General features: G+C 46.3%; 92 protein-coding genes and 1 other RNA gene (1 of these 93 cut by a window edge). 40 read left to right on the forward strand and 53 right to left on the reverse strand.

Annotation, left to right across the window (positions count from 1 at the left end):
* Positions 1 to 22: 22 nt before the first annotated feature.
* The gene (locus tag WH96_RS12120; RefSeq protein WP_047764428.1) at positions 23 to 325 is read left to right on the forward strand and encodes a PAS domain-containing protein; all 303 of its coding nucleotides are present in this window, start codon (positions 23 to 25) and stop codon (positions 323 to 325) included.
* 138 nt (positions 326 to 463) lie between these two features.
* Positions 464 to 703 (forward strand): YdcH family protein, encoded by a 240-nt coding sequence (locus tag WH96_RS12125; protein ID WP_047764429.1) that lies wholly within the window; start codon positions 464 to 466, stop codon positions 701 to 703.
* 76 nt (positions 704 to 779) lie between these two features.
* Here WH96_RS12125 and WH96_RS12130 read toward each other — a convergent pair whose 3' ends face one another.
* The 7 genes from WH96_RS12130 to WH96_RS12160 form a co-directional block, all read right to left on the reverse strand.
* Positions 780 to 1,451 (reverse strand): Fe2+-dependent dioxygenase, encoded by a 672-nt coding sequence (locus tag WH96_RS12130; protein ID WP_047764430.1) that lies wholly within the window; start codon positions 1,449 to 1,451, stop codon positions 780 to 782.
* A gap of 101 nt (positions 1,452 to 1,552) precedes the next feature.
* Positions 1,553 to 2,653: a DUF1513 domain-containing protein gene (locus tag WH96_RS12135; protein WP_082130461.1), complete on the reverse strand. Its 1,101-nt coding sequence runs from the start codon at positions 2,651 to 2,653 to the stop codon at positions 1,553 to 1,555.
* Positions 2,654 to 2,656: 3 nt separating this feature from the next.
* On the reverse strand, positions 2,657 to 3,838 hold the full coding sequence (locus tag WH96_RS21390; protein ID WP_053005881.1) for an imelysin family protein: 1,182 nt from the start codon (positions 3,836 to 3,838) through the stop codon (positions 2,657 to 2,659).
* A complete protein-coding gene (locus WH96_RS12145; RefSeq protein ID WP_082130462.1) occupies positions 3,838 to 5,367 on the reverse strand; it encodes a di-heme oxidoreductase family protein in 1,530 nt (509 codons plus the stop codon). The genes WH96_RS21390 and WH96_RS12145 overlap by 1 nt, the downstream gene beginning before the upstream one ends.
* Positions 5,368 to 5,506: 139 nt before the next feature.
* A complete protein-coding gene (locus tag WH96_RS12150; RefSeq protein ID WP_204248190.1) occupies positions 5,507 to 6,793 on the reverse strand; it encodes an imelysin family protein in 1,287 nt (428 codons plus the stop codon).
* A 380-nt stretch (positions 6,794 to 7,173) separates the two neighbouring features.
* Positions 7,174 to 7,653, reverse strand: coding sequence for a bacterioferritin (gene bfr / locus WH96_RS12155; protein ID WP_047764432.1), 480 nt, complete (start codon positions 7,651 to 7,653; stop codon positions 7,174 to 7,176).
* 308 nt (positions 7,654 to 7,961) lie between these two features.
* Positions 7,962 to 9,410, reverse strand: a complete 1,449-nt coding sequence (locus WH96_RS12160; RefSeq protein WP_156176794.1) for an aminotransferase-like domain-containing protein — start codon at positions 9,408 to 9,410, stop codon at positions 7,962 to 7,964.
* Between the two features lie 81 nt (positions 9,411 to 9,491).
* On the opposite strand from WH96_RS12160, the gene WH96_RS21395 reads away from it, so the two are divergent.
* The 6 genes from WH96_RS21395 to ettA all read left to right on the forward strand — a co-directional run bounded on the left by WH96_RS21395 (position 9,492) and on the right by ettA (position 17,482).
* Positions 9,492 to 10,106 (forward strand): LysE family translocator, encoded by a 615-nt coding sequence (locus WH96_RS21395; RefSeq protein WP_053005882.1) that lies wholly within the window; start codon positions 9,492 to 9,494, stop codon positions 10,104 to 10,106.
* Positions 10,107 to 10,498: 392 nt separating this feature from the next.
* Positions 10,499 to 12,031, forward strand: coding sequence for a helix-turn-helix domain-containing protein (locus WH96_RS12170; protein ID WP_047764434.1), 1,533 nt, complete (start codon positions 10,499 to 10,501; stop codon positions 12,029 to 12,031).
* Between the two features lie 116 nt (positions 12,032 to 12,147).
* The gene (locus WH96_RS12175) at positions 12,148 to 12,531 is read left to right on the forward strand and encodes a response regulator (RefSeq protein ID WP_047764435.1); all 384 of its coding nucleotides are present in this window, start codon (positions 12,148 to 12,150) and stop codon (positions 12,529 to 12,531) included.
* Between the two features lie 62 nt (positions 12,532 to 12,593).
* On the forward strand, positions 12,594 to 12,932 hold the full coding sequence (locus WH96_RS12180; protein ID WP_047764436.1) for a hypothetical protein: 339 nt from the start codon (positions 12,594 to 12,596) through the stop codon (positions 12,930 to 12,932).
* Positions 12,916 to 15,678: a sensor histidine kinase gene (locus tag WH96_RS12185; RefSeq protein WP_245629485.1), complete on the forward strand. Its 2,763-nt coding sequence runs from the start codon at positions 12,916 to 12,918 to the stop codon at positions 15,676 to 15,678. The genes WH96_RS12180 and WH96_RS12185 overlap by 17 nt, the downstream gene beginning before the upstream one ends.
* Before the next feature lie 127 nt (positions 15,679 to 15,805).
* Entirely contained in the window at positions 15,806 to 17,482 is a 1,677-nt protein-coding gene (ettA, locus tag WH96_RS12190) for an energy-dependent translational throttle protein EttA (protein WP_047764438.1), read from the forward strand.
* A gap of 177 nt (positions 17,483 to 17,659) precedes the next feature.
* Here the strand turns inward: ettA and WH96_RS12195 are convergent, their stop codons facing one another.
* A complete protein-coding gene (locus WH96_RS12195; protein ID WP_047764439.1) occupies positions 17,660 to 18,307 on the reverse strand; it encodes an MlaC/ttg2D family ABC transporter substrate-binding protein in 648 nt (215 codons plus the stop codon).
* 3 nt (positions 18,308 to 18,310) lie between these two features.
* Entirely contained in the window at positions 18,311 to 19,204 is an 894-nt protein-coding gene (locus tag WH96_RS12200) for an MlaA family lipoprotein (protein WP_053005883.1), read from the reverse strand.
* 383 nt (positions 19,205 to 19,587) lie between these two features.
* Between WH96_RS12200 and WH96_RS12210 the strand changes: the two genes are divergently transcribed.
* The 3 genes from WH96_RS12210 (at position 19,588) to WH96_RS12220 (ending at position 22,748) form a co-directional block, all read left to right on the forward strand.
* Positions 19,588 to 20,085, forward strand: coding sequence for a thioesterase family protein (locus WH96_RS12210; RefSeq protein WP_053005884.1), 498 nt, complete (start codon positions 19,588 to 19,590; stop codon positions 20,083 to 20,085).
* Positions 20,086 to 20,152: 67 nt separating this feature from the next.
* Positions 20,153 to 20,704 carry a pentapeptide repeat-containing protein gene (locus WH96_RS12215; RefSeq protein ID WP_245629486.1) on the forward strand — a complete coding sequence of 184 codons (552 nt, stop codon included), beginning with the start codon at positions 20,153 to 20,155 and terminating at the stop codon, positions 20,702 to 20,704.
* Positions 20,705 to 20,969: 265 nt separating this feature from the next.
* Complete coding sequence (locus WH96_RS12220; RefSeq protein ID WP_047764579.1) at positions 20,970 to 22,748, forward strand: chloride channel protein; 1,779 nt, start codon at positions 20,970 to 20,972, stop codon at positions 22,746 to 22,748.
* 108 nt (positions 22,749 to 22,856) lie between these two features.
* Here WH96_RS12220 and WH96_RS12225 read toward each other — a convergent pair whose 3' ends face one another.
* Positions 22,857 to 23,990, reverse strand: coding sequence for a succinylglutamate desuccinylase/aspartoacylase family protein (locus WH96_RS12225; RefSeq protein WP_047764441.1), 1,134 nt, complete (start codon positions 23,988 to 23,990; stop codon positions 22,857 to 22,859).
* A 118-nt stretch (positions 23,991 to 24,108) separates the two neighbouring features.
* Between WH96_RS12225 and WH96_RS12230 the strand changes: the two genes are divergently transcribed.
* Complete coding sequence (locus tag WH96_RS12230; protein WP_047764580.1) at positions 24,109 to 26,385, forward strand: ATP-dependent helicase; 2,277 nt, start codon at positions 24,109 to 24,111, stop codon at positions 26,383 to 26,385.
* Positions 26,385 to 27,263: a 50S ribosomal protein L11 methyltransferase gene (locus tag WH96_RS12235; protein WP_047764442.1), complete on the forward strand. Its 879-nt coding sequence runs from the start codon at positions 26,385 to 26,387 to the stop codon at positions 27,261 to 27,263. Before WH96_RS12230 ends, WH96_RS12235 begins: the two co-directional genes overlap by 1 nt.
* 148 nt (positions 27,264 to 27,411) lie before the next feature.
* Here the strand turns inward: WH96_RS12235 and WH96_RS12240 are convergent, their stop codons facing one another.
* On the reverse strand, positions 27,412 to 27,789 hold the full coding sequence (locus WH96_RS12240; protein ID WP_047764443.1) for a DUF1127 domain-containing protein: 378 nt from the start codon (positions 27,787 to 27,789) through the stop codon (positions 27,412 to 27,414).
* Between the two features lie 264 nt (positions 27,790 to 28,053).
* Between WH96_RS12240 and WH96_RS12245 the strand changes: the two genes are divergently transcribed.
* Positions 28,054 to 29,871: an aminopeptidase P family protein gene (locus WH96_RS12245; RefSeq protein ID WP_047764444.1), complete on the forward strand. Its 1,818-nt coding sequence runs from the start codon at positions 28,054 to 28,056 to the stop codon at positions 29,869 to 29,871.
* A 42-nt stretch (positions 29,872 to 29,913) separates the two neighbouring features.
* Here WH96_RS12245 and WH96_RS12250 read toward each other — a convergent pair whose 3' ends face one another.
* Complete coding sequence (locus WH96_RS12250; RefSeq protein WP_047764445.1) at positions 29,914 to 30,801, reverse strand: LysR substrate-binding domain-containing protein; 888 nt, start codon at positions 30,799 to 30,801, stop codon at positions 29,914 to 29,916.
* A gap of 356 nt (positions 30,802 to 31,157) precedes the next feature.
* Between WH96_RS12250 and WH96_RS12260 the strand changes: the two genes are divergently transcribed.
* Complete coding sequence (locus WH96_RS12260; RefSeq protein WP_047764447.1) at positions 31,158 to 31,958, forward strand: alpha/beta fold hydrolase; 801 nt, start codon at positions 31,158 to 31,160, stop codon at positions 31,956 to 31,958.
* Positions 31,959 to 32,007: 49 nt separating this feature from the next.
* Here the strand turns inward: WH96_RS12260 and yddG are convergent, their stop codons facing one another.
* From yddG to WH96_RS12375, 23 genes are all read right to left on the reverse strand, one after another.
* Complete coding sequence (yddG, locus tag WH96_RS12265; RefSeq protein ID WP_047764448.1) at positions 32,008 to 32,928, reverse strand: aromatic amino acid exporter YddG; 921 nt, start codon at positions 32,926 to 32,928, stop codon at positions 32,008 to 32,010.
* Between the two features lie 123 nt (positions 32,929 to 33,051).
* Positions 33,052 to 33,822 (reverse strand): helix-turn-helix domain-containing protein, encoded by a 771-nt coding sequence (locus WH96_RS12270; RefSeq protein WP_047764449.1) that lies wholly within the window; start codon positions 33,820 to 33,822, stop codon positions 33,052 to 33,054.
* Positions 33,823 to 33,956: 134 nt separating this feature from the next.
* Positions 33,957 to 36,134 carry a methyl-accepting chemotaxis protein gene (locus tag WH96_RS12275; RefSeq protein ID WP_162200152.1) on the reverse strand — a complete coding sequence of 726 codons (2,178 nt, stop codon included), beginning with the start codon at positions 36,132 to 36,134 and terminating at the stop codon, positions 33,957 to 33,959.
* A gap of 370 nt (positions 36,135 to 36,504) precedes the next feature.
* Positions 36,505 to 38,613, reverse strand: coding sequence for an NAD-dependent DNA ligase LigA (ligA, locus tag WH96_RS12280; RefSeq protein ID WP_047764451.1), 2,109 nt, complete (start codon positions 38,611 to 38,613; stop codon positions 36,505 to 36,507).
* A 5-nt stretch (positions 38,614 to 38,618) separates the two neighbouring features.
* Complete coding sequence (recN, locus tag WH96_RS12285; protein ID WP_047764452.1) at positions 38,619 to 40,289, reverse strand: DNA repair protein RecN; 1,671 nt, start codon at positions 40,287 to 40,289, stop codon at positions 38,619 to 38,621.
* 13 nt (positions 40,290 to 40,302) lie between these two features.
* Positions 40,303 to 41,142 (reverse strand): outer membrane protein assembly factor BamD, encoded by an 840-nt coding sequence (locus WH96_RS12290; protein ID WP_047764453.1) that lies wholly within the window; start codon positions 41,140 to 41,142, stop codon positions 40,303 to 40,305.
* A 266-nt stretch (positions 41,143 to 41,408) separates the two neighbouring features.
* Positions 41,409 to 42,362: a UDP-3-O-acyl-N-acetylglucosamine deacetylase gene (gene lpxC, locus WH96_RS12295; protein ID WP_047764454.1), complete on the reverse strand. Its 954-nt coding sequence runs from the start codon at positions 42,360 to 42,362 to the stop codon at positions 41,409 to 41,411.
* 156 nt (positions 42,363 to 42,518) lie between these two features.
* On the reverse strand, positions 42,519 to 44,201 hold the full coding sequence (gene ftsZ / locus WH96_RS12300; RefSeq protein ID WP_047764455.1) for a cell division protein FtsZ: 1,683 nt from the start codon (positions 44,199 to 44,201) through the stop codon (positions 42,519 to 42,521).
* 93 nt (positions 44,202 to 44,294) lie between these two features.
* Positions 44,295 to 45,566 (reverse strand): cell division protein FtsA, encoded by a 1,272-nt coding sequence (gene ftsA / locus WH96_RS12305; protein ID WP_053005885.1) that lies wholly within the window; start codon positions 45,564 to 45,566, stop codon positions 44,295 to 44,297.
* Between the two features lie 67 nt (positions 45,567 to 45,633).
* Positions 45,634 to 46,491 (reverse strand): cell division protein FtsQ/DivIB, encoded by an 858-nt coding sequence (locus WH96_RS12310; protein ID WP_053005886.1) that lies wholly within the window; start codon positions 46,489 to 46,491, stop codon positions 45,634 to 45,636.
* Positions 46,488 to 47,420, reverse strand: coding sequence for a D-alanine--D-alanine ligase (locus tag WH96_RS12315; protein WP_047764457.1), 933 nt, complete (start codon positions 47,418 to 47,420; stop codon positions 46,488 to 46,490). The genes WH96_RS12310 and WH96_RS12315 overlap by 4 nt, the downstream gene beginning before the upstream one ends.
* Positions 47,421 to 47,443: 23 nt before the next feature.
* Entirely contained in the window at positions 47,444 to 48,382 is a 939-nt protein-coding gene (gene murB, locus WH96_RS12320) for a UDP-N-acetylmuramate dehydrogenase (RefSeq protein WP_047764458.1), read from the reverse strand.
* Positions 48,383 to 48,384: 2 nt separating this feature from the next.
* Complete coding sequence (murC, locus tag WH96_RS12325; RefSeq protein ID WP_047764459.1) at positions 48,385 to 49,812, reverse strand: UDP-N-acetylmuramate--L-alanine ligase; 1,428 nt, start codon at positions 49,810 to 49,812, stop codon at positions 48,385 to 48,387.
* Complete coding sequence (murG, locus tag WH96_RS12330; protein ID WP_047764460.1) at positions 49,809 to 50,963, reverse strand: undecaprenyldiphospho-muramoylpentapeptide beta-N-acetylglucosaminyltransferase; 1,155 nt, start codon at positions 50,961 to 50,963, stop codon at positions 49,809 to 49,811. Before murG ends, murC begins: the two co-directional genes overlap by 4 nt.
* Positions 50,963 to 52,096 (reverse strand): putative lipid II flippase FtsW, encoded by a 1,134-nt coding sequence (ftsW, locus tag WH96_RS12335; RefSeq protein ID WP_047764461.1) that lies wholly within the window; start codon positions 52,094 to 52,096, stop codon positions 50,963 to 50,965. Before ftsW ends, murG begins: the two co-directional genes overlap by 1 nt.
* The gene (murD, locus tag WH96_RS12340; protein ID WP_047764462.1) at positions 52,093 to 53,505 is read right to left on the reverse strand and encodes a UDP-N-acetylmuramoyl-L-alanine--D-glutamate ligase; all 1,413 of its coding nucleotides are present in this window, start codon (positions 53,503 to 53,505) and stop codon (positions 52,093 to 52,095) included. Before murD ends, ftsW begins: the two co-directional genes overlap by 4 nt.
* Positions 53,506 to 53,513: 8 nt before the next feature.
* A complete protein-coding gene (gene mraY / locus WH96_RS12345) occupies positions 53,514 to 54,602 on the reverse strand; it encodes a phospho-N-acetylmuramoyl-pentapeptide-transferase (RefSeq protein WP_047764463.1) in 1,089 nt (362 codons plus the stop codon).
* Positions 54,602 to 56,023 (reverse strand): UDP-N-acetylmuramoyl-tripeptide--D-alanyl-D-alanine ligase, encoded by a 1,422-nt coding sequence (locus WH96_RS12350; RefSeq protein ID WP_245629487.1) that lies wholly within the window; start codon positions 56,021 to 56,023, stop codon positions 54,602 to 54,604. The genes mraY and WH96_RS12350 overlap by 1 nt, the downstream gene beginning before the upstream one ends.
* The gene (locus tag WH96_RS12355) at positions 56,016 to 57,524 is read right to left on the reverse strand and encodes a UDP-N-acetylmuramoyl-L-alanyl-D-glutamate--2,6-diaminopimelate ligase (RefSeq protein WP_053005887.1); all 1,509 of its coding nucleotides are present in this window, start codon (positions 57,522 to 57,524) and stop codon (positions 56,016 to 56,018) included. Before WH96_RS12355 ends, WH96_RS12350 begins: the two co-directional genes overlap by 8 nt.
* The gene (locus WH96_RS12360) at positions 57,511 to 59,277 is read right to left on the reverse strand and encodes a peptidoglycan D,D-transpeptidase FtsI family protein (protein WP_047764465.1); all 1,767 of its coding nucleotides are present in this window, start codon (positions 59,275 to 59,277) and stop codon (positions 57,511 to 57,513) included. The genes WH96_RS12355 and WH96_RS12360 overlap by 14 nt, the downstream gene beginning before the upstream one ends.
* Entirely contained in the window at positions 59,274 to 59,624 is a 351-nt protein-coding gene (gene ftsL, locus WH96_RS12365) for a cell division protein FtsL (protein WP_053005888.1), read from the reverse strand. The genes WH96_RS12360 and ftsL overlap by 4 nt, the downstream gene beginning before the upstream one ends.
* The gene (gene rsmH / locus WH96_RS12370) at positions 59,621 to 60,709 is read right to left on the reverse strand and encodes a 16S rRNA (cytosine(1402)-N(4))-methyltransferase RsmH (protein WP_082130466.1); all 1,089 of its coding nucleotides are present in this window, start codon (positions 60,707 to 60,709) and stop codon (positions 59,621 to 59,623) included. Before rsmH ends, ftsL begins: the two co-directional genes overlap by 4 nt.
* A complete protein-coding gene (locus WH96_RS12375) occupies positions 60,706 to 61,173 on the reverse strand; it encodes a division/cell wall cluster transcriptional repressor MraZ (RefSeq protein WP_047764466.1) in 468 nt (155 codons plus the stop codon). The genes rsmH and WH96_RS12375 overlap by 4 nt, the downstream gene beginning before the upstream one ends.
* 535 nt (positions 61,174 to 61,708) lie before the next feature.
* On the opposite strand from WH96_RS12375, the gene WH96_RS12380 reads away from it, so the two are divergent.
* From WH96_RS12380 to WH96_RS12400, 5 genes are all read left to right on the forward strand, one after another.
* On the forward strand, positions 61,709 to 62,200 hold the full coding sequence (locus WH96_RS12380; RefSeq protein WP_047764467.1) for an Lrp/AsnC family transcriptional regulator: 492 nt from the start codon (positions 61,709 to 61,711) through the stop codon (positions 62,198 to 62,200).
* Between the two features lie 196 nt (positions 62,201 to 62,396).
* On the forward strand, positions 62,397 to 63,542 hold the full coding sequence (locus tag WH96_RS12385) for a glycine cleavage T C-terminal barrel domain-containing protein (protein WP_047764468.1): 1,146 nt from the start codon (positions 62,397 to 62,399) through the stop codon (positions 63,540 to 63,542).
* A gap of 43 nt (positions 63,543 to 63,585) precedes the next feature.
* On the forward strand, positions 63,586 to 64,041 hold the full coding sequence (locus WH96_RS12390; RefSeq protein WP_047764469.1) for an OsmC family protein: 456 nt from the start codon (positions 63,586 to 63,588) through the stop codon (positions 64,039 to 64,041).
* 12 nt (positions 64,042 to 64,053) lie between these two features.
* Positions 64,054 to 64,866 (forward strand): enoyl-CoA hydratase, encoded by an 813-nt coding sequence (locus WH96_RS12395; protein WP_204248191.1) that lies wholly within the window; start codon positions 64,054 to 64,056, stop codon positions 64,864 to 64,866.
* A 22-nt stretch (positions 64,867 to 64,888) separates the two neighbouring features.
* The gene (locus tag WH96_RS12400; RefSeq protein ID WP_047764586.1) at positions 64,889 to 66,541 is read left to right on the forward strand and encodes an acyl-CoA synthetase; all 1,653 of its coding nucleotides are present in this window, start codon (positions 64,889 to 64,891) and stop codon (positions 66,539 to 66,541) included.
* Positions 66,542 to 66,555: 14 nt separating this feature from the next.
* On the opposite strand, the gene rnpB is transcribed toward WH96_RS12400, so the two are convergent.
* The 8 genes from rnpB to WH96_RS12440 form a co-directional block, all read right to left on the reverse strand.
* An RNA gene (gene rnpB, locus WH96_RS21405) (RNase P RNA component class A) lies at positions 66,556 to 66,996 on the reverse strand.
* A gap of 10 nt (positions 66,997 to 67,006) precedes the next feature.
* Positions 67,007 to 67,729, reverse strand: a complete 723-nt coding sequence (locus WH96_RS12405; RefSeq protein WP_047764470.1) for an N-acetylmuramoyl-L-alanine amidase — start codon at positions 67,727 to 67,729, stop codon at positions 67,007 to 67,009.
* Entirely contained in the window at positions 67,726 to 68,724 is a 999-nt protein-coding gene (gene gcvA / locus WH96_RS12410) for a transcriptional regulator GcvA (RefSeq protein ID WP_053005889.1), read from the reverse strand. The genes WH96_RS12405 and gcvA overlap by 4 nt, the downstream gene beginning before the upstream one ends.
* 286 nt (positions 68,725 to 69,010) lie before the next feature.
* Entirely contained in the window at positions 69,011 to 70,114 is a 1,104-nt protein-coding gene (locus tag WH96_RS12415; protein WP_047764471.1) for an NAD(P)/FAD-dependent oxidoreductase, read from the reverse strand.
* 384 nt (positions 70,115 to 70,498) lie between these two features.
* The gene (locus WH96_RS12425; protein ID WP_047764473.1) at positions 70,499 to 72,358 is read right to left on the reverse strand and encodes an ABC-F family ATP-binding cassette domain-containing protein; all 1,860 of its coding nucleotides are present in this window, start codon (positions 72,356 to 72,358) and stop codon (positions 70,499 to 70,501) included.
* A 14-nt stretch (positions 72,359 to 72,372) separates the two neighbouring features.
* A complete protein-coding gene (locus WH96_RS12430) occupies positions 72,373 to 73,098 on the reverse strand; it encodes a TerB family tellurite resistance protein (RefSeq protein ID WP_047764474.1) in 726 nt (241 codons plus the stop codon).
* Between the two features lie 288 nt (positions 73,099 to 73,386).
* Positions 73,387 to 74,178 carry a DUF3750 domain-containing protein gene (locus WH96_RS12435; protein ID WP_047764475.1) on the reverse strand — a complete coding sequence of 264 codons (792 nt, stop codon included), beginning with the start codon at positions 74,176 to 74,178 and terminating at the stop codon, positions 73,387 to 73,389.
* 82 nt (positions 74,179 to 74,260) lie between these two features.
* A complete protein-coding gene (locus WH96_RS12440) occupies positions 74,261 to 75,004 on the reverse strand; it encodes a DUF2161 domain-containing phosphodiesterase (protein ID WP_047764476.1) in 744 nt (247 codons plus the stop codon).
* Positions 75,005 to 75,173: 169 nt separating this feature from the next.
* Between WH96_RS12440 and WH96_RS12445 the strand changes: the two genes are divergently transcribed.
* The 5 genes from WH96_RS12445 (at position 75,174) to WH96_RS12465 (ending at position 81,679) form a co-directional block, all read left to right on the forward strand.
* Positions 75,174 to 76,565 carry an FAD-binding oxidoreductase gene (locus WH96_RS12445; protein WP_047764477.1) on the forward strand — a complete coding sequence of 464 codons (1,392 nt, stop codon included), beginning with the start codon at positions 75,174 to 75,176 and terminating at the stop codon, positions 76,563 to 76,565.
* 554 nt (positions 76,566 to 77,119) lie between these two features.
* Positions 77,120 to 78,217, forward strand: a complete 1,098-nt coding sequence (locus WH96_RS12450) for an ABC transporter ATP-binding protein (protein ID WP_047764478.1) — start codon at positions 77,120 to 77,122, stop codon at positions 78,215 to 78,217.
* Between the two features lie 84 nt (positions 78,218 to 78,301).
* Positions 78,302 to 79,396 (forward strand): ABC transporter substrate-binding protein, encoded by a 1,095-nt coding sequence (locus WH96_RS12455; RefSeq protein ID WP_047764479.1) that lies wholly within the window; start codon positions 78,302 to 78,304, stop codon positions 79,394 to 79,396.
* 169 nt (positions 79,397 to 79,565) lie between these two features.
* The gene (locus WH96_RS12460; RefSeq protein WP_053005890.1) at positions 79,566 to 80,828 is read left to right on the forward strand and encodes an ABC transporter permease; all 1,263 of its coding nucleotides are present in this window, start codon (positions 79,566 to 79,568) and stop codon (positions 80,826 to 80,828) included.
* Positions 80,829 to 80,833: 5 nt separating this feature from the next.
* Positions 80,834 to 81,679: an ABC transporter permease gene (locus WH96_RS12465; protein ID WP_047764480.1), complete on the forward strand. Its 846-nt coding sequence runs from the start codon at positions 80,834 to 80,836 to the stop codon at positions 81,677 to 81,679.
* 68 nt (positions 81,680 to 81,747) lie between these two features.
* Here WH96_RS12465 and WH96_RS12470 read toward each other — a convergent pair whose 3' ends face one another.
* Positions 81,748 to 82,833 (reverse strand): GlxA family transcriptional regulator, encoded by a 1,086-nt coding sequence (locus tag WH96_RS12470; protein WP_047764481.1) that lies wholly within the window; start codon positions 82,831 to 82,833, stop codon positions 81,748 to 81,750.
* 189 nt (positions 82,834 to 83,022) lie between these two features.
* On the opposite strand from WH96_RS12470, the gene WH96_RS12475 reads away from it, so the two are divergent.
* The 4 genes from WH96_RS12475 to WH96_RS12490 are packed head-to-tail and all read left to right on the forward strand — an operon-like array spanning position 83,023 to position 88,263.
* Positions 83,023 to 84,273 (forward strand): sarcosine oxidase subunit beta family protein, encoded by a 1,251-nt coding sequence (locus WH96_RS12475; protein ID WP_047764482.1) that lies wholly within the window; start codon positions 83,023 to 83,025, stop codon positions 84,271 to 84,273.
* Between the two features lie 12 nt (positions 84,274 to 84,285).
* Positions 84,286 to 84,654 (forward strand): sarcosine oxidase subunit delta, encoded by a 369-nt coding sequence (locus WH96_RS12480; RefSeq protein ID WP_047764483.1) that lies wholly within the window; start codon positions 84,286 to 84,288, stop codon positions 84,652 to 84,654.
* Positions 84,654 to 87,674, forward strand: a complete 3,021-nt coding sequence (locus WH96_RS12485) for a sarcosine oxidase subunit alpha (RefSeq protein ID WP_047764484.1) — start codon at positions 84,654 to 84,656, stop codon at positions 87,672 to 87,674. The genes WH96_RS12480 and WH96_RS12485 overlap by 1 nt, the downstream gene beginning before the upstream one ends.
* Complete coding sequence (locus WH96_RS12490) at positions 87,667 to 88,263, forward strand: sarcosine oxidase subunit gamma (protein ID WP_047764485.1); 597 nt, start codon at positions 87,667 to 87,669, stop codon at positions 88,261 to 88,263. The genes WH96_RS12485 and WH96_RS12490 overlap by 8 nt, the downstream gene beginning before the upstream one ends.
* Before the next feature lie 149 nt (positions 88,264 to 88,412).
* On the opposite strand, the gene WH96_RS12495 is transcribed toward WH96_RS12490, so the two are convergent.
* Both WH96_RS12495 and WH96_RS12500 read right to left on the reverse strand, forming a co-directional pair.
* The gene (locus WH96_RS12495; RefSeq protein WP_047764486.1) at positions 88,413 to 91,619 is read right to left on the reverse strand and encodes an efflux RND transporter permease subunit; all 3,207 of its coding nucleotides are present in this window, start codon (positions 91,617 to 91,619) and stop codon (positions 88,413 to 88,415) included.
* The gene (locus tag WH96_RS12500; protein WP_047764487.1) at positions 91,619 to 92,806 is read right to left on the reverse strand and encodes an efflux RND transporter periplasmic adaptor subunit; all 1,188 of its coding nucleotides are present in this window, start codon (positions 92,804 to 92,806) and stop codon (positions 91,619 to 91,621) included. The genes WH96_RS12495 and WH96_RS12500 overlap by 1 nt, the downstream gene beginning before the upstream one ends.
* Before the next feature lie 376 nt (positions 92,807 to 93,182).
* Between WH96_RS12500 and WH96_RS12505 the strand changes: the two genes are divergently transcribed.
* The 7 genes from WH96_RS12505 (at position 93,183) to WH96_RS21400 (ending at position 101,717) form a co-directional block, all read left to right on the forward strand.
* Entirely contained in the window at positions 93,183 to 94,118 is a 936-nt protein-coding gene (locus tag WH96_RS12505; RefSeq protein ID WP_047764488.1) for a histone deacetylase family protein, read from the forward strand.
* A 111-nt stretch (positions 94,119 to 94,229) separates the two neighbouring features.
* Positions 94,230 to 94,505 (forward strand): exodeoxyribonuclease VII small subunit, encoded by a 276-nt coding sequence (locus WH96_RS12510; RefSeq protein WP_047764489.1) that lies wholly within the window; start codon positions 94,230 to 94,232, stop codon positions 94,503 to 94,505.
* 38 nt (positions 94,506 to 94,543) lie between these two features.
* Positions 94,544 to 95,431, forward strand: a complete 888-nt coding sequence (locus WH96_RS12515) for a polyprenyl synthetase family protein (RefSeq protein ID WP_047764490.1) — start codon at positions 94,544 to 94,546, stop codon at positions 95,429 to 95,431.
* 131 nt (positions 95,432 to 95,562) lie between these two features.
* Positions 95,563 to 97,512: a 1-deoxy-D-xylulose-5-phosphate synthase gene (dxs, locus tag WH96_RS12520; RefSeq protein ID WP_047764491.1), complete on the forward strand. Its 1,950-nt coding sequence runs from the start codon at positions 95,563 to 95,565 to the stop codon at positions 97,510 to 97,512.
* 188 nt (positions 97,513 to 97,700) lie between these two features.
* A complete protein-coding gene (locus WH96_RS12525) occupies positions 97,701 to 99,134 on the forward strand; it encodes an MATE family efflux transporter (RefSeq protein WP_082130468.1) in 1,434 nt (477 codons plus the stop codon).
* Positions 99,127 to 99,876, forward strand: a complete 750-nt coding sequence (locus WH96_RS12530) for a TlyA family RNA methyltransferase (RefSeq protein WP_047764492.1) — start codon at positions 99,127 to 99,129, stop codon at positions 99,874 to 99,876. The genes WH96_RS12525 and WH96_RS12530 overlap by 8 nt, the downstream gene beginning before the upstream one ends.
* Positions 99,877 to 100,271: 395 nt before the next feature.
* Complete coding sequence (locus WH96_RS21400; protein WP_053005891.1) at positions 100,272 to 101,717, forward strand: ATP-binding protein; 1,446 nt, start codon at positions 100,272 to 100,274, stop codon at positions 101,715 to 101,717.
* Positions 101,718 to 101,719: 2 nt separating this feature from the next.
* Here the strand turns inward: WH96_RS21400 and sppA are convergent, their stop codons facing one another.
* Positions 101,720 to 103,528 (reverse strand): signal peptide peptidase SppA, encoded by a 1,809-nt coding sequence (gene sppA / locus WH96_RS12540; protein WP_053005892.1) that lies wholly within the window; start codon positions 103,526 to 103,528, stop codon positions 101,720 to 101,722.
* A 244-nt stretch (positions 103,529 to 103,772) separates the two neighbouring features.
* On the opposite strand from sppA, the gene rlmD reads away from it, so the two are divergent.
* Positions 103,773 to 105,104 (forward strand): 23S rRNA (uracil(1939)-C(5))-methyltransferase RlmD, encoded by a 1,332-nt coding sequence (gene rlmD / locus WH96_RS12545; RefSeq protein WP_047764493.1) that lies wholly within the window; start codon positions 103,773 to 103,775, stop codon positions 105,102 to 105,104.
* A gap of 207 nt (positions 105,105 to 105,311) precedes the next feature.
* On the forward strand, positions 105,312 to 106,343 hold the full coding sequence (gene hemH, locus WH96_RS12550; protein WP_047764494.1) for a ferrochelatase: 1,032 nt from the start codon (positions 105,312 to 105,314) through the stop codon (positions 106,341 to 106,343).
* Between the two features lie 8 nt (positions 106,344 to 106,351).
* On the opposite strand, the gene WH96_RS12555 is transcribed toward hemH, so the two are convergent.
* The 3 genes from WH96_RS12555 to fabI form a co-directional block, all read right to left on the reverse strand.
* Positions 106,352 to 108,496: a spermidine synthase gene (locus tag WH96_RS12555; protein ID WP_053005893.1), complete on the reverse strand. Its 2,145-nt coding sequence runs from the start codon at positions 108,494 to 108,496 to the stop codon at positions 106,352 to 106,354.
* Between the two features lie 294 nt (positions 108,497 to 108,790).
* Positions 108,791 to 109,873, reverse strand: coding sequence for a chorismate synthase (gene aroC / locus WH96_RS12560; RefSeq protein ID WP_047764496.1), 1,083 nt, complete (start codon positions 109,871 to 109,873; stop codon positions 108,791 to 108,793).
* A 90-nt stretch (positions 109,874 to 109,963) separates the two neighbouring features.
* On the reverse strand, positions 109,964 to 110,803 hold the full coding sequence (fabI, locus tag WH96_RS12565; RefSeq protein WP_047764497.1) for an enoyl-ACP reductase FabI: 840 nt from the start codon (positions 110,801 to 110,803) through the stop codon (positions 109,964 to 109,966).
* A gap of 184 nt (positions 110,804 to 110,987) precedes the next feature.
* Here fabI and WH96_RS12570 point away from each other — a divergent pair, with 184 nt between their 5' ends.
* The gene (locus WH96_RS12570) at positions 110,988 to 112,244 is read left to right on the forward strand and encodes a YihY family inner membrane protein (protein WP_053005894.1); all 1,257 of its coding nucleotides are present in this window, start codon (positions 110,988 to 110,990) and stop codon (positions 112,242 to 112,244) included.
* A gap of 44 nt (positions 112,245 to 112,288) precedes the next feature.
* Positions 112,289 to 113,278, forward strand: a complete 990-nt coding sequence (locus tag WH96_RS12575) for a questin oxidase family protein (RefSeq protein ID WP_047764498.1) — start codon at positions 112,289 to 112,291, stop codon at positions 113,276 to 113,278.
* Positions 113,279 to 113,339: 61 nt separating this feature from the next.
* On the opposite strand, the gene WH96_RS12580 is transcribed toward WH96_RS12575, so the two are convergent.
* From WH96_RS12580 to WH96_RS12590, 3 genes are all read right to left on the reverse strand, one after another.
* Positions 113,340 to 113,663: a hypothetical protein gene (locus WH96_RS12580; RefSeq protein WP_047764499.1), complete on the reverse strand. Its 324-nt coding sequence runs from the start codon at positions 113,661 to 113,663 to the stop codon at positions 113,340 to 113,342.
* 116 nt (positions 113,664 to 113,779) lie between these two features.
* Entirely contained in the window at positions 113,780 to 114,754 is a 975-nt protein-coding gene (locus WH96_RS12585) for a DnaJ C-terminal domain-containing protein (RefSeq protein WP_204248193.1), read from the reverse strand.
* Positions 114,755 to 114,970: 216 nt separating this feature from the next.
* Positions 114,971 to 115,343, reverse strand: the 3' portion of a protein-coding gene (locus WH96_RS12590; RefSeq protein WP_047764501.1) for an RT0821/Lpp0805 family surface protein. Its footprint extends 95 nt past the window's final position; the window shows 373 of its 468 coding nt (coding positions 96-468); its start codon lies beyond the right edge, outside the window; it ends in the stop codon at positions 114,971 to 114,973.

Raw genomic sequence — 115,343 nt, forward strand, 5'->3', positions numbered from 1 at the left:
CGGAGAGAAAATAAGTGCATCCATGTCGGAATTGAATAAGAAGCTATGCGTTGAAGCGTCTCATCTTGTTGAATTACTTGATTATTGGGAAGCTTTGCCACGGGTTAAAAAACTGCCATCTCGCACGGATATTGATCCGCAGGCAATACCAGCGTTACTGCCCTATTGTGAACTTATTAATGTTCATAGGGACCCGCTCGATTTTGAATATCGTCTTGTCGGAACTTTGATTGATGAGATTTCAACACAGAGCTACACAGGCTTACGGGTAAGTGAAATTTTAACTCAAAACCCGCCTAGCCGGATGACGATGATTTTTGATTGAGATTGTATGATTCCCACCCATTCAGGAATATGTCGTTTTCCATACATGAAAAGATGCCTTGATTGACCTACGTCAAAGTATGAATAGGGACTTGGCTCTATTATTACACCTGTAGATGGCAGTAATAAGGGAGTGGGAATGTCACAGCACACACCGCATGAACTCGTAGAGGAATTTCCTGAGTTTAAGGACCGCATCCATACCAAGAAGCAGTCTGATAAACATTTTGCGAAACTCGCCGAGGATTATCACCGAATTAACAGGATGATTCATCGGCACGAAAGTGAGGTCGAGACGTTAAGTGATGATCACATCCATGAGATCAAAAAGGAACGTTTGGTGCTTAAAGATACGATCTACTCGCTATTAGCTGTTTAATTTACTTGTTAAATTCCCCAAGACAAACTTTGGCTGCCTATTTTGGGCAGCCATTTTTTTGTTTAGGTTTTGTTGTTCATGGCTCAGACCAAAGTCGTAATAGATTAGCATGGGTCTTGGTTAGAAGGTCAAATTCCCTACTTTTTCCATCACGTTCAAAAAGTGCGCGTCGGGTTGTGTCAATATCATAGATTATTTCGCGTCGTTCACCTGATCTGACAAGGCTTTGTATCCAACTGACGGCGACTTGTCTGGTGCCTTTGGTAACAGGGGCAACTCTATGTAGTGTGGTTGAGGGATATACGACCGCTGATCCTGCAGGCAATTTAAACTTTTGCTCACCAACAGAACTGTCCATTATTAATTCACCGCCTTCATAGCTGTTCGGATCGTTCAGAAAAACGGTAAAAGATATATCGGTGCGAAAACCTCTGTCAGATCCCATAATGGCATCATCCACGTGACTACCATATTCCATACCAGGTTCGTAGCGACTGAACAGAAGCGGGCGCATCTGTCGGAGAAGGGTTGCCCGTGCAAAAGTGGCGTTGCGTTGTAGCGTGTTTGTTAACAGGGCTGTTGCCTGTTTTGCTGCTTTATCTCTGCCTGAAAGTTGAGTGTTGTTTTTTACGAGTTTTGCATGCCATCCAGCGGTAAGCTTTCCATCTTTGAATTGTCCCTGATCAAGCAGCTCATTTATTCTAGTGAGCCCCGGTGGATCTAAAATATCTGGTATGGTTATCAACATTTTCTGCTAATCCGTAGAGAGGAAAGTGGAATGTTGATTACAAGGATAACATTTGAAAGGTTAATGAGTAATAACGGCTATTTTGGGTAGCAGTTTTTTGATTATTTGACTGAGCTAAGGTGATTATCCCAGGCTATTTCCGGGTTATGATAAATGGCCTTGTCATTTTGCCACAGATTTCCTCGCCCGTCTGAAATTGTAAAATCTTTGTCATTCGGTGCAACGCCGCCAGCATCCTGATGTTTTATGATCTTCACGAGTTCATGGGTGTCACTATTCCATATTGCGATTTTATTGCCCTTGGGGGCTGTTGTTGCCACTAAGCTGCCGTCGATATTCGTACTGACGGACCCAATGTATTGTTTCATCCCGAGATAGGTTTGTCCTTTGGACACGGGGATGATTTCATCACCGATGCGATGCGATGCGACCAGGCTGATGCTGTTGCTTGGGTCGCCTTCGTATTGGCCGCCAATCCAGATCTGGTCTTTTGCTGCGCTCATATGTCTAAGTGAAAGCTGACTGTATTCTGATGGCAATTTGCTTTGTGATATGAGTTTTCCATCTCGCCGATCTACGTAACTTATCTGTGGCTCCATAGAGGCAAGGTTCAATTTTTGTCGGGGATAATCCGGATGGGTAATAATACCTCCATTTGAAATGGCAATGGTAATTCCGTCAGCAAGCAGGATGGCTTCGTGTGGACCGATGCCAAAGCTGTCATGTTGTCCTATACGCATAAAGTTATTTTCTGTGTCGTATATGCCGATGATACCACGCTCGTTCTCGTAGTCATTCTCGGTCGCATATAGCAGTTTACCATCAGGAGAGAAAAAACCATGGCCATAAAAATGGTGATCTGCCGGAGGAGAAAAGGCCAGATGACGCTGATTCTTTATGAGATCAAGTACCAATGCAAAGCGTCCCGGGCGCCGGGCAAAAACAACGGCGAATTTTTTGTTGGGTGCGATAGCTGTTGCATGGCCTCTATCATCCAGAAGTTCCTGGAAAATTAAGTTTCCTGAATGGTCGATGACAGCAGCGGCATACCTACCATCTGCACGTCTGAGAGTGGAAACGTAAGCTGGTTTATGAGGAGAAGTTGTTTTTGCCTGAACAAAAGAGGCCAGAGGGAGTTGTCCCGTTGCGAGAACACCGCTGGCGGCAATTCGGCTTAAGAACTCTCTACGGGATAAAGGCATTTGTTAATCGCCGTCTAAAGAGTTAAAGCCTAGGCTGAGACCAAGCTCCTGAGGAATGAGATCACTAACAATGTATTGTGCACCTTCCAGCGGGATAAGGGTAAAGGTCAAGAGTTCGTGAGCTTCTTTTTGTTTTACCTGTTTCTCCCAAGATGTGTTCTCTTTTTCCAACTCGGCCAAGAATTTATTGGTTTGTTCCAACTCAAAAGCAAGGGATTTTGTGTAACGGGGTGTAAGCTGTCCAAGCCCGCCAATTGTGAAGAGACTCACGACAGCATCAAGGTTATTCCTGTAAGCGTGGAGCGTTAAATTTGATCGCCAGAAGGGCGCGCGCTTTGGTTTTGATTTTTCCGGACTGTCCTTAATTGTATTTTTGATTTTAAGATCCCGCGTACTCTGTATCATTTCACTACTGATACGGAGGAGGTCCTGCATAACTTCTGCGTCGGATCGATAAATTGGGTTTGTAGAACTTGTGTCGAGCATCTGCGCGGCGTAGCCGGATGGTGAAGACCAGTCATCTACAATCGTTTGCGCAGTAACCCCGATTGCCTGGGCAATGGTCGCGCCATATTCACATCGATAGGATTTGGGTGTGGCCACAGAGAGTGTTTCTGAATTTTTCCCAAACAGAACATATTCAAGCGCCAGAATACCTTGAACAGCGACGCTTTTCTTTTTTAGGGTTTCTGTTGTAAGCGCTGTTTGTTCTTCGGTATCGATTAACTTTCGAACCTGTCGTAATCCAATAGATTTACGGTCTGGCCAAAAGAACAGTTTTTCCTGACGATTATCTTTAATCGCAGGCCCAATACGGTACATCTCAACGCGAGACCAGGCTGAGACGAGAGAGCGAAAGCTATCTTTGGCACTGTTCAGATTAGTTTCGCTCGGGGATAGGCATAGTTTCTCTATATTACTTTCTTGGTGAGCAGCTTCTTCAACCAACTTTTCATAGCTGGGAAGAATGGCCTTTTTGATGACCTGTTCTATAATTGGCTTATAGGCTGTTTCAGAAGACTGTCCCCATGCATTTACTGAAAGTCCTGAAATGATTATCCCAGTAATTGCTATCCCAGTAATTGCTATCCGGGGGATGGTACTTCCTCTGAGTGTGCCACAAACAACGTTTTTGACGCGTTGTTTGAGTGGGCGCGCAGATTTAAGGGGAATATTCATCGTCATTACAGAGATTCCAGGAAAGTAATCAGAGATTTTCGTTCTTCGGGTGACATGGTGACAACTTTGTCCCTTGCTGTTTGTGCCTCGCCACCGTGCCAGATAATGGCTTCTAACAGATTTCGTGCCCGCCCATCATGAAGAAAATAGGTATGGCCATTCACTTTTTCTGTGAGGCCTATCCCCCATAAAGGCGCTGTTCTCCATTCGTTTCCGGATGCATTACCAACCTGGCGGTTATCAGACAACCCTTCGCCCATATCGTGGAGAAGAAGGTCGCTATAAGGCCAGATAAGCTGAAAAGCCAACTCTTTTTGAGCAGCATCTCTTCGGGTGACGAACTTGGGTTGGTGACAGGATGTGCAACCGCTTGTGTAAAAGAGTTCTTTGCCTTTTAAGACATCAGGAGCGCTTACGTTGCGGCGTGCTGGAACCGCGAGATTTTTTGAATAAAAAACAACGAGATCAAGGACTTTTTGTGGCGCTTCGCCATCACCAAGGTTTTTCTGTGATCCATGGGGTTGGGAAAGACATTGGGGTTGGTTAGATGTGCAGTCGCCCCAGTGAGCTGGAATATCCGGGGTTGATAATCCGATATCACCTGCAAAGGCGTTTACTGATTGCGTGTGAACGGTTCTGTTTGATGCTTTCCAGCCAAAACGCCCAATTTCTCTTTGTCCGCTTTCTGGGTTTAATACCAAGCTGGCTTTACCAGAAATCCCATCGTTATTCCTATCCTCAGGATCTGCCAGTGATAAAAGATCCTGCTCATGGATTTCTTCCAAAAGGCCCAAGCCTATCATGGGGGGCGCAACCCGGGGGGAAAGCATTACATCGGGATCCATGTCGCCATAAGCGAGTTCATCAACACGATAACTGGGTTTGCGAAGAGAGACCCTTTCGCCGCCGTTCAAGGTCACAACTTCTTCTTCGTAGGAAATGAGCATCTTACCTTCGGCGGGAAGACCTGTCACGGCTTGGTCTTGCAACTGTCCACCGTAGGTGGGTTCAGGGATGCGAAGTAAGGTGCCGGTACGGATCGCTTGCTTTTCTGCTTCTGTTCGTGCTGGGACGGAAAGGCGCAAAAACATTGACGTGGCCAGATCGTCATTGTTTTCTGGCGGGTGTCCGCGACCATCCTGTAAATGGCAGCGTTGACAGGACCTGGCATTGAAAAGAGGGCCTAATCCGTCAGATGCTTTGGTGGATGAGGGGGATGAAACCCAGATCTTTTTAAAGAGACTGTTGCCGAGTTTGAAATCGCGCTCACCCTTGAATGATAAATTGGCAGAAGAATGAGAAAAGGATTTTGACGATATTGTTTTTTTTGATGTCGGGGCCCCGGCAGATTTGTTCTCGTAGGATTCTGCTTTGGAAAAGTCATTCGTAGGCTTGGTAATGGCCTGGACCCGTTCCAAATCCTTTTGACTAAGATCTTTGCGGTTAGGAGAGGTCGCATTTACGCTTGAGGTAAGCCCCATGCCGATAAGAAAGGCGTAAAAGAGAGGTAGGTATTTTCCTGATGACGTTGGCATTTTATTATTGTTATCAAAGTTTTAGGAATATGAAATGGGCAGCCCTTAATTAAGAACTGCCCACAAACTAGCATAACTATTTATCCTGAATAGATAGACACGAGGTCGCAGTGCCTAGTTACTTATCTATTTTCAGATCTTAGTTAAAAACAGCATTCGGGTTGTCTAAGCTATCAGAACCTTCAACTTCAATAGCTGAAAGACCAAGCGTAACAACGGCACGTTCGATTGAACGGGTTTGATCAATCAGGCCGTCGATTGCTTTTTGAACCACAGCGTTGCCGACAACATTACCTTCGCCAATCATTTGGTCATAGGCTTCGATACTTTCTGCACGGGCTTTCATTACAGCCATTGATGTAACTGTTGCATCCAGTTTAGTTGTAACTTCACTGTCAACCGCAGCATCTTTTGCTCTTACAAGATCAGAAATGGACGGGCCGCTTACAACAGAGCCATCAAGGCGACGGTAGTGGCCGGTGTACACGTTACGAATACCAATCTGGTCAAAGTAATGTGAGTTATGTGTGTTGTCCGAGAAGCAGTCGTGCTCTTCTTCTGGATCGTTCAACAGAAGACCCAGTTTCATGCGCTCACCTGCAAGTTCACCGTAAGAGAGGGATCCCATGCCAGTCAGGATTGTTACCAGGCCACCAGATGTATCTTTTAGAAGGTTGGTTCTTGCTTCGCCTTTTTCGCCCCAGTTTGCTTTCATTTCTTCAAGATCAGCGATCAGAAGTGTTGAAGCTGATTTTAGATACTGTGCACGACGGTCACAATTGCCACCTGTGCAATTCTTTACATCAAAATCAGTTGCCGGACGGCTACCAGCACCAGCGCCGTTGCCATTCAGATCTTGGCCCCAAAGAAGGAATTCAATTGCGTGGTAACCTGTCGCAACGTTTGATTCTACTTCTTCTGCTTCGTGTAGTGTTTCAGAAATCAATGTCGGTGTAATTGCAGAGGCATCAACTTCTTTGCCGTTTACAGATAGTTTTGAATTGGCGACCACGTTTACAGTGTAAAGCGCATTTTCGTCTGATTCATCACCATAAGACGTATCGACATAGTCGATGAGGCCTTCATCCAATGGCCATGCGTTAACACGTCCTTCCCAATCATCAACGATGGCGTTACCAAACCGATAAACTTCGGTCTGCTGATAAGGGGCACGTGCAGAAACCCAGGCAGCACGAGCAGCGTTCAGGGAAGCTGAAGTGGGAGAGGCAATTAGTTTATCAATTGCACTGTCCAAAGCTTGTGCAGATGTCAAAGAATCTTCAAAACCTGCGTGGGCAATGTTTGCGTAATTGTTCAGGACGCTTTTTGCGTCAACGGTGTCTGCAAATGCAGTACCTGCACCAAGAACAGTAAGGACGGTGACAGTGCTTGCTACACGCGCAGCTTTTTTGAGAGCGTGACTCATTTTCATTCCAATTTTGTTTCGGCCAATTTAATTCTGGCCAATTCTGTTTTGGCTATTTCGGACTTTAATAGCCAGGCGACATCATGTGTTGCTTCTGAAGAAGTCAGAAGCAGATGAGTATTATTCGCAACAATTAACACTTTTGAGAATGATTTGCAATTTCATATTTGCTCTTTTTTGTCGAAAATACTTTACTGAAATCGTCGGATTAAGAAGAGAGTTTCTGGGTTTTTAGGGCGATTTTCTAGAAAGGGCATTGCTGAATTGCATACAAAAATAAGACAAAAAAGCAAAAGAGTCCGGCACAAAAAAGCCAGTTACATCATGCGTAACTGGCTTTTTTTGTGATCATATTTTGAAGACTGAAATCTCTAAAAAGCTTAGTCGCCTTCGACTTTACTCTGAGATTGGATGTAGTTCTGGATGCCAACACGTTTGATTAACTCAAACTGTGATTCCAGATGGTCCACATGCTCTTCTTCGTCAACCAAGATTTCACGAAGAAGTTCACGACTGCCATAGTCTTGTACAGATTCACAATAGGCGATGCCTTCTTTGTAAACTTCAACGGCTTCGAGTTCGCCAGCGAGATCACATTTCAGAATTTCTTCTACATCTTCCCCGATTTTAAGTTTGTTCAGGTTTTGAAGATTTGGGAACCCATCAAGAAGCAGAATGCGATCCATAAGCTTGTCAGCGTGCTGCATTTCTTCGATGGATTCTTTGTACTCATGCTTGGCAAGACCTTCAACGCCCCAGTCCTGCAGAAGTTTGTAGTGAAGGTAGTACTGGTTAATTGCCGTCAATTCGTGCGTTAAAGCAGTGTTCAGGTGCTCGATGACTTTTTTGTCGCCTTTCATGATATCCTCGCTTTGAATTTGTTCTTATTTGAAATTTATTATCTTACTACAGCTTGCGATCTACTTTAGAATCTTTCCAATAATGTAAATTGTTTGATGAAATTTTCAAGTAGTTTGTAAAAAAATATAGTTATTGATAATGATTATTAATTTTTGAATTCTGAAAAAGAAATTTAGAATAGTATAGTTTTGCGTAGTTATAATATTGATGGCTCATGGGTGGTGCGCTTTAAGCTTGAATTGAATATTGATCGTTAATTCTAGTAATGTATTTGATGCTATATTGTGCTTTTTATTTTAGATTTGTTTTAAAAGAAGTCACAAGAGCTTTCATTTGGATTTGAGAGGACTGTACTGAGTTTTATTAATCCTCTTTCCAGTTGTTGTATTGTGTCTGGGGTCATTATCGAGAGCCTGATGTTATGTTTCCCGGCAGTTGTATTGTTGGCAAAGCGGCTACCGTCGAGAATATGGACTCCGGCCTTGGCCGCGCGACGTACAAGCTGTGATGTAGAGGTTGTTTCCGAAAGCTCGATCCACGCATGTGATTGGCACGATGCGTAATTGGTGATGTAGGGCGCGAGGATACGATTTGTTAAGTCGTGACGTTTTCCTGCTGCAATGGTGGTTTGACGAGTAAAAGAGGTAAGATCTTCTGTGCGTCCGGCAATTTCCATGGCTGCGTTGGTTAGTATTGGCGAAACCATCCAGGTTTGGGCCGTGATGCCCTGGGCCATAAGCATGGTCAGGTGAGGCGGTGCAACAGTAAAGCCAATGCGTAGAGAAGGAGAGATCCTTTTCGCTAAGCCACTGAGATAAATTGCTTGTTCAGGGAAGATCTCAGCATAGGGTGGTGGGGCATCTGGATAAAGAAAGCCGTAGATATCATCCTCTATAATGAGGACATCATATTTTTGTGCAATTAACCCAATTTCTTTCCTGCGTGCGATAGGTGTTGTGATGCAGGTTGGGTTGTGGCCTGTCGCTGTCGTAACCAGAATACGGACGCGGCCCTTTTTACAATGTTGCTCAAAAGAAACAGGGCAAATGCCCATGGCGTCGGTCTCTACTGTTAAACTGGATAGTCCTAACTGTGATATCGCTGCAGAGACACCGGGGTAGCTCAATGGTTCTTGGCATATTGTGTCGCCGGGTGATGCTAACCGCCCAAGGGCCGTATAAACACCATTTTGAGCGCCATGATTGATAAGCATCCTATCTTCGCTTATCCCTTGCAATGTTTCAGGTAAAAATACCCGCAGCGCTCGCTTCTGCTGATTATCGCCAAAGCCATCCCGATAGGTCATTAGGTTGAAGCTTGAAGCTTTGGTTGAGGTGCGTTGCAGGGCCCAGCGAATTATTTCTTCGCCCCAATCATTGGCGATGGCATTCAAGCCTAAATCAATAATTGTATCGTTTTTTAAGGGGGGCACATAATTTGATTGAAGAGGATTGGGTAGAATAACATCAGCACCAATGTTCGCTGCTTCCTGAACGAAAGTTCCTTGACCTACTCTGGCATTCACTAATCCTTTACGCTCAAGGGAGCTATAAACCCGAGACATAGTACCAAGGCTGCATTTGGCCTCCCAGGCGGCGGTTCGTAAAGGGGGCAGTTTCTCGCCGGGCAGAAGAACACCGTCGCGAATTGCTGTCTTGAACAGTTGTTCCAAGTGAGCGTATTTTTGACCTTCGCCGGGTTTATTTTTTGCAATGAGAGAAAGAATTGTCATAGGAACAATATAGTAATTGTTCAATGAACATTTCAAGATAAATATGTAACGTATGACGAGCGACAAGATGTTCTGTCTGGTAATGAGATAAAAGGACACAAAGTCATGCCAATAGAAAATATTATTCCAGCATTGATTTTTGCAGCAGTTATGTCCGGTACACCGGGACCGGCAAATATGATTTTGATGGCGACAGGAGCAAAATTGGGTTTTCGTGGGGCTCTACCTTTTACCTTTGGTGTTCAAAGCGGATTCTTCCTTGTCCTTGCCGTTGCCGCTTTTGGTATAACGAACCTTTTAAAAGAAGCGCCCGCACTTGCGCCTGTCATAACGGTGATTAGTAGTTGTTATTTGCTGTATCTGGCATGGAAAATTGCGAGATCTGACCCCGGGAAATTGTCTGGCGAACAAAGTAGCGATACCGTGGGGTATTTGAACGGCTTGATTGTGCATCCTATGAATCCCAAAGCATGGTTAATGGCAACGACTGTATTTGCCCAATTTACAAACCAGGCCAGCCCTGTCCTTGAGCAGTGGGCGGTGATGTGTGTGGTGTTTATTATTGGTGGTTTTCCAACAAACTGTATGTGGTCATGGGGCGGTGCCAGAATAATATCCGCAATCCAAAGCCCGCAAAAGCGCCTGATTGTAAATGGTGTTTTAGCTATATCGACAGTGGCTATTGTGGCCTACATGGCTGCAGGACAAATCTTGATTTAATCTTAAGTTTGCAGGCAAAAAAAACGAGAGGGGCATTGCCTCTCTCGCTCAGTAAGGTCGATAGAGCTTCGCTGATTACAAAGTTGGCGGTAACCAGCTTGCCTTATATCCCCAAAGTATTTCTTGCTTGGGCAAAAACACAAAACACCAAAGCTAACTTCAGGAATCAATTTCCTGTCTTACTCTGAATGTTTTTTACTCAGATAAGAGAAAGAACATCGCAGGACAGGAGTACGATGGCTCATGCACAAAAGCCACAACTAACAATATCAAGCACAGGGACTGACTTGTTCGTATGGGGCAAAAGTAGAATTCAAAGCGCAGGGTTGCAATAAAGCGTTGTGTAATTTTGCAAAGTTTGTAAAATTATTTAGGATATTTTTCTAAATTTTGTGAAAGATGTAAATGTCATGGCGCGACAGATATTTGCGGGGCGAAAAATTCGCCATTTAAGAAGCCAGATAGGACTTACTCAAATTGCCATGGCAAAGAAAATCGACATTTCTGCTGCCTATTTGAATTTAGTTGAGCATAATCAACGCCCCTTATCAAGAAAGCTGCAAAAAAAGCTGGAAGAAGCTTTTAACGTGAAAGAGGGTGAGCTTACTGGCGGAGAAGAAGCCAGACTCCTCTCTGCGATGAATGAGCTTTTCTCTGATTCCTTGTTTGAAAGATCAAGGCCTGATGCCACGATACTTGGTGATTTTGTTGCCATGCATCCTGAAATTAGCCGAGCTTTGTTAAAGCTGTATCGAGCTTTTCGAAATGCGCGTGAAGATACGCTCAAGGCACGAGAGTCGATTTCTTCTGATCCCTACTTTACAAAAACCAGCCATCAACTTCTGACGCAGCTAACCTCCATCAGATCCTTTGCCGAGATTTTACAGGATAATGATGATCTTTCAGAACATCAGCGAGAAAGGTTTACCAACGTCCTTGTAGATGAAAGCCAAAAGTTAACCTTGATGGTTGGGGAGCTGTTTGATTTTATTAATGGTGAATCAAAGCAAGCTGCATTGTTGAGTGAAACACCGACCGATGAAGTCGTTGATATGCTATCGGCCAATGACCACTACTTCCCGATTTTGGAGCAAGCCGCGGAGGAGCTCAGGAGCCGTTTGGGTGAGCCAAAACCCTATGGATTATTCGATGCCTTGGCCAACTATCTTGATCAGCAACTCGGCATTGAGGTTGAGGTTGTGCCGGTCTCTTCGCAAGGGACACTTTTGCGAGGAATGTGGGAGTTAAAGGGAGAGGATGGCGGTACGCTTAGGTTGATGGAGACTTTGGCGACGAGTTCTCTGAACTTCAGAATGGCAAGGATTATTGCGGAAGTTGCGTATGCTGATGTGCTGGAAAACGTGCTTTCAAATGTTCCTCTGAGTAGTAAAGAAGCTAAAAACCTGTGCTTGAAGGCTCTAGGGAGTTATTTCGCGGGGGCGGTTATGATGCCTTATAGCGCTTTTCGGAGTGCCGCTTTTGAGTTGCGTCATGACATTGATTTGTTGCGTCGACGGTTTCGAGCAGGTTTCGAGCAGGTTTGCCATCGACTGACAACCTTGCAAAAGTCCGAGGAAGAGGGGGTGCCATTCCACTTTATCCGGGTAGACCTCGCGGGCCAGATCTCAAAACGTTTCAGTGCATCTGGTCTACGGATACCAAGGTATGGTGTTCTTTCGCCTGATTGGGGGGTGCAGGATGCGTTTTTGAAGCCGGGACGTATTAACCTTCATTCATTACGCGCAGAAGATCAAAGTGTGTATTTTTCTATATCAAAAACCGTGACCAAACCTGGTGTGATGGTCGGGCAGGCGGGTAATACCTTTGCTGTGAGTTTAGGGTGTGAGGCTTCGTTTGCACGACACGTGGTTTATGCTGATGGTGTGGACTTTGCGCACCCAGACAGTGTTTTGATTGGAAATTAATTTATGCCAGTGCAAAGGTGTGAAGACTTAGCTTGGCAAAACACCGAACAACACTGTAATGTAAGGCCAACAGGGAATAATAAAAGAGATAACCGGATAGCGGAGAAAGGCAGAAAATGCCTCAAACGGTTCTTGTGGTCGAGGACGAACCTCATATTGTCGACTCATTAAGCTTTCTCATGAAGAAGGCTGGCTTTGACGTTTTTATTGCACGTGATGGTGATGCCGCCTTGCGGATGGTGGAAAGCCGTCCACCTGATCTGATATTGCTTGATATTATGTTGCCTAGAAGAGACGGTTTCGAAGTCTTGAAGTATGTACGTTCAAATGACGCGTGGAAAGAAATGCGTGTTATTTTGCTAACGGCAAAAGGACGTGATGTTGATCGATTGAAGGGAATGGAACTCGGCGCGGATGATTTTGTGACAAAGCCCTTTTCAACAAAAGATGTTGTTCGCTTGGTTAAACAACACTTGGGTGTTGAAGAAAAGCTGGCTTAAGGTCTTTCAAATTAATGGCAGAACGACGCCCCATGTTCGCGATTTCCCTGGAAGGAGTATGAGTGAGCCGTCCCGGTGATAAAGGTGATCGCAGTATTGCGCTTTTCCTATTGGCGTTGCTGCTTTTTAGTCCTCTTTTTTTATCTATTTTTAGTGATGAGAAGCTTGTGTGGGGTCTCCCGCCATTATTTCTATATCTCTTTGCCGCTTGGGGAGGAATTATAGCTGCGGTTGCCTGGTCTGCTTCGAAAGATGCTGATGATGCGACAAATGCAATTGATCCCAATGCACCGACAGTGATTGATACGCTGGTATCCGATACGAGCGCCGTGTCAGATAAAGAACTATCGACGGATCAGAATAAGAAATCTTCTTTAAAGGGTGATGGTCGTGCTGGTTGATTGGATCATCATACTTTCTTCTATCGGATATCTTCTTGTTCTCTTTGCTATTGCTTATTTCGCGGACAAGCGCGCGGAACGAGGGGCCGGGATTACATCACACCCCTATATCTACGCGCTTTCTCTAGGGGTCTATTGTACATCCTGGACATTTTACGGGTCGGTTGGCCGCGCGGCTTCAAGTGGTTTGGATTTTCTGCCCATTTATCTGGGACCTACCCTTGTTTTTGTTTTGTGGTGGCTGGTTGTTAAAAAGATCATCCGAATAACAAAGGCCCATCGTATAACATCAATTGCCGACTTCATATCTTCCCGGTACGGGAAAAGTACGCCTTTGAGTGCTTTGGTGACAGTGATCGCAGTTGTGGGAATTGTGCCCTATATATCCCTTCAACTTAAGGCGGTTGCCACCAGCTTTAATGTTTTAAAGCAATACCCCGAGGTGATCGCGCCTCTTAATTCGCCCCCAATCGCCACTGTTGCGGATACAGCCTTTTGGGTGGCATTGGTTCTGGCAATCTTTGCGATCCTGTTTGGGACGCGCCATATTGATAACAGTGAACATCACGATGGTGTCGTGGTGGCGATTGCCTTTGAATCCGTTGTGAAGCTTCTTGCCTTTTTAGCAGTCGGGATTTTTGTGACCTTTGGGCTTTATGACGGTTTTGGTGATCTCTTTCAGCAGGCGTCACGTGTACCGGAGCTTCTACAGTTGATGACCTTTGAAAAGGAGGGCGCCTATACAACATGGGTGACGTTGACGACCTTATCCATGGTTGCTGCGGTGTGTTTGCCGCGACAGTTTCAGGTTATTGCTGTCGAGAACGTTAACGAACCCGAGCTTCGAAAAGGCGTATGGCTTTTCCCACTCTACCTGCTTGCCATTAATATTTTTGTTTTGCCCATTGCGTTGGGCGGGATGCTCCAATTTCCGCGCGGGGATGTAAACGCAGATACTTTCATCCTCACCCTTCCCATGGCTCACGAGCAAGAGATGTTGGCCCTGTTGGTGTTTTTGGGGGGACTCTCTGCTGCGACCTCTATGGTGATTGTTGCGACAATTGCCCTCAGCACGATGGTTTGTAATGATTTGGTGATGCCAGTGCTCTTGCGGTGGAACTGGCTTGGCCTGAAGCGAAAAAGTGATTTTACAGGCGTCCTGCTTTTTGTTCGTCGCAGTAGTATCATTCTTATTCTCTTGTTTGGATATGCCTACTTCCGCTTCTTGGGCGAGAGTGACGCGCTTGTCACCATTGGCTTGATTTCCTTTGCCGCAGTTTTCCAGTTTGCGCCAGCTATGATCGGGGGAATGTTCTGGAAAGGCGGAAATCGTAAAGGAGCGTTGGTTGGACTGTCTTTGGGATTTGTTGTTTGGGCCTATACGCTTCTTCTACCTGCTTTTGCGAAATCAGGACTATTGCCCATTACGTTTATTGCCGCTGGTCCCCTGGGCATTGAACTATTCAGGCCCTATGAGTTATTCGGATTGCAGGGATTGGATCATTTAACCCATGCGCTTTTCTGGACGACGGTCTTTAACGCCGGTGCATATGTGTTTGTATCGCTCTATACACGACACTCTGCGATTGAGCGTGTACAAGGGGCGCTATTTGTCGATGTCTATCGGTATGCCGACCAAGGACCGCGTTCGCAGTTATGGCAGGGATCTGCCTCTGTAGAAGACTTGTTCAACCTTCTTGTTCGTTTTTTAGGGCGAGCCAGAGCAGACAGAGCTTTCAGCGGATATTTTAGAGATCGAGGTTTGGAACGCAGGCGTGTTATTACGGCTGATGCAGACTTGGTTCACTTAACAGAACGTCTTCTTTCCGGTGCCATTGGTGCAGCGTCTGCCCGTGTAATGATTTCTTCAGTTGTGAAGGGGGAAGTTGTCCGCCTTGAAGAGGTCATGACTATTCTGGATGAAACTTCACAGGTTATTGAATATAGCCAAAGCCTGGAGCAGAAATCCAAGGAACTGGAAAGCACGACGGCGCAGTTACGAGCTGCAAATGAACGCCTGCAGGAGCTTGATCGCCTAAAAGATGAATTTTTATCGACAGTTAGTCATGAGCTCAGAACACCGTTGACTTCAATTCGATCTTTCAGTGAAATTTTGAGCGATCATCCTGACCTGGAAGACGAGGAGAAAAGCAGATTTTTAGAAATCATTGTTAAAGAGAGTGTTCGATTAACGCGTCTTATAAATCAGGTTCTTGATCTTGCAAAAATAGAAGCGGGACAAATGGAATGGATCTTTGAAGATCTGGATATCCCACAAGTTGTTGAGAACTCGATGGATACGATGTCTGCAATTCTGAGTGAGAAAGAGATCGTTCTTGATGTTGATTTTGCGACTGATTTACCTATGATCAGAGGGGATCGAGACAGACTGATGCAGGTGTTTGTGAACTTGCTGTCCAATGCCATCAAGTTTTGTGATGAGGAGCGCGGATGGGTTAAGGTTTCTGTATTCCTGCAAGGGCAAGAAATTGTGATTACCGTCGCTGATAATGGGCAAGGAGTGCCTTGGCAAGCGCGTGAACGTATCTTTGAAAAGTTTCACCAATCCCGCGAAGGGTTAGCTGATAAGCCTCATGGAACTGGATTGGGCTTGAGCATTTCGCGTCAAATTGTTGAATATTTTGACGGGCGTCTAGAGTTGGTTGACACAAGCAGTAAGGGATCTGTTTTTGGCGTCTTTTTGCCTCTACAAGCTGAGCAGGTAATCGCGAAAGCTGGTGAGTAGGATTATGGAATTTAGATCTGGATAATCTTTGACGGGCGATGATTGCTTCTGGCTGTTCAATAGGGTAAAACCGCATCAACGCAGGGCTGCCTGTACTTATACAATAAGCATATAATTGGAGCGCCGAATGGCATCATATCAGTATATCTACCAAATGGATGGGGTATCTAAAACTTTCCCCGGTGGAAAACAGGTTCTAAAAAACATTCATTTGAACTTTCTTCCTGGCGCTAAGATCGGTGTTCTGGGCTTGAACGGTTCAGGTAAATCTACCCTGATGAAAGTTATGGCGGGTCTTGATAACGAAATTAATGGTGAAGCGCGGGCTGCCGACGGCGTAAAGGTTGGGTATCTACCTCAGGAACCTCAACTTGATCCTGATAAGGATGTTGCTGGTAATGTTTTTGAGGGCGTTGCTGAAACGAAAGCATTACTTGAAAACTTTGAAGCCCTGAGTGCGAGATTTGCCGAAGTTGATCCAGATGAAATGGATGATCTGATTACACAACAAGGTGAGCTTCAGGAAAAAATCGATGCACTAGATGCATGGGATCTGGATCGTCAGGTTGAAATTGCGATGGATGCACTACGCTGTCCGCCAGGTGATGCCGATGTAACAAAGCTGTCTGGTGGTGAGCGTCGCCGTGTTGCGCTGTGCCAATTGCTTTTATCTAGCCCGGATATGCTTCTTCTCGATGAGCCAACCAACCACTTGGATGCTGAGTCCGTATCATGGCTGGAACGATTCTTGGAAGATTATAAAGGGACTGTTGTTTGCGTAACGCATGATAGATATTTCTTGGATAATGTTGCCGGCTGGATTTTGGAACTCGACCGTGGTGAGGGAATTCCGTACGAAGGAAACTACTCAAGCTGGCTGGAGCAAAAACAGAAACGTCTTGCTATTGAAGAAAAGCAAGAGAGTTCAAAGCAGAAGTTCCTGAAAGATGAATTGCAATGGGTGCGTCAGGGGGCCAAAGCGCGCCAGACTAAATCCAAAGCGCGTCTACAAGCTTACGAGACGTTGGTGCAGGAAGAAAGTTCCCGTGCTCCTGATCCTGGTCGTATTGTGATCCCGCCGGCTCCTCGGTTGGGAGATCTTGTTATCGAAGCTAATAACCTTTCAAAGGCTTTTGGTGACAAGCTTCTTATCGAAAATCTGAATTTCAAAATTCCGAAAGGGGCTATCGTTGGTATTATCGGTCCCAATGGTGCTGGTAAAACAACCCTGTTCAGAATGATTACAGGGCAAGAGCAACCAAATGAGGGGGCGCTGAATGTCGGTGAAACCGTAGAAATCGGTTATGTTGACCAAAGTCGTGATGCGCTTTCTGCTGATAAGAATGTGTGGGAAGAAATTTCTGACGGTCTTGATGTCATCGAAATTGGCAAACATACCTATCAATCCCGTTCTTATGTTGGGGCTTTCAACTTTAAAGGTGGTGATCAGCAGAAGAAGGTTGGTCAACTTTCCGGTGGTGAGCGAAATCGTGTGCATCTTGCAAAGATGTTGCGTAAGAGTGCGAACGTTATTCTTCTTGATGAACCAACAAACGATCTGGATGTGGATACATTGCGCTCGCTTGAGGAATCAATCCTCGAGTATAGTGGCTGTGTTCTGGTGACATCGCATGACCGTTGGTTCCTCGATCGTATTGCAACTCACATTCTCGCCTTCGAAGGGGATAGTCAGGTTGTCTGGTTTGAAGGTAACTATGAAGACTATGAAGCTGATCGTAAGCGTCGTTTGGGTGCTGAAGCTGATCAACCGCACCGTATTAAATATAAGCCACTTAAGCGCTAAGATCATTCGCATTTAGATCTGATTATAAAAAGCGCTGAAGCATTTATTGTTTCAGCGCTTTTTTGTTTCTTTTTTCTATATTGGAAAGTGCGAGAGTGTGGGGTGCTTACATAAAAAAGCCCCGGTTTTGATGCCCGGGGCTTTTATCGTTATTTCTAAGAGATATTTGATTACTTCTTAGCTATTTTCTTTTGGTGCAAAATCACCTGATTGTACTTTTTCGCGAAGTTTTGTGTTGAGTTCAGATAGATCACCACCCAAGCTTTTTAGTGCTGATGTGTAATCTGATCGATAGGTTGATCGTAGGCTGATGCCTTCAGCAGCTATATCCGTAATAATATAATCTGATGAATCATCTTTCTTTTCTATCCGCCATAAGATTTGCGCGGGTTCACCGTTTTCAGTTTTAACTTTACTAAAAACAATGAAGAAAGATTTTTTTGGAACAACCTTTGTAACTCTGAACTCTGAACCAGCGTACTGAGAGAAGGTGGGTAGAAAGCGTTGAACCATGACATCTTCAAAGATTGTTGTGAATTCTTTGCGATGGTCAGTTTCAGCTTTTCGCCAGTATTTCCCAATTACAAAACGAGCAATCCCTTCAACATCAAAGTTTTCATTAAGTAGTGCGCGGAATTGTTTTTCGCGCTCTTCTACTGAGACGTCTTCATTTGATAGCTGAGTGATTGCTTTTTCTTGCAGGGCTTTGAGAAACTGTCCTGCATCATCATCTGCGTTTGCTACGCCATTAAATGTAGCTAAACAGAAAACAGCCCCCACAAGGAGGGCTGCAATATTTTTTATAAAGCCTGTAACTCGCTTCATGACTTATTCCGCAAAAGACACTTGGTCATCATCTTCTGGGAAGATGTCGGTTAGTCCTGGAGCCAGTGTAGGTTCTGCTTCACCGTCATTGATCTCGTTTTCACGTTTTTGATGATAAAGCGAGCGAACACGTGCGTAAAAATCAACAGAATCACGTTTTAGCTCATCAACGGTTTCAATGTTACGCGATCGCTTGTCTATACCATCAGTAACTTTACGACCAATCAGAACTTCTGTTTTAGCAACATAAGTCAGCGGGTCGAGAAGAGCGTCACCAATCAGGCCAACACCATCGCGAACATTTGATGGGCCAAGGATTGGAAGGACAAGGTATGGACCTTCAGGAACACCCCATGTGCCCATAGTTTGTCCGAAGTCTTCTGAGTGATATTCTAGGCCTGTTTGGCTGGCAACATCAGCCAAACCACCAGCACCAGCAATGGTGTTGATGAGGAAGCGGGCGAAAGTATTTTCAGCCTTCTCAATATCACCTTGAAGCAGGTCGTTGGCAAGAATAACAGGCGTGTACGTATTTCTGATGAAATTTCGAACAGAATCCCGAATTGGAGAAGGAACCAAGAAGCGGTATCCCTCTGCAACAGGACGGAAAATGATTGTATCCGCAGCATCGTTAAACGCAAAAATAAAGCGGTTAACGGTCTCAATTGGATCATTGTCACCTTCGTCAACTGCGGTTGAGCCTTCGGTTTGCGCCCACTGGTCATCAGTGCTCGCATTGGCTTCGTCTTGCAGCGTTGAATTTGGTTTACTCGCACAGCCTGTTACAAAAATAGCAACAGCTGTAAAAGCCACCAAACGTTTAATCAGTCGAGAATTAATCTCGGACAAAATACCTAACCCCACGACATTTCGCCTATCATTTGTTTCTACGGTCATAACACTTGCTCACCAGAGACCCCCCTGACATTTGCTGACAATACAATAATATTGCAACACAAATGAATGTGAACAAAACAAAATATTTAAATGCTCTTTAAGGTAAAGACAGTACTTATCCTTAAAGACACTAAAACTTAGTATGGTTGATTATCACAGGCTTGATGGCAAAACCAGCCATAAGAGTAATTAAATGTGGTTGAAGAAATATATTGTTGTATTTTTGCACCACCCACGCTTGATTTGTTTCAGATTTTAAAGAATAAGTACGGACGAATCTTCCATAGAGTAATGTTTTTTTAATCTTTTTTTCTTCTGTGGTTTTTCGTTGGATTCGCTGAAATTGTGTTGTTTTGTTGTTCTTCATTATAGGGAATAGTGTCGTGATTCATCCCCGAAAGGTAGCGCCCTTGATCAGTTTTGAGGGCTGTGTGCCATCAGAATGGCTTGATTATAACGGGCATATGAACGTCGCTTATTACATGCACGTTTTTTGTGATGCGACAGATGCGTTCCTAGAATTTTTTGGTGTAACTGAGAGCTATCGACAGGAAATGAATTGTTCAACTTTTGTGGTCGAAAATCATGTGAACTATATGAAAGAGCTTCATCATGGTTCTGATATGAGAGTAGAGACCAGGTTACTCGGCTATGATCGCAAGAAGATGAGTTACCATCACTCTCTTTATAATGTTGACGAAGGTTATTTGGCTGCGACGTCTGAGTGGATATCTCTTCATGTGGATTTGAAAAAACGTGGGTCGTGTGAAATGCCGAATGCTCTGGTTGATAATTTAAAAGATATATACGAAGGTCAAAAAGACTTACCCTTGCCTGTTAATATAGGGCGATCAATAATGACGTGGAATAATAATAGCTGATCCAATCATCCTGATAATTTTGTTATCAGATAATTTGTTACCAGATAATTTGTTAGAGGCAAAACGAGTGAGCGTAAATTTACTTGAAGTTAAGAAGTTGATTTCTAACATTAAGATTATGAACAAAAGCCTTTGCCTTGCGGTTGTTGCTCTTTTCTGCGTTCAATTTTCTTCTACCGTTCTCGCAGCTTGTACAGATCCGGCTGGTGTTGATGTGAACTGGCAACGCTGTAACATGGATGGATTGAATCTGGATGATGTTCAGCTTTCGGGTGCTCGCTTGAGAGATACCAGTTTCTTACGCGGGTCGCTTAATCAAGCTGACCTGAAGAATGTTTCTGGCTTTAGAACTAAGTTTGTCAGTGCTTCATTAGTGGAGGCCGATTTCACAAAGGCTTCTTTGCCCGAAGCCGATTTTACTAAAGCTAAGTTACAAGGCGCTGATTTTACCAAGGCAAATTTAAAACGTGCGCGCCTTTTCAAAGCAATCCTGCGTGGGGCGAACCTGACGAAAGCAAAAATTGAAGGGGCGGATTTAACGGAAGCCGATTTATCTGGTGCTACATGGATTGATGGTAAGAGAATTTGTGCAGAGGGTTCAATTGGTCGCTGTATGTAATTTCTAAGTCGCAGTAAATTTTATGAGCGATTTTAAAAGATTGCTCTCGGTAATTTTACAAAAAAATACACTGTTCTTGTGGAACTATAATTTCCATAACGTTATAACGATTATTAGAACTATTAAATGCTATAGCTATGGATGGCGATCCTGCTTAATACAATTTGCACTTCTGATTTGCCTCAAAGGCTTGATAACTGCGGACTCTGGAAAGAGGGTTTGTACCCTAAGATTATTTTCAGTGATGCCACGCGCTGGAGGCGTTATGTCTGAGGATAAAGGCGCTCGGTTATCGCCATTGCAACAAATCCGGCAATTCATACAAAATGAACAGGTTATCTTATCGTCTTTGGCGGTAATTATTGGCGCGGCTGCGGGTCTTGCAGCCATGGCATTCCGTCATTTTATTGATCTTGTTCAGATGTTTTTTTATGGCTTTCAAGGTGAGAAGGTCTCTGTTGGTATTTCTGGATTACCGTGGTGGCAGATTGTTCTGGTCCCTGTCATTGGTGGTGGGATCGTTGGGTTATTTATTCGTTACTTCTTACCTGATGGTAAGCCACAGGGTGTTCCCCACGTGATTGAAGCAACAGCGCTCAAAGGCGGGCGTATGTCTTTGAAAATTGGCGTCAGGGCTGCAATTGCATCGGCTTTTTCCATCGGCGTTGGAGCCTCGGTTGGGCGTGAAGGGCCTGTTGTTCACCTGGGTGCGTCAATTGGCGCTTGGCTTTCCAAAAGATTGCATCTTGGTTATTCGCTTTTCCGAACGCTTTTAGGCTGTGGAGTTGCCGCAGCTATTGCTACCTCTTTTAATGCGCCTATTGCGGGGGTCTTTTTTGCGCTTGAGGTTGTTGTTGGTCACTACGCGCTTTCGGCATTTGCCCCGATTGTTATTGCTTCTGTTGTGGGGACGATTATCAGCCGTATTTATTATGGTGATTTTCCTGCCTTTATTTTGCCCAAAGCGATGTCTTTATCATCGTTCTGGGAGTTTCCCGCCTTTGCTATTCTGGGAATTATCTCGGCATTGGCGGCAATTGCCTTTATGTGGTCTGTAATTTTTGCTGAAGACACCTTTAAGAAACTGAATATCCCCTTTTGGTGTAAGCCAATGATCGGGGGACTGGCTTTGGGCGTCATGGCCCTTGTTTTTCCTCAAGTTCTTGGGGTGGGGTATGAGGCAACCGATGCGGCTTTGTCCGAGCTTTATCCCTTGTGGCTGTTATTGGCTCTGATTGTGGTTAAAACGATTGCAACGGCTGTTTCCCTGGGATCAGGATTCTCGGGTGGTGTCTTTTCACCGTCGATTTTCCTCGGGGCTATGGTTGGTGGTGCTTATGGAATTGTTGCGACCAGTATTTTTCCTGAACTTTCTTCCGGAACAGGCGCCTATACCGTTATAGGTATGGGAGCGGTTGCTGGCGCAGTGCTTGGTGCACCCGTTTCAACCATTTTGATGATATTCGAGCTGACAAACGATTATGCCTTAACCATTGCCGTCATGATCGCGACGTCTCTTTCAAGTGTGATCACACAGCAGGTTCATGGACGCTCTTTTTTCATGTGGCAACTTGAAAGGCGTGGGGTTGAAATTCGGGGCGGGCGTGAGGCCAGTCTGATGCGGTCTATTACAATATCGCATATGGTGCATTGTGAAGTTTCGACTGTTGATACGACTGCGGATTTACAGCATGTCAGGGAAGAGATCAGGAAAACGCGACTGGGGCAGATCTTCGTTATTGATGAAGAGGAACGGCTTAAAGGCTCGATCACCTTTATCGAGCTAGCTGATGGATTGGATTTGCAAGAAGAAAAGGGTGTTGCCTTAACCGCATTGGATATTGCGCGAACCAAAGCTGTTCAATTGGAAGAAGATTCCAATATCGAGCAAGCACTTCAGGCACATGGCGCAAGTGGGGAAGTTTATATCCCGGTGATTGATGAAGAAGGTATTCTTAAGGGTGTTTTGCATGAGCACGACGTGGCGCTGGCCTATAAAAAGGCCATGGAACAAGCCCGGGCAGAAGAACGTGGTGACATGTAATTTCTGCTAGAAGAGATGATTAGGTTCAAATTGTGTTGATATAAATAAAGGCTGAGAACGGTATATCGTTCTCAGCCTTTATTTTTAGCGAGTTTCTCTGAAAGAGATCTAATCTTCCAGAAGATATCCAGCCTTTAGGGGCTTATTTCCCGCAACTTTCCCTACGACGAGGCCAGGTTTCACAGCTTTATGCTGTCGGCGCGTAAAGAAAATTCCATCTGTTCCAGCATAGATTGGTGTGCGTGATTGGGTTGGGTCTTCTGTTGCGGGATCAATCAAGGTTGCGATCTGATCGCCCTTTTTCACGATTTCCCCCAGCTCTTTACAATAGGTTACAAAGCCTGCACCCGGTGAGGGAATGATTTCGCATGCGTCTGTACCAGTTGCTTCACACAAAGGAGTAGGTAGAGGACCTGCATCGCCTTCGATCAGACCACGGCGAACAAAGAATTTATAGAGCGCGTCAGCATCCTTTGCCGCTATCTCGTCCGATACATCAGGGCGACCTCGATGTTCAACAGTCATTGACATGGTTGCTTGTGGAATTGCTGCATCCGGGAAAAGGCGAGAGAGTTCAGCCCATGGGCGGGTATATACTTCGTCGAAGCTCCCGCCACCTGAATTTTCAGCCATCATGATAGCTCTTGCGCCAAAGTCGGCGGCAAAATCCTTACAATCCGGCCAGTTGAGATCAGAGATATAAAGATAGGGTAGAGATTCGTCATCACAATGCAGATCGAATACATAGTCAGCGCGGGCGGCTTCTTTTGCTAATATTTTACGAAGGCTGGCAAACTCGCTCGTTGGTGTGATCTCGGCTAGAGCGTCCTGCATAACGGTGCGGATCAGCTTTACATTGTCTTCTTCATCTTTACCGAGTTTCCCTACAAGGCGATTTTGCGTCATCGCTGTCAGATCATACCACCCCCGGTTAAAGTTACCATCGCCGCCACGATGAACACGACCAAGAAGCATGTCATCTTCAAATTGATCGAGTCCAATCGGATTGGCAAAGGGAACGACGACGATTTCGCCTTTTAGTAATCCTTGTTGATCCGCTTCTTCAAGGCGTTGAAGTAGATGGTGGGTACAGGCCATGGCCGGCGTTTCATCGGCATGTAGACAGGCCTGAACATAGGCAATTTTACCATTAGTGCCTGCACCGTAACGATGCATGATGACGACCCGTTGTGTACTTGGTGTTTCAGAAAGTAGCGCGTGGCGCTCTGTAATACGGGCCATGTTTTTTCCTGTATATTCTTGTGATCTAGAGTTTTGCATAACATAAAGAGTTGTTTGATCTTTAGGTCAAGAGGTAAAAGTGGATGAGCTTGCTGAGAAGCTGCGCTATAAACCAATCATGATAGACGAATCGCAAATGCAAAACGACGGGCTGTCGCCCTATCTTACCGGTCTTAATGAATCGCAGATGGATGCGGTTCAGACCACGGATGGACCTGTTCTTGTTCTGGCTGGCGCCGGAACGGGGAAAACGCGTGTTCTAACCACGCGGCTTGCTCATATTTTGGCAACGGGGAAAGCTTTCCCCGGTCAGGTTCTGGCTGTGACCTTTACCAACAAAGCCGCGCAAGAGATGAAAGAGCGTGTTGCTTCGATTTTGAATGAGCCAACTGTTGAGCGCTGGTGGTTGGGAACTTTCCATGCCATCGCGGTTCGTATGCTGCGGGCCCATGCGGAGAAGGTTGGTCTTGGGTCTGATTTTGCTATTATCGATACAGATGATCAGCTTCGTCTCGTCAAACAGTTGCTGAAAGAAAGTAACCTGGATGATAAAAAATGGCCGCCCAAATCAGTACTTGGGGTGATCCAACGCTGGAAGGACCGAGGTCAAACGCCTGATCATGTTTCTGCCAGTGAAGCCAAAGAGTTTGCTGGCGGGCGTATTCATAAAATTTACCAGAGTTATCAACAGCGAATGAAAGAGCTCAACGCCTGTGATTTTGGTGATTTGCTGTTGCATACCCTGGTGATATTCCAGACATATCCTGATGTACTGGCGGATTACCATCGGCGTTTCCATTATATTCTGGTTGATGAGTATCAGGATACCAACGTGGCCCAATATCTATGGTTACGTCTTCTAGCGCAGGGGCATCAAAATGTGTGCTGCGTTGGGGACGATGATCAATCCATCTATGGATGGCGTGGGGCAGAGGTTGGTAATATCCTCCGTTTTGAAAAAGATTTCCCCGGCGCAAAAGTGGTGCGTCTAGAACGGAATTACCGTTCGACCGGGCGCATACTTGCTGCGGCTTCTTCTGTCATCAGCCATAATGAAGGGCGTCTGGGCAAGACACTTTGGACGGATGATGACGAAGGGGAAATGCTTCGTGTTCGCGGACTCTGGGATGGGGAAGCCGAAGCCCGCTTTGTCGGCGAAGAAACGGAAAGCTTACAGCGTCAAGGGCAATCACTGGATCAGATTGCTGTGCTTGTCCGAACGGGGGCAATGACCCGTGAATTTGAAGAGCGGTTTTTGACGCTGGGTATTCCTTATAGGGTGATTGGGGGCGCGCGCTTCTACGAGCGTCTGGAGATACGAGATGCGTTGGCATATCTGCGCCTTGTGAATTCTGCCGATGACAGTCTGGCATTTGAGCGTGTCATCAATACCCCCAAAAGAGGGCTTGGTCCTGCTGCGGTTAGTGTTGTTCACCAGCTAGCCCGCCAGATTGAAACATCGCTGTTTAAAGCTGCGCAGGAAATTGTTGAGACCGATGAATTGCGCCCTGCTGCGCGGAAATCCATGGCAGGTTTTGTTGCGCAAGTTGAACGCTGGCAGAGTCTAAAAGGTGATATGCCACATCCGGAACTTGCTGATCTTATTCTGGAAGAAAGCGGCTATCTGGAATTCTGGCAGAATGATAAATCAGTTGAGGCCAAAGGGCGTGTTGAGAACCTGCGTGAATTGGTGAATGCCTTGGGCGAGTTTGAAAGCCTTCCTGATTTTCTAGAACACGTCAGCCTTGTAATGGACACCAACAGCCAACAGAATCAAGAAATGGTTTCTATCATGACCTTGCATGGTGCCAAAGGACTTGAGTTTGAAACTGTTTTCTTGCCCGGTTGGGAAGAAGGTCTCTTTCCGAACCAACGCGCAATGGATGAGCAAGGTCTTAAAGGGCTGGAAGAAGAGCGTCGATTGGCTTATGTGGGATTAACCCGTGCCAGAGAACGTGCTATCATTTCCTTTGCGGCGAACAGGCGTATGCATGGTTCCTGGGCCTCGGCAATCCCGTCACGATTTGTCGATGAGCTTCCTCATGAACACATTGAGCGGGAAAGTGATCGAGGTATCTACTCTGCGCCACTAGAGCCGTCTTATGGTGGTTTTGGCTCTGGTAGAGGGTGGCAAGATAATGATCGTGGAAGCCCAGGAATGCAGCGGGCCAGAAGTTATTCAGGCGGTGAATCTCAGCTTGTACGACAAGCGGCGCAGAAAGTTTCTGAAAGTAAAAGTGGTTTTGGGCGCGGAGAACGGGTTTTTCACCAAAAGTTCGGCTATGGGCTGGTCTCTTCGGTTGAAGGGGAACGCCTAACAATTTCATTTGATAAAGCTGGAAGCAAAAAAGTTCTGAGCAACTTTGTCGTTCCCGCCGAAAAAGCAGGTATGTAATGAGAGAAGATAATTCCGCAGTTTGGGTTGTTGCCCTTGATATACAAGAGGTCAATTTACCTATTTATGAACTTGCTCTGGAACCACTTGATGGTGCGATTGTCACAACGAACCCTAACGAAGCAGGCATTGTTTCCGTTAAGGTATATGTTGATGGCAAACCATCTGATGAACAGGTGAACAACATTTTAACAAGCACTGCCGAAATTATTGGCGGCGATGTTCCTGAGATAACGATCGAGCAGCTACCCGATGTTGATTGGGTGACCGAAAGTCAAAAGGCTTTACCGCCAATTGTCGCGGGGAAGTTTTTTGTTCACGGATCACATGTAACAGAGCAGCCACCGGAAGGTTCTGTTCCTCTTTTGATAGAGGCAAACGTTGCTTTTGGTACGGGGCAGCACGATACGACAAAAGGTTGCCTGATTGCACTCACGGATTTGGCCGAGAACAAAAAAGTTGCCAATGCATTGGATATGGGGTGTGGATCAGGAATCTTGTCCATGGGAATCAAAATCTTGTGGGATTGTCCTGTCCTTGGAGTTGATATTGATGCTGATTCTGTTCGCGTTGCGCTGGAAAATGCCGACTTGAATAATGTTTCGGACATTACCGGTGTTTGCGGGGACGGCTATAATGCGCCGGAAGTCACTGCGCGTGGTCCCTATGATCTGATTGCTGCAAACATTCTTGCTGAACCGCTTTGCCAGATGGCGCCTTTGTTGGAAAAGAACTTGGCCGAAGGCGGTGTTGCTGTACTTTCCGGACTGTTGATCACACAGCAAGATAAAGTGGTGAAAGCGCATGAAGCTCTGGGGTTGAAAGTTATTCGTGAACTTCATTTAGGTGAATGGGCGACACTGGTTTTATCGCGATAAAAGCTTAGTCATATCATCTAAAGTTAAAAAAGCCCTCTGTTGGATGAACAGGGGGCTTTCTCGTTTTGACATATCTTTTGGAACAAACAAAAAACGCGCCGGATTTTCCGGCGCGTTTCAACAAGTAGTGCTGCAAGCAAAAGGGGGGTTATGCTGCGCGTACCACCTTGCTGTTGTTTTCAGCTTCTTTAGTTTCTTTTGTAGAAACGAAGTCTGAAGAAGAAAGGAAAGAGAAACCTGGCTCAAAAGTTTTGGTTTCTTTTTCTGCGGCTTCAGCATAAAGGCTGTTTACAGTTGCTTCGATGTTACCGCGGCTTAGGCCGATGTCGTTCAATTCGCGATCGTTAAGATCCCAAAGCTGATTTACAGTTGCACGGCGTTCCATGTAGTTTTTGAAGTTCTGAACAAGGCCAGAAATAGCTGCATAGATGCGGTATGTTTTTGTATAGCGGTGTGGTGCCACAGTTACGAATACAGGCTGGTTAGCAATTTCGTTGGCCGCGAATACGAATTTATCTTCTCTCATGATCATTTCTCCTAGATCAGTTAATGCGGCCGACTATGTCTTTCTATTGCCGCTGTGTTGTTGCACTATATCTAGCTCATTAAAGTTTTTTCGGTAGCGGTGATTCTGCACCACAGCCATGCATTTTGAGCATAATTTCAATTTTTGTGATGTAAGCTTTTGAAAATAAATGATTTAGCATTATGCAAAAGCAAGTGTTGTTATGTTTTAGTGGCTCGGATAATCTGCTGAAAACCTGATTGTATATTGTATAAGGATTGTAAAATGCCCGAAACGGCCACTCTTGACCATGCTGCTCGACTAAAAGCACTGCGCGACCAACTGGCATCAGAAGGTGTTGACGGCTTTATTATTCCCAGAACTGATGAGCACCAGGGAGAATACGTTCCGCCACAAGCCCAGAGGCTGGCATGGTTGAGCGGCTTTACCGGATCGGCTGGGCTTGCGACTGTTCTTATGGACCGGGCTGCAATCTTTGTAGATGGGCGCTATACAATTCAAGTTCGCCAAGAGGTAAGTGAGCAGCTTTTTACCTATCAGCATTTGGTCGAAGAACCGGCGCATCAATGGCTGGAAGATAATGTGTCCGCCGGTATGCGTATTGCCTATGATCCTTGGTTGCAGAGTGAGAACCAAATCAAAGCCTTGCGCAAAGGCGTTGAAAAGGCAGGGGCGGTTCTGGTTCCTCTTTCGGAAAATCCGCTTGATAAGGTCTGGCTGGACCAGCCTGCGCGACCTTGCACTAAATCCATGCCATACGATTTGAAGCATGCTGGGAAATCTTCACGCGATAAGCGGGAGGAGGTTGGCAAGCTGCTTACAAAATCAGATGCGGACTGCGCGGTACTGAGTTTACCCGACTCTGTCGCATGGCTTTTGAATGTTCGGGGCGAAGATGTGGATCATACGCCGTTGGTTCTTTCCTTTGCTGTTGTGCATGTCGATGGTGCCGTCCAGTGGTTTGTTGATTCAGAGAAGGTAACAAGTGAAACCCTTTCAGCATTGGATAATCAGGTTGAGGTCGCTGAACCGGGAACGCTGGAAGCACGCCTCGAGGTTTTTGCTCGTGAGGGCAAGAAAGTTTTGGTTGATCCTGCAACCTGCCCGGAACGTATCACGGCCCTACTGGAAGAAAGCGGAGCTCAGCTTGTTCGCGACATGGATCCTGTCAGCCTGCCAAAGGCCAGAAAGAATACGTCTGAACTGGACGGTATCCGCGCTGCACATGTGCGCGATGGTGCGGCGATGGTTCGGTTCCTCAAGTGGGTAACGGAAACAGCGACAGAACGGGCAGGGACTGATAACCCTGTGACCGAAATGGAAGCGGCTGAAAAACTCAGAGTATTCAGAGAAGAGGTGCCTTTATATAAAGATATCTCTTTCGATACGATATCCGGTGCTGGTCCCAATGGCGCGCTTTGTCACTATAAAGTAAGTGACGAGAGTTCTCTGCCGCTTAACAAGGATGAAATTTTCCTGATCGATTCCGGCGGGCAATATCTGGATGGTACAACCGATATCACACGTACGGTTATTATCGGCACGCCGAACGCAGAAATGAAGGATCGTTTTACCCGCGTCCTGATGGGGCACATTTCGCTCTCAACGGCAAAGTTTCCGAAAGGGACAAACGGTATTCAACTGGATAGTCTCGCCAGGCGTCCACTTTGGGATGCAGGTCTGGATTACGATCATGGTACCGGACACGGTGTTGGCTGTTTTCTTGGTGTACATGAAGGCCCACAGCGTATTGCGAAAGCTTCATCACCAGTGGCTTTGGAGCCCGGCATGTTTCTGTCCAATGAACCCGGCTACTACAAAGCGGGGGAATATGGCATTCGTATTGAAAACCTGATGATCGTACGTGATGCGGGACAGATGGTTGGCTTGGATATACCGCTATATGATTTTGAAACCGTCACCTTGTGTCCGATTGATTTACGTTTGATTGAGCCTGCCTTGATGAGTACGGCTGAGATTAAATGGCTGAATGAGTATCATGCCTGGGTTCGTAAAGAATTGACGCCTTTGCTTGATGAAGAGCATGCGGCGTGGCTTGAAACTGTGACACAATCGATTTGATTTTGTGCCGGCTCTTTGGTTTTGGACCAGAGAGCCGGCAATTTATATATGGCTGTCTTTGTTCTGATTTCGTAACCATGTCAGGAACTTCTTTAGATGCGGGGGAAGGATGCCTTGTTTGTAAACGAGGTGGTATCCGGTGAGTTTGTCTCCCGTGAGCGAGAATAGCTCGACTAGTTGATTATTTTTAATATCTTCCTGCACCCAATTAGAGGGTAACACGCCGACACCTTGTCCATCACGAATAGCATCCTTGGTAAGATATCCTGATAAGTGAATTTTTGCATGATGCGTGTGAAAATCAATTTTATGATGCTTAAGCCAAAGCTGCCATTCCGACTGTTGGTGATCTATATCGCACACCCAAGGTAATTTCATCAAATCTTTAGGTTCTTTGATCTGGATATCTTTCAGGAGTTCAGGCGATACAACGATACTGGTGTAACTGGGCATAAGTTGTTCGACGTTGAAACCGGGCCAATTTCCGGTGCCGTATCGTATCGCAAGATCGTAGTCATCCCGGCGAAGATCTACGACTTCGCTATTAGCATTTAGCAAAATTTCAATATCAGGATGTTGTTTGCGGAAATCCGCCAAACGCGGCATGAGCCAGAAATTCACGAAGGTCGGCGTCATCGTAATACGCAAGGGGCGATCAGTTGTACTGTCTTTGAGATCTTTGACCGCATCATCAATGATATCAAAGCTTTTACCGAGTTCAGCGCCGAGACGGAGGCCAGACTCAGTAGGTACAACACCCCTGCCTTCGCGTTGGGTTAGCGTCGTGCCAAACCACTCTTCCAGTTTTTTTATTTGTTGGGCAACTGCGGCGTGAGTCACGTTCAACTCTTTGGCGGCGTGGCTTAGGTTGCGATGCCGTACGACCGCTTCGAAGGCGCGTAGACTGGAAAGAGAGGGAAAGTTACGCATTAAATGTAAGAAAATCTAACATTGTAAGATTTTTCCTGATTTGAATTGGAATTCATTTCGCCTGATATTTAAGATAATAATTATCTGGAAGGAATGGATCAATGATAAATATTCTAGGAAAAACTTACATTTTAGCCACAAGATTAGAGAACCATGGTGTGTTTGCTGATCGCGGAAATTTTGAACAAGAAACTATAAACCATAAGGTTGAGAGACCAAGGAAACTAAAAAAGGAAAACTTGAAGTTCAAAACAGGTAGCTTTTTCAAATTTCTAAATTCACCTTCTCAGTGTCCTTCTCATTAATTTCGGGGGGCATTAAGTTCAGGTCTTTGCATCGTATAAGGGAAACACATTATGTTGGCGCTCGACCATCATTTTGATTTTAAAGGGCAGTCCGTGGCATGGGGTGTGATTGGTGATGGGGAGCCACTTGTTCTTATTCATGGTACACCCTTTTCATCGCAAGTCTGGCGCCGGATTGCTCCTTTACTAGCTCGTAAATGGCGAGTCTATTATTTCGACCTCTGTGGGTATGGGCAGTCTGAAAAAAGAGAGGGGCTGGATGTCTCTCTGGGGGTGCAGAATGAGCTTCTATCAGCGCTGGTTTATCATTGGCAACTTGTTAAACCGGCTATTCTTGCACATGATTTTGGTGGGGCAACGGCTTTGCGTGCCCATTATTTAAATGGGCTGGACTATGCGCAATTGACCTTGGTCGATCCGGTGGCGCTGTCTCCTTGGGGATCTCCTTTTGTTCAACACGTGAGGAAACATGAAGCTGCCTTTGCGGGTAATCCAGACTATATTCATGATGCTGTTTTGCGGGCCTATATTCAGGGTGCTGCTTACAATAAGTTGGATGAAGAAGCATTGTCCGTCTATATGGGGCCTTGGCAAGGTGATGTTGGGAAGGCGGCATTTTACCGGCAAATCGGGCAAATGGACCAACGTTATACTAATGAAATATCTGTTCAATATTCCCCTATGGAGTGCCCTCTTCACATTATATGGGGTGAAGAAGATACTTGGATACCGTTGTCTCAGGGCAAGAAGTTGGCAGAGGCTCTTAATAATGGCCGAATTTCCATTGTGCCTAGTGCTGGACATCTCGTGCAAGAAGATCGCCCAGAAGCAATCGTGGCTGCAATGTTATGATGACTCGGCGGCATTTTGATAGATTGATCTCTATTCTGGGGCCTAAAGCTTAGTCATGTTGCGGCACTATATTCTCTTTGAGAGAAGGCTTTGATTTCAGCATTTTAGCTGAAGCGAGGAAGGCTCCACCAACAATGAGCAGACAAGCGAGGGCAGTGATCCAGCTTGCATCGGCCAAACCGACAGAAATTAGCAATAAAGTGCTGAGAAGCGGAGCCCCATAAGAGAGGGCACCTAATACCTGAATATCACCATGCTTTGTACCGTAATCCCAGACAAAAAATGCGAGGCCAACAGGTCCTAACCCAAGGGCCAGAATTGCTAACGATTGGGTTCCTGTCGGTGTCACCCACGTTTCTGTGCCGAGGTGGAAAATCAACCCAAGAAAAGCTGTCGCCCCGCAAAAACCGGTGACAGCATCGCTTGGAACATCTTTGAATTTCCTGTTTATCACAGAATAGCCTGACCACGTCAGGGCACAGACGATTGCGGCTAAATAACCTATATAATAATCGCTATTCCAAGATAAACTTTGCCCTTTGGTGACGATCAGGATGGCGCCTGCCAGGCCGGTTAAAGTGCCAGCAATGTGGAACCAGTAAAGACGCTCGCCCGGCAGCAAGGTAGAGAAGAAGACAATAAGGAGTGGCCAGAGGAATGCAATCAGGCTTGCTTCAACTGCTGGGGCATTGTGTAGGGCAATAAAATAGAACAGGTGATAGCCGAAAAGGCCACTAACAGAGATGATCCATACAATTGGTCTTTGCTTTAAACTTTGAAAAGATTTTTTACCTTTACATGCCAGAACAATAAGACCGGATACAAAGGCAATAAAGAATGTGAGTGTTAAGAGTTGGAAGGTTGGAATACCTTTTGCCCAAGTTGTAAAAAGAGCCAAAAGCGCCCATAAAAGGATGGCAACCATACCGATAATCGTGGCGCGCATATTATGGTTAGATGAGGATGTCATTTCTGTCTGGTTCCAAAAGTGTGTGGGCCAAAGATAAGACTTGGAATGTATAGATTTTAGCCGCGTTGTCTTGTCTCGGGTTCTGTTTATTTGGACCAGGATTCTGTTTTTCGGATTTCTGCTTCAGGTTTTATTGTGGAGTGTGCGGTCGTTACCAGGCGTGATCCCAAAGCTATTACGATAGGCACGGTTGAAACTGCTTTGGTCTGAATATCCTGTGTCCTGCGCTATTTCTATCAGAGAAAGCTTGGTATTTAAAACGAGTTGCCGGGCATGCTCCAACTTCAAGCCTGTTTGAAATTTTTGTGGTGAATACCCCAGATAATTACTGAAGAGCGCATGTAGATGGCTCACCGAGAGACAAGCCTGTTCAGCGATATCTTTTGAAGACAATTTTCTTGTGTGGTTCTGCTTGATGAACTTCAAAGCTTTTTGCAGTTTTTCTGGCAACTTGTTATCTGCAGAATTATTTCTATCTGCAAGGGCCAGCAAAAACAGCTTAATACTTTGCTCTCCGATAGAAGTCATGGCCTGATCTTTTAATTCTCCTGTGTCTTTAAATTCCGAGGCCGTAAATAGGCTCAGATTTAACAGACCTTCGTCGAGTGGAAAAAGAATCTGATTGTGCGCACTATCCCATAGTGAATTGAGTTCAGGCATGTAGTTGGCATCGGTAAAGTCAAAATCGACGACGGTAAAGCTGTTTGGATTAATACTTCTGAAAGCGTGGGTATCGTTGGCAGTTATAATGGCAACCTGATCTATTCTGGCAACACCTGAAGATTGCTCGGCCTCTAGCTCTAATTCACCTTTGTGCGGAATAATCAGTTGGTGAAACGTGCTGTGACTGTGGCTTTTTATATCACTTGTATAACTACGGCGGCTTGCTTTCATTTTTGTATCTTAGCAGGGAGAATAACAAAGCCAAGAATATGCGGAGTTAAATTATAGATCTATGGTCTTCTTAATAAGTTAGCCTCCACGTAAAAACGAAGAAGCTAACTTATCTTGATAGTAATAGGTGTGAATTAGGCAACGGCTTTTTGTTTTAATGTATCCTTTGTATGAATCGCAATGTATTCAACAAGAAGAGATTCTGTCTTAGGCGTGTGTTGAAAAACCAATCGCATTTCGCCTGATGAATTTAGCTCAACAATGTTAAAGTCGAACACTTCATTTAATCCAGAGAGCTTAATTTGTGATACATGGTCCGGGATGACTGATAACGGACTTACCTTGGCTCCACTCTGCGAGAGGTTTATCAATTCAACTTCAATCATTTCCTGCCCGTTTATTAAGGTTGCTGACCATGGACCCTCAAATCGTTCTGCTGAACGGCGGTTGCCAACTGCTGATTCCCTTAATTTTCTCAAAACACCAGCCATTCTGTTTTGCAGTTCCAAAATTTGGTCTGCGGTCTGATCGGCATTATCTCGTACTTGGGTTGAGATGTTTTTAACTTCACTTGTTTCTATAGCAAGGTGGCTGACCTCGTTTGAAGCTTCAGTCGTGTTGATAGCTGTTTCTTGAACATTTTGACTGATCTCTCTGGTTGCCAGATCTTGTTGCTCAATAGAATCTCCAATAGTTTGAGCAATATCGTTAACCTGACTAATTGTTCCTGTGATTGAACGGATAGCCGTAACGGCCTTACCAGTTTCGTTTCTTATTGATGTGACTTGGTCGCTGATTTCTTCCGTAGCTTTTGCGGTTTGTGTCGCTAGGCTTTTGACTTCTGATGCAACCACAGCAAATCCCTTACCAGCATCACCTGCACGAGCAGCTTCAATTGTGGCATTCAGAGCGAGAAGATTTGTCTGCTCGGCAATATCCTGAATTAAATTCACAACATTGCCAATCTTTTCGGCTGCTCCAGAAAGTTCGCTAATTGTTGTGTCAGTACTTTGTGCTTCTCCTACGGCTTTGAGAGTGATGGCATTCGATTGTTCCACTTGCCTCGTGATTTCTCCAATAGAAGAGGATAATTCTTCTGATGCAGATGCAACGGCTTGAATGCGTTCGCTGGCCTGCCCTGTACTAGTTGATACTGATGTCGTTCTATTCGTTAGCGATTCTACGATCTCATTCATGTTTCTGGATGCAGTTCTCATTTCAGTTGTTTTTGCATTGGCGTCTTCTACGGCATCCCTAACCTCTTGCCCCAGAGCATCTGCAATTGACAGAATTTCTGCTTTGAGACACGCTGCCTGTTCTTCTCTCCTTTTCGCGTTTTCAGCACGTGTCTGCGTAATTTCAATTGAATTCTCTTTGAAAACCTGAACGGCGCGACTCATCTCGCCCATTTCATCTTTGCGATCCAAGCCGGTGAGTTCAATGGTTTGGTCACCTTTTGCAAGGCGCTTCATCGCAGAAATGATTTTACTGAGGGGTAATGTTATGCTGCGTGTGATAAGAATGCTGAGCAGGATGGAGCTAAATAATAGAACGAAACCAACTGAAATCGTAATTGAGTTAGTTTTTTCACGTACGTTGGTTAATTTGGTTTTGGCTTGAATTAATCCTGTGCCAGCTGTTTCAAAAAGGAGTTTGAAGTCAGGTTCCATTCGTTTGAATATGGCACTTAGGTTCTTTATTTCCTGTTGTGTTTCTAAATAAGTTTCTGCCCACAGAGTGAACTTGAGTTGATATTGGTTGATTAATTCAGTCAGTTTTTCTTTGTCTATGTTGGGCAGACTGGAGTTTTCAAGTAATTGTAAAAATTCTGCTCGGCGAGTTGCGACCTGTTTTATGTATTTATGTTGTCCACGAAGCATGAAATCTTTTTCATGCCGACGCATCATGAGCATTTTAATCGTTAATGCTTCCTGCTTGTTAATTTTTAACTGTTCTTCAGCCTGATGAACAGCTGCTCTCAAGTTCCCTTTCAACCCGCTTTTTTCATCCAGTCCCATTGTTGTTAAGAGGGTTACAACTTTTTCAAATTGTTGATAGTGTTGATCTAAATTGTCTCTAAGTCGAATAATTTCAGCCTGCAAATTTTCTGCTACAGGAAGGTTTGAAAGTTCGGTTAGGGCGACAGAAATTTCTTTTTCTTGTTTGAAATAGAGATCTGCATATTTATGATCTTTACGCAAAAGGAAATCTTTTTCCCTCCGGCGCAGCTGTAAAACACCAATTTCTATATTTTTTGTAAGGGTAGCCAATTTTTCATTACTTTCCTGATCATTAAAGGCTCGTCCAACCAATTGATCGCCAGAAAAAAACGTGCCACCCAGAATAATGAGACTTGCAACGGCAAGAATAGCAATAAGGCTAATACGTAAACTGATTTTTGCGCTACGAAAGAAAGTAAGTTTCAGCATGACAGAACCGCTCCTGTGTAGGTGTTTCAGGCGGGAACCACAGTACTCAACCCAACCCAGAGGTTTTGTCTCGTGACCACGAAAAATGCCAACTCGGCAAAGCCTGGCAGTTATGTTGTTGTCGAAGACGAGCGGTTTTAAGTTTGAATTTTATTTACTAATAATATGTAAATTAAACAAAAATAAATCTTATGGCTGCTGTTTGGCTTGAGCTAACAAAAAGATGACAATAAAAATGTGCACTGCTCTTAATCTAACTTACTATCGAGTGCCATTCTTCTTCACTTAAAACGCTTATTCCCAAATCAGCTGCTTTTTTCAGTTTTGAGCCTGCGTCAGCCCCCGCCACAACGTAATCTGTTTTCTTGGAAACAGATCCTGAGACTTTCGCGCCGAGACTTTCTGCCTTTGCTTTGGCTTCGTCTCTAGACATGGTTTGTAGCTTGCCTGTGAAAACAACTGTCTTGCCTGTTACAGGTGAATCAGAACTGATTTCGAGGATAAATTCTTCAACGGTAATTTGAGTTTTAAGATCTGTTATGACTTCCTGATTATGAGGTTCGTTAAAGAAGGCGATCAGATCACCAGCCATAGAAGCACCAATACCATCAATTGACAGTAATTCTTGCAGTGCATCACTTTCAGGATCGTGGGCAAGTCGCGTAATTTCTTCTATACGCTCTAACGTGCCGTATGTTTTTGCCATCAGCTTCGCTGTGGCCTGACCAATCTGGGGAATACCAAGGGCAAAGATAAAGCGGTCTAACCCGATTGTTCTTTTATTTTCGATGGCATTATAGAGGTTCTCTACAGATTGCCGCCCCCAGCCGGGTTGGTTACGAAGAGGTGTGAGGTTTCTTCTATCATTCTCGGCGAGCTTGAACAGATCTGCCGGGGATTTGATGGTGCCTTGCTCAAAGAAGAATTTAATCTGTTTGTCGCCAAGCCCTTCGATGTCAAAAGCATTCCTGCTGACAAAATGTTTCAGCCGTTCGACCGCTTGTGCCGGGCAAATCAGGCCACCAGTACATCGGGTAACAACTTCGCCATCTTCCTGAGTGGCCTTTGATCCGCATTCGGGGCAATGATCAGGAAAGGGAAAGGGTACAGAGTCTGCGGGACGCTTGTCGAGAATGACTTCAACAACCTGTGGAATAACATCGCCAGCCCGTTGGATGACGATGCTATCACCTTCGCGTACATCTTTGCGTTCAATTTCATCCCTATTGTGGAGTGTCGCCCGGGAAACGACAACACCACCAACTGTAATTGGCTCAAGGTTCGCAACTGGTGTAAGTGCGCCAGTTCGTCCAACCTGAATTGTTATTTCATTGAGCCTGGTAATCGCCCGCTCGGCTGGAAACTTGTGAGCGATTGCCCAACGCGGCGCACGACTAACAAAGCCAAGGCGTTCCTGCCAGTCAAGACGATTGACCTTGTATACTATACCATCAATTTCATGATTGAGATCCGGACGATCAGTCATGATTTGGCGATAATATCCAAGGATTTCATCTAGTGAAGTGCAGAGCTGACCGGGATTAACAGGTAATCCCCAGGATACCATTTTTGTTCGAACAGCAATAAGGTTTTCGCCCAAGGATTCCGAAGTTTCCCCCCAAGCATAAGCGTAGAAGTCAAGAGGTCTTGCTGCTGTAATTGATGCATCAAGCTGGCGTAATGATCCTGCCGCAGCGTTGCGCGGGTTGGCAAAGGTTTTGCCGCCAGTTGATGCCTGATTTACGTTAAGTTCCAAAAAGCGATCCCGACGCATATAAACTTCACCCCGAATCTCAACAACATCAGGGTACGAGCTTCCGGTAAGTCGATGGGGAATTGAGGTAATGGTTTTTACGTTTGCCGTGATGTTTTCACCAACGGCGCCATCGCCACGGGTTGCAGCTTGTACTAGAACACCTTTTTCGTAGCGGATAGAACATGAAAGGCCATCAATCTTAGGCTCTGCAAATATGTTTACCCTCTCGTCTTTGCTTAGGCCGAGAAAGCGTCTGATGCGGGTGAGAAATTCAGAAACATCTTCGTCGGCAAAGGCATTGCCGAGCGACAGCATGGGCACAGAGTGCTTGATCTTACCAAAACCTGATGAAGGAGCGGAGCCTACTTTGTGTGTCGGGCTGTCTTCGCGAACAAGATGGGGGAATGCCTTTTCAATGGCTTCATTTCGTCGTCTTAGAATATCATATTCAGCGTCAGTTAACTCTGGCTCATCGTTTTGATAATAGAGTACGTCATGGCGCGCTATTTCTGTCGCGAGATGTGCAAGTTCAGCCGCTGCCTGGTCATCGGTTAGCCTTTCCGTCTCTGGATCAAAGAGAGAGAATGTGAAGGTGTCTTTTGTCAAGGTATCTATCCTAAAAGGCTGTCGGCAGCTGAACGTGCTTCGTTGGTGATCTCGGCACCAGAGAGCATGCGAGCGACTTCTTCCCGACGCTCTTCATGGCTTAAGTGGAAAACGGTTGTCGTGGTTTGATTATCTTTTAATGATTTGGCAACTTTGAGGTGTTGCATACCTTTTGCCGCAACTTGAGGACTGTGTGTGATGACAAGAATTTGTCGTTCTTCTGCAAGACGGGATAGGCGTTCCCCAACTGCGTGGGCTGTGGCACCGCCAATGCCAGCATCAACTTCATCAAAGACAAGACAATCGACCGGGCTTACCTTTGCCATGACGACTTTTAAGGCAAGGAGGAAACGTGCGAGTTCGCCGCCAGATGCGATTTTACCCAGTGGTCCAGGTGTTGAGCCTGAGTTTGTTGCCACTAAAAAGGCGACCTGATCCCAACCGTGTTGGCCCCAGTTTTCTTCTGACTGAATGATTAATGAGGTTTCAAACACGGCGCGTTCGAGTTTCAATGGTGGTAATTCGTTATTAATTGCCTGGTCGAGTTCTTTTGCTTTTGCATGCCTGGCTTTACTTAATTTTTCAGCTGCTTTGGCATACCCGGATCTGGCTTCTTCGCATAGGCGGTCCAGCTCTTGAAGGTGTTCATTGCCTGTGTCTATGAGTTTCAATTGTTCGGCTATTGTATCTCTTACTTTTGCAAGTTCTTCAGGTTCAACGCGGTGTTTTCTGGCAAGGTCTTGATAGAGGAAGTAGCGTTCTTCTGTTTCCTGAAGGCGTGTTGGGTCAAGATCCAGGTCGTTTGATATGTCTTGTAAGGAAGATAGAGCATCCTGTATCTCGAAAGTTGCTCGATCCAGAGCTTCGATAACAGGCTGAAGCTTTTCCCCAACATTTTCAGGTGTTGTCGCCAGGTGTCGCTGGGCCTCTGCAAGCGAATTTTCCACGCCACCGATACCGTTTTCTCCACTGAGTTCCTGCGTACAGGCATTCATCGCCTGTATAAGCTTTTCACTGTGGATTAATAGCTGTCTCTGTGAAGAGAGAGCTTCAAGCTCTCCTTCTACGGGAGACAAGCTGTCCAATTCTTCAAGAGAGTGCCGAAGGAATGTTTCTTCGCGTTGTGCCTGAGCCAGTTTTTCATCGGCTTCGGATCTTTCTTTGGCAATAGCTTGCCACTTCTGCCAAAGCTCGGATGTTTGTGTTCTAAGATGATCATTATCGCTTGCCGCATCGAGTAAGTTTCGGTGGTTACCCTGATCCAAAAGGCCGCGTTGTTCAAATTGCCCTTGTATCTCGATCAACAGATCTCCTGCTTGCCTGAGAAGGTTTGCTGAAACAGGTGTGTCGTTGATATAGGCGCGACTTCTGCCATCAGCGTTTACAACGCGTCTGAAGACGAGTAAGTCGTCTTCTATGGCAACGTCTTTATCTCTCAGAAACTCAAAAACAGGATGAGTCGTTACAGGATCAAAAACGGCAGACACTGTTGCCTTGTCCGTACCTTGGCGGACCAATCTGGATTCAGCTCTCGCACCAAGGGCAAGTCCAAGGGAATCAAGCAGTATTGATTTACCTGCACCGGTCTCGCCCGTTAGAACGCAGAGACCGTTATCAAAAGAAAGTTCCAAACGGTCAATCAGGACGACATTGCTGATGGAAAGATTCAGCAGCATTGAGCACCTATCACTAGATAATGGAATCCCAGACTTCAGAAATCCAGGAACCTTCTTTTTCTTCAGGTTCCAGGTCCTGTCCAGTTAAGAGTGCGTAACTGTCTTGATACCAGCGTTCACCCGGAAAATTATGTCCCAGAACGGAGGCTGTTGCCTGCGCTTCATCTATAATGCCAAGGGCTAGATAGGCTTCTACCAATCGGTGTAAGGCTTCAGGAACGTGAGTGGTTGTCTGGTATTGCCCAATTACGGTTCTGAAGCGGTTGATTGCTGCGAGGTACTCTTTACGGTTCAGATAAAAGCGACCGATGGTCATCTGTTTGCCTGCGAGATGATCGTTTGCAAGATCAATTTTTAACTGGGCATCGCGTGCGTACTTGCTTTCGGGAAATCTGCGAACAACGTCCCGCAGAGATGACAGCGCATCCCGTGTCATTTTCTGATCGCGACCAACGTCAGAAATCTGTTCGTAGAAACAAAGGGCTTTTAGATAATAGGCATAAGGTGTGTCTCGGTTACCGGGATGGAGATCGATAAAGCGATCCAGTGCGCTGATCGCATCGTCATATTTATTGTCAGAGTAAAGCGCATAAGCCGCCATCAACTGTGCTTTTGATGCCCATACTGAATAAGGGTGCTGGCGTTCAACTTCATCAAAGAGCCTTGCGGCATCTTCGTTTTCACCAGCTTTCAAGGCGCTATTTGCTTCATTGTACAGCTCTTCAACCGGACGTTCTACGTAGGCTGGTCTGTCGTCTGAGCTACAAGCAGCCAAAGATACCAGTAAGGATACTGCAAGGATTGCTTGTTTGTAGGAATTATCAATTTGCTGTCCGAAGAGACGGAAGTTCATCTTAGGCTACTCTTTATCCAAAACCAAAATACGCATCCCCAAACCAAATTATGCATTCCTAAATGACTTATTTAAGCTTGTTCCATAGGCACGAAAACACCAACGGTAAGGGTATAACCAGAGCACTATAAGGCTTCAAACTCTTGTTCTCAAGCATCGTAAAGATAACTTGATCTCTTCTGAGTAAAAAAAATGTATCCTAGAGGACTCTAAATGCAAAAAGCCCAGCAAAACTGGGCTTTCACAATCTTTTTATAGGGGCGAGATTAAACGGATGCAGCGACAGCGCGTTCCGGAGCAACAAAGCTAGAGCTCTGAGTGACAGTATTTTCAGCGGGAAGAGTGGACCATTCCCAAGCGCTGTTGTCAGAAAGAAGCTTTTTCACCAAGCGATAGGTTTGTGCGTGACCGCTTTTGTTGCCGTGGTAATGACCAATGATTGGTGCGCCAGCAAGGAAGAGGTCGCCGATAGAATCCAGAATTTTGTGGCGAACAAACTCGTTTCCATAGCGAAGACCGCCTTCGTTCATCACTGTGTCGCCATCAATAACAATGGCGTTGTCCAATGAGCCACCACGGGCAAGGCCCATTTTACGAAGCTGATCTGCTTCGTGAAGGAATCCGAAAGTACGGGCACGACTAACTTCTTGTTTATAATGGTCAGGCCGAACTTCCATAAAGAGTTCCTGGTGACCGATAGCCTGTGTATCAAAGTCAATTTCGAAGCTGACAGAGAAGCCATCAGCAGGACTTAAGATGCCTGCACGTGTTTCTTCTTCGTCACGTACTTCTTTGAGGATACGAATGGCCCGCTTCGGAGCATTCTGTTCCACGACACCCGCGCATTCGATTAGAAATACAAATGGCGACGAGCTACCGTCCATAACGGGAACCTCACAAGCATTGATGTCAATGCGGCAGTTATCAATGCCGAAGCCAGCAAGCGCTGACATAAGGTGCTCAATGGTGCCGATTTTAACATCTTCTTTAACAAGGGTAGTACAAAGAGGAGACTCAATGGCGTATTCCCAAGTTGCAGGAATAACCGCTGCTTTCCCGGCGACATCGGTACGGTGAAAAACAATACCCGTACCTGGCTCTGCAGGGTGAAGCGTCATAACAACATTGTCACCTGAATGTAGTCCGACACCAGAGCAATTAATTGCGCTTTTGAGTGTCTTTTGTTTCAGTACACGATTGGCAGCAGTGTTGGTTTTCATGAGTACGCTTCGTTTGTTAGTTAATCCCCCCGGAGCAGCCGAGCTGTTCATCCGATAAAGTGCAACAAAGGAACGATAGCTCGTCCCCCTGTCTCTAACAAATCACTGTTTGTTTCAATATGTTACGAAATGTAACGTACTCTGAAATATTTGCCTTTAATTGGCCTGACGCCGCAGAAATGCTGGGATATCCAGCAGGTCTTCTTCGGAAGATGGTGTCTGAATCCGGTCTTGAGGATCCAAACCTGTCAATCTGGGCTGTTGACTGTTACCAGCTGCAGGCGATTCGGATGGTGTTGCCGCCGGTGCAACAGCAGGTGCTGCAGGGGCGTTAACCGTTGCTTTTCCCATCTCAAGTTCTTCTTGCTCTTCTGACTGTGTGGCAGCTTGAAGAGCGCGTGCAGCACCGCCAGTGATGCGTCCAAACAGTCCTCGTCCCTTTTTGGATGGGTCTTCGTGTTTGTCAGTACCATTCGCCAGAGCAGCCGCCGCAAAAGGGTCCGCCTTTTGTCCTGTGACCTGAGGAGCCGCAGGTTTCTGGTTTGTAACAGTGGTTGGTGCAGGTGCAACAAAGGTATCGTTCTTGATTTCAGCCTGTGGAGCCATTGCGGATACAGGTTGAGCGTCTGCTTCACTACGAGTGATAGCAGATTCGATACTTGTTTGTGACGGCCCTGTTTCAATAATTGGTTGAGCAGCAGGCTCGGGGTTTGCAGCAGGTATTGCCGCAGGTGCCACAGTTTGAGGTGCTTGAGCAACTGATGCGACAGCTTGTTCTTGCTGAGGTTCTGGTGCTTCAGGGGTCACATCCAATGGCGCTGGTGGTGCTTTGAGCTCTTTCATCTCTGGTGGACGAATATTTTTCATTGATTCAGCATCAATGCCCGTAGCAACAACGGATACCCGCATGGTGCCTTCCATATTGGGATCGTAAGTAGAGCCAAAGATGATGTTTGCTTCAGGGTCAACTTCGTCACGGATACGGTTCGCGGCTTCGTCCACTTCAAACAAGGTTAGGTCCGGGCCGCCAGTGATGTTGATCAGAACGCCACGTGCGCCTTTCATGGATACTTCGTCAAGCAGTGGGTTGGAAATAGCTGCTTCGGCAGCATCCATCGCTCGACTTTCACCATCGGCTTCACCAGTCCCCATCATCGCTTTGCCCATTTCGGTCATTACGGCGCGAATATCAGCAAAGTCGAGGTTGATGAGGCCAGGCATAACCATAAGATCAGTGACGCCGCTAACACCAGAGCGCAACACGTCATCAGCCATTTTAAAGGCGTCTGCGAAGGTTGTTTTTTCGTTGGCAATTCTGAACAGATTCTGGTTTGGAATGATGATCAGTGTATCAACGTATTGTGCCAGCTCTTCGATGCCTCTTTCCGCAAGGCGCATACGATGTACACCTTCGAAGTGGAAAGGCTTGGTTACAACGCCAACCGTCAAAATGCCAGCATCACGTGCTGATTTGGCAATAACAGGTGCTGCACCAGTTCCTGTGCCACCGCCCATACCGGCAGTGATAAAGACCATGTTAGAGCCTTCGAGGTGACCAAGGATTTCATCCATGGCTTCCTCAGCTGCAGCTTGCCCGATGTCAGGACGTGACCCGGCACCAAGACCCTGAGTAATGTTTCTGCCAAGTTGGATCGTGCGATCACATGATGACTGTGCGATTGCTTGTGCGTCGGTATTTGCTATCAAAAATTCGACACCCTCCAGATTACTCTGGATCATGTTGTTTACAGCATTACCGCCTGCACCACCGACCCCTATAACCGTAATCTGAGGGGTCAGTTCGGAATCAACTGGTGGTACATCTAAATTTAAAGCCATCACTAACCTCCGTTGCACGCCGACTCGGCGTATTCGTTTGTCAAGTTGTACTATAAAGTAGTGGAATCAGTCGAGCTAATTCCTAACTTTTTCTTAAAAATTTTCACTGAACCACTTCCCAAACTTATTAATGAAGTTCTGAGGCTGAGTCTCCTCGGGGGTTTTCTCGGTTTGAACGTCATTATGGGCAATGGTCGCATAGGTCAAAAGACCTGCGCAGGTCGAGAAGCTTGGCCCGCCTGTAGCGTCTGCCAAACCGTTTACACGTATGGGTCTGCCGATCCGAACTTGTTTGTCTAGAATTAAACTGGCGAGGTCGGGCAACCCGGGAAGTTGGCTGGCACCGCCTGTTAAGACAACGCGCCGACCCCCAACTTTATCGAAGCCACTCATTTCCAATTTAGAGCGGACAATCTCAAATGTTTCTTCTAGTCTTGGTTGTATTATGCCGACAAGAAGTGATCGCGGTACTTGTTGTGGTTGGCTGCCAGCTTCTTCACCAACCTGAGGGACATCAATCATTTCCCGTTCATCAGTTACTGTTGCGACGGCATGTCCGTACAAGGTTTTCATGCGTTCTGCTTCTGCAACGGGTGTGGAAAGTCCCCGGGCAACATCGTTGGTCACATGGTGACCGCCAACAGGTATGACATCACTGAAAACAAGCTTTCCTTCGCTGAAGACAGCGATCGATGTTGTCGTGCCACCCATATCGACAAGGGTGACACCAAGTTCCATTTCATCATCGACCAAACAGGCGAGGCCAGATGCGTAAGGCGTAAGTACAAAATTTAAGGGGTCAAGATGGCAGCGTTTAACGCAGGTGGTCAGATTTCGCAAAGAGTTTGCAGCTGCTGTAATCAGGTGCATTGTTACGCCGAGCATTTCCCCGTGCATTCCTCGTGGATCTTTGACGCCACGATTACCATCTAGAGTAAAGCCTGTTGGCAGGGAGTGAATCAGTTGACGACCTTGTTCGGCATTTCCTTCGGGACCTTGAATTTTGCTGGCGTGTTCAAGGGCCTGCTTCAAATCTGTTTCAGTAACCTCGTGGCCATTAATGGCAACTTCAAGATTGATATTGTGTGATGCTGGTGATCCGCCTGAGAGATTCACGAGTACTGTATTCACGGTTTCACTTGCCATCTGTTCGGCAGAATGCACGGCATTGAGAATGGAATCTTCCAACGCTTCCATATCAACAATGTTGCCACTCTTCATGCCATGGCTGGCCTGCTGACCAATGCCGATCACTTTCGGTGGGTTCTCACCATCCATTTGGGCAATGAAACAGCAAATCTTGCTGCTGCCAACATCAAGGGCAGCAATTGTTCCATGTTTGATAGCCCCAGGGTTCCGCTTCATGATTGGCGGGTTCCTTGGAGTGAAGCCGTGATTGTTATGTTTGTCCTAGAACGAGGGGACAGTACCATTAAGTTTTCTTTCCTTTTACTTTCTTGGTTTTGTTTTTTTCTGCGCCGCCCGATGTTCTGACAATCAGGCGATCTCTCAGTCGTAGATCGACGACAATAACGTCACGTTCCAAAACACCTTCGTCACGTTCGATACGGGCAAAGAAAGACCAGGCGTCGTTTGCATCTTCTTCGGGAAGCTGCACATCAACACCATTGTTGAGACGGATGTTCCACCGACGCCCGCTGACACGAACGGCTGCCTTTACGCGGTTACCTAGTTCTGGTTCGCTCTGGATGAGAGCGAGAACTTCACGGGCGTGATCAGGGGCATCAGGCCCAACGATCAGAGGCAGTTTCGAAAACTTACTGGCCTTGGCTGATGCGATCACTTCACCGCTTTGATCAATGACGTGAAGAACGCCTTCTTCTTGCCAAAGTGCGAGAGGTTCTCTTTCTTCGAGTTTTACGTAAATCACATCGGGGAGGCGGCGTTCTACAATGGCTCTTTTAACCCAAGGCAGCTCTTCAAGATCTGCTTTCGCCTGTTCTGGGGAAAAGGATAAAATTGGTGTACCGCGTTCCACATCTAGTTTACTAAGGATTGCAGCTGCGTTGCTTCTTTTGCGTCCTTCGACAAGTACGTCTTCAACTGATAAGCCGGCATCGGCGGTCATGCCATGAAAATCTTCAACGCTCTGGTTGATTTTTTCAGGGATCCAGCCATTGGTCCATAAAACGGTAACAAGCCCAACAGTTGCAACAATGCTTCCCGCGGCTGTGCCCCAAAGAACTTTACGCCAGTTTGTATCCCGAAAAGGAATTTTACTTCTCTTCTGAGGTTTTTTACGTCTGCGTGTAGTCTTTTTATTACTCATAGCTCCTCCTTGTTCCCCAAGGCTTCTTGGACCATCCAGGAACAGAGTTCAGAGAAAGAAATACCGATATGTTTTGCTTGTTCTGGCACCAGGCTGAGATCTGTCATTCCTGGTTGAGTATTGGTTTCCAGATAATAGAGTTTACCGTCACCATTCGCCGTGTCGTCGTAGCGGAAGTCACTCCGGCTTACACCGGAACAACCAAGAATCTGGTGCGATTTCAACGCAGCGTCTAAGGCTTCTTGGTATATAGCTTCGGGAATTGGTGCGGGAATTATGTGATCGGTTTTGCCTTCGGTATATTTGGCTTCGTAATCATAGAATCCTTCTTTGGGCGAAAGCTCTGTCACAGCAAGCGGTTTGTTCCCCATCACGGCAACGGTTAATTCGCGCCCCGGAATATACCGTTCGACCATGATGTCGCCTGAAAAACCGAGTTCTTCCCGTGTTGTTGCGATATGATTGTCTCCTTCGGAAACAATATGAACGCCAACGGATGAGCCTTCGCTTAGAGGTTTGATCACATAGGGACGGGGCAGAGGATCACCTGCTGCCAGATCTGTAGCTTGAATGCTTTTACTCTCGGGAACACGCACGCCAACTTGTTCAACCATCGCTTTTGCACGTTCTTTGTGCATGGCAAGGGCTGAACTCAAAACTTTTGAATGTGTATAAGGGATGGATAAAAGTTCCAGAAGACCCTGTACACAGCCATCTTCACCCCATTGTCCGTGAAGTGCATTGAAAACGACAGCGGCTTTGCTTTCTTGTAACTGAGAGATCAATGCTGGAATGTCTTGGCAAACATCGATTTCAGTTACATCATAACCTGCCTTGCGCAGTGCCTCAGCACAGGCAGCTCCACTGGCAAGAGAAACGTCCCGCTCAGCTGAGAAACCACCTTTTAATAATGCGACATGACAAGTCATAAACGTTTATTCCTTTTTAATTTCTAGCGTTCGCCAGTTTTATTGCCGAGACGTTTTATTTCCCAATGAAGCTCTATGCCGGAGGTTTCCTTTACCCGCTTTCTGACTTCTTCTCCGAGATTTTCCAGATCACTTGCGGACGCTTTGTCATTGTTAATCAGAAAATTACAATGCTGTTCTGATACTTGAGCATCACCAATCTTGAGGCCTCGGCACCCGGCCTTATCGATTAATTGCCACGCTTTGTTATCGCCAGGGTTCTTGAATGTACTGCCACCTGTTCTGGATTTGATAGGTTGTGTACTGCCCCGTGCATCCTGAATTTCTTTCATTCGGACGGCAATCTCGTCTTGGTCACCAGTGGTTCCGGTAAAGCAAGCGCTGATAAAGATCCATTCTTTTCCCAGATCGCAATGACGATAGGCATATCCCAATTGATCAGGAGTAAAGCGTTTAATGTTTCCGGCCATATCTATTGCTTCTGCCCAGACGAGGATATCTTTGGTCTCGCGACCATAAGCCCCGGCATTCATACGCAACGCACCGCCAATCGTGCCGGGTACGCCGCAGAGAAACTCCAGTCCGGTAATGTCGGCTTTCATGGCTGTTTTTGCGACTTTGACATCTAACGCAGCAGCACCTGCAATAATCTGGTTTTTGGTCTCACTTGTCTCTTCTACTTTTGAAAATGCAGGGCCGAGGCGGATAACAACGCCAGGGATGCCGCCGTCGCGAATTAAGAGATTTGATCCAACCCCTATGACGAGAACCGGAATATCTATCGGTTTGTTCTTCAGAAAATGAACAAGGTCGTCGAGGTCTGCTGGTGTGTAAAGAACGTCTGTTGGTCCCCCAACCTTAAACCAGGTGACCTTTGCCAATTGAGCATCAGTCTTATAGCTGCCCCGAACCTGGGGTAAACTATGGATAAGATGGTTTTCTGGAAGGACCTGTTGAGACATGCTTATTTATGGCCCCCGGATAGTGCGGCAGCGAGGTCATCAGGCAACGCATGTGCCCATGCTGATATTGACCCGGCTCCAAGACAAACGACGACGTCACCCTTGGTTGCCGTTTCCGCAACTAATTCTGCAAGCTTTTCTGGGGCGGAAAGAGGAATGGCGTTTCTGTGTCCACGGGTCAGAAGGCCTTTGACAAGGCTGTCACGATCAGCACCTTCTATCGGATCTTCCCCAGCGGTGTACACATCAGACACGATGACTTGATCTGCGTCATTAAAGCAGGAACAGAACCCTTCAAAATGATCAGAAAGGCGTGAATAGCGATGCGGTTGTACGACGGCGATAACTTTGGAATCTTCGTCAATCGCTTGTCTTGCAGCTTGTAGAACAGCAGCAATTTCGACCGGGTGATGTCCGTAGTCATCAATAATAGTGATGCCGTTAACTTCACCTGTTTTGGTGAAGCGACGTTTCACGCCCTTGAAGTCTAAAAGCGATGCGCGAATTTCATCGTCATTCATGCCGAGTTCACTGGCGACGGAAATCGCGGCAAGGGCGTTGAGAATATTGTGATTGCCCAGCATGGGTAACCGGCAATCGGTAACGGTTCTGCTTTCGGTTTCGGTGCGCTTTGAAATAACGACATCAAAAACGTTACCAGTGATTTCGGTGCGAACATTTACGGCACGGAATTTGGCCTGGGGACTAAAACCATAGGTGACAATTCTGCGATCTTCGATGCGTCCGATCAGCGATTGAACTACCGGGTGATCGATACACAGAACGGAAAACCCATAAAAAGGGATGTTCTTAACAAAAGTCGCAAAGGCATCATGGAGGGCTTCAATGGAGCCGTAAAATTCCATGTGTTCCGGGTCAATATTGGTAATGACCGAGATTGTTGCGGGTAGCTTGATAAAAGTTCCGTCACTTTCGTCGGCTTCAACAACCATCCAGTCACCATCGCCCAAGCGTGCGTTGGTACCATAGGCATTGATGATTCCGCCATTGATAACGGTTGGATCAAAGCGTCCGCCATCGAGTAAAGCGGCAATCATGGATGTCGTTGTTGTCTTGCCATGCGTTCCGCCCACAGCAACACAGGATTTAAAGCGCATCAACTCGGCAAGCATTTCAGCACGACGAACAATCGGTGTCAGATTATTTCGTGCTTCTTCGATTTCGGGGTTATCAAGTTTAATGGCAGAAGATACCACCACGACACGGGCGTCTTTCACGTTTTCAGCCTTGTGGCCGATCATTACTTTAATACCCATATCGCGCAGACGGAGAACGTTGGCTGATTCAGCAATATCACTGCCCTGAATCTGGTATCCCAGATTATGCAGGATTTCTGCAATTCCGCTCATTCCAATACCACCAATGCCAACAAAATGCAGAGGGCCTATGTCGAGTGGCATGCCTTTCATGCTGCCGCCCCCGTTGAAACGTTCTCGCTTGTTAATTTTTCGTCTCCGTTGCTTTCTTTTATGCCGCACACAACATCTGCTAGATTACTCGCGGCGCCAGTAATGGCACTGTTGCGGGCACAAGATGCTGATCTTTCGAGCAATTGTGTGTGTGAAAAAAGTGAAATTAATCTATCGGCCAGTTTTTGTGGCTCCAAACAGCTCTGCGCCATAAGCCAGCCAGCCCCTGCATCTGTGAAATCACGCGCATTTTTAGTCTGGTGATCGTCCGTTGCATGAGGGTAGGGAACCAGAATAGCGGGGCGTCCCGCCGCAGCCAGTTCTGTCACTGTAGAAGCACCAGAACGGCAAATCGCAATATGTGCTGATGCAAGTCTTGCTGGCATGTCATCAAAAAAGGTTCTGAGATCAGCTTTTATGCTTTTGTCTTTATAGAGAGCTTCGATTGTCTCTGCCCCTTCTCCGCGCACTTGCTGTGAAATACGAAGGCGCGTCCGGATTTCTTTGGGGAGAAGAGCAAGGGCTTCTGGAACAATGGTATTAAATACTGTTGCGCCTTGGCTGCCGCCTGTGACAAGGATACTTAATTCTGACTGTTCATCTGGTATTTGATAGCCTGTTTTCCGAAGCGTCAGAATTTCAGGACGTACCGGGTTGCCTGTCAGAGTGACTTTCTTCTCTAAACCTTGTGGTACGTGGCTGACGTTTTTGAACGAGGTACAAATGCCGCGGGCTTTACTGGCCATCAAACGATTGGCGCGACCAAGCACCGCGTTTTGTTCGTGTAGATAAAGAGGAATGCCAAGTTGTCCCGCGGCTAGTCCCGCAGGGACAGAGGCATAACCGCCAAAAGCGACGACAACATCGGATTTGATGGATTTGAGCAATTTACGTGCTTTTAGGGTGCCAATGAAGATCTTACTCAAACTCAAAATTTTACGCACAATACCGCCGCCAGCAACACCGCCGGCTGATACGCGATAGACTGTTACGTCTTTGAGATCATCGCCGAACCCGGCCCCTCTAAGATCTGTGATAAGGCTGACTTTATTGCCGCGGGCTAATAATTCTTCAGCAAGAGCGCGTGCTGGGAACATGTGTCCACCAGTTCCGCCGGCTGTTAGTACAATGTGCATTGGGTTCTTCGTCATTATATGCCCCCGTCATAATCGCCATGGGGGCGACGTCTGGTGAAGGCCAATACCATTCCCATACCGACAGCCAAAGCGAGTAGGGATGATCCGCCGTAGCTGATGAAGGGGAGTGTCATTCCTTTTGTCGGGATAAGGTGAATTGCTGATGCCATGTTGATGATGGCCTGCAGGCCAAATTGGACGAGTAAGCCTGTGCAAGCGAGTAGAACAAAAAGATTGTTCTCTTGTAATAAACGGCTGAATCCGCGCAAAACAACAAAAGCAAAGAGACTGACAATAATCAGGCAGGCAATCAAACCAAGCTCTTCGCCAGCAACAGAAAAGATAAAGTCAGAATGTGCATCGGGTAATTGAGACTTCACAGTGCCTTCGCCGGGGCCTTGTCCAAGTAGCCCGCCATTTTTAAAGGCTTCCATAGAGCGGTTGACCTGATAGCGACTTCCCGCTGCGGGATCAAGAAAGCCATCGATACGTGCTGTAACGTGCGGGAGGGTAAAGTAAGCCGCAATCAAGCCAAGTGCAGCGAAAAGAACAAGTCCGCCAACCAAAATCATTGGAAGTCCGGCTAAGAACAGTTGTACGCCACCAATGGCGGTCACAACAACTGTTTGCCCTAAGTCTGGTTGCATCAATAGAAGGCTGATCACGACCAACCAAATACCGATCGCAATCCATGTACCGGGAATGCCTTCGTCACTTTTTGCACTGGCAAGCATCCAGGCAATAGTGACGGCGAAAAAGGGTTTAACAAATTCTGAAGGTTGAAGAGAGAAACCGAGTATGTTGATCCAGCGTGTAGCACCTTTGATTTCAACGCCTAATACAAGCGTTGCCAACAAGGCAAGGACTGTTAACCCCATGCCTATAACGGCAAAACGGCGCACTTTTTTAACGGGCATCAGCGAAATGCCGATCATGAATGTCGCCGCTGCTGGGAGAAGCAAGAAATGACGTTTCGCGAGTTGAAAGGTGCCAACACCACTAATTCTATCAGCCGCTGCAGGAGAGGCCGCAAGAACCAAAAGCGCGCCAAACCCCATAAGAGCAAGTAATGCAGCAAGATTCCAGCGATCTACAGTCCACCACCAACGACCAAGAACAGATGTGTCTGTACGAGAAAAAGTGCTCATGAGGCAATTTCCTTTACAGGCTGGAGTTTTAGCTTTGCCACACATTCTTTAAAATGATTGCCCCGAAGCTCAAAACCGCGGTATTGGTCCCAAGACGCACAAGCAGGGGATAGAAGTACAACGGGATTTTCTTCGGGTGATTGTGACGCGTCATTAGTTGCTTTTTCGACAGCAACATCCAATGTTCCGCAAATTTCATAAGGCAAAGAGCTGCCAATCTGATTTGCAAAGTCATTAGCACTTTCGCCAATAAGATAGGCTTTGCTAATACGAGTGTAATATGGTGACAGGCTTTCGATGCCGCCTTCTTTTGCTCGTCCGCCAGCTATCCAGAAGATATTGTCATAACTGCTGAGCGCACGTGCGGCGGCATCTGCATTGGTTGCCTTTGAATCATTGATATAGCGAACGCCATGTATTGCCGTAACCAGCTCTTGCCGATGTGCTAAACCAGGGAATGAGCTCATCCCGGCGATGATTTCATCGTCAGTTAATCCAACACGACGACATGCAGCAAAAGCAGCGGCAGCATTCTGGTGATTATGGTTGCCGGGCAATCGCTCTATAGAATTAAGATTGGTAACATCTTTTTCATCTGCAAAAGCATCGTCGACTAGGTGACCTTCAACGACAAACACGCCTTCAGCCAATCTGGTTGATCCGGAAATGGGTATCGTTTTAACTGTTCCGGTCTGGTTGATCGTATCAAAGACTTCGCGCGAATAATCGTCATCCATTCCAATAATGGCTGTATCGCTTTTTGTCTGGCGTTCGAAAATATGTTTCTTCGCTTTGATGTAGCCCTGTATATCGCCGTGACGATCCAGATGATCTGGGCTGACATTCATGAAGAGCGCAATATCGAAAGAGAGTTGCGATAAGAGGTCGAGTTGATAGGATGACATTTCCAGCACATAGATGCCTGTTGCATCCAACCGCGGTAATTCCAGCGCAGGTGTACCGAGGTTTCCCCCGACAGCAACATCGCGCCCTGCTGAGGTTAAAATGTGTGCAATCAGGCTTGTTGTGGTTGATTTTCCATTGGTACCGGTGATGCCAATGAATGTTGCTTTGGGAACTGCCCTGTATAGCAACTCAACTTCGCAAATAATTTCGACATTATTTTTTTGTGCGGCCTCGGCAACTGAATGTGGTGCAGGGTGGGTCAGGGGAATACCCGGTGACATTACCAGAGTTTGAACCGCATCCCAATCGCAGCTATTCAAATCGACAAGTTCAAGACCTGCTTCTTCAGCTTTTTCACGACCTGTCGGATTGTCATCCCACGCCCAGACTTTTGCACCGGAACGCGTAAGCGCACATGCCGCAGTTAACCCTGAACGCCCCAGACCTAAAACGGCAAAGGCTTTTTCATTGGTTGTACTGATGTATGTGCTTAGGTCGATCATTTATTCTCTTATCTAAGTTTCAATGTGGCGAGGCCAATAAGGGCCAGGATCATAGAGATAATCCAAAAACGGATAACAACGGTCGGTTCTGCCCATCCCTTCTTTTCGAAGTGATGGTGCAAGGGCGCCATTCGAAAAACACGCTTACCCGTCGTTTTGAACGAAGCGACCTGGACGATCACGGAAATGGTTTCAAGAACAAAAAGACCACCAATAATAGAGAGAACAATCTCGTGCTTTGTGATGACAGCAATGGTTCCGAGAGCTCCCCCCATGCTGAGAGAACCTGTATCGCCCATAAAGACCATGGCGGGTGGTGCGTTGAACCAGAGGAAGCCGAGACAGGCACCAACAAGCGCGCCACAAAATACAGTCAATTCGCCTGTGCCGGGTACATAGGAAATCTGAAGGTATTCAGCAAAAATGGTGTTGCCTACTAGGTACGAGATCAGGCCGAAGCAAGCACCGGCGATCATCACTGGAACGGTTGCCAGTCCATCAAGCCCATCGGTTAGGTTGACTGCATTTGATGCGCCTACCATCACGAAGACAGCAAAAGGAACGTAGAAAAGACCGAGGTTGAGCATAAGTTCTTTGAAGAATGGGATCGCCAGATGGGTTCCCATTTCCGGCGGACTGACAGCCATTGTGCCCGTTGCTGCGAGAACAGAGATTAGGACTTGCGCAAGTAGTTTGGCTTTTCCGGGAAGACCTTTGGTATTGCGTTGTGTCAGCTTGAGATAATCATCACCAAAGCCAATAAGACCAAAGCCAATGGTCACGAGTAGAATGATCCAGATAAAAGGATTACTCAGATTTGCCCAAAGTAATGTGGAAACTGAAAGAGCGAGCAATATAAGGGCACCACCCATTGTCGGGGTGCCCTTTTTGGTCAAAAGGTGGCTTTCTGGTCCATCATCTCGGATTGGTTGACCTTCGCCCTGTTTTATCTTTAGCCAGCGAATAATTTTAGGGCCAAAGATGAAGGAAATAAGAAGCGCAGTCAGAACGGCACCCCCGCTTCTGAAGGTAATGTAGCGGAAAACGTTGAAAAGTGAGTAGTCATCAGCCAGCGGAAGGAAGATTTCATACAACATTACTCGTCTCCTCCAGCATTTTGTGCAGATAGAGATTTCAGAGCTTCTATAATCACGGACATCTTACTTCCCAATGATCCTTTAACTGATACAACATCATCGGCCTGAAGTTCCGTGGCTAGAACGACGGCTAATTCTTGTGAATTTTCTGTGTGAGCACCGCGCAAATTCGCGGGCAAGGCCTCGTGTAAGGCTTTCATGTACTGCCCGCAAGTAAATACGAGATCTATTCCGGAATCATTAATCGGAGCAGCTAGATCGGCATGTATTTTTTTTGCTTTTTTGCCAAGCTCCAACATATCGCCAAGAACAGCTATTCGACGTCCGGAATTATCAGGAACAGCATTCGCTAATACATTTATGTTGGCTCGGACGGATGCAGGGTTCGCATTGTAACTGTCGTCGATAAGTTCGAAATGTTTACCATTGGCGAGCTTCTGAACCGATTTTTCTCCACGCCCGGGAAGTCCCTGCACGGTGCTTAAGTCTGCGGCGGCTTTTTTTACGTCAGCACCAATTGCATCAATAGCGGCAAGAGCGGCCAAGCTGTTTAAGATCCAATGGAAACCGGGATTGGAAATAGTGTAATCAATAATCTTTCCGCAAATATCGGCCTGAACTCGACTGTATTCGGCGAATAGCTCATAGCCGATCAATCTTGCTTGTGCTTTGGGATGTTCGCCAAAATTGATAATTTTTGTGATGCCATTTGTCTGTGCACGTTCGGCCATCAGGTCAAAAAGTTGATGGTCGCGGTTTAATATCGCAACGCCATCAGAAGACATTGCTTCGAATATTTCACACTTTGCTTCTGCAATTTCTTCGAGTGATTTAAAAAACTCAAAGTGTGCGGCTTCGATCGTGCTAATGATCGCAACATCGGGACGAACGAGTTTGGTCAGTTCGCGGATTTCACCTGTGCTGTTCATTCCCATTTCGTTGACGGCATAGACAGCATTTCGTTGCATGCGGGCCAGGCTGAGTGGGACGCCCCAATGGTTATTAAAGCTTGCGGCACTGGCCGCTGTTTCTGCTTGTTGGCTCAAACAGTGTCGCAGGATTTCTTTGATCGTAGTTTTGCCGACCGACCCTGTGACTCCGATAAATTTAGCTGAACTGTTGGCACGGGCTGCGGCACCAAATCGGTTGAGAGCGCCGAGGGTATCATCAACAATCAAGAGAGGCGCATTGTCAGAAAGACGTTCTGGGCGGCGTTGAACGACTGCTGCAGCGGCACCTTCTTCAAAGGCCTTGGCAACATAATCATGACCGTCAAAGTTGGGACCTTGTAGAGCGAAGAACAAGTCGCCCTTTTCCATGCTTCTGGTATTGAGGGACAGGCCTGTTGCTTGCCAGTCTTGTGTATTCTCACCACCCGTCGCACTTGCTGCTTCTTCGGCTGTCCACAATATTTCACGCACGATCTGGACCTCCTATATTCCGGGTTTCTAGCGTATGATCTATTGCCTCTTTGGCAATGATGCGATCATCAAAGGGAAGAATCTTATTGCCGACAATTTGGCCGCTTTCATGACCCTTTCCGGCAATAATAAGGAGATCTCCGTCATGCAGATCTGAAACGGCTTTAAAAATGGCTTTTCTGCGATCATCGATTTCAATGGCATTTGGGGCTGCGGCCATTGCTTGCGCGCGGATCGTTGCGGGGTCTTCTGTTCTGGGATTGTCATCTGTAATGTAGGCCTGATCAGCCAATTTGTCTGCAATACCACCCATCAATGGACGTTTCCCCGGATCGCGATCACCGCCACATCCAACAATAATAGAAAGCTTGCCAGATGTGTGTGGGCGTAGTGCTTGAATAATAGTCTCTACAGCATCGGGGGTGTGGGCAAAGTCCACATAAACTGTGCCACCCTTGGCTGTTTTGCCAATTTTCTCGGCGCGCCCCGGAACACCTTTCAAAAAGGGAAGGATTGGAAGAATTTCTTTAAGCTTTGCGCCGCTGGCGAGGGTTAGTCCCACAGCAGCCATAATGTTTGAAGCCTGGAAGCTACCTGTCAAAGGAAGCGTGAGCTTATGAGTTTCGCCAAAAAGAGATAAGACCAGATCCTGTCCTTCAGTTGTCGGGCTTTGTTTGATGACCTGCAAATCGCTTGGATTATGTCCGTAGCTGATGACGTGGTGATTTCTCTTTGCACAAATTTTAGTAATTTGCGCATACTCTGGCATATCTGCATTGAGAACAGCGGTTGCGCCCACTGGCAACAAGTCATGGAACAACCTGAGCTTGGCGTCCAGGTAACTTGCCATATCCGGGTGATAGTCCAGATGGTCCTGAGAAAGATTGCTAAAGGCTGCTGCCTTTAGGCGCAAGCCGTCAAGGCGATACTGGTCTAGCCCGTGGCTGGATGCTTCAAGTGCCAGATGATCATACCCAAGGTCAGTAATGTTTTTGAGGCTGTTAAAAAGCCCAATTGAATCAGGGGTTGTTAGCGCAGCGGGCGCATTTGGGATTGGTGGATAAATTCCCAGAGTACCAAGGCTGGCAGCTTTATGTCCTAGTGCTTCCCAAATTTGTCGCGTGAAAGTCGCAATAGATGTCTTGCCATTGGTGCCTGTGATCGCAACCAGTGTTTCCGGTTGCTTTTGGCTAAAAGCAGCCGCCAGTAAGGATAATGCCTGTCGCGGATTATTGCTTTTCAGAACGGTAACTTTTGTTTCAAACCCAGAAATATCTCTGTTTGAAGGGACCAGAACAGCTGACGCGCCTGATGCCAGCGCTTGAGGGATGAAGTCAAAGCCATCCGGACCACCTTCAACTGTTGAGGGCAGAGCGGCAAAAAGAGAGCCTGTTTCTATTTTTCTGCTATCAAGAGACAGAGCTGTTATTTCCCTGTTGTCATCGCTGCTTGAGGGACGAAATTCTTCCGGTACTCGTGACAACAGTTTATCTAGCCGCAACCTTACGTCCTTCCATGCGGGCCTTTGCCTTTTTCAAAATTGTATTTCCTACGGTATCAGCATCTTCAATATAAGCGGGTTCTATGCCCATAAGGGGCGCCATTCTCTCGACAACGCGTTTAACCACGGGGGCTGCTACCCAGCCACCTGTTGCAAATCCATATGTCTTCTTGGTGCCTTTGGGTTCATCCACCATGACATAAACGACATAGCGTGGATTGTTCATCGGGAAGGCCGCTACAAATGAGGAAACGCGTGAGTTTTTCACGTACCGTCCGCCTCTTAGTTTGTCTGCAGTGCCTGTTTTTCCGCCGACGAGATATCCTTTGGCATTGGCGTTTTTACCTGAACCGTGCAAAACAACAAGTCTCATTAAATCGCGCATATAATCAGACGTTTTTTCACTCAAAATACGACGCCCGAGTGGAATATCATCTTCGGCACGCTTTATGAAAGTTGCTGGTTTTAATGTGCCGCCATTCACGAGACTGGAAATAGCTGAACTTAGCTGTAACGGGCTAACGGCAATACCATGACCGTAAGAGATGGTCATAGTGTTGATTTCACGCCAGGGCGAAGGAACCAGTGGGGTGCCTACTTCGCTGATCTCGACAGATGCCGGGCGTAACAGGCCAAAGTTTGATAGATATTTACGCTGCCCTTCGGTACCAACTTCCATCGCCATCTGAACAGTACCGATGTTACTGGAATAGATAAGAATTTCGGGTACAGACAACCAACGCTTCAAGGGTGTGTAATCGTTAATGGTAAAGCGGGATACACGAATAGGCTTGCTAACGTCATAGCCGTCATAAACCGATGCAACGCCTTCATCCAAGGCCATTGCAGAGGTCAGTAGTTTAAACGTTGACCCCATTTCATAGATGCCCAGTGTGGCGCGATTAAAACGTGCGTCATCTGACGCCATTCCGGGATTACTTGGGTCAAAGCTGGGGAGTGATACAGAAGAAACGATTTCACCGGTGTTTGCATCCATAACAATGCCTGCGGCGCCAATGGCACTGAACTCTTTCATGGAACGCGCCATTTCTTCGCGCAGGATATGTTGAACACGCAGATCCAGACTCAACTGAATAGGTTCAGGATTTTCACGTAACACTCTATCAAATGAACGCTCTATTCCGGCAAGGCCTTTGTTGTCAACGTTTGTGAAGCCAATAACATGGGCACCAAGATTGCCGTGAGGATAAAAGCGGCGCTGTTCTTGTTCAAACTCTAGACCGGGAATACCCAAATTGTTGATTGCATATTGCTGGCGTGGTGTCAGGTTTCGTTTGATCCAGATAAAGCCACGGTTAGAGGAGAGCTTCTTTAAGAGCTTGTCCTGAGAAAGTTCAGGCAAAATATCGGCGAGAACTCTGGCCGCGGCTTCCGGATTTGGAATTTTTCTTGGCTCGGCGTAAAGCGATGCGGTTGGAAGTGTCGTGGCCAGAACAATACCGTTACGATCAACAATATCTGCGCGGGTCGTTTGAACCGGTGGCGCTTCATCAATCTCCTGCACCGTTTTGTTGCTTGTTTTTGGCCCCTGCAAAAGGGTCAAATCAACCAGGCGGATAGAGATGACCATAAAGGCCATTGCCATCAACGCACCGGAAACAATCAGGCGCGTCCGGCCAACTTCAAGAGCTTGTCGTAAACGCCCATCCAGTGTGATCACCGACTTAGGCGTTTTGGGGTTGTTCAGATTAGTTAAACGGCCTTGTTGGTTATCATCGCGCCAATCACTCATTCTGTCACCTCTGCACTGGCAGGGGTTGCAGACCCTGGTAATTTGATGCTGGTGCCGGGTGTTTTTTCCTGATTTTTATAAGGAAGATCCGATAGGGTTATAACTTGCGCCGGATCCAGTGGTTTTAGTTCCAGATATTGAGAAGACAGGCGGGCTAGACGCTCTGGACGGTTAAGATAGCTCCACTCTGCCTGTAAGATGCGAATAGCTTCCTTATCCCGTTTAATTTGAGATTCTACACTGGCCAATTGTCCTTCGAGCGCATTCACTTCTTCTTTGATTTGAAAAAGAACGATTGCACAGGCCGCGCCAACGACGATCCATATTGTGAGGCCGAGGTTCTTCATGCGACTTCTCCTTTTGTGCAAGGAGCATCTGTGCGGATTGCCACCCGCAGCTTTGCTGAACGGGAACGAGGATTTTCACTGCATTCTTTCTCGCTTGGGGCAATAGCTTTTTTTGTCGGTAGAGAGAACGGTGCTTTACGCAGAGCCGCGGGCTCGACCGTCGGAGAATGACGGGAGCCCTGCGGCGTCCCCCCACTGCGTTCGCGTAAGAAGTTTTTAACGATACGATCTTCCAGAGAATGGAAGGAGACAATTGCCATGCGACCACCTGGGTTCAAAAGCTGTTCCGCAGCTTCCAATCCACGTTCCAATTCGCCCAGTTCGTCATTAACGAAAATGCGTAAGGCCTGGAAAGAACGGGTGGCTGGATGAATGTTTTTTCCGTCTTTTCTGGGTTTTTGCCTGATTATACGACGAATGAGTTCGGCTAGCTGTAGTGTGGTTTCAAAAGGCTTTTCGATCCGATCTGTCACAATCGCGCGAGCAATTAGGCGTGATTTTTTCTCTTCCCCGTATTTGTAGAGAATATCCGCGATTTCTTTTTCTTCGTAGGTATTTACGATGTGTGAGGCTGGTGGACGCTGGTCAGAATTTGGGCCGTCCATGCGCATATCGAGTGGGCCGTCTTCCTGAAAAGAAAAACCACGTTCAGCTTGATCCAGCTGCATAGAAGAAACACCAAGGTCCAGCGTGATACCATCAACCTTGTTGATGCCAGCCTCTTTTAAGAGCGCTTGCATATCACCAAAGCAACCGGAAAGAGTCGAGATTTTACCTGCAACCACTTCGGGTAGCTTTTTTGCATTTTCATGCGCTGTAGGGTCGCGGTCGATGCCAAATACTTTGCAATCAGCCTGTTGTGCAATCGCACGGCTATAGCCACCAGCACCAAAGGTGCCATCCACAAACACTTCGTTGTCCTGTGGGGTTAGGGCAGCGATGATTTCCGGTAACATGACAGAATAATGACCGTCTTGCTGGGCATTCAGGTTGGCATCATGCGGTCCACCAGATGCCGTAGATGTCTGGTCGTGTGGGTTGAAAACAGGGTGTGGGATAGCAGATGGAGAAAGAGGAAGGGTCATCCGTTTTCTCCTTCCCGATCCAGCGTAATCGTTAACTTTTTAGCTTTTGCGCGATCTCGTGCCTCTTGTTTTTTCTCTTCCAGAGTCGCAGGATTCCAAACTTGAAACAGATCTCCTTTTCCGACAAACGCAGCGCGATCGCTAATTTGGGCATGCGCGATCAGTGCGGGGGGTAAAAGAATGCGTCCGTCGCCATCAAAAGAAAGCTGGTGAGAGTCTGCAAGAATAGCTGTGGCAAGATCATCGTGCTCATCAGAGAAGAGGTCCAGATTTGAACTCATGCTTTTGTGGAGGCGACGCATGAAATCCATACCAGCTGCTTCTAGGGCATCAGCACGATATGAGCGGAAAATGACTATTCCCTGAAAAGGTTGATCGGCGAGCATTTGGCGAAAAGTAGCCGGAACCGACACGCGGCCCTTCTTGTCTACCTTGTTTTCAAATGTACCTATAAAAAAGGTCACTGATTCCGCCCCAAAATGAATTGACCGATATTGGTCTCTTAAGAACGCACCCCTGCGTTCTTGTCTCGCCCTGTTCCCTGTTTGGTCTGAAATGGGTCGTTTCTGATCTCAAATGGGATATTCTGGGATATCATGGGATTTGATGGGTGTCAATGGCTTCAAGCTGTGTCAAGGTATGGTTAAAACATAGTTAATTGCTTATTTTTTAAGGCAAAATTTCCATGAATACTTTGCTGAAGAATGAGATTTTGAATTGATTTTGTTGATAAAATTGTGTTGTTGAGTGAGGGTGATTCTAAATTAGTAGATCTTCGGTTTATCGGGTTTTTACCTGTCGTGCTCTGATGGCGGTAAGCTTTTAAACAAAATTCGATCAGTTTATCCGTATTTTGGTCGCTATCAGAAGCGATTTATGCGTTAGATTTTGTTATTTAGATCCTGATCAGATTCTGGTTTTTGTTTTCGATTGGCTTTTAATTCTGAATTGAACTGACAATGTTTTTGCCTTTAGTTGATGAACGAAAGATGTGAACGGATGAGTAGAATTGCTCTTGATGCTGCAGATATTCGTATTCTTGCCGCAGTGCAACAGAATGGGCAGCTCAGTAAATCGAGACTTGCAGATATTGTGAATCTCTCGCCCACTCCTTGCTGGACACGTTTGGGAAAACTCAAGAAAGCGGGATTGATTAAGAGGTATTCTGCTGAAATTGCGCTCGACAGTATTGTGAGCCTGTCCAAAGTTATTGTGACTGTTTCTTTAGCGAACCACCGCAAGCAGAATTTTGAGTGCTTTGAAGCCCATATTCGTGATGAGGATGACGTTGTGGAATGTATCGCCACAGGGGGCGGTACCGATTACGTGATGAAAGTTGTCTCTAGGGATCTATCTTCTTTTCAGGATATGATGGAGGTCATGCTTTCTGCAGAATTGGGAATTGATCGTTACATGACTTACATTGTTACCAGAGAGGTCAAATCTGCTTCACCAAACCTCTCGCGATTGCTTCCTGAACCGAAAGGTTGAAGCACTATCAGATACTTCAAAAATGCCGATCTAATGGCAAAAGACTAAATGGATTACATGGGCAAGTAATATTAGTCTGTTTGGTCTTTTAGATAGAAAAACTTAGACCGTTTTTTCCTGTAATCACTGTTAGCGTCTAATTGAATTTGATTTAGATGAAGCAGCGAAAAAAGCTGCTCAAACAAAGGTGAGCAGCATGGCGAACACTGACGATTTTGGTTTTGGTACACAAATCCGCAAATCCCCTTATTTTGATGCAACTGTCCGCTGGGGAGCAAAAGCATTTTCTGTATACAATCATATGTACATCCCCCGTGATTTTGGTAATCCGGAACAGAACTTCTGGAACCTGATAAATGATGCGATCTTGTGCGATGTGGCGGTTGAGCGGCAGGTCGAAATTACAGGCCCTGATGCGGGAAAATTTGTTCAGTTGTTAACCCCGCGAGATTTATCAAATCTTGCAGTTGGGCAATGTAAGTACATTTTGATTACCAATGCTGATGGTGGGATCTTGAATGATCCGATTTTACTGCGCTTGGCAGAGAAGCATTACTGGATATCTCTGGCTGACAGCGATCTCTTGTTTTGGGCACAGGGGGTTGCAGTTCATTCGGGCTTGGATGTGAAGGTTCGCGAACCTGATGTTTCTCCTCTTCAATTACAGGGGCCCAAATCCGGTGAAGTGATGAAGGCGCTATTTGGCGAAAGTATTATGGATCTGCGTTACTATTGGCTGCGTGAAGTCAATCTTGATGGAATTCCATTGATCGTTTCACGGACAGGGTGGTCAAGTGAGCTTGGCTATGAACTTTACCTTCGTGATTCTGCAGATGGTAATGCGTTGTGGGAGAAGATCATGAAAGCAGGTGAGCCTTTGGGATTAAAGCCCGGACATACATCTTCAATTCGCCGGATAGAGGGTGGGATGCTGTCCTATCATGCAGACATGGATATTCTGACTAATCCTTATGAATTAGGATTGGATCGATTAGTTGATTTAAACATGGAAGCAGAGTTTATTGGTAAAGATGCTTTAAAGGCAATCCATCGAAATGGTGTCGCCCGTAAACAGGTTGGCCTTCGAATTGAGGGGCCGGCACTTAAAGGTCCGAATACAACGTTTTGGTCTGTGCAAAAAGATGATCAAGTTGTGGGAAAGGTGACTTCAGCCGTTTATTCTCCTCGTCTTGAGCAAAATATTGCCTTGGCGATGGTCGCTGCTGAAGTGGGTGAGATTGGTGCTGTTTTTAGTGTTGAAATGCCGTCTGGGATTGTAAAGGCAACTGTTGTAGACAAGCCTTTCTTTGACCCGAAAAAGAAGATTGCTGCCGCAGCCTGAGTATACTTGAATATTCCGTACCACTAGCAATGGCTTAAAGATTATGTCTGAACTTTCTATTGAACTTAGCTGGCGGCGCTCTGAAACAGAATTGCGTCCGGGCAAGTATTCCAATGCACATACCGTGCGCTACAATGATACTTATGAGATGCAAGTTGACGCTGCACCTGATTGGGGTGGCGATGCAAGCAACACAAATCCGGAACAGGCTTTGGGGGCTGCTCTATCCAGTTGTCACATGATGACCTTTTTGGCATTAGCTGCCAAAGCGGGCTGGCCTGTTGCAGGTTTTAAAGATCGTGCGGTTGCTTATTTAGGTAAGAACCCAAAAGGGCAAATGTCCGTTGTTAAAATTGATCTGCATCCTGTTGTTGCGTTTGACGCTGGCTTCACGGTTGCAGCAGAAGAACTGGACAAGATGCAACATCGTGCGCATCGGTATTGTTTTATTGCGAATACATTAGCTGATAACGTCGAAATCAACATTTGCACGATTTAGGGAGAACGGGCTGTGCCAGAGATTGAATCTGATCAGGATATTCTAATCAGTGAGAAAGATGTCACCGGGGTCTTGCGACTTACCTTGAATGATAACAGGCGGCGTAATGCGTTATCGGAAGAAATGTTGCGCGAGTTAGACGTCGCATTTTCCAGCGCAGCCGTGGATAGCTCGGTACGTGTTATTATTTTGGCGGCGAAAGGATCTGTGTTTAGTTCTGGCCATAACCTTAAGGAGATGACTTCTGCGCGTGAACATGATGATCGTGGTAGAGCTTATTTTGCCAAAATACTAGCATTATGTGCCAAGGTTATGCAGGGAATTGTCGCTTGTCCGAAACCTGTTATTGCTGAAGTCTCTGGGGTTGCTACGGCAGCAGGCTGTCAATTGGTGGCAAGCTGTGATCTCGCCATTGCATCTCAAACAGCTCAATTCAGTACACCGGGCGTTCATATAGGGCTTTTCTGTTCAACGCCTATGGTCGCTTTATCGCGCAATGTATCAAACAAGCATGCCATGGAAATGCTTTTGACCGGGGATATGATTTCTGCGGCCCGGGCTGCAGAAATAGGTTTGATTAACCGGATTACCTCTGAACAAGAATTAAGTGAAGCAGTACTAGCACTGGCGCACAAGATTGCATCAAAATCCAGTTTGACACTCGCGACTGGGAAACGCGCTTTTTACGAGCAATGTGAAATGAGCTTGTCGAAGGCTTACGAGTACGCATCGAATGTGATGGTTGAAAATATGCTGGCGTTTGATGCCGAAGAAGGCATCGGCGCTTTTGTTGAAAAGCGCACGCCACAGTGGCGAGATGAATAAGCCCGAAATGAGTAGGTTGGAGATGAGTAATCCCTATAACACCGATCTTGATCGTAATCCTGCTAACTATCAGCCTTTGACCCCTTTGAGCTTTCTCGAACGTGCGGCGAGTGTATTCCCGAAACATGTGGCAATTATTCATGGTGAATTGCGACGTATCTATGCTGATTTTTATACCCGCTCGCGCCAATTGGCTTCTGCGTTATCGCAACGTGGTATTAACCGTGGCGATACTGTTTCTGTTTTGCTGGCGAATACACCTGCTATGCTGGAATGTCATTACGGGGTGCCGATGTGCGGGGGCGTGCTGCATTCAATAAATACAAGGCTGGATGCGGCGGTCATTGCATTCCAGCTGGATCATGCCGGGGCAAAGGTCGCAATCGTTGATCGGGAATTTATGCCACTGATGCAACAGGCACTCGCTTTGGCGACCGTTGCCCCAACGCTTGTTCAGTATGACGATCCTGAATATTCTCAACCGGCGCAGTTGGTTGATAGCCTTGATGTCGATACTCTGGATTATGAGAAAATGTTATCGCAGGGAGATGCTGAGTTTGACTGGCTGATGCCCGAAGATGAATGGGACGCTATTTCTATAAACTATACGTCCGGTACAACGGGTGATCCCAAGGGCGTGGTGTCTCACCACCGGGGCGCTTATTTGTTGGCACAAGGAAATGCTCTGACAACCTCAATGGCTAAACATTCTGTCTATCTGTGGACGCTTCCGATGTTTCATTGTAATGGCTGGTGCTTTCCTTGGACTCTCTCAGCCGTGATAGGAACGCACGTTTGTCTGAGACAGGTGCGGGCTGAGCCAATCTGGAATGCATTGGCAGATCACGGTGTGACGCATTTGTGTGGGGCGCCGATCGTTATGTCCTTGATGATTTCTGCTCCAGATAGCGAAAAGCGAGATTTGGACCACGCAGTTCAGTTTTTGACTGCGGCGTCTCCTCCACCGCAAAAGCTGTTGGCGGATATGAAGTCTGCCGGATTTGATGTTACCCATTTGTACGGTCTCACGGAAACCTATGGACCTGCTGTGGTGAATGATTGGCATCAGGAATGGTCAGATCTGTCGCCGGATCAACAGGCCAGTCTTAAGGCAAGACAGGGTGTCCGATATTTACCCTTGGAGCAATTGGATGTCATTAACCCGGAAACAATGACACCAGTACCTCGTGACGGCGAAACACTGGGGGAAGTGATGTTCCGCGGCAATGTTGTAATGAAAGGTTATTTTCGTAATCCAAAGGCAACGAAAGAGGCCTTCGCCGGGGGATGGTTCCATTCCGGTGATTTGGGCGTAATGCACCCTGACGGATATATAGAGCTCAAAGACAGGTCGAAGGATATTATTATATCCGGGGGCGAAAATATTTCGTCAATTGAAGTCGAGGAAATTCTTTATCGACACCCCGCGGTTGCCGTCGTCGCCGTCGTTGCAATGCCGCATAAAAAATGGGGAGAAACGCCCTGCGCTTTTGTCGAAGTTGCTTCAGATAAGAATGTGAACGAAGAGACACTAAATGATTGGTGTCGAGCGCATCTGGCAGCTTACAAAGTTCCGAAAAAGTTTATTTTTACCTCTATCCCCAGGACATCCACAGGGAAAATACAGAAGTTTGTTTTAAGAGAGCAGGTCGTAAACCTGAATGATGAAGAGTAAGGTTTGGAGAGATAGATGTCAGACGGTCATAAGCCGGGTTTTGTCGCTTGCCACAAAGCCGAAGCCCGTGACAACGGAAGGCTATTCATCTGGGATGCTCATTGCTGAGCACCTCTCGCAACTGACCCGGTCGACGATGCGGAAAAACACCTGATTCCTCAAAACAAAGTTTTGTGAATCTGCCGACCCTATTTAGTTTTGCTCCCGGTGGGGTTTACCATGCCGCTTCCATTTCTGGCCGCGCGGTGTGCTCTTACCACACCCTTTCACCCTTACCTGCTTGTTGCACTCCATAAAGAAATACAGCCTACAGGTGGTTTGCTTTCTGTGGCACTTTCCCTAGGGTCGCCCCCGCCGGGCGTTACCCGGCACCGTATTCCCGTGGAGCCCGGACTTTCCTCCCTTTCCGGTTCAGGTCAAACCTGCCAGAAAGAGCAGCCTGTCGGACCGTCTGACGCGCTAGAGTTAGGGGGCTTCCGGTCTGTCGTCAAGCCGGGAATGTAAATCGGCTAGAATTTGGCAACATTCCAGATCGATTTTCCCATCTAGTTTGCTCTGTCGAAAATGTCTCTGGAAGGCAATGATGGCAGCTTTCGTGGTGACACCGGTGGGACTTTCTAGCTCGACCTGATAGCCGTACTCGCCAAGCTTAGCGATGAAATTCTCTTCTGAAATAGTTTTGCTTTGTGCTGTTGCACTGGGGAAAAAGCCGATGCCTTGTTTTGCTAAAAGTGCCCAATCAAATAACTCTCCGGGGTCTTCCTTGCGTTCGGGGGCAATATCGGAATGGGCCAGCACTCGGTGTGCCGGAATAGGATGGCGCTCTAGGATTTCTTCGCTGAGGGCAGCAACAGCTTTCATCTGTGCAGGTGGAAAACCTCTATATCCCCATTCATGGCCGGGGTTGACGATTTCAATTCCTATAGAGCAGCTATTGATATCTGTTTCACCGCCCCAGTAAGCTACTCCAGCATGCCACGCACGCTGTTCTTCATGGACGAGTTGAAAAACCTCACCATCTTCTTCGATCAGATAATGGGCACTTACCTGTGCTGCTGTACTACACAAGCGTTCAAGTGCGTCTTTGCTCGTTTGCATGCCAGTGTAGTGTAACAAGAGCATATTTATAACGGATCCCTCGGGGCGCGGGCCAAAGTTTGGAGACTGGAAAGTCGTATTGGTTTTCATAAAATACTTTCCATTTCTGCCATCAGTGTTTTGTGTGGTCTGGCTTCAAGCTTTTTCAAAATTGGATTATGGTCGACGATGTTCTGATTGACAGAGAGTAACCATTGCCTGAATTTTCGCAGGGCTGGTCTGTTTGCTTTGTTTTTGGGACTGACAATATGGTAGCGGCCAATCAGGGACACGAGATGAGGAAAAGGCATGACCAGTCGACCAGAAGCTAAATCCTCTTCGGTCATCATCAAATCCCCAAGGGCAACCCCGTATCCCATCGCTGCAGCCTGAAGAGCACTATCAGTTGTGTCAAAAGCTTCCCCATGGTTGGGGTCCAGAGATGTCGTTTTTGCTTCTTTGCACCACTGTGCCCATTCTCTGTATTTGCTTTGGGAAGTCAGTTGACTCCCGTCTTTATGAGAGCTGCCACAATGTAGAAGCATTACTTCGCTGAGTGAATTCGGATCTTGTGGGTTTGAGAGTTTTTGCAAAGTTGAAGGCGCGCAAACAGGCGTCATCCATTCATTTGTAACGACAGTATCGTGAAGCCCGGTTTGCATGCAGTGACTATGCAGTATCCCTGCATCAAAATTTTCTCTGTCAAAATCAACCGGAAACCAAGCTGTGGTTAGCCGGATATTGATGTCTGGTTCAAGCTGCTGAAACTCTGATAATCGGGGGATGAGCCATCGTACTGCAAAAGAAGGGAAGACTTTTATCGTTAATTCTTCGGATGTTCCGGTCAGTTCTTCGGATATCTCATGCACGCGATCAAAAACATCGCTTAAAACGGGGAGAAGTTTTTGTCCGTTATTCGTAAGGCTTAAGCCACGATGTTCCCGTTCAAAAAGCTGGATTTGATAATAGTCTTCCAGTGTTTTTATCTGGCGGCTAATTGCGCCTTGCGTGACGTTTAGTTCGTCTGCGGCATCGGTAAAACTTAACCTTCTGGCCGCGGCTTCAAAAGCTTTGAGCGCATTAAGGGGCGGGAGTTGTCGACGCATTCTTTTTCCTATGAGAAAAACTCATTCAAGTATGACAAATTCCAGTTTGAATAACAACCCTCAGTAATCTTAACTATTGATCAGAATTGGAAATTCAGATTTTTATGTGTGATGGAGTTTTGCTGTTATGAGAAAAAATCGACTTATTGCTCAATTTTTGCAGCGCTTCTCTATCAGTAAAGATGGCTGTGAACTTTATAGCTTGGGTGGCTTTCGTTTTGAGGGCAAAAGGACGAGTAGAGATTTTCTCGTCAAACCAACTTTACCAGATGTCAAACTTGATATTTTACCTCTGGATACTCAGAAGAACCTTTTCTGCGATTGCCATAGACGCGGTCAATCCCGGAGATTCAATCCCAAAGAGGTTTACTAAACCTGGAACGCCGTGGTTGTTTTGATCTTGAATGACAAAATCGACAGCCGGTTTGCCCGGGGCCTGTAATTTGGGGCGGATGCCAGAATAATCGGGCGTTAAAGTACCGTCTTTGAGAGCAGGCCAGTACCGTCGAATTGCCTCATAAAAAGGCGTTGATCTATCGGGAGAAACTTCATAGTCCAGTGTCTCAACCCACTCCACATCGGGCCCAAATCTAATCTGCCCCTCCATATCCAAAGTAACGTGAACGCCGAGTCCTGCTGCTTCTGGAACCGGATATATCAGGTTAGAAAAGGGCGCTTTGCCGCTAAGACTAAAGTAATTGCCTTTTGCATAGAAAAGATCAGGGACACAGTTTTTGGGAAAATTAATAAGTTTTCCTGCCAATATTGGTGCATAAAGTCCCCCTGCATTGACGACAGTTTTCGCGCGAAGAGTCATAGGGCTTTCACCGCCCGTATGAAGAATAATTCCCTGATCGCTGACCTCTCCACCTGTAACGGGTGTGTTAAAGGCAATCATACCGCCGTAATTTTCCAGATCGCCCTGAAAAGCGAGAATCAAATTATGAACATCAAGAATGCCAGTTGATGGTGAATAGAGAGCTTTGGTTGCGTGAAGTTCAGGCTCGCGAGCTTTGATCTCTGATTCTGAAAGGTAATATAAATCATCAACGCCGTTTTTAATCGCGCGCTTTCTAATATCTTCCAGCGTGTTTTCTTCTGCTGGGGTCGTCGCAACAATCAGTTTGCCGCAATTTTTATGAGGTACGGCATGATCATGGCAATAGCTATAGAGAAGCTCTTTGCCTTTGACGCAAAGTTCTGCCTTTAGGCTGTTTTGAGGATAGTAAATACCGGCATGAATAACACCACTGTTTCTGGCCGAAATTTCGGATCCGGGCATGGACTCTTTTTCAATGACGATAACTTCGCGTCCAGATAATGCCAGCGCACGAGCACAGGCCATACCAACAACGCCTGCGCCAATGACAACACAATCAACTTGTTCCATAATTATTCTTACTCGCCGAGAAACATCCGAAAATTAACTTTTAAATCTCGTATATAATAGAGCAATGCTATTATCGTTGTCGGGTAAAAAGCTAAATAAAATTCAGTGTAAACGTCTCTATATTCAACCTTTTCTCCTGCCGTATGTGATAGGATAGTGTCGAGGAGGTTTGGGAAGGAAGATACGGCGAGCCAAAGAGTAGTAGCAATTATCCATCCTGATAAAAAGGGCCGTATTCTTAGTAAAGGAGTTTTTTTAGCAAGCCAAATAAGAGCCCCTGTAATGAGACATGAGAGTATTAAAAGTATGGTGATTTCAAAAAATACATCAAGAACAACGTCGATCACTTTAGTATCTTTCTCCAATGGTAATAGATAACTTCCTCTAAAGCTTCCCAGCTTTGAGGTTCTCTTGTTTTTCTTCCAATTCCAGCCAGCGTTCTTCAGATGCTTCAAGTTCGCTTTGTGTTTTTTCAAGAAGTTTACTGGCTTCCTGAAAACGTTCCGGTTTTTTACTGTAGAGTTCCGGATCAGCCATTTCCACCTGAAGTTTTTCAGATTGCTCGGTTAGTTTTTCGATTATACCCGGTAATGAGTCGAGTTCCCGCTGTTCTTTGTACCCCAGCTTTGCAGAAGATTTTGCCCGCGGAGCGCTTTCTTTTTTGGATGTTTTGGATTTTCCTGAAGCTTTTTCAGATGAAGTGCCCGATACATCAGCTGCGTTATTGCTGAGCGCTTTCTGAGCACGGTAATCACTATAACCACCAGCGTATTCGATAACGGTACCATCGCCTTCAACAACATAAATAGCTGTAGCAAGTCGATCGAGAAAATCGCGATCGTGGCTTACGAGTAAAAGTGTACCGTCATATTCATCAAGTACCTCGACCAATAGGTCAAGAGTATCCATGTCCAGATCGTTGGTAGGCTCGTCGAGGATGAGCAAGTTACTTGCCTGGGCAAACATACGGGCAAGTAACAGGCGGTTCTTTTCACCACCTGACAGGGTGTAAACGGGTTGACGGACTTGACCGTCGTCGAACAGGAAGTCTTTCAGGTAGCTAACAACATGTTTTTGTTGTCCGCGTACCATGATGGAATCTCCGCCACCGGGGGACATGGTTTCCCAAAGGGTGCTGTTCGGGTCAAGATCTTCACGCTTTTGATCAAAGTAGAGCATGGTCAGGTTTGTGCCCAGATCGACCTTGCCTGTGTCGGGTTCTATTTTCTCGACTAGCATTTTGACAAGGGTGGATTTCCCGGCACCGTTGGGGCCGACGATGCCAATACGATCACCGCGTTTTACCTTAGTACTGAAATCTTTGATGATTTCGCGAGTTCCGCCATCGGCCAAGGGATAGGATTTACTGATATTTTCGGCGGTGATGACCTTGTCGCCGCCGGTATCAAGCGTTTCTACCTGAAGCTTGGCTGTTCCCGGACCTTTCATCCATTCCGCGCGCTTTTGTCTGAGATCTTGCAAGTTCCGCAAACGGCCCATGTTGCGTTTGCGTCGCCCGGTTACGCCGCGTTGGAGCCAATGTTCTTCCCGGACAATTTTTCGTTTAAGGCGATGGAATTCCTGTTCCTCGTTTTCACGCATTTCTTCGGCCCAGGCTTCGTAATGTTCGAAACCTTTACCAAGTCGGTGGATGGTGCCGCGGTCCAACCAAAATGTCTGACGCGTGAGGTGATTGAGGAAGGCTCTGTCATGGCTGATAACCATCAGGGCACCACGGAAGTTTTTAAGTTCTTCTTCCAGCCACTGTATCGTTGGGAGGTCCAGGTGGTTGGTTGGCTCATCCATCAAGAGAACTTCCGGATCACTGATCAATGCCCGTGCCAATGCGGCACGACGGCCTTCGCCACCGGACAGTTCGGTTAACCGTCTGTCGCCGGGGAGATTGACGTGATTGAGCATGGCATCGACCAGATAGTCTGCTTCGCCTGCATCTGGACGCAACCCGGCTTTTACATGTTCAAAGACCGTTTCATCCTGATTGAAGACCGGGTCTTGTGGCAGATAAGCAACGGTTACACCGGGTTGAATAAAGCGTTGCCCTTCGTCCAGTTCCTGTTGCCCGGACATAATTTTTAACAGCGTGGATTTACCAGTACCGTTTCGGCCAACCAGACAGGCTTTTTCACCGCGAGCTAAACCGAAAGTAAGATCTTGAAAGAGCGTTTTTGTACCAAAACGCAATCCGGCGCTATTGAGAGCGACAAGATGAGAAGGAGGCGCCATTTTGTTTTTAATTCTTAGCTTCTGAGTTGTTTGATTTGATCGTAAGCAGCATTGATAGCAGCAAGTTTTTCATTTGCAAGATCAACAAATTCTTGCGGCATACCCTGCGCGACAAGTTTGTCTGGATGATTTTCGATAACCAGTTTGCGGTGAGCAGTTTTAATCTCTTGATCGCTGCTTTCGCGGGTAATGCCGAGAATCTTATAAGGATCTGATTTGTCAGCTCCTATATTGGATGCGTGCAAGCGGTCCCACTGGGTTTCGTTGAAGCCAAAGATTTCCGCGACACGCTGCAGATAGGTAACTTCTTCTGGGGAAACGTTGCCATCAGCTTTAGCGATGTGGAACAGTCCGTTCAAGAGCTCTTCCAGAACGGCAGGATTGTCTTTGAAGGTTCGGCCAATCTGGTTTGCATAGGGCTCAAAACCCTCGGCATCTTGACGTGCACGGTCAAAAAGGCGGCCAACATTTTTCATTTCTTCAGGTGGAATTCGGAAAACCTGTTTAAAGGCAGCGACTTCATCCTTGGTTACGACACCGTCAGCTTTGGCCATTTTTGCACCAAGGACGATCACCCCAATTGTAAAGGTGATCTGCTTGGTGCTGTCGGTACCTTCCTCTTCTGTTTCCGAGCGCATACGATCAACCGCATGTCCTGCCATGGCACCCAAAAATGCACCAATAGGTCCGCCAAGTGCGAAACCGGCTGCTCCGCCAACAATTTTTCCCCAGATACTCATTGTCTGCTTATTATGCCCTTGTCTGTCCAGTGTTTGTCTTAGAGGCTTAGTCCTTATTCAAAAGGACATCTGAAAAGTACCGTAATATAACTCTTTTGCACTAGCTTGCCACTGCCTGAGAGTCAATCCCTCTGATCTTTGGTCCCTGACCTCTGATCCAGTGACCTCTGATCCAGTGACTTCTGGTCCTGTGGTCTCTGAGAAGTGCAAACCAAAGTTATACAATTCAAGCAAGAGCGAAATTATGGCACTAATTCGTTCATGTGAAAATCATATCAAGGCTTTTTGTCAATTTTGAGATTGGGATGCAGAGGAGCTTTCGATGAAGCCAACTTTACCAATGCCGGGCAAGCGAAGGGCAATGTTGTTTGGGTCAACGCCTACGTTTAGGCCAAGGATGTTGATTTCCAACCCTTCTTCTTTGGCGAGTGTAACGCCCAATAATCCGTAGAGGGATAGTAGCATGCCAGTGTTACTCGGGGCGTCGGCAAGGAAGTTATCTTCTGCATCCAGATAATCTTTCCCAATGGCTGTTGGAGGGAGATCTGCGTTCAAAGAAGAAACTTGTCTGATGACATGGGCTGTGAAGGTATTGGAATTGGGGCCGGGCCAAGCTTTATATTGATCTGCAAAGCGGTAGGTATTCGCAGCATTTATTATTTCAGGAATAATTTTAGCGGCCTGTTTGCCACGAAGGTCATAGTAAATTTCTGGTTTAGATCCAAACCAGTTTCTGTCCGGCCATCCCGTCGATATAGATATAACAGGTAATCCCCGGTGGTGGCGCCAGCCAATGACTTCCAGTCGTGTGTATTCGCGGGCATTCTTTTCTTTAAAGGCAACCCAAGTGTGAATAGCAAACGCGCCACGCCAGTTAAAGGTCCGTGCGCCATAGATTTGAACGATTGCTTCGTGATTGAGCACAGGATCAGGAGCGATACCAGCCCTGTCATGATTAGCTTTGTTCCAAGAGGTCGTAAGGTCAATCTGCCCAGTAATAAGGACAAAAAACGGCCCCATAAGCAACACCATTAGTGTTATTGATGTTAAGCGTCTTATCGACCCAAATAAATATTTCATGCGCTATCCCTAAACAAACAATAGGGCATTCATGTGGCATATGATCAAAGAAAACTATATCACATAGCTGTGATGAGGTCGTTCATCCAAGCTGTTTTATGGGGGAAATTCCTTCGGTTTTAGATTCTTGAGCGTTTAAACTTTTTATAATGTCAGCATATTCTTTGATGGCTTCGTGGCCTTTTGGGGAAAGCTCGTATATTCCTCTGTCAACGCGAATGAACCAGCCGTAAACATCGCGCTGTAGTATCGCAGCTGTTTTCTCTACTTGCGTGCTCTTTCTGATATTTGCAACCTTTGCTTTTTGATGCCGATGCAGATAGTTCGCACAGCGCAGGGCGTCTTGACGATAGGCTGTAATGATTGGTCGTTTATTCGTACCTCCTTCGTTTGGATCTCCTACCCGCCGTTCAAACTCTTGAAGGAGTAACCCCTGGCGACGTTTGTTTTTCCGGGGTTGGTAGGGGCCGGGGTCTGCGTGAACCTGAATGTCTGTTGGCTTATTATCGCCCATACGTACTGTTATGAGGCCCAGCCCTAAACGACGGCAGAGCTTGATGATATCCTTTTGCTGGCGGAACCAGGGATTACTTCTCTTTAGCTTGTGAGGAATGGCAAAGGCTATATAGACGTCATCACTCAAAGCCTGTCGATCAATGCCTTGGAAAAGGAGCGTCAGGTTAAATCCGGTTTTGAGCTCAACGATAACAGGTGTTTCATTGCCGCGTACAGCAATGACATCGCATCCTTTGATTTCCGATTTTACTTCATATCCCTGATTTTCAAGATATGCCTTTACTGGTGGATATAGCTCTGTTTCGCGCAAAGGATGCTCTTGCCTCTATGAAGTTAAAATAAATACACCTGTCAGGTGGCTGATGATTTCCGTCCATGGTAGGGTAATCATCTCATAATGTTAGTCCAGCATGATTTGTTTTCGATTTTGCTTTCTTCGGGACGTTAAGTCCGATCTTCATAATTTCGCAGGTGGTTGTATGAGGAATAGAGTACGTCTTAATGATAGTTTGAAGGATTCTCTGGTTCAAATTCTGGGTGATAGGCTGGATTTTTCGACTGGGATTTGTGAGCGACACGGTAAAGGTGAGTCTCATCATCCTGTGATGCCGCCAGAGGCAGTTGCCTTCGTTCGTTCAACCGAAGAAGTTTCTGCCATTATGAAGTTGTGTTACGAACATGATTGTCCTGTTGTACCTTTTGGTGCAGGCACATCCCTAGAGGGACATGTCGCCGCCGTGGCCGGTGGGCTTTGTATTGATCTTTCAGAAATGGGAAATATTCTGGAAGTAAATGATGAGGATCTGGATTGTCGGGTCGAGGCTGGTGTAACTCGTAAGCAGATTAATCATCATCTGCGGGATATGGGATTGTTTTTTCCAATTGATCCCGGGGCGGATGCATCCCTTGGCGGAATGGCTGCGACCCGTGCTTCGGGTACTAATGCAGTGCGTTATGGCACGATGCGCGATAATGTTCTTGGCCTAACTGTTGTTCTGCCTGATGGGGAAGTTATTCGCACTGGTGGACGGGCGCGCAAGTCTTCTGCGGGTTACGATCTTACAAGACTTATGGTGGGGTCAGAGGGAACACTGGGTATTATTACAGAGTTACAGTTAAGGCTTTATGGTATTCCAGAGGCGATTTCATCTGCGGTCTGCTCTTTTGGTAATCTCGAGGCTGCTGTGGATGCGGTAATGCTGATCGTACAAACGGGTATTCCCGTGGCGCGGATTGAATTGCTGGATGATGTGCAGATGGATGCGGTTAATCGCTATTCCAAACTGAATTATGCTGTTTTACCAACCCTTTTCTTTGAATTTCACGGAACACCTGCGGGTGTGGCCGAACAAGCCGAGCAGGTGGGCGAGATTATCAAAGACTATGGAGGCGGTGATTTCCAGTGGGCTTCGGAGCAGGAAGATCGCAATAAACTTTGGCAAGCACGGCATGATGCTTATTACGCCAGTATCAACTTGCGATCAGATTGTGAGGGGTGGCCAACGGATGTCTGTGTCCCCGTTTCTAAGCTTTCAGAGTGTATTCTTGAAACACGTAAGTTGATTGACGAAGCTGAACTGGTTGCCCCGATTATCGGGCATGTGGGCGACGGAAACTTTCATGTGCTTTTTATTGTAGATCCTGAGAATCAGAATGAAATGGAGAGTGCGGCACATGTTAACAAAGCTATGGTGGATATGGCGATAGGCTTTGGGGGGACCTGTACGGGCGAGCATGGCATTGGTATGGGAAAGAAAAAATATTTGATAAAAGAGCACGGCGATAATGCTGTTGCTGTTATGCGTAAAATTAAAAACGCTCTCGATCCCAAGGGACTTTTAAATCCTGGAAAAGTTGTTCCCGAGATTTGATATTTTTTATCTGCTGAGGAACTAGGATTTTGAGGTTAGCGTGATGTTAGAGTGTTTGTTGAGTTACCTAAGTTATTTAGGTTGTTGCATGTTTTGTATTAAAATTTGAAAGTTGACGATTTTAAAGATGAAAATGTCGCAATTGAATGAAAAATAAGTCATTATGTCTCAATCGTTCATGTTAATGTCACATCTATTCATGACAGTGTTCGGTTCGTGGGTCATCGTAGTTCTGGTAAAGGCATAAAGCTGAATTGATAATAATCCTCACTTAAGAAGGATACTGTTTTAGAAAAGCGTTTTTCTAAAATTATTCAGTAAAAGTAGTACAACGTTTGTTTGTGCTAATAAATGGGAGGCAAGGCTTGGTCAGCAAGTCGGATAAGATAAATCCAGCCATATAAAGTTAAGTGAAAACGATGCTTGTTCCTTTGGAGTTGCGCAACATTTTTTTGTGAGTGCTTGATTCATCAGGGATTAGTGTTTCTAATGTATGAGCAAAATAATGCGCATACAGCGTAAAAAAATAAACAGGTAGCGAGGCAATAGGCGCTATGGCGAATCCCGCATCTAGTGAAGCGTATGTACGCTTTGATGGGGTCCAAAAGAGTTATGACGGCGTAAATTTGGTTGTTAAAGACCTTAACGTTGACATTCCACGGGGCGAATTTTTAACGATGCTTGGGCCTTCCGGGTCCGGTAAAACGACTTCTCTAATGATGCTTGCCGGTTTTGAAACTGCAACGCATGGCGACATTTTTTTGAACGGACGTTCTATTAATAATGTTGCGCCACATAAACGTGGCATTGGAATGGTATTCCAAAACTACGCTCTTTTTCCACATATGACAGTTGCAGAGAATTTGGCTTTTCCTTTGCAAGTACGGAAAATGAGTAGAGCTGACGTTGAAGAGAAAGTTCAACGTGCATTGGATATGGTTGAGTTAGGCGAGTTTGGTAATCGACGGCCCGCGCAGCTTTCCGGTGGTCAGCAACAGCGTGTTGCTGTAGCCAGAGCGCTTGTTTTTGAACCTGATCTTGTTTTGATGGATGAGCCTCTTGGTGCGCTTGATAAAAATCTGCGTGAACAGATGCAATATGAAATCAAACATATTCATGAACGTTTGGGCGTCACCGTTGTTTACGTGACCCACGACCAATCCGAAGCACTGACGATGTCAAATCGAGTAGCCGTGTTTGAAGATGGTCGTATTCAACAGCTTGCTCCTCCGGTTGAGCTTTATGAAAAGCCTGAAAATGCTTTTGTTGCTCAGTTCATTGGTGAAAACAATAAGTTAACAGGTAAAGTTGACGCGTTGGCTGATGGTATTTGCGAAGTTGTTCTTGATAGTGGTGACCGTGTTAAGGCGCTGGATGTCAATACCGATGGTGCAGGGATGGCAACAACGCTATCGCTTCGTCCTGAACGGGTTTTCTTAAATCCGACAGAGGGGCAATGCCAAAATATGTTCTCTGGAAAAGCAGAGGAAGTTATTTATCTTGGAGATCACATTCGGGTTCGAATGAATGTCTGTGGTCATAATGATTTTATCGTCAAAGTTCCAAATTCTTCCGACAAGAAAGGGTTGGCCGAAGGCGACACCATTCCTGTGGGGTGGAGCATTGATGATTGTCGGGCACTGGATGCCTGATATTTAAGACCATCTTTTGTTCTTACAAAAGATAATAAGGTGTTTTACACGAAGGTCACAAAGCCTTAGGGAGGCATATTAAGAATGAAGAAAACTTTAAAACTCTCCACAGCTCTCGTATTGGGTTCTCTTGCCGTTACGACAGCTGCTCAAGCTGCGGATTCAATCACAGTAGTATCTTGGGGTGGTGCTTATACTGGCAGCCAACGTGGTGCGTACAGTGATCCTTTCACAGCAAAAACAGGTATTACAGTCCTGGATGAAGATAAATCTGGTAACGGACTTGCTGGGATGCGTGCTCAAGCTGAAGCTGGTAATGGTACTTGGGATGTTGTTGATATCCTCGAAGGCGGCGCGTTGACAGCATGTGATGAAGGGCTGGTTGAAGAAATCGACTACAACAATGACCTTGATAAAGGCGCCGATGGTTCAATGCCACTCGATGATTTTGTTGATGGATCTCTAAGTGGTTGCTTTGTACCAACAATCGTATATGCAACATTGTTTGCTTATAACAACACTGCTTTCTCTGGTGATGTTCCAAAAACGATCGCAGACGTTTTTGACCTGAAGAAATTCCCAGGAAAACGTGCTCTTGAGAAAATTCCGGGTGCGAACCTAGAATGGGCTCTTGTTGCCGATGGTGTTCCTTACGACGAAGTCTATGACGTTTTGGATACACCAGAAGGCGTTGATCGTGCGTTTGCTAAACTGGACACTATCAAAGATTCCGTTGTTTGGTGGGATGCTGGTGCGCAGCCTCCACAGCTTCTGGCGGATGGTGAAGTGACAATTGCATCTGCTTACAATGGCCGTATTTTTAATGCGCAAGTTGTTGAGAACCAACCGTTTACAATCATCTGGGATGGTCAGATGTTTGAGCTTGATGGTTGGGTTATTCCAAAGAATGCACCGAACAAAAAAGCTGCGATGGATTACCTCCGTTTCTCTACGACGACACAAGCTTTGGCTGACCAAGCGAAATATATTTCCTATGGTCCTGCACGTAAGTCGTCTGCACCGTTGATCTCTACGCATATTTCCACTGGTGTAGATATGAACCCACATATGCCGACTAACCCTGAAAACTTCAAAACACCTATTAAAAAGGACGCTGGTTTCTGGGCTGATAATGGCGATGATCTGAGCGAGCGTTTCAACGCTTGGTTGGCTCAATAAGTCAAGAAATGAGAGAGGGAGCTGAAAATGCTCCCTCTTTTACAAAAGTATTTAGCTATTAAAATTTAATATAGCTGCCCCAAAAGATAATAAACCTTCTACAAGGGGAAACTCTTTGTGTGATCAATCGGGTAATAGTTGAACCTCAAAGACCGTCTGGGAAAAATTCATGTCGATATCAGTCGAGGCTAATAAGGGCGAACTCGCCCCTGAAGAGCAGAAGCGGCTTAAAGCTGATTTGCATCGCTCCTTACGCCGGAACAAAATCAGAGCATCCATGTTGGTTGCGCCCTTAGTTATTTTCATTATTGTGACCTTTGTCGCGCCAATCGGTAATATGCTGTATCGTAGTGTTGACGATCCGCTTGTTAGCGATTTTATGCCGCAAACAACGGCGGCTCTTGAAGGCTGGGATGAACAACAGCTACCTGATGAGGCTATCTATGCTGCTTTGGCACAAGATATCATCGAAGGACGCAAAGCGAAGACAATAGGGAAAGCTGCTAAGCGACTGAATTACGAAAAAAGTGGTATGCGTAGTCTGATTATGGGGACTTCGCGTAAACATAAAAAAATCCAAGCGCCCTACAAAGAATCTCTTGTCGATATTAAAAAGGGATGGGGCGATCTTGATAACTGGAAAGTAATCAAGCGTCTTGGCGCGAGTGTAACGGCTTCGTATTATATCAATGCTTTTGATATGGAGACGTCCCCGGAAGGTGAGGTTTCTTTTGTTGATCCAAAAGAGCAAATATATTTAAAGCTGTTTTGGCGTACGATATGGATGTCCATGCTCATAACGGGAATGACAGTTCTGCTCGGGTATCCCGTGTCTTATCTCTTGGCTTCGTTACCCATGAAGACGGCTAATGTCTTAATGATTTTAGTGTTGCTTCCTTTCTGGACGTCGTTACTTGTGCGAACCAGTTCTTGGATTGCAATGCTTCAAGCGCAGGGTATTTTGAATGACCTGCTCGTCTGGTTCGGTATAATCGCTGATGAAGCTCGAATACAGATGATTTATAATGCGATTGGTACAGTGGTCGCTATGACCCATATTCTATTGCCGTTTATGATTTTGCCCCTGTACTCAGTGATGAAGACTGTTCCACCGAGTTATTTGCGTGCTGCTCGTTCACTTGGTGCCACGCCGTGGACCGCTTTCTGGCAGGTGTATTTACCTCAGACAGTACCTGGTATTTCTGCTGGAGCAATCCTCGTCTTTATTCTGTCTATTGGCTATTACATTACTCCGGCTTTGGTTGGGGGACAATCAGGTCAGTTTATTGGCAACCTTATTGCCTATCATATGCAAGGTTCACTTAACTGGGGATTGGCTGCAGCACTCGGTGTTATGCTGTTGGTACTCGTCTTGGGAATCTATGGCGTTTATAACCGAGTTGTCGGTACTAACTCTGTTAAGTTGGGATAAAGATTATGGCTGTACCTTCATATGCTGGTCCGTTGGAACGTACTTGGTACTATACCTTTCGCTTTCTATGCGCGGCTATCTTCATCTTTTTGATAGCACCAATCCTTGTCATCGTGCCGCTTTCATTCAATGCAGAGCCGTACTTTAGTTTTACGCAAGGGATGTTAACGCTTGATCCTGATGCTTATTCTCTGCGTTGGTATGAAGAGTTTCTAACCAGTGATCGCTGGTTGGAGTCCATCAAGAATTCAGTGATTATTGCGTTTTTCTCAACGATACTATCAGCTGCTCTTGGGACCTTGGCAGCGTTGGGGTTAAACAGATCGGAACTTCCTTTCAAAGGCGTGATCATGGGGTTATTGATTTCGCCGATGATTGTTCCTCTGATTATCGCAGCGGCCGGGATGTTCTTCTTTTATTCAAAGCTTGGTATTGCTCAAAGTTATATTGGTTTGATTCTTGCGCATACCGCTTTGGGAACGCCTTTTGTAGTTATAACCGTGACAGCAACGTTGAGTGGCTTTGATCATACCTTGATTAAGGCTGGTGCTAGCTTGGGTGCAACACCGACTTACACTTTCTTTAAAGTGACCATGCCGTTGATCATGACGGGTGTTATTTCTGGTGCGTTGTTTGCGATGATGACGTCTTTTGATGAGGTGATCGTTGCGATCTTTATCGCTGGTGTGGAGCAAAGAACCATTCCGTTGCAGATGTGGTCTGGTATCCGTGAGCAGATCAGTCCGACTATTCTGGCTGTGGCGACAATCTTGATTACCTTCTCGATCATTATGCTGTCCACAGTGGAAATCTTACGTCGTCGTTCTGATAGGATCCGTGGTATTTCCTAGACAGTTTTATACTGAACGGAAAAGGCAGGGCTTCATTGAAGTCCTGCCTTTTTTTATTGATGTTATGTTTATTGTGTTTTGCCAGTATATTTGTGTTCTGGTTTAGTGAGATTTTCCGGCATGAGTTTCTCTAGTAATTCCTGACCTTCCGTACGGTGACTGCGAACAGTAGAGGGGGGACGTTTGAAGGTTTTGCTAAAGTGTCGAGAAAAATGAGATGCATCGGAAAAACCGCAATCGGCGGCGATATCACTAATGGCCTTATCAGTGTTGAGCAATTGCCACAGGCCATGTCGTAATCGTAGGTCCCTATAACAAGCCTGGGGTGATACACCAAGCTGTTCGCTGAAAGTGCGTTCCAACTGACGTTTCGAAATGTTTACACGACTGGCCAATTCTTCAACTGAAAGCGGCACAGACATATTCTGTTCCATCGTTAAAACGGCTTTTCTGACACGCTCATTGTGGGAGAGCTGGACAGTGGGGGGCTGAGGTTGAGGGGCTGAGGCCGAGCGAACTCTGTCCACTTGAAGAATTCTAAGGCTTTTTTGTGCCACCGCTTTGCCCAGATGTTTTTCAACAAGCCAAGCAGCCAAGTCCAACGCACCTGCACCACCTGCGCAGGTAATACGTTTGCCATCGATAACATAAACCTGATCCGCCACAGGTTTAACGTCGGCGAACTCTTCCAGAAAATCGTTATAGTGATACCAGCTTACACAACATCTGCGCCCTTGCATCAATCCTGCCCGGATCATTGCGAAGCTTCCAGTACATAATCCGATTATTGAGACACCTTGCGCGGCAGCTTTTTGCAAGACGGAGATGCTTTCGTGATCTGCTTGTGGTCCTTTGTGCAAGAGACCGCCAACTACCACCAGATAGTCATATTGTGAAAGATCATTTATCCCTTGGGATGGTGTGATTTCAACTCCACAGCTTGATTTGACCGGCTTGCCGGGTTTTGTGCTGATGATCGACCATCTGCATTTAAGCGGACGGCTATAATCTTCATCATCGGCTGCGAGTCTCAGGGTATCAATGACCGAAGAAAAAGGAGTAAGTGTGAAGTTTGGAAGCAGAATAAATGCGACACTCAGAGATGTTGTTTCTTTGGTGTGCAAAGTATTTGTTGGTGTGCTTCTGTAGGTCATGCGCTGCTTGCCTTTGAAGGTTTTCCCCTTATATCGAAGATTTTCTTGTAAAGACAGAAATATGTCGTTTCTAAACACGAAGATTATCAGAATGTCGCAAGTATTCAATGATCTTGTCTTCGCCGTACATGGAAGTGTTTTGAAACTAAGCGTAGGATGTGGGCAACTAATAGAGGAGTGTGAACGGCTATGTCCCGTTTTTCGATTTTCAGTTTGGCACGAAATGCCATGAGCTGGCATCAGAACTGGCCCCGCCAATGGCGTAGTCCAGATCCGAAGCCGGAATATGATGTTGTGATTATTGGTGCTGGTGGCCATGGTTTGGCAACGGCCTATTATCTGGCAAAAGAACACGGTATTACCAATGTCGCCGTTATTGAAAAAGGCTGGCTTGGCGGTGGTAACACCGGGCGTAATACAACGATTGTTCGTTCGAACTATCTGTGGGACGAGTCCGGGCTTTTCTATGAAAACGCGATGAAGCTTTGGGAAAATCTTTCCCAGGAACTGAACTATAACGTGATGTTCTCTCAGCGCGGTGTCATGAACTTGGCGCATAATCTCGGTGATGTACGTGAATCAATTCGTCGTGTGAATGCGAATAACTTGAACGGTATTGATGCTGAATGGCTGAATGCGGAACAGGTCAAAGAGTTCTGTCCGATTATCAATATCTCTAAAGATAGCCGTTATCCGGTCATGGGCGCGACATTGCAGCGCCGCGGTGGTACGGCGCGTCATGATGCGGTTGCCTGGGGTTATGCCCGTGGTGCAGATGATATGGGTGTTGATGTTATTCAGAACTGCGAAGTTCAGGGATTGATGATCGGTAACGGAACTGTCAAAGGTGTCCGTACGTCGCTTGGTGATATCAAAGCCAAGAAAGTTGCCATGGCTTGTGCCGGGCACACATCGGTTGTTGCTGATATGGCTGGCATTCGTTTGCCGATCGAATCGCATCCTTTGCAGGCGCTTGTTTCTGAGCCAATGAAACCTGTAATCGATTGTGTGGTTATGTCAAATGCGGTGCATGTTTATGTGTCTCAATCTGACAAGGGTGAACTGGTCATGGGTGCTGGTATTGATGCTTATGTTGGTTATAGCCAGCGTGGATCGCTGCATGTGATCGAAGATCAGTTGGCATCAGCTATGGAACTTTTCCCGCTGTTCTCACGGACACGTATGATGCGTTCGTGGGGTGGTATCGTTGATACCTGTCCTGATGCATCCCCGATTGTTGGCAAAACGCCGGTTAAAAACCTTTATGTCAATGCTGGCTGGGGTACTGGTGGTTTCAAGGCAACGCCTGGTGCTGGTTGGTGTTATGCCCATACAATCGCGAAAGATGAACCGCATGATCTCAATGCGCCGTTCTCTATTGATCGTTTTATTACCGGTGCGCTTGTGGATGAACACGGTGCTGCTGGTGTGGCCCACTAAGGAGTAAATTGGATGCTTTATATCAAATGTCCCTGGTGTGGTGAACGCGACGAAACAGAATATCATTACGGTGGCGAAGCACACATTGTGCGCCCGGAAAATCCGGATGAACTGACGGATGCGGAATGGGCAGAATACGTTTTCATGCGAACGAATACCAAAGGTGTTCACCGTGAACGTTGGGTTCATTCTGATGGATGCCGTCGTTGGTTCAATGTTGCCCGCAACACTGTAACAAATGAAATCGTTTCTGTTTATAAAACAGGTGAGAAGCCAGACTTGCCTGAAGCAGCAACTACTAAGCCTGCTCAGGTTAAGAAAGCTCCGGCGAAAAAAGCTGTTGCTAAAAAGGCCCCTGCTAAAAAGAAAGAGGGTGCGTGATGACCGAGAAGTTCCGTACGACACAGGGAACACGGGTTGACCGTTCCAACGTCATTAACTTTACCTTCAATGGTAAAAGTTACACAGGTGCCAAAGGAGATACCCTAGCATCTGCATTGGTTGCCAATGGTGTTCATCTGGTAGGGCGTAGTTTTAAAACGCACCGTCCCCGTGGTATTCTGACCGCTGGTTCTGAAGAACCAAATGCAATTATCCAGTTGGAAACCGGACCGCGCAGCGAGCCAAACGTCCGTGCGACACAGGTTGAACTTTACGAAGGCCTGACAGCCAAGTCTGTTAACTGTTGGCCATCAGTGAACTTTGATCTGGCCGCGGTGAACTCTGTAGCATCCCGTATCTTTGTTGCCGGTTTCTACTACAAAACATTTATGGACCCCAAGTCCATGTGGATGACGGTATATGAGCCGATTATCCGTCGCATGGCAGGTCTTGGTGTTTTGCCGCGCGAAAAAGATCCCGATACCTATGACCACATGAACGAGTTCTGTGAAGTCATGGTTGTTGGTGCTGGTCCTGCTGGTTTGAGTGCAGCTCTTGAAGCTGGCCGTTCTGGAGCCCGTGTTGTTCTTTGCGATGAACAGCCAGAGTTTGGCGGTTCATTGCTGAACACAAAACAGATCATTGATGGTAAGCCAGCTCAAGAGTGGGTTGATGCTGCTGTGGCTGAACTGGAAGCAATGGATAATGTTCGTTTGTTAAAACGTGCGAATGCTTTTGGATATTATGATCATAACTACATCACTGTTCATGAACGCAGAACAGATCATTTTGGCCCAGGTGCCAAATCAGGACTGAGCAAGCACCGTATTTGGCATTTCCGTTCGAAACAGGTTGTTCTTGCAACTGGATCGCACGAACGCCCACTGGTCTTTGCTGATAATGATCGTCCTGGGATTATGTTGGCGAATGCTGGTCAGACCTATGCTAACCGTTATGGTGCATTACCGGGCCGTCGTGGTGTGATTTTCACAAATAACGATAGTGCATATTCTGTAGCGATTGATCTGGTTGATGCGGGTATGGATATTCCGACCATCATTGACTTGCGTGAAATCGCTGACGGTGATCTGCCGAACGCAGCCCGTCAAAAGGGGATCGAAGTTCTGACAGGATCAGGCATTGTTGCCACACTTGGACGCAAGCGTGTTACGGGTGTTGAGGTTGCGACTGTTTCTTCAGATGGTAGTAGGATCACAGGTAACAAGCGTAAAATTGACTGCGACACTATCCTGACATCTGGCGGGTGGAACCCGGCGGTGCACCTTTTCTCTCAATCAATCGGTAAGCTCCGTTATGATGAAGAGAAAATCTGTTTTGTACCGAATATCTCTGCACAAAACGAGCGTACCGTTGGTGCCTGTAAAGGTGCTTTTGATCTGCAATCTGCGCTTGACGAAGGTGCTGCCGCTGGTGCTGCCGCAGCCAAAGATACTGGCTTTGGCAAAGGGAAAGCAAAAGCATCACCAAAAGCGCTTGTTATTGAAGAAAAAGCCATCAAGGCCTATTGGGTTGTCCCAACGGATCATCCGGTTGGCCAGGGCAAGCGCAAGCATTACGTTGATTATCAGCACGATGTTACTGCCGCAGATATCATGTTGGCGGCGCGTGAAGGCATGCACTCTGTCGAACATATGAAGCGTTATACGACTACTGGTATGGCGACAGATCAGGGTAAGCTTTCGAATGTGAACGGTTTGGCAATCCTGTCTTCCCAGTTGGAGAAGGATATTCCAAAAGTCGGCACAACAACTTTTCGTCCGCCTTACACACCGGTTAACTTCGGTGCATTGGCCGGTCGCGGCATTAATGGCGATCTTGCTGATCCCGTTCGTCGGACTTCCATGTACGGCTGGCACTTAGAAAACGGCGCTGCCTTTGAGCCTGTAGGTCAATGGCAACGTGCGTGGTATTACCCGAAAGCTGGCGAAGATATGGATGCTGCGGTTACCCGTGAAACGGCGGCTCTTCGTGATGGAGTTGGTATTCTTGATGCATCCACACTGGGTAAAATTGACATTCAGGGTAAAGATGCAGCGAAGTTTCTTAACCTCGTTTATACCAATGCCTGGCTCAAGCTTCCTGTTGGATCTTGCCGTTATGGTTTCATGCTTAAAGAAGACGGTATGGTCTTTGATGACGGTGTGACATCACGTCTTGGGGAAAACCACTTTCACATGACGACGACGACAGGTGGCGCAGCTGGTGTTCTTGACTGGCTTGAAGAATATCTGCAGACAGAATGGCCTGATCTGGAAGTTTATTGTACGTCTGTAACAGAAGAATGGTCGACGCTTTCTATCGGTGGTCCAAAAGCCCGTCAACTATTGGAAGAGCTTGCGCCGGAGATGGATTTCTCTAACGAAGCTTTCCCGTTCATGACATGGCGCGAAGGTGAAGTTGCCGGTGTTCCGGCGCGTGTATTCCGGATTTCCTTTACGGGTGATCTTTCCTACGAGATTAATGTCAGAAACTGGCATGGTCTTCACCTGTGGAAGAAATGCATGGAACTTGGTGAAAAGTACGACATTACGCCGTATGGCACTGAAACCATGCACGTTCTTCGTGCGGAAAAAGGTTTTGTGATTATCGGTCAAGAAACTGATGGTACACAGACACCACAGGATCTTGGCATGGATTGGATCGTTGCGAAGAAGAAAGGGGACTTCATTGGTCGTCGTTCCTTTACGCGTGCGGATACTGCCCGAGAAGATCGTAAACAACTTGTCGGTCTTGTTACTGAAAATCCGAAGGAAGTTCTGGAAGAGGGCGCGCAGCTTACCTATGAGCGTGTGAACCCGACACCCGCACCGATGGTAGGTCATGTAACATCTTCTTACTGGAGCCCGAACCTAGAGCATTCTATTGCGATGGCTTTGGTCAAGGATGGACATAACCGTATGGGACAATGGATTTACGCGCATGATCGCGGCAAGGTGACAAAGGTAAAAATTGTCAGCCCGGTCTTCTATGATCCAAAAGGAGAACGCCGTGATGGTTGATACATTCCGTAACAGTATTATCGCGCACAAAGAACAGGCCATGATCAATGGTTCTGTGAGCGGAGATCAGGGTGTCAGCTTGTCGGAAATCCCTTTTCTGGCGCAAGTGAACATCCGTGGTAATGCCGAAGACAAAAAGTTTGTTTCTGCGGTGAAAAAGATCGTTGGTGTTGCTGTGCCAACTGATCCGAACACTTACGTAACCAAAGGTGATCTGACTGTTTTCTGGCTTGGTCCTGATGAATGGCAGATTGTTGGTCCCGTTGATGCGCAGGATGATCTTGTTCAAAAACTACGTGATGCACTGGATGGGCAGCATGTTGCCGTTATCGATGTTTCCGGTAACCGCACAGCGCTTGATCTTACGGGGCCTCAGGCACGTAACGTGATGAAGAAAAGCTGCCGACTGGATATGGATGCTCAATCCTTTGCACCCGGGCAGGCTGTTCAAACACGTGTCGGGAAAGCACCCGTGCTTTTGCAAATGCTGGATGACAAACCGACCTATCGAATGTTTGTTCGCCCATCATTCGCCGAGTATCTGGTTGACTGGCTCTTGGATGCAATGGGTGAATATCATCATCTCTAAGAAGGTAAGGCGTTTGTTTTATCTTTGTTAAAATGATCATAAAAAAATCCAGCTGTAATCTATACAGCTGGATTTTTTTTGTTGAGAGGAATGTTTCCCAAATTACTCAATCAAACAGATTGTGCAATTAAACGAGGCAGCTCAAAATTTTATTCGGCTGCTTCTGCTAATCCCGGGCGGGATTTTAGCTCCTGATTACGAACACGATCTTTCTCAAGTGTGCGTTCCATCAAGGAAAGCATGGGGGGAATAATCAACAGTGTCAATACGGCTGATAGTGAGAGTCCCCCAACCACAACAGATCCCAAACCACGATAGAGTTCTGAACCTGCACCGGGAACCAGAACCAGTGGTAACATGCCGACAACCGAGGTCAGCGTTGACATAAAGATCGGGCGGATACGGTTTCTAGTTGCTTCAAGAATAGCTTGCTGCGCAGGCATGTTCTCGATCCTTAAATGGTGAAGGGTTTGATGGACAACCAGAATTGCGTTATTCACCACAATTCCGACCAGAATGACAAACCCCAGAAGCGTCAACATATCCAGTGGCTGGAAGATGAAGGTATTAAGGAATACCAAGCCTGCAACGCCACCAGCTGTTGCAAGAGGTACAGCGAGCAGGATAATCAGTGGGTAGACAAAGCTCTCAAAAAGCACGGCCATCACCAGATATACAATGACGATCGCCAATAAGAGGTTAACCACCATGGCGTCCCAAGTTTGAGCCAGATTATCGGCTGTTCCGCTGAGGCTCATCTTAACATCGTTGGGCAGACCAGCTTCTTCCATCGGGCCAATAACTTCTGCCTGAAGTATGTCCAGTGCTTCTTCGAGAGGAACCCCCGCAGATGGACGCAACTCCAGTGTAATGGTCCGCATACGTTCGCGGTGACGGATTTCTGTTGGACCTGCTGTTAGAATAATTTCCGCTAGGCTGGATACAGGAACAATAGTGCCATCTGATGTCACAACAGGCAGGCTTGAAATTCCCTGAGTTTGGGTAACGCCTTTGTTGGGACCTTTAAGAGTTAGATCAAGGCGTTTGTTGCCAACAGTTACCTCTTCCACACGTAGGCCATCATTAAAGACATCAATGGATGTTCCTAGATCGTTAACAGATAGTCCGTTATCAGCCAGGCGTGTTCTATCTGGTAAAACACGCACTTCCGGTGCACCGAGTTCAAGTCCCGGTTTCGGGCGGAACTGGTTCCCTTCGCTGGTTGGGAAAACAGCAAGCATTTTTCCGGTTGCCTGTCCGGCGATGGCAAGAATCTCGTTCAAATTTGACCCGGATATGTCCAGGTCGATTTTACGGCCCCCACCAATACCGCGGCCAAAGAGAGACGGTTGATAGATGAAGCCGAAGGTTCCTGGCTCTTTAAAAACAGGTTTTTGAAGAACGGGAATGAGTTCAGCCACGCGTTGTCCATCAACAGAAATGGCACCGAGGAAAGTGTTTGATCGTGTTGCAACAAAGAAAAAACGTTCCATCTTTGGTGGTTGATCTGGTTCTGACTCTGGTCCTGTCTCACTTGCCCATAGATTACGAATAGAGTTTTCTACCTCAACGGCGATGGATGTCATTGTGTCGAGATTGTATCCGGGGGGTGGGATGATGACACCAAAGACCAGATTCTGGTTCCCCTCTGGCAAATATTCCAGCTTGGGGAGGAACTTCCACGTGCCCAAGGATGCGATGGCCGTAATGGCTCCAACCAAGGCTATGGCGACAATTTTTCGTTGCACGACAATAGCCTGAAACCCCATGACAAACTTGACAAAGCCAGAGCCAAATTGGTCGATACCGGGTAGAGGAATACGCTTTACCGTATCGCTGCCATCCGTGTCGTGGTCGCGAAGGAAACGTCGGGATAGTGCTGGAATTACCGTAATAGAGACAACAAGTGACAGGGTAACTGATACAGATATGGCGACTGCGATATCCCTGAAGAGCTGGCCAACTTCCAATTCCATAATCAAAATCGGAATAAAGACCATAACTGTTGTAAGGGCAGAAACCAGAATTGCGCCCCAAACCTGTTGTGCGCCTTCATAAGCGGCGACAGCAGGTGATTTGCCTTCTTCTTTCAAACGGAAAATGTTTTCGAGAACGACAATGGCGGCATCAACTACCATACCGACTGCGAAGGCCAATCCAGCAAGGGAAATCACATTGATGGATCTGCCAAGGGCAGCCATGGCAACAAAGGACCCGATCACAGATACCGGGATTGCCATGGAGATAATCACTGTCGCGCGAACGGATCTTAAGAAGGTAAGCAGGATAATTGCTGCGAGGATACCACCAAACCAGATATTCTGGCGAACAAGGTCAATCGCAGAATTGATATAAACGGTTTCATCGTAAACCTGTTCCAGCTTGAGGCCAGCTTCGGGGATGGCCCGGGCATTGAGGTCCTCTACTGCTTCATATATGCCATCCATCGTTTCAATGACATTGGCACCAGTTTCTCGTGTGGCATTAAAGGCTATTGCTGCATTGCCAAGCACACGAATTTTTGCACCGGGATCTTTGTAGTTGAAATTAACACGCGCTATATCGCCAACAGTGACGCGCGCAACACTACCGGTAAAGGCATCTTGCGTACTTCGCAGGACAACTTTTCTAACGGCTTCGAGCGTATTTAAATCACCTTCGGTTCTTACGATGTAACGTCTTTTACCTTCTTCGACATCACCGGCTGAGATAGACGCACTTGCGGCTCTGAGTGTACTGACGACAGAGCTTGCCGTTAAGCCATAGCGGGCGAGTAATTCGGGTTGGATAACAATTTCTATTTCACGTTCACTACCACCAAAAATATTGACTCCACTGACGCCTTGAACACGCTCAATTCTGTCTTTGACAATGTCTTCAACGAAGTCGCCATAGGTATGGATTGGCGCTGTGTTACCATCTTCACGGGTTAACACAAACCAGGCAATTGGACTGTCTTCTGCACCTGCGGTATCAAGTGTTGGTTCGTCAGCTTCATCCGGGTACCCGCTGACACGATCCAGACGATTTGCGGTTAGAAGAAGGGCCTTGCCCATATCTGTGCCGACGTTGAATTCTAATGTTATTCGACCAGATCCATAGGATGAATTACTGGTCATACTGTGCAGGTTTTCCAAGCCCTTAAGCTTTTCTTCCTGCTCTGTAATGATTTGACGTTCAATCTCTGCGGGGGCTGCACCGCCCCAATTGGTTCTGATGGTGATAACCGGACGATTTACGTCTGGGGTTAACTGGATCGGAATAACTTGTAAGGCCACGGCCCCAAATAGAACAACCATGATCACAGCAGATATGACAGCGATAGGACGCTCGATGGATACTTTGATCAGATTCATTACGAGGCTCCCTCGCTTTTATCTGTATCTTCTATTGAGGGCTGATCGGCGGTATCATCTTTTGACTTGTCAGTATTGGCTGGCGGCTCAGCGCCATTGATCTGAAGCGGAACGCCGGGGAACAGTCTTTCGTTTCCGCGGATCACAACTTCATCGTCAGTTTGCAGACCATAGATCACCTCAATACGTTCGCCCACCTGTTGCCCCAGTTGAACTGGGCGGGGCTGGGCATGGCCATCAGCATTCAGGAAAACCATCGGTCCATTAGGACTTTGAATGATCGCGTCTTTGTGGACTGTTATCACTTCTCTTTTCGGTCCAGCGGGAACTAGAAGGGTAATACTCTGGTTATCTGCAAGGTTGTCCTGATTTGGAAGTTTTGCTGTTAATCTGACAGGGCGTGTGCGGGTCAATGGGTTTTCACGTGGCAAAATTGCCCTGATTTTTGCAATAAGCGGCGTATCATCTGCAAGGCTCAGGGTGAATTCCATTCCGGCTTTGATGCCGGCAAGACGGCGTGCAGGTACATCAACTTCTATCTCGAGACTTTCCCGTGAAAGCAATGTGACGACGGCATCACCGATTGCAACATAAGCGCCTGTTTCTGTCTCTTTTGCCATAATAACGCCATCGTAAGGTGCTTTGATTTCTGCGTAGGCAAGATTTATCTCTGCCCGGCGAAGACGGGCCTGTGCTGTGTTGATATCAGCGCGCGCCTGGGAAACTTCGGCCTTGGCAATTGAACTGTTTTGTACGGCATCTTCGTAGCGCGATTTGTTGAAGGCTGCAGATTTTTTGAGCCGTTCCATACGTTGAAGCTCTTGTCCTGCAAGCTTTAACCTTGCCTGAAAAGTACCTTGCTTGCTTTTGGCTGCGGCAACTTCGCTGGCTGCCAGATCGCGCTCGGCTTTCAAGGTTGCTGCATTCAGGCGGGCAATAACTTGTCCTTTGCTCACTTTGTCACCTACTTCAACCAGAACGTCATCGACGGGACCTGCTATTCTGGCCGAGACATTTCCTGTTTGTCTGGCAACCAAACGTCCAATAACGGGAACAGTTTGGTTCATGGACTCCATGCGTACCTTATCAACACCAACCAGGGATGGTTGCTGTGCTAAAGCAGATAAGGGAACAATCATCAAGCTGGCAGCTATCAGAAGATAAGATGTAACAAACAGCTGGCGCAAACCGGCCTCCTGACATGAGACCAGACATGACAATCTGGTCGATATTTGAAACGATTTAATCCTGTGGTTGTTGAAAAGATATTCAACACCACTGGCGATGTTATAGGAAAGTAGGCGGTATTGCACTAAATTGCGGCACCGTTCTCTTTTTGTACTGTAATGGATAATCTTTGGATCTGTAAAGTGTTAGTCACGGTATTAAATCATTCAGTTATATTTTTTTTGTATTATAACAGGCTGATTATGTTCTGTTCTTTTAAACGTAAGAGATGAATTTTCCCGTCGTTCTGATTCAATAAATGTTATATCTTTAGGAATGATGAGTTAATCCCCAATAAATTTCTGTGGTGTGTGGCATTCTTATGAGGAGATATTTATGACGACGGCGCTTTTTACTCACCCGGTCAGCCTCTTACACGATACAGGTATTCATCACCCTGAATCACCGCGTAGAATTGAAGAAGTCCTGAAAATTTTATCAGATGCTGATTTTGATGGACTGGATCGTCGCGAGGCACCCGTTATTGATAATGCCAAGTTATTATGGGCCCACACCGAAGAACATGTTGCCAGCGTTTTCGAATCAATCCCTGATACCGGATATGTTGCCATAGACGGTGATACGGTTATCTGTAAAGACTCAGGAGAGGCGGCGTTGCGGGCCGCTGGTGGGATTTGTGCCGCTGTTGATGCTGTTATAACAGGTGAAGTTAATAATGCCTTTTGTCTTAGCCGTCCGCCGGGACATCATGCTGAACGTGACCGTGCAATGGGGTTTTGCCTGTTTTGTAATCCAGCTATAGGTGCATATCAGGCACGGAATGTCCATGGGTTCAAAAAAATCGTAGTGATTGACTTTGATGTTCATCATGGCAATGGGACTCAGGATGTTTTCTGGAACGATCCGGACATGTTTTATGCCTCGACGCATGAATCACCTCTTTTCCCGGGAACAGGCAGTGAAGGTGAAGCTGGTGTGGCAGGAAATATTATGAATTGTCCTCTGCCTAGTGGCGCCGGATCTTACGAGTTTCGCAAAACGATGGAAGACAAAATCTTCCCGGCAGTTCAGAATTTTGAACCGGAGCTGATTATTGTATCAGCTGGTTTTGATGCGCACCGCGAAGATCCGTTAGCATCGATAAACCTGGAAGATGAAGATTTTGGATGGGTGAGTAAACGTATTGTTGAGTTGTCTCAGGATCTGTGTGATGGACGTTTGGTCTCGGTTCTGGAAGGTGGATATAATACGGATGCGCTTGCTAGATCTGTTGCTCTGCATATAAGGGCATTGATGAACGCTGCAGAATAACAGCGCGTCATTTTTTCAGAGGAAAATAAGCGTCAAAAGTCATGACTTATTCTTGTTTACAAGGGGATGACGACGTAGAGTGCTTTGGAATATGTAATTTGAGGTTTCTCTATGGAAAATACACAATCTGGTGATAGTTTGGCTGGCGACAGCCTGGCTGATATCAACACGATGAGTTTCGAGGTTGCTCTTGCCGAATTGAAAACAATTGTTGAGCGCCTCGAGCAAGGTGAAGGCAAGCTGGATGAAGCAATTGATGCATATGATCGTGGGGCCAAGCTAAAGGCCCATTGTGAAACAAAACTTCGCGAAGCTCAGGAAAAGATCGAAAAGATTGCAATGGGACCTGATGGGCAGCCGCGTACAGAACCTTTTGATGTTTCCTGACGTTCATTTGATCAAAGTTACAACGGATAAGCATCTAGATGTCTGATATTTCTCTTGCTTTGACGAACTGCGCGCGTGCCGTAGAAGAAAAGCTTGATGAGCTTTTGCCGACAATTCTAACACCAGAAGGCGAAGTCGTTGAAGCCATGCGCTATAGTGCGTTGGGAGGCGGCAAACGGTTACGTCCCTTTCTGGTGATGGAAACGGCCAAGCTTTTTGATGTTGATAAAGCTTATGCCCTTCAGGTCGCTGCTGCACTGGAAATGGTACATTGCTATAGCCTCGTGCATGATGATTTGCCCGCAATGGATGACAGTGATTTGCGTCGTGGTCGGGTGACAGTCCATAAAAAGTGGGACGATGCGACGGCTATTCTGGCGGGTGATGGATTACTTACCGAAGCTTTTGCTGTTCTGTCGGATCAAGCTACTCACTCTGATATGGCTGTTCGGTTAAAGCTGATATCTGGATTGGCGATTGCTTCTGGGGCGAAAGGTATGGTTGGGGGGCAAATGATTGATTTGTCGCCATCCCGTTCGAGTTTGGATCTTGAGGGCATTACACGGCTGCAAGCGCTTAAAACGGGTGCCTTAATTCGTTATGCTTGTGAGGCTGGAGCGATATTGGGAAATGCGAAAGCGGAAGAATATGAAGCTCTAAGTCTTTATGCTGAAGACATTGGGTTGGCTTTTCAGATTGTTGATGATTTGCTTGATCACGAAGCAACACCTGAAGAAACAGGTAAGCCCACTGGTGTAGATAGTGATGCTGGTAAAGCGACCTTCGTGGGGCAACTTGGATTGGAAAATGCCCGCGCAAAGGCTAATGAATTAATTGATTCTGCAAAATCTAGACTTGATATTTTCGCAGGAAAGGCGCAGTTACTTCGCGATACGGCCACATTTATTGTAGAACGTAGGTCTTGAAGTCGAAACTTTAAGTCCTGATTTGTTCCTATGGAATTGTTACCCCAAAAAGAATTATACTTTTGGGCTGGCTGTCGAGGAACATGAAATTATCTCAAAACTTTGTATGAAGTTTGTTGAGAAAAGATGTGATGGAGATAAGGGTGAGTCAGTTCGGGCACAATCGTCAGACCCCGTTGTTGGACACAGTTCATAATCCTGCTGATTTACGCAAGCTGGATGAAAGTCAGCTGCCACAGCTGGCCGAAGAAGTGCGTTTGGATATGTTGAACGCTGTCTCTCGCACAGGTGGACACTTGGGTGCCGGCTTAGGTGTTGTTGAACTTACTGTTGCTATTCATCACGTTTTTAATACCCCCGAAGATAAACTCATCTGGGATGTGGGGCATCAGTGCTACCCCCATAAAATTCTGACCGAGCGTCGGGATCAATTGAGTACGATCAGGCAAGGCGGCGGACTGTCGGGTTTTACCACACGCAAGGAATCTATCTACGATCCTTTTGGTGCAGCGCATAGTTCGACCTCTATTTCTGCTGGACTTGGTTATGCGGTTGCCCGTGACCTAGCAGGTAAAACGAACAATGTTATATCGGTCATTGGCGATGGTTCCATGACTGCGGGCATGGCTTATGAAGCCATGAACAATGCCGGTGCGATGAATTCACGACTGGTTGTGATTTTGAATGATAATGATATGTCGATTGCACCGCCGGTTGGTGCATTGAGTGCCTATCTGTCCCGTTTGATTTCCGCCAAACCCTACCAATCCATGCGTCATCTCGCGAAAGAAATAATCAGCAAATTTCCGCCACGCATTGAGACCGCTGCTAAACGTGCGGAAGAGTATGCGCGCGGATTTTTTACTGGCGGGACTTTGTTTGAAGAACTTGGTTTTTTCTATATAGGCCCTGTCGACGGACATGATTTTTCCCATCTTTTACCTGTTCTGAAAAATGTACGTGATTGCGGCTTTGATGGTCCGGTTCTTATCCATGCGGTTACGCAAAAAGGTAAGGGCTATGAGCCTGCTGAAAAAGCCGCGGATAAATATCATGGCGTTTCCAAGTTTGATGTAGTGAGTGGCAAACAGGAAAAAACACCGCCTAAAGCACCGTTGTATCAGAATGTTTTTGCCAAAGCGTTGATTGCCGAAGCCAAGCATGATGACAAAATTGTTGCTATGACGGCGGCAATGCCATCAGGAACGGGCTTGAACCTTTTTCAGGAAGAGTTCCCCGATCGTACCTTTGATGTTGGGATTGCTGAACAGCACGGTGTGACTTTCTGCGCCGGAATGGCCTGTGACGGATACAAACCCTATGCGACCATCTATTCGACCTTCTTACAGCGTGCTTATGACCAGGTTGTCCACGATGTGGCCATTCAAAGTCTGCCTGTTCGCTTCATTATAGATCGTGCTGGTATGGTTGGTGCTGATGGTGTGACGCATCAGGGAAGCTATGATCTGGCCTATCTCGGCTGTATTCCGGATATGGTCATTATGGCACCTTCGGATGAACTTGAGTTAATGAACATGGTTGCAACCTCTGCAACCATTGATGATAAACCGAGTGCCATTAGATTTCCGCGTGGTGAAGCAACGGGTAAAGTTACATTGCCTGAACGCGGTTCCGTGATGGAGATTGGTAAAGGTCGTATTGTTCGTGAAGGAAAACATGTCGCAATACTGGCTTTGGGTACACGTCTTGCGGATTGCCTGGAAGCTGCGGATAAACTTGCGGCTCATGGGTTTAGTACAACGGTTGCTGATGCACGTTTTGCCAAACCGTTGGATGTTGCACTTGTAAAAAATCTTGCGTCCAACCACGAGGTTTTCCTGACGGTAGAAGAGGGATCTATTGGTGGTTTTTCATCACTCGTATCCAATTTACTGGCAAACGAAGGCCTGTTTGATAACGGATTGAAATTCCGCCCTGTTTGTATGCCGGATATTTTTATCGACCATGATAGCCCTGCGAAGCAACTAGAGCAGGCTGGTTTGGATGCAGATGGAATTTTTGCAAAGGCGATGAGTGCGTTGGGGCAGGAAGTGGCGAAATCATCTTCTTCGATTGCATAAAGAACGCATAAGCAAGGCTTATGTTTTTAGATCGCGACTTTGAGTAACTTTACAAAAGCTCTATACAACTCACTTTCAAGCCGCTAGGGTATTTTCCTTCGTATTAAGTTTGCCTCACCCTCAGGGACGACGAACAACCGCATAATCGGCTGCGTGCGTTGGCAAATTTCACTTTTGGGATCCGTATAATGTCAACCGGACTGTTTGCAGGCAGAGCCTCTGAGGCTTCTGGCCAGCCATTGCCGCCTACTATCGGATGGAGTGATGAAGTCAAAGCAAGTTTTCACCTTGCTTGGCCGCTTGTAGTCGCACAGGTGGCGCAAATGGCTCTCTTCACGACTGATGTTATTATGATGGGGTGGTTGGGCCCCAAGTTTTTGGCGGCTGGTACATTAGCGACCAGTTTGATGAGCCCTTTTCTTCTTTTTGGTATTGGTCTGATCACCGCGGTTGCGCCGATGATGGCGCAGGCTATTGGTGCGCGCGATTTTAAATCAGTTCGTCGAACCACACGACAAGGTTTCTGGGTCTCTATCATCGTTGCTGCGGTTCTTATTGCATTGATATGGAACGCTGAAGTATTTTTTCTCTTACTTGGTCAAACAGAGGAAAATGCAGCCTTGGCACAAGGTTACATTCGTTTTGCCGTATGGAATTTCTTTCCGTCATTTTTGTTTCTAGTGTTACGTTGCCTTTTGTCAGCCCATGGAAAAACAACGGTTGTGTTGAACATCACGATTATAGGAATCATTTTGAATGCAATCTGTAATTACGCACTGATGTTCGGGAATTGGGGATTTCCTCGACTTGAATTGGCTGGGGCAGGGATTAGCACGACCTTGGTTAATCTAGTGATGTTCTTGCTTATACTTGGTTATATCATGACTCATAAGCGTTATAAGCGGTACGCCATTCTTGTGCGCTTATGGAAGTCTGACTGGGCACGTTTCAAAGAAATCTTTCGCATTGGTTTACCAATTGGATGCACCTTGACGGCAGAGACTGGTCTGTTTGCCGCAGCGACCATTTTGATGGGCTGGCTTGGTACAAATGAGCTCGCAGCTCATGCGATTGCTCTGCAGTGTGCTTCAGTTGCCTTTATGGTGCCATTGGGAATCAGTCAGGCGGCAACAATCCGTGTTGGTCTGGCGCTGGGTAAAAATGATCCTGAAGGTATAAAAAAAGCAGGATGGGTTTCTATCGTCATGGGCACAGGTTTCATGATCACAACCTGTCTGGCTTTTTGGTTGATACCCAAGTTTTTTATCGGGTTCTATCTGGATCTTGATGTGCCAGAGAATCAGGTCTCTCTTGGACTTGCTGTTTCGTATCTGGCGGTTGCAGCACTTTTCCAGTTGGTTGACGGATGTCAGGTTGTTGCTGCCGGGGCTTTGAGAGGATTGAGTGACACAAAGGTTCCTATGATACTCGCTATTATGGGCTATTGGGTGTTTGGGTTGCCGATTTCCTATTATGGCGGCTTTATTCTTGGTGGTGGCGGCACAGGTATTTGGTTAGGCCTTGCAGCAGGTCTTGCTTTTGTGGCAGTGGTCTTTGTTATACGCTTTGCATGGCGCGAACGTCTGGGATTAATGAATTACAAGAGCATGGAACGTGGCTAAAGTCGGGAAAAAAAGAGCTGATCAGTTACTGGTTGATCGGGGGTTGGTTGAAAGCAAGACCAAGGCGCAGGCACGGATCATGGCTGGACAGGTCTATACGGAAACCAAACGGATAGATAAACCAGGTCAGCCGTTGGCAGAAGATGTCCCGCTTACGGTAAAGGGCGAAGATCACCCTTGGGTCAGTCGTGGCGGTCTTAAGCTTGAAAAGGGGCTTAAGGAATTTGATATTGATCCAACGGGCAAGGTTTGCATGGACGTGGGTGCATCGACAGGTGGCTTTACTGATGTCCTGCTGACTAATGGTGCCCAGAAGGTCTATGCCGTTGATGTTGGTCATGGACAGCTTGCCTGGAAAATACGTAAAGATGAGCGCGTTGTTGTTATGGAGCGAACGAATGCGCGTCATTTGACAGCAGAACAAATCCCGGAAGCTCTTGATATGATTGTTTGTGATGCCAGTTTTATTGGTTTAGAGACCGTTTTGCCCGCAGCAATGGCCTTGGCTGGTTCCGGCGCGCTGATGATAGCACTGATCAAACCGCAGTTTGAAGTTGGTAAAGGTCGTGTTGGCAAGGGCGGTGTCGTACGCGAGCCGGAATTGCATCAGGAAGTCTGTGATCGCATTGAAACTTGGTTGAACGAAGAAACCGACTGGGCGGTGCTGGGCTTAACTGAAAGTCCGATAAAAGGGCCTGAGGGAAACATCGAGTTTTTAATCGCGGCCCGTAAGTTCATATAGAAGCTGATTTTTCATAAAAATGGTTAATCCGCTCTTTTTAAATTCCAGCTAAAATAAGCTGCTATCTATGAAACACTAATCCTTTTAAGGTTAATATCTTTATCCCCTGTTAACCGTCTCGCGGTATCTTTTCTGTCTAATAAAGATAAAAGAATCGTCGGGTAATTGTGATTGGAGGCAGTTTGTCATCTGCTAGAATATTGAGTGACAGAGTGTCAAGATGCTTCCAATACAATCGCCGTCTTGATTGATGGCGCGCCTGACAAGCATAGAATAATTGCTTTAGGGGTAAGATATTGGGAACAAACAGGGGTTTGAGTATAAAAAAGACAAAGATCGCAGGCTTGTGTCGGTTTAATCGCAATGAAACCGGGAATTATAGGCACTAGATCAAAATGGCTTTTAAATCTGTCCGTACAAAATTATTGGTAATTTGTACTCTGTGCGTCTTGGTCACAGGCTTGGTGCCATTTCTCTTTTTTGAAGCTCGATTTTTCAGATTGGAAGAAGAACGGATTGCCCAGCGGGCGCGCGATGTGGCAACCAAAGTATCAATTCCCTTAACCAGATCTCTTTGGGATTATGATGAAAGCACAGTGATACTCGTGCTAGAAACATTGATGCGAGATCCTGATCTTGTACGTGTCAGAATTATTTTGCCTGATGGTGCCGGGGAGTTTTATCCGGCAGAAGATCCCAATTCAAATGATGTTGAACTTTCCGAAGTTGCTTTCATTCGTATTCCGCTTATCTATTCCGTCTTCGATAACAAAGAGGTTCTAGGGCATCTGGAGGTTGGTTATACGACAGATCGTGCCTACACGGATGTATGGACTCGTGTTTTTGTTGATGCTTTTATCTTCTTATTAATTTTGTCCACTCTTGGTGGCGGGGCTGCCATCGCGATTAATCGTGCAGTGGGGCGCCCTTTGAAATTGTTATCTACTTCTATCGATGAAATGGCTTATCAGAAAAAGCCCGTGTTGGTGAAGTGGCGATCGGATGACGAACTGGGTCAAACTGTCGAGGCCTATAATAATATGCTGATTACAATTGATCAGCACGACAGAGCTTTGACTGAGGCAAAAGAATCTGCAGAGATTGCTAACCGGGCTAAAACCTCTTTTTTGGCGAATATGAGCCACGAGTTAAGAACACCATTGAATGCGATTATTGGGTTCTCTGAAATTCTAATGAAAGAGGAAGATTATAAAGTCGATCAGAAGCGTCGGGAAGAATACTTAGGATACATCTTTGAAGCTGGTTCCAGTCTGATGACTATGGTGACGGATATCCAGCAAATATCCAGACTGGAGTCTGCCGAAGCAGGATTACAGGATGAGGAACTGGATGTAAGTGATGAAATCTTAAGTTGTGTGCGTGCTTTGGATTTACGCGCATCGGACGAAGGTGTTTTAGTCGAGTGTTCTATCCAGGATGATTTACCATATTTACGAACCAATGCGCAGGGGTTCAAGCAGATTGTTGTCAACCTTTTGAACAATGCAATCCACTTTACTCCGCGTGAAGGCAGAGTTGATGTATCGGCTCTTTATGATTCTTATTCTGGCCTGAGTATTCGTTTTTCGGATACGGGTACGGGAATCAAGAAAGAAGATTTACCCTTTGTGACAGATCCGTTTTGGAAATCGGATGAAGAAGCCGAAGAGAGAAGTGGTTTGGGTTTGAGTATTGTGAAAGCGATCATTGAAAGAAATCAAGGCTCACTCTCTATTGAGAGCGAGCCTGATAAAGGAACATCAGTAACGATTAATTTCCCGGTTGACCGTTTGATTGATCGTGCATCTTTACTTCAACAAACAGCCGCGGGATCATCCTGATCTTATTGTTGGCCGATAGGTGTAATACGCGAATTAAGAACATTGGTTCTCGGATCCTGAACGGTTTGTTCAAAGGTCTTTAAAACCGGTGATGTAATTTTAACCAGCGTGCTCAGGGATTTTACAACAGCTGGATCAGTAAGAATCATCTGTCCGCCCATGGCATTTTCCAAAAGTTCTTCAATGGGATCTTTCGGTTCAGGGAAATAAACGAGCTGATGGTCAAGCTCTTCATTGATCATAGCTGCTTCGCGCGCGACCTGAATGGCTTCTCTAAAACCACCTAACTGATCAACCAATCCGTTGTCTTTGGCTTGGGCTCCGCTCCAGATTTGCCCTTTGGCAATTGTGTGGATTTCCTGTTGGCTCTTGCCACGACCTTCGCCAACTTTAACTGTGAAGTCTTCGTAAATGCGATCAAGAGAACCTTGCAAACGTGCCCAACCTTCATTGGTAAAGGCTTTATTGGCACTGTAGAGATCGGCATTCTCTCCGGCTTTTACGCCATCCCATTTGATGCCAACTTTATCCCAAAGGTCGGTGAGAACCATTTTACCACCGGCAACACCAATTGAACCGGTGATAGTAACGGGATTAGCGAGGATTTTGTGGGCAGGCGCAGATACAAAATAACCGCCTGATGCAGCGACATCTCCCATAGAGATAATGACAGGCTTGCCAACTTCCTTGGCTCGGACGACTTCGCGCCACATAACATCAGATGCAACATAAGATCCGCCGGGGCTATCTATCCGTAGAATAATGGCTTCGATTGAATCATCATCAATGGCGTCAGAAATTGCTTGAGCAATGGTGTCGGACCCCATAGTCGTTCTGCCGCCAAAGAAAGCATCGCCTTGGCTTTGTCCAAGGTGAATTTCGCCAATTCCATAGATCACAGCAATTCTTGATGCGCCTTCTGAAACTTCTGGCGTTGTGCTCATGGCATAGTCTGCAAGGTGGATGAACTCGCGATCTCCTGTCAGGGCTTCATCCGTAATTTCATCCCAATAGCCGACACGATCAATCAGATCGGCATCAATGGCTTCGACAGCACTAAGAGGGGATCGGTCCATAAGCGTTCCAATTTCGCCGGGTTTTTCTCTGCTGACAGAGATTTCTTTTTCAATAACGTCAAAGATAGAATTGAGAACGCCTTGTGTGTTTTGTTTTACAGGGGCAGGCATATGATCATCAGTGAACATGTTCATTACACCCTTGTATTCGTGTCGTTGGCTGAACTGCGGCAGAATGCCGAGTTCATCCAATACGGGACGCAGGTAGGGGCTTTCCATGCTAAAGCCGGAAATATCCAGATCGCCGGACGGTTGTACCCAAACGGTTTCGGCTGCACTTGCTAGATAATAATGCAACGTTCCATGGCCTGCTTCACCATAGGTTTCAGCAAATGAAGCTGTCCATTTTCCCGTTTTTGTAAAGGCATGAATTGCTTTTCTGAGTTCCTGTGCCTGAGCGAGTTGTAATGGCCCTTGGCCTGCTTTGATTAACAGACCTTTGACTCGATTATCGTCTTGTGCACGGTACAGAGCATCGATGGCATCATGCAGCGGCAGACCAGGCTGGAAGGAGTTGCTGAAATAGGATGCTTTGGTTGGGCCTTCGAAGAGACCTTCTGAAAGATCTATTGTCAGGATCATCTCCTGTGGCAGGCTCTGATTATCCACTGCCTTACCAATTTCTTCGACATTGTTGAGGGAGACGCCAATTAATACGCCAAGGAGAATGACAAGGAGGCCAAGGGCAGCAAAAAGCCCGACGACACCTTTGAAGATAAATTTAAGAAAAGACATGAATTTAAGAACCTGGAATTTAAGAGTGATATAGTTGGTGATAAAGATGATGGGCTAAGACCTTTTTTGCAAGCTTCGGATGCTGGGGTTTCTGGTTTTGATCTCAATACGCCCAAGATTTCTTAATTCCTGTCTGTAAAAGATGGTGCTTGCGATTGCGGCTTTTAAAAAAGCTGTTAGATTGGCGAAAAATCATCCTGCTGGTAGAGCAGTGATCATATAACCAAATCAGGTGTCAGGAATAATGAGACGTAAAGCGCGCCGTGGCGGCGGAAAGCAGATAGAGATAGAAATCGATACGCTCGGTGCGCGTGGGGATGGGGTTGCGGATTATGATGGGCGACCTGTTTATGTTCCAATGACAATGCCTGGCGATCAGCTTCGGGTGAAACTTGTTGGTGAAAGGTCCGGTGGTTTTAAAGCCGAGATTTTAGAGCTTCAGCAATTGGGAGCGAACCATGTTGACGCGCCTTGTGAACACTTTGGTCCTTGTGGTGGTTGTACAGTACAGCATGTTGCCCCAGATTTTTACCGCAAATGGAAAAGAGACACAATTGTTCAGGCTCTAACTCGTAAGGGATTTAGTGGTGGTGAGGTTGCGGATCTTGTCCAGATCGAAGCGAAAACCAGACGCCGAGTTGTTTTTGCTGCAGCGGCGCGGGGTAAGAAAATTGACCTTGGGTTTCATGAACGTGAAAGCCATAAGATCGTTAATGTGATTGACTGTAAACTTCTTACGCCTGAATTAAGCAAGCTGGTTGAGCCTCTTCGAGAGTTGTTAAAGGTATTGTTGGGGCCGGAACAAGCGAAAGCTGACATCACAGTTATCGGATCTTCCGCTGGGCCAGATATTCTGATTGTCACAGATGCCAAGCTGGTATTGGAAGGTCGTGAAGCAATTACTGCCTTTGCTGAAAAATATTCAGTCGCACGTTTTGCCTGGGGGCGCCCGAAACAAGAACCGGAACCTGTAGCGATAAGGGATAATCCCTACCAAAAGTTCGGTGATATTCAGGTTTTGCCGCCTGAAGGTGCTTTTTTACAACCAAGCCAGGAAGGACAGGATGCTCTTACTGATTTGGTTTTAGGCTATTTGCCAGAAGAGCTGGAAACTGTTGCGGATTTGTTTTCCGGGTGCGGCACTTTTAGCTTCCCACTTTCCAACCGCGCGCAAGTTCATGCTGTTGAGGGGGATGAACGGGCGATTACGGCATTGACGTCTGCTGCCCGTCGAAACGATACACTTCATCGTATTACTTCTGACTGCCGGGATCTGGTGAAAGACCCTGTGACAGCAGATGAGCTTCAGGGTGGTGATTGTGTTGTGCTGGACCCGCCAAGAACTGGCGCGAAAGAACAGTGCTATGAATTGGCGCAATCTGATGTCAGAACCATTATCTATGTTTCCTGCAATCCCAATACTTTTGCCCGTGACGCAAGAATATTGGTCGAAGGCGGGTATGCCCTCAAAGAAGTCACTCCCGTAGATCAGTTTATCTGGAGTGGCCATTTGGAAGTCGTCAGTTGTTTTGAACTGACCGATTTTGATGGTGATGAACAGGAAATTGAAGACTAGGGGCTTGCAGGATTAAGCCTTGTTCCTAAATAATATTTATCCATTGTATGAGGTATTCTGGGTATGAGGCATTCTGGCACGATTGCTGAAAGCAACAAATCCGAACTTTGCAGGTTTGTCATTTACTTATATGGTTTTGTAAAGTTGTTGTGTAATTAGACGATCTACAGAGCTTTCCTTTAGAATTTTCAGGCCTTTGATATCTTTATGAACATGCAAATTACACCCAAAAATCACCCACCAATACCAACTGAAAAAGTTGGCGTCCTTTTGATGAATCTAGGTACGCCTGATGGCACAGACTATTGGTCTATGCGTCGCTATCTTGGTGAATTTTTAAGCGATCAGCGCGTGATTGAGGCGCCAAAGTGGCTTTGGCAAATAATCCTACAGGGGATTATTTTGACGACCCGGCCAAGTAAAAGCGGGGAAGCCTATAAAGAAATCTGGAATAAGGAAAAAGACGAATCTCCTCTTCGTACTATTACACGCGATCAGGCCGAGAAACTGCAAAAGATACTCGCAAAAGATCATCCGAATGTAATTGTTGACTGGGGATGGCGCTACGGGAACCCTGCGGTTAAGGAGCGAATAGAAGACCTTCACAAGCAGGGGTGTAACCGTATTCTTCTCTTTGCTCTTTATCCTCAATATTCCGCAACAACAACAGCGACGGCTTATGACAAGTGCTTTGATGCGCTGAAAGCCATGCGCTGGCAACCTGCTGTTCGCTGTGTTCCTGCGTACCATGATGCGCCCGTCTATATTGACGCTCTGGCAAAATCTGTGGAAGAAGGCATTGAGAAATTATCCTGGAAGCCGGATGTAACCATTGCTTCTTTTCATGGTCTTCCTGTGGAATATCATGAAAAGGGAGATCCCTATTACTGCCATTGTGCCAAGACAGCACGCTTGTTGCGTGAAAGGTTAGGCTGGTCGGAAGATCAGTTGAAACTGTGCTTCCAGTCTCTGTTTGGTCCAAAGGAATGGTTGAAGCCTTATACGCAGCCAACAGTGGAAGAAATGGCGCGGAACGGGGTGAAAAACTTGGTTATTTTGACACCAGGTTTTTCGGTTGATTGTGTTGAAACGCTGGAAGAAATTGATATCGGTGTGCGTGAAGCTTTCCTTGAAAATGGTGGTGAAAATTTTGCGTTTATCCCATGCTTGAACGATAGTCTTGGCGGTATGGATGTTATTAAAGAAGTCACATTACGTGAACTTCAGGGGTGGATATAGCGTCCGTCTTATTTAAGAGCAGAAAGAACATTGGAATAATCATCTGTCCAGGGTGTATCTGTTTTTGTATGTGACGGCTCTCTCCAGCGGTTTATAGCTCTATCACTTGTTTGGTTTTCCACGGGAATGAGGTTGTCTAGAATCTCTGAGTTTTGTGCTAGGGCAATCCAGATTGATGAATAGCGGTACGGATGGTTTTTTTTATCAGCTTCCTGTCTTACATAATCATATATTCGTGGGATAAGGCCTGATGCTTCTGCTGTTGCAGATACAATGTTCTCCAAGTCAAAATATCGGTTAGAGATATGTAGAATAATGATGCCGTTGTCTTTAATTTTCTTTTTATAGAGTTCAAAAGCTTCTTTTGTCATTAAGTGAAGAGGGATCGCATCTGAGGAGAAGGCATCAGCAATAAGCAGGCCATAGGTTGCGTCGGGAATGTTTTTTAAAGAAAGGCGGGCATCACCGATGATAACATCTGTTTCCTGTGCACATTCTTGCATATAGCTAAAAAGTTTAGGGTCTCTGGCCATGATTTCAACCAGTGGATCAATTTCAAAAAAGGTCCAGTTTTGTCCTGCTTGGCGATAACAAATGGCTGTGCCTGCACCTAAGCCTATTACTCCGACTGACTCGATTTTTTTGTCATGGACATCATAGGCTTCAAATAACTTTCCTAGCCCGGATTGCTGGTGATAATAGCTTTGTGATTCCAATGATCCCTGAACCTGAATGCCATGTATTGTTGTGCCGTGTTTTGCGATATGCGCAACTTCTTTTGGTGTGTCGTTTTCTTCCTTGCCAGGGATTATTTCTTTTACCGTATAAACCCCAAAAAAACTACGTTCTTGAAAAAGGACTTTGTGGTGGGTGCTAAGTATTAAGGGGGTGAGAAAGAGCGCTGTTGCAACGGTAAAGGCAAGGCGAAATGGACGCCCAACACCTTCTAGCATTATCAAAAGGAACATCGTTAGTGCAATGATTGAGGCTAACTTTGCACTTATGGTTTCAGTTCCGACTTGCAGTGCGATAAGCAATAGCGCAATTAAGCACAGGGAGAAGATTATATCAGCGCGATAGCTTTGCGCTTTTGGACCTATTCTGCGTTTTATTATTGCGACAAAAGTTGTTGTTTTGGCGGGCATTAAGAGAGCTACAACAATTAGCAGGATGATGTGTTCATATATATCAGCGAAGACAATGGGGGCGATCAGCCCAATAAAAATACCGCCCAAAACGCCCCCCAAAGACATCGCAATATAAAAATTTGTTAAATATTTTGCGTGGGGTCGTGTCCTTGCCAAAAGACCATGAAGATAAAGTACTAAAATGAAAAAGCAGAATAAATTTCCAAGAACAAAAATGAGCATGATATTTGCGTCGGTAACTGAGGCATTAAGAAAAATAACTAATAACAAACAGTAGGGTGCCAGTTTTTCTATAAAATGGTGGGGAATTATTGGGCGCCGAGAGAAAACGATAACAAACGTGAGTAAGTAAAGAATTAGGGGGAAAACCCAGAATAACGGTGCTGAAAGTAAATCAGTTGTGATTTTATTCGTAACGCTGAGCAAAAGAGCTGATGGGACAAGAGCCAAAATTATCCATTTGATATAGGACTTTATATTTGGTGCGATGTTGCCATCATTGTTTTCTTCTTGGGATCTAGGACAATCAATATTTTGTTTCTTTGGTCGAAGGGCGGTGCCACAAGCAAAAATCAAAAATAGAAGCCCTAGAAAACCATATGACCAAAGCCACGTTTGAGTCTGTAATCCAAACTGTGTTTCAATTAAAAGCGGATAAGTGACTAAGGCCGTAATACTTCCCACATTACTGGCGGCATATAGAAAATAGGGATCGTGAGCCTCTGCATCACCTGAAGAGCGAAACCAATCCTGTAGAAGAGGGGCGTTCGCGGAGATAATAAAAAAAGGGAGACCGATAGCCAGAAAAAAGAGGCTTAATAACCATAGGGATGGCCACCCATCAGCAGGCGTTTCGTATCCGGCTGGAATTGCGATTGGTAAAAAGAAAAGGGCCGCAGCCATTAGAAGCAAGTGAATGATGAGTTGGTTTTTCAGTCCAAAGGTTGATGATAGAAAATGTGCGTAGAGATACCCGGCCAATAACATTGATTGGAAGAATATCATTGCTGTGTTCCAAACAGCTGGTGCGCCCCCGAGTAATGGGAGGACCAGCTTTGTAAACATTGGTTGGATTAGAAATAGCAAAAATGCGCTGCAGCAAAGAGTAAGAATAAAAAAGTAGCGTATCAGTCTGCCTGATTTTAAGTTTATCGTTTCGCTATTAGTATTCATTATGACCAAAACTACCTCTCTAATATAGAGTACTGGATAGTATTGATGACATGTTAAAACAGCTTTAATTCATCGCCGGGGATGTACTAAAGCTGTTCTTAAGCATTTACCTTATTTGATAAAGTCTTATCTGTTTTGCGCTTTATGGCGCAGCCAGTGATCGGCAAGGGTAAGTGCCATCATTGCTTCACCAACTGGAACACCTCTGATCCCGACACAAGGGTCATGGCGACCTTTGGTAAAGATATCAGTTTCTTCACCATCTGTGGTTACCGTTTTACGCGGTGTCAGGATTGAACTGGTTGGTTTGATGGCAAAACGAACAACCACATCCTGGCCTGTGGAAATCCCGCCGAGAATACCACCGGCATGATTAGTGGTAAAATGTGGTTTGCCGTCGACCATACGGATCTCATCAGCATTTTCTTCACCAGTGTAGGCTGCTGTTTCAAACCCATCACCAATTTCAACGCCTTTGACGGCGTTGATCGACATCATGGCTTTTGCCAGATCGGAATCCAGCTTGTCGTAGACAGGATCGCCTAATCCGACAGGGACATTAGAGGCGACGACTTCGATGACAGCACCAAGTGATGAACCGGCTTTTCGAGCTGAATCCAGATAGGTTTCCCATTCTTTGGCGGCAACTGGATCAGGACACCAGAAAGGATTATTGGAAACTTCGTTCCAGTCCCACCGCGTACGATCAATTTTATGCGGCCCCATTTGAACCAGCGCGCCACGAATTTGCACACCGCCATCAATTTGAGTATCCAGAACTTTGCGAGCGATTGCCCCCGCGGCAACACGCATGGCTGTCTCGCGAGCAGACGAACGTCCGCCGCCGCGATAATCGCGAATGCCGTATTTTTCCCAATAGGTGAAGTCGGCATGACCCGGGCGGAATTTCTTGACGATATCGCCATAATCCTTGGAGCGTTGATCCGTGTTTTCGATAATCAGGCCGATAGGAGTACCCGTTGTTTTACCCTCGAAAACGCCAGAGACGATTTTAACACTATCCGGTTCTTTTCGCTGCGTTGTAAAGCGATTCTGACCAGGTTTACGCGCATTCAGATATGTCTGAATTTCTTCTTCTGATATATCGATGAGCGGTGGTGTTCCATCAACAACACAACCAATAGACGGGCCATGACTTTCGCCCCAGGTTGTAAAACGGAAAATTTCACCAAAAGTATTGCCAGCCATAATGCTCTCGCAGCGTTAGATCGTTCAAACTAAAAAGGGAGCGACAGCTCAGCCGCGCTCCCTTTTAATATATTGCTTTTCAGCAGAGATTTAAGATTGCGGGTTAAAATTACTCAGCAATTCGGAAAGCTCTTGTGCTTTGTCCACATTCATCATGCCGACGACGTGGTAACCGGAATCGACGTGGTGAATTTCACCCGTAACACCGCCTGACATGTCGGACAGAAGATAAAGACCTGCGCCGCCAACCTGCTCAATGCTTACATTGCGCTGCATCGGAGAGTTCAGTTCATTCCATTTCAGGATATGACGGAAATCACCAATACCGGATGCGGCAAGCGTTTTGATCGGTCCAGCTGAAATTGCATTAACACGGATGTTGTCCGGGCCAAGATCATCAGCCAGATAGCGCACAGATGCTTCAAGTGCGGCTTTGGCTACACCCATAACATTGTAATGTGGCATAACCTGCTCAGCACCATAGTAAGTTAATGTAACCATGCTACCACCTTCGGTCATCAATGGCGCAGCATGCTGTGCGATTGACGTAAAGGAGTAACAGGAAATATCCATGCTCTGTAGGAAGTTCTCGCGGCTTGTATTGAGATATTTGCCCTTGAGTTCTTCTTTGTCAGCATAGGCAATAGCGTGGATTAGAAAATCCAGTTTGCCCCATTTTTCTTCAATTTCTTTGAAAACAGCTTTGACGCTGGCATCGTCAGTAACGTCGCACTGCAAAAGAATATCGGAGTTAACTGATTCTGCGAGTGGCGCAACACGTTTTTTCAAGGCATCGCCCTGATAGGTGAAAGCCAGTTCAGCGCCTTGGTCAGCAACCGCCTTGGCGATCCCCCAGGCGATAGAGCGGTCATTGGCAACGCCCATTACTAGGCCGCGTTTACCAGCCATCAACGGTTGTGGGTTGGACATCGGGTTCCTCACTGTGAGATTGTCCTGAAAACTAAAGTGCAGCATCCTACAACATTGCCGGGATTGGTCAAAGATTTGGCGACATGTAGAGTGCTTTTTCTGACTTTTAGCTGGGAATTTAGCTTTCTGCCAGCGATAGTTAACAAGAAATGTCAAAATGGTTGAATTTTGAGGGCAACTTTAGATGGTAGATTCGAAAATCCGACGTTTGTTACTGAATTTGGGCGCGGTATTTAAAAAAGAGAATCTGGATGATGCTGTTCTGTTTGTTGGTTACGTCTTTAAACGTTTTGCGAAAGACAAAGGAACACGGGTCGCTGCATCGTTAAGTTACTCATCGCTTTTGGCAATCGTGCCAATGATGACGATTGCCTTGGCTCTACTTTCTGCTTTTCCGGGATTCGAAGATTCCAAGGGTGAATTACAAGCCACACTCTTTAATAATCTTTTACCATCTGCCGAGCTTGAAATCAGCACGCAGTTGAACGCCTTTGTGGATAATGCAAAGAACATGACGACAATAGGCGTTCTGGCATTGGCTGTAACTGCGATAATGCTGCTCTATACAATCTCTAATTCTTTTAACAGTATTTGGCGTGTTCAGGAACGCCGCCCGATTTTCAATTTGATTTTGGTTTACTGGGCGCTTTTGACACTTGGCCCACTAATGTTGGGGGCGTCTTTAACGGTGTCCAGCTATGGCTTTGCAATTGCTGAGCTTGCAGATCAATCCGGGCGTGCCAGTTCGCTGGTTACTCTACTGGCACCAATTTTTCTTGGGTGTACGGCCTTTACTGTCCTTTTTCTTGTTGTACCTAATCGTCCAGTTCTATTTTCGCACGCTCTAATTGGCGGCGTTGTTTCGACAACGTTGTTTGAACTCCTTAAACGAAGTTTTGGACTTTATCTGCAATATTTCCCTTCTTATCAGGCGATTTACGGGGCGTTGGCTACAATTCCGATTTTTTTGATCTGGATGTATCTTTCATGGGTTGTTGTTTTATTAGGGGCCGAAATCACAGCAGCTTTGCCGGAACGACGAGCTGTTTTGCGTAAAGATATCAAGCGGGAAGGGATTGGGGATCGCTTGGCTTTGACAATCGCCTTGCTTCAAAAACTGGAAGGTGCGGGAAGAGTTGGCGCAACCCTGAAGGAAACGGTGATGATGCGCGGGCTTCCTGCGGATTTGCAAGCAACAGCAGAAGTTTTATCTGATTTGAAAGGCATGCGCATTGCTGAACGTACAGGTCGAGGGCGCTGGGTACTTTGTCGAGATCTTGCAACGATTACTCTTGGGGATCTGCTTCAGGAGATGGATCTGAATTATGATCCCAAGCGTAATTGGCCTGAAGGGGTCAGGGATGTGGTTGATATTTTGGAAGAAAATCCGAAAGATATTCGAGATAAAAATCTCAAAGAAATACTACAGAAAGCTGAGTAGATGGGGCTTTGATATATTGATCTACTCAAAATGGAAATAGCATTATGACAAAATCTCACGCTGAAATTTATGCGCCTGAATATGGCCCATCACACTTTTCCAATCATTGCCCCATGGCTTCGCTCGCGTTGAAGATGTTGGGTGGGAGTGAACAACAGCTGCAGGATTTCAAATCTGGAACTCTAAAAAATCTGGAACGTAATTCTCCAGAACGAACCGTTGTTGAAGTCACAAATGATAATTTTGAAGCCTTACTCGGCAAGCGAGAGAATTATCTTGGTTATTTTACTTATTTCAAAAAGCATGCTGAGATCGGAAAACCGCTGCCAAAGCTGGATCTTCTTGCCAAGGGAGTGTCCGCGAGTGCCTTTCATGCTCTGATTCGTACAGCCTATGGAATTGATGCTGAGGATGTGTCCGAGGTCGCAGCTGGGCTGGCTTACTGGGCTGATTCTCATCTCGTTGTTATTCCAGATGGTCCCATAGAGGGTTCTCTCTCTGATGATGCTATCGAAGATTTTGGGGCAGAAATACTCGCAAAAAAATTGGTTGGGGAACTGGAACCATTACCTAGTAATGAAGCTATATTCGGTCAGATGCGGATCAACGCAGAGGACAAATTAAGACAGTCCTACGTTCTACGTGCTTTAAATGTCACGGATCTATCTTTGGATCAGTTGAGGCAGCTGAGTTTAACAATCTTTCTTAATACGAATAACTTTACTGCTTTGCATACGGTGACGGCTTCGTATGCTGCGAGAGTTGTTTTGCCGTATATAGATGATCAGGCAACATTTTTACGGCAGCTTTGTTCTGGGGTAATTGCAGCGACTTTGACAATCCCGAATGATGATTTTATCTCCAATGGATGTTCTGATAAATACGAAAGACTTACGGTCGAAGCATTAAAGAAACGAGGAGTTTCGGCAACGGATAGTCACGACATTAAGTTTGTATATAGCTGTTTGGAAGAATACGACTTTTACGGAGACGCACGATATCTGGATGCTGCGTCTCGTTGGCTTATGCAATAAACAAAAGGCATCACGTTTGTGATGCCTTTACGTAATTTATCAGACACGTTGCTGTTTAGATCTACAGGCCTTGATTTCGAATAATGTCTTCCAGATCCTGACGCGCATCAGCGGGCAGTTCCTGAATAGCCGAAGCCAGCGCACCAAGCAGCTTTCGCAAGTTATAAACCTGATCCATGCTGCGAAGAATGACAGGCATGGACTCATAGTTTGCACCAATTTCGTGAATGAGCTCACGTAGGAGCTTTACGCGCAGTTCATCATCGTCTGTAAAAATGAGCGTGCCGTCTTCCTGAGTTGGCATAACCCAGTTACTTTCGATCCAGTTGGATAGTTCTGAACCACTGACGTCCTGATCAATGACGATTTCATCAAAGGTTTTCATGCTTTTGAGGTCCTTATCCAAAGCTGCAGAGTTTAGTGTCGTGAATGTTTTAATATCAGCGGCACTATGTAGGCGTTACACGCTTTTAATGCAAGCTTGCGTATTCGGTACGCTGGCTAATCAAAAATGCCTGTGTCTTTACGCGGATCATAACTTTTTGACTTGGACCAAGTGCGTAAAAAGTCCCGAAGCTCTTTGTCAGTTTCATTTGGCAGGGTAATCAAAAGACGGATTAGCTGATCGCCACGGTTATGCCCTTTGATGTCATCAACGCCCTTACCCTTTAATCGTAAAGTCGTACCCGTATTTGAATCTGCCGGGACTTTTACTTTAACTTTGCCTGTTACTGTCGGGACGGTGAGGGTCGTTCCTTCTACCGCTTCCATAAGGGTAATTGGAACATCGAGATGAACATCGTAACCCTTTCGGGTGAACATGGGATGAGCTTCGATTTTAACTTCAATCAATGCGTCGCCGTTTGGTGCGCCGCCTTTACCAGGTAAGCCCTGATTCTTCAGACGTAGAACCTGTTTGTTATCCGTTCCCGGCGGAATGGTTACATTAAGTGTTTTGCCATCAGCAAGATTAATGCGTTTTTTTGCGCCCGCAGCAGCTTCGACAAAGTTCACAGTGCATTCGTACTTTACATCGCTGCCTTTGCGTTTGGGAACACCACCTCTGGCTCCTGCACTGGCACCACGTGGACCTTGTCTACGCCCACCGAATAAATCGGAGAAGATATCCCCAATATCCATTTCCTGACCAAAATCAAAGCCGCCGCCACCTTGTCCTGCGGCGCCACTGCGTGGTTGTCCCTGATGCGTATAGCCGGAATGGAACGGATTTTGCTGTTGACCCGAGGCATCAATTTCGCCCCGGTCATACTGTTGTTTTTTCTTGGCATCACCAAGAATGCCGTATGCTTGAGATACCTCTTTAAACTTTTGCTCAATAGCCTTGTCATCCGGATTAAGATCGGGATGGTATTTTTTGGCGAGCTTACGGTATGCAGATTTAATTTCCGCATCAGAAGCGGTCCTGCTGGTGCCGAGGATTTGATAGAGGTCTTTCATTGTCGCGGATGAAACCATTCAAACGTTATAAAGGTAATACATAAGCCGTGTTATACACGTTTGTGCAAAGCTAATGTAATAAATTAAACATAAGTTTAAAAGGGGTAGAAAGAAATCGTCTCTAACTTTGGCGATTGAACCGTTTCTATAAACCGCCTGCCTTGAAAGCAAATAGACAAAAGCCCCGCATAAAACAGGGCCTTTGAGCTAGAATTTGGTTTTATTAGTGAATGCTTACTGGATTTCCCAGGAACCATCTTCCTGACGGCAGGCTGTGCCGTAAGCTTCTTCGGTTTTTCCACCGATAACAACTGTTTGTTGATATTCGCGGCAGTATTTACCTTCGGAAGATGTGCCGTCACGGACAGGGGTCACAGTACCGGAATTCCCTGAATCCGGGTTGTTCCAAGCGATTGTCTGTCCAACAGGAGCTGCTTGAGCCTGATTGTAGGCTGTATCTGCTTTGCGCTTGTCTTCATCATCCATATAGCGGCCAACCTCACTTCCCAAGAAGCCACCGACAACAGCACCAGCTGCCGCAGCGACGATCTGGCCAGAGCCTTTACCAAATTGAGCACCGAGAAGACCCCCGGCGATAGCGCCACCC

It is taken from the genome of Kiloniella spongiae (assembly GCF_001026905.1).
GTDB classification, from domain to species: Bacteria; Pseudomonadota; Alphaproteobacteria; order Kiloniellales; family Kiloniellaceae; genus Kiloniella; species Kiloniella spongiae.

What these genes read in the sequence shown, in the direction of transcription:
- WH96_RS12120 (WP_047764428.1), top strand. Translation starts at nt 23, where the DNA reads ATGTCGGAATTGAATAAGAAGCTATGCGTTGAAGCGTCTCATCTTGTT.
- WH96_RS12125 (WP_047764429.1), top strand. Translation starts at nt 464, where the DNA reads ATGTCACAGCACACACCGCATGAACTCGTAGAGGAATTTCCTGAGTTT.
- WH96_RS12130 (WP_047764430.1), bottom strand. Translation starts at nt 1,451, where the DNA reads ATGTTGATAACCATACCAGATATTTTAGATCCACCGGGGCTCACTAGA.
- WH96_RS12135 (WP_082130461.1), bottom strand. Translation starts at nt 2,653, where the DNA reads ATGCCTTTATCCCGTAGAGAGTTCTTAAGCCGAATTGCCGCCAGCGGT.
- WH96_RS21390 (WP_053005881.1), bottom strand. Translation starts at nt 3,838, where the DNA reads ATGACGATGAATATTCCCCTTAAATCTGCGCGCCCACTCAAACAACGC.
- WH96_RS12145 (WP_082130462.1), bottom strand. Translation starts at nt 5,367, where the DNA reads ATGCCAACGTCATCAGGAAAATACCTACCTCTCTTTTACGCCTTTCTT.
- WH96_RS12150 (WP_204248190.1), bottom strand. Translation starts at nt 6,793, where the DNA reads ATGAGTCACGCTCTCAAAAAAGCTGCGCGTGTAGCAAGCACTGTCACC.
- bfr (WP_047764432.1), bottom strand. Translation starts at nt 7,653, where the DNA reads ATGAAAGGCGACAAAAAAGTCATCGAGCACCTGAACACTGCTTTAACG.
- WH96_RS21395 (WP_053005882.1), top strand. Translation starts at nt 9,492, where the DNA reads ATGCCAATAGAAAATATTATTCCAGCATTGATTTTTGCAGCAGTTATG.
- WH96_RS12175 (WP_047764435.1), top strand. Translation starts at nt 12,148, where the DNA reads ATGCCTCAAACGGTTCTTGTGGTCGAGGACGAACCTCATATTGTCGAC.
- WH96_RS12185 (WP_245629485.1), top strand. Translation starts at nt 12,916, where the DNA reads ATGGTCGTGCTGGTTGATTGGATCATCATACTTTCTTCTATCGGATAT.
- ettA (WP_047764438.1), top strand. Translation starts at nt 15,806, where the DNA reads ATGGCATCATATCAGTATATCTACCAAATGGATGGGGTATCTAAAACT.
- WH96_RS12195 (WP_047764439.1), bottom strand. Translation starts at nt 18,307, where the DNA reads ATGAAGCGAGTTACAGGCTTTATAAAAAATATTGCAGCCCTCCTTGTG.
- WH96_RS12200 (WP_053005883.1), bottom strand. Translation starts at nt 19,204, where the DNA reads ATGACCGTAGAAACAAATGATAGGCGAAATGTCGTGGGGTTAGGTATT.
- WH96_RS12220 (WP_047764579.1), top strand. Translation starts at nt 20,970, where the DNA reads ATGTCTGAGGATAAAGGCGCTCGGTTATCGCCATTGCAACAAATCCGG.
- WH96_RS12225 (WP_047764441.1), bottom strand. Translation starts at nt 23,990, where the DNA reads ATGGCCCGTATTACAGAGCGCCACGCGCTACTTTCTGAAACACCAAGT.
- WH96_RS12230 (WP_047764580.1), top strand. Translation starts at nt 24,109, where the DNA reads ATGATAGACGAATCGCAAATGCAAAACGACGGGCTGTCGCCCTATCTT.
- WH96_RS12235 (WP_047764442.1), top strand. Translation starts at nt 26,385, where the DNA reads ATGAGAGAAGATAATTCCGCAGTTTGGGTTGTTGCCCTTGATATACAA.
- WH96_RS12240 (WP_047764443.1), bottom strand. Translation starts at nt 27,789, where the DNA reads ATGAGAGAAGATAAATTCGTATTCGCGGCCAACGAAATTGCTAACCAG.
- WH96_RS12245 (WP_047764444.1), top strand. Translation starts at nt 28,054, where the DNA reads ATGCCCGAAACGGCCACTCTTGACCATGCTGCTCGACTAAAAGCACTG.
- WH96_RS12250 (WP_047764445.1), bottom strand. Translation starts at nt 30,801, where the DNA reads ATGCGTAACTTTCCCTCTCTTTCCAGTCTACGCGCCTTCGAAGCGGTC.
- WH96_RS12260 (WP_047764447.1), top strand. Translation starts at nt 31,158, where the DNA reads ATGTTGGCGCTCGACCATCATTTTGATTTTAAAGGGCAGTCCGTGGCA.
- yddG (WP_047764448.1), bottom strand. Translation starts at nt 32,928, where the DNA reads ATGACATCCTCATCTAACCATAATATGCGCGCCACGATTATCGGTATG.
- WH96_RS12270 (WP_047764449.1), bottom strand. Translation starts at nt 33,822, where the DNA reads ATGAAAGCAAGCCGCCGTAGTTATACAAGTGATATAAAAAGCCACAGT.
- recN (WP_047764452.1), bottom strand. Translation starts at nt 40,289, where the DNA reads ATGCTGCTGAATCTTTCCATCAGCAATGTCGTCCTGATTGACCGTTTG.
- WH96_RS12290 (WP_047764453.1), bottom strand. Translation starts at nt 41,142, where the DNA reads ATGAACTTCCGTCTCTTCGGACAGCAAATTGATAATTCCTACAAACAA.
- lpxC (WP_047764454.1), bottom strand. Translation starts at nt 42,362, where the DNA reads ATGAAAACCAACACTGCTGCCAATCGTGTACTGAAACAAAAGACACTC.
- ftsZ (WP_047764455.1), bottom strand. Translation starts at nt 44,201, where the DNA reads ATGGCTTTAAATTTAGATGTACCACCAGTTGATTCCGAACTGACCCCT.
- ftsA (WP_053005885.1), bottom strand. Translation starts at nt 45,566, where the DNA reads ATGAAGCGGAACCCTGGGGCTATCAAACATGGAACAATTGCTGCCCTT.
- WH96_RS12310 (WP_053005886.1), bottom strand. Translation starts at nt 46,491, where the DNA reads ATGAGTAATAAAAAGACTACACGCAGACGTAAAAAACCTCAGAAGAGA.
- WH96_RS12315 (WP_047764457.1), bottom strand. Translation starts at nt 47,420, where the DNA reads ATGACTTGTCATGTCGCATTATTAAAAGGTGGTTTCTCAGCTGAGCGG.
- murB (WP_047764458.1), bottom strand. Translation starts at nt 48,382, where the DNA reads ATGTCTCAACAGGTCCTTCCAGAAAACCATCTTATCCATAGTTTACCC.
- murC (WP_047764459.1), bottom strand. Translation starts at nt 49,812, where the DNA reads ATGAAAGGCATGCCACTCGACATAGGCCCTCTGCATTTTGTTGGCATT.
- murG (WP_047764460.1), bottom strand. Translation starts at nt 50,963, where the DNA reads ATGACGAAGAACCCAATGCACATTGTACTAACAGCCGGCGGAACTGGT.
- ftsW (WP_047764461.1), bottom strand. Translation starts at nt 52,096, where the DNA reads ATGAGCACTTTTTCTCGTACAGACACATCTGTTCTTGGTCGTTGGTGG.
- murD (WP_047764462.1), bottom strand. Translation starts at nt 53,505, where the DNA reads ATGATCGACCTAAGCACATACATCAGTACAACCAATGAAAAAGCCTTT.
- mraY (WP_047764463.1), bottom strand. Translation starts at nt 54,602, where the DNA reads ATGTTGTATGAAATCTTCCTTCCGCTGGCTGATGACTACTCACTTTTC.
- WH96_RS12360 (WP_047764465.1), bottom strand. Translation starts at nt 59,277, where the DNA reads ATGAGTGATTGGCGCGATGATAACCAACAAGGCCGTTTAACTAATCTG.
- ftsL (WP_053005888.1), bottom strand. Translation starts at nt 59,624, where the DNA reads ATGAAGAACCTCGGCCTCACAATATGGATCGTCGTTGGCGCGGCCTGT.
- rsmH (WP_082130466.1), bottom strand. Translation starts at nt 60,709, where the DNA reads ATGACCCTTCCTCTTTCTCCATCTGCTATCCCACACCCTGTTTTCAAC.
- WH96_RS12380 (WP_047764467.1), top strand. Translation starts at nt 61,709, where the DNA reads ATGAGTAGAATTGCTCTTGATGCTGCAGATATTCGTATTCTTGCCGCA.
- WH96_RS12385 (WP_047764468.1), top strand. Translation starts at nt 62,397, where the DNA reads ATGGCGAACACTGACGATTTTGGTTTTGGTACACAAATCCGCAAATCC.
- WH96_RS12390 (WP_047764469.1), top strand. Translation starts at nt 63,586, where the DNA reads ATGTCTGAACTTTCTATTGAACTTAGCTGGCGGCGCTCTGAAACAGAA.
- WH96_RS12400 (WP_047764586.1), top strand. Translation starts at nt 64,889, where the DNA reads ATGAGTAATCCCTATAACACCGATCTTGATCGTAATCCTGCTAACTAT.
- WH96_RS12405 (WP_047764470.1), bottom strand. Translation starts at nt 67,729, where the DNA reads ATGAAAACCAATACGACTTTCCAGTCTCCAAACTTTGGCCCGCGCCCC.
- gcvA (WP_053005889.1), bottom strand. Translation starts at nt 68,724, where the DNA reads ATGCGTCGACAACTCCCGCCCCTTAATGCGCTCAAAGCTTTTGAAGCC.
- WH96_RS12415 (WP_047764471.1), bottom strand. Translation starts at nt 70,114, where the DNA reads ATGGAACAAGTTGATTGTGTTGTCATTGGCGCAGGCGTTGTTGGTATG.
- WH96_RS12425 (WP_047764473.1), bottom strand. Translation starts at nt 72,358, where the DNA reads ATGGCGCCTCCTTCTCATCTTGTCGCTCTCAATAGCGCCGGATTGCGT.
- WH96_RS12430 (WP_047764474.1), bottom strand. Translation starts at nt 73,098, where the DNA reads ATGAGTATCTGGGGAAAAATTGTTGGCGGAGCAGCCGGTTTCGCACTT.
- WH96_RS12435 (WP_047764475.1), bottom strand. Translation starts at nt 74,178, where the DNA reads ATGAAATATTTATTTGGGTCGATAAGACGCTTAACATCAATAACACTA.
- WH96_RS12445 (WP_047764477.1), top strand. Translation starts at nt 75,174, where the DNA reads ATGAGGAATAGAGTACGTCTTAATGATAGTTTGAAGGATTCTCTGGTT.
- WH96_RS12450 (WP_047764478.1), top strand. Translation starts at nt 77,120, where the DNA reads ATGGCGAATCCCGCATCTAGTGAAGCGTATGTACGCTTTGATGGGGTC.
- WH96_RS12455 (WP_047764479.1), top strand. Translation starts at nt 78,302, where the DNA reads ATGAAGAAAACTTTAAAACTCTCCACAGCTCTCGTATTGGGTTCTCTT.
- WH96_RS12460 (WP_053005890.1), top strand. Translation starts at nt 79,566, where the DNA reads ATGTCGATATCAGTCGAGGCTAATAAGGGCGAACTCGCCCCTGAAGAG.
- WH96_RS12465 (WP_047764480.1), top strand. Translation starts at nt 80,834, where the DNA reads ATGGCTGTACCTTCATATGCTGGTCCGTTGGAACGTACTTGGTACTAT.
- WH96_RS12470 (WP_047764481.1), bottom strand. Translation starts at nt 82,833, where the DNA reads ATGACCTACAGAAGCACACCAACAAATACTTTGCACACCAAAGAAACA.
- WH96_RS12475 (WP_047764482.1), top strand. Translation starts at nt 83,023, where the DNA reads ATGTCCCGTTTTTCGATTTTCAGTTTGGCACGAAATGCCATGAGCTGG.
- WH96_RS12480 (WP_047764483.1), top strand. Translation starts at nt 84,286, where the DNA reads ATGCTTTATATCAAATGTCCCTGGTGTGGTGAACGCGACGAAACAGAA.
- WH96_RS12485 (WP_047764484.1), top strand. Translation starts at nt 84,654, where the DNA reads ATGACCGAGAAGTTCCGTACGACACAGGGAACACGGGTTGACCGTTCC.
- WH96_RS12490 (WP_047764485.1), top strand. Translation starts at nt 87,667, where the DNA reads ATGGTTGATACATTCCGTAACAGTATTATCGCGCACAAAGAACAGGCC.
- WH96_RS12495 (WP_047764486.1), bottom strand. Translation starts at nt 91,619, where the DNA reads ATGAATCTGATCAAAGTATCCATCGAGCGTCCTATCGCTGTCATATCT.
- WH96_RS12505 (WP_047764488.1), top strand. Translation starts at nt 93,183, where the DNA reads ATGACGACGGCGCTTTTTACTCACCCGGTCAGCCTCTTACACGATACA.
- WH96_RS12510 (WP_047764489.1), top strand. Translation starts at nt 94,230, where the DNA reads ATGGAAAATACACAATCTGGTGATAGTTTGGCTGGCGACAGCCTGGCT.
- WH96_RS12515 (WP_047764490.1), top strand. Translation starts at nt 94,544, where the DNA reads ATGTCTGATATTTCTCTTGCTTTGACGAACTGCGCGCGTGCCGTAGAA.
- dxs (WP_047764491.1), top strand. Translation starts at nt 95,563, where the DNA reads ATGGAGATAAGGGTGAGTCAGTTCGGGCACAATCGTCAGACCCCGTTG.
- WH96_RS12525 (WP_082130468.1), top strand. Translation starts at nt 97,701, where the DNA reads ATGTCAACCGGACTGTTTGCAGGCAGAGCCTCTGAGGCTTCTGGCCAG.
- WH96_RS21400 (WP_053005891.1), top strand. Translation starts at nt 100,272, where the DNA reads ATGGCTTTTAAATCTGTCCGTACAAAATTATTGGTAATTTGTACTCTG.
- sppA (WP_053005892.1), bottom strand. Translation starts at nt 103,528, where the DNA reads ATGTCTTTTCTTAAATTTATCTTCAAAGGTGTCGTCGGGCTTTTTGCT.
- rlmD (WP_047764493.1), top strand. Translation starts at nt 103,773, where the DNA reads ATGAGACGTAAAGCGCGCCGTGGCGGCGGAAAGCAGATAGAGATAGAA.
- hemH (WP_047764494.1), top strand. Translation starts at nt 105,312, where the DNA reads ATGAACATGCAAATTACACCCAAAAATCACCCACCAATACCAACTGAA.
- WH96_RS12555 (WP_053005893.1), bottom strand. Translation starts at nt 108,496, where the DNA reads ATGATATTCTTCCAATCAATGTTATTGGCCGGGTATCTCTACGCACAT.
- aroC (WP_047764496.1), bottom strand. Translation starts at nt 109,873, where the DNA reads ATGGCTGGCAATACTTTTGGTGAAATTTTCCGTTTTACAACCTGGGGC.
- fabI (WP_047764497.1), bottom strand. Translation starts at nt 110,803, where the DNA reads ATGTCCAACCCACAACCGTTGATGGCTGGTAAACGCGGCCTAGTAATG.
- WH96_RS12570 (WP_053005894.1), top strand. Translation starts at nt 110,988, where the DNA reads ATGGTAGATTCGAAAATCCGACGTTTGTTACTGAATTTGGGCGCGGTA.
- WH96_RS12575 (WP_047764498.1), top strand. Translation starts at nt 112,289, where the DNA reads ATGACAAAATCTCACGCTGAAATTTATGCGCCTGAATATGGCCCATCA.
- WH96_RS12580 (WP_047764499.1), bottom strand. Translation starts at nt 113,663, where the DNA reads ATGAAAACCTTTGATGAAATCGTCATTGATCAGGACGTCAGTGGTTCA.
- WH96_RS12585 (WP_204248193.1), bottom strand. Translation starts at nt 114,754, where the DNA reads ATGGTTTCATCCGCGACAATGAAAGACCTCTATCAAATCCTCGGCACC.